This is a genomic window from Flavivirga amylovorans, assembly GCF_030540875.1.
Lineage (GTDB): Bacteria > Bacteroidota > Bacteroidia > Flavobacteriales > Flavobacteriaceae > Flavivirga > Flavivirga amylovorans.
This window is the reverse complement of sequence record NZ_JAUOEM010000004.1, coordinates 115343-230685: the sequence shown is the minus strand read 5'-3', so window position 1 is coordinate 230685 and position 115343 is coordinate 115343. Positions and strand designations below refer to the sequence as shown.

88 protein-coding genes and 1 CRISPR repeat array (2 of these 89 running past the window's edge) are annotated in these 115343 nt (G+C 32.4%); of the genes, 39 read left to right on the top strand and 49 right to left on the bottom strand.

Features of this window, described 5'->3' with window-relative positions:
- The 5 genes from Q4Q39_RS12650 to Q4Q39_RS12630 all read right to left on the bottom strand — a co-directional run.
- Positions 1–781: the 5' portion of a hypothetical protein gene (locus Q4Q39_RS12650; RefSeq protein WP_303282862.1), read on the bottom strand. The gene continues 416 nt to the left of window position 1, outside the view; the window shows 781 of its 1197 coding nt (coding positions 1–781); its start codon is at positions 779–781; its stop codon lies off the left edge, out of view.
- Positions 782–1033: 252 nt separating this feature from the next.
- Positions 1034–1765 (bottom strand): iron-sulfur cluster repair di-iron protein, encoded by a 732-nt coding sequence (gene ric / locus Q4Q39_RS12645; RefSeq protein WP_303282861.1) that lies wholly within the window; start codon positions 1763–1765, stop codon positions 1034–1036.
- Between the two features lie 49 nt (positions 1766–1814).
- Complete coding sequence (locus Q4Q39_RS12640) at positions 1815–2249, bottom strand: RrF2 family transcriptional regulator (protein ID WP_303282860.1); 435 nt, start codon at positions 2247–2249, stop codon at positions 1815–1817.
- Between the two features lie 189 nt (positions 2250–2438).
- Entirely contained in the window at positions 2439–2789 is a 351-nt protein-coding gene (locus Q4Q39_RS12635) for a hypothetical protein (protein ID WP_303282859.1), read from the bottom strand.
- Positions 2789–3763, bottom strand: a complete 975-nt coding sequence (locus tag Q4Q39_RS12630; RefSeq protein ID WP_303282858.1) for a polyprenyl synthetase family protein — start codon at positions 3761–3763, stop codon at positions 2789–2791. Before Q4Q39_RS12630 ends, Q4Q39_RS12635 begins: the two co-directional genes overlap by 1 nt.
- 125 nt (positions 3764–3888) lie before the next feature.
- Between Q4Q39_RS12630 and Q4Q39_RS12625 the strand changes: the two genes are divergently transcribed.
- From Q4Q39_RS12625 to Q4Q39_RS12610, 4 genes are read left to right on the top strand one after another with little or no spacing between them, the layout of a single operon-like run.
- Positions 3889–4494, top strand: coding sequence for a TetR/AcrR family transcriptional regulator (locus Q4Q39_RS12625; protein ID WP_303282857.1), 606 nt, complete (start codon positions 3889–3891; stop codon positions 4492–4494).
- Position 4495: 1 nt separating this feature from the next.
- Positions 4496–5818, top strand: a complete 1323-nt coding sequence (locus Q4Q39_RS12620) for a TolC family protein (RefSeq protein WP_303282856.1) — start codon at positions 4496–4498, stop codon at positions 5816–5818.
- A 15-nt stretch (positions 5819–5833) separates the two neighbouring features.
- On the top strand, positions 5834–7003 hold the full coding sequence (locus tag Q4Q39_RS12615) for an efflux RND transporter periplasmic adaptor subunit (RefSeq protein ID WP_303282855.1): 1170 nt from the start codon (positions 5834–5836) through the stop codon (positions 7001–7003).
- A 21-nt stretch (positions 7004–7024) separates the two neighbouring features.
- On the top strand, positions 7025–10558 hold the full coding sequence (locus Q4Q39_RS12610; protein ID WP_303282854.1) for an efflux RND transporter permease subunit: 3534 nt from the start codon (positions 7025–7027) through the stop codon (positions 10556–10558).
- A gap of 140 nt (positions 10559–10698) precedes the next feature.
- On the opposite strand, the gene Q4Q39_RS12605 is transcribed toward Q4Q39_RS12610, so the two are convergent.
- From Q4Q39_RS12605 to Q4Q39_RS12595, 3 genes are all read right to left on the bottom strand, one after another.
- On the bottom strand, positions 10699–12000 hold the full coding sequence (locus Q4Q39_RS12605) for a RagB/SusD family nutrient uptake outer membrane protein (protein ID WP_303282853.1): 1302 nt from the start codon (positions 11998–12000) through the stop codon (positions 10699–10701).
- Positions 12001–12018: 18 nt separating this feature from the next.
- Positions 12019–14979, bottom strand: a complete 2961-nt coding sequence (locus tag Q4Q39_RS12600; protein ID WP_303282852.1) for a SusC/RagA family TonB-linked outer membrane protein — start codon at positions 14977–14979, stop codon at positions 12019–12021.
- A gap of 349 nt (positions 14980–15328) precedes the next feature.
- Positions 15329–18217, bottom strand: coding sequence for a TonB-dependent receptor (locus tag Q4Q39_RS12595; RefSeq protein ID WP_303282851.1), 2889 nt, complete (start codon positions 18215–18217; stop codon positions 15329–15331).
- A gap of 258 nt (positions 18218–18475) precedes the next feature.
- On the opposite strand from Q4Q39_RS12595, the gene aspS reads away from it, so the two are divergent.
- The 3 genes from aspS to Q4Q39_RS12580 are packed head-to-tail and all read left to right on the top strand — an operon-like array spanning position 18476 to position 22346.
- Positions 18476–20230 (top strand): aspartate--tRNA ligase, encoded by a 1755-nt coding sequence (gene aspS, locus Q4Q39_RS12590; RefSeq protein WP_303282850.1) that lies wholly within the window; start codon positions 18476–18478, stop codon positions 20228–20230.
- 47 nt (positions 20231–20277) lie between these two features.
- Positions 20278–22065: a chloride channel protein gene (locus Q4Q39_RS12585; protein WP_303282849.1), complete on the top strand. Its 1788-nt coding sequence runs from the start codon at positions 20278–20280 to the stop codon at positions 22063–22065.
- A 44-nt stretch (positions 22066–22109) separates the two neighbouring features.
- A complete protein-coding gene (locus Q4Q39_RS12580; protein ID WP_303282848.1) occupies positions 22110–22346 on the top strand; it encodes a hypothetical protein in 237 nt (78 codons plus the stop codon).
- A 296-nt stretch (positions 22347–22642) separates the two neighbouring features.
- Here the strand turns inward: Q4Q39_RS12580 and Q4Q39_RS12575 are convergent, their stop codons facing one another.
- A complete protein-coding gene (locus tag Q4Q39_RS12575) occupies positions 22643–23092 on the bottom strand; it encodes a nucleoside deaminase (RefSeq protein ID WP_303282847.1) in 450 nt (149 codons plus the stop codon).
- A 41-nt stretch (positions 23093–23133) separates the two neighbouring features.
- Here Q4Q39_RS12575 and dxs point away from each other — a divergent pair, with 41 nt between their 5' ends.
- Positions 23134–24903 (top strand): 1-deoxy-D-xylulose-5-phosphate synthase, encoded by a 1770-nt coding sequence (gene dxs, locus Q4Q39_RS12570; RefSeq protein ID WP_303282846.1) that lies wholly within the window; start codon positions 23134–23136, stop codon positions 24901–24903.
- Between the two features lie 421 nt (positions 24904–25324).
- Here dxs and Q4Q39_RS12565 read toward each other — a convergent pair whose 3' ends face one another.
- The 3 genes from Q4Q39_RS12565 to Q4Q39_RS12555 all read right to left on the bottom strand — a co-directional run bounded on the left by Q4Q39_RS12565 (position 25325) and on the right by Q4Q39_RS12555 (position 31420).
- Positions 25325–26008, bottom strand: coding sequence for a hypothetical protein (locus Q4Q39_RS12565; protein WP_303282845.1), 684 nt, complete (start codon positions 26006–26008; stop codon positions 25325–25327).
- A 10-nt stretch (positions 26009–26018) separates the two neighbouring features.
- On the bottom strand, positions 26019–30002 hold the full coding sequence (locus Q4Q39_RS12560; protein WP_303282844.1) for a PA domain-containing protein: 3984 nt from the start codon (positions 30000–30002) through the stop codon (positions 26019–26021).
- 74 nt (positions 30003–30076) lie between these two features.
- Positions 30077–31420, bottom strand: a complete 1344-nt coding sequence (locus tag Q4Q39_RS12555; protein ID WP_303282843.1) for a deoxyguanosinetriphosphate triphosphohydrolase — start codon at positions 31418–31420, stop codon at positions 30077–30079.
- A gap of 162 nt (positions 31421–31582) precedes the next feature.
- On the opposite strand from Q4Q39_RS12555, the gene Q4Q39_RS12550 reads away from it, so the two are divergent.
- From Q4Q39_RS12550 to Q4Q39_RS12540, 3 genes are all read left to right on the top strand, one after another.
- Positions 31583–31972 (top strand): carboxypeptidase-like regulatory domain-containing protein, encoded by a 390-nt coding sequence (locus Q4Q39_RS12550; protein WP_303282842.1) that lies wholly within the window; start codon positions 31583–31585, stop codon positions 31970–31972.
- A gap of 506 nt (positions 31973–32478) precedes the next feature.
- Positions 32479–35253: a TonB-dependent receptor gene (locus Q4Q39_RS12545; protein ID WP_303282841.1), complete on the top strand. Its 2775-nt coding sequence runs from the start codon at positions 32479–32481 to the stop codon at positions 35251–35253.
- A gap of 212 nt (positions 35254–35465) precedes the next feature.
- Positions 35466–36668 (top strand): beta-helix domain-containing protein, encoded by a 1203-nt coding sequence (locus Q4Q39_RS12540; RefSeq protein WP_303282840.1) that lies wholly within the window; start codon positions 35466–35468, stop codon positions 36666–36668.
- A gap of 114 nt (positions 36669–36782) precedes the next feature.
- On the opposite strand, the gene Q4Q39_RS12535 is transcribed toward Q4Q39_RS12540, so the two are convergent.
- Positions 36783–37139 (bottom strand): toxin-antitoxin system YwqK family antitoxin, encoded by a 357-nt coding sequence (locus tag Q4Q39_RS12535; protein ID WP_303282839.1) that lies wholly within the window; start codon positions 37137–37139, stop codon positions 36783–36785.
- Between the two features lie 387 nt (positions 37140–37526).
- Between Q4Q39_RS12535 and Q4Q39_RS12530 the strand changes: the two genes are divergently transcribed.
- The 5 genes from Q4Q39_RS12530 to Q4Q39_RS12510 all read left to right on the top strand — a co-directional run bounded on the left by Q4Q39_RS12530 (position 37527) and on the right by Q4Q39_RS12510 (position 45801).
- Entirely contained in the window at positions 37527–38723 is a 1197-nt protein-coding gene (locus Q4Q39_RS12530) for a porin (RefSeq protein WP_303282838.1), read from the top strand.
- Between the two features lie 69 nt (positions 38724–38792).
- Entirely contained in the window at positions 38793–41081 is a 2289-nt protein-coding gene (locus Q4Q39_RS12525) for an inorganic phosphate transporter (protein WP_303282837.1), read from the top strand.
- Positions 41082–41421: 340 nt separating this feature from the next.
- On the top strand, positions 41422–42531 hold the full coding sequence (locus tag Q4Q39_RS12520; RefSeq protein WP_303282836.1) for a helix-turn-helix domain-containing protein: 1110 nt from the start codon (positions 41422–41424) through the stop codon (positions 42529–42531).
- A gap of 162 nt (positions 42532–42693) precedes the next feature.
- Complete coding sequence (locus tag Q4Q39_RS12515; RefSeq protein ID WP_303282835.1) at positions 42694–44013, top strand: carboxypeptidase-like regulatory domain-containing protein; 1320 nt, start codon at positions 42694–42696, stop codon at positions 44011–44013.
- 39 nt (positions 44014–44052) lie between these two features.
- Positions 44053–45801 (top strand): outer membrane protein assembly factor BamB family protein, encoded by a 1749-nt coding sequence (locus tag Q4Q39_RS12510; protein WP_303282834.1) that lies wholly within the window; start codon positions 44053–44055, stop codon positions 45799–45801.
- A gap of 234 nt (positions 45802–46035) precedes the next feature.
- On the opposite strand, the gene Q4Q39_RS12505 is transcribed toward Q4Q39_RS12510, so the two are convergent.
- Positions 46036–48543 carry a TonB-dependent receptor gene (locus Q4Q39_RS12505; RefSeq protein WP_303282833.1) on the bottom strand — a complete coding sequence of 836 codons (2508 nt, stop codon included), beginning with the start codon at positions 48541–48543 and terminating at the stop codon, positions 46036–46038.
- A 324-nt stretch (positions 48544–48867) separates the two neighbouring features.
- Between Q4Q39_RS12505 and ppnP the strand changes: the two genes are divergently transcribed.
- The gene (gene ppnP / locus Q4Q39_RS12500; RefSeq protein WP_303282832.1) at positions 48868–49149 is read left to right on the top strand and encodes a pyrimidine/purine nucleoside phosphorylase; all 282 of its coding nucleotides are present in this window, start codon (positions 48868–48870) and stop codon (positions 49147–49149) included.
- Positions 49150–49239: 90 nt separating this feature from the next.
- Here the strand turns inward: ppnP and Q4Q39_RS12495 are convergent, their stop codons facing one another.
- From Q4Q39_RS12495 to Q4Q39_RS12480, 4 genes are all read right to left on the bottom strand, one after another.
- Positions 49240–49683 carry a DinB family protein gene (locus Q4Q39_RS12495; protein WP_303282831.1) on the bottom strand — a complete coding sequence of 148 codons (444 nt, stop codon included), beginning with the start codon at positions 49681–49683 and terminating at the stop codon, positions 49240–49242.
- 135 nt (positions 49684–49818) lie between these two features.
- Positions 49819–52302 (bottom strand): ribonucleoside-diphosphate reductase subunit alpha, encoded by a 2484-nt coding sequence (locus Q4Q39_RS12490; RefSeq protein WP_303282830.1) that lies wholly within the window; start codon positions 52300–52302, stop codon positions 49819–49821.
- A gap of 205 nt (positions 52303–52507) precedes the next feature.
- A complete protein-coding gene (locus Q4Q39_RS12485; protein WP_303282829.1) occupies positions 52508–53488 on the bottom strand; it encodes a ribonucleotide-diphosphate reductase subunit beta in 981 nt (326 codons plus the stop codon).
- A 291-nt stretch (positions 53489–53779) separates the two neighbouring features.
- A complete protein-coding gene (locus Q4Q39_RS12480) occupies positions 53780–54352 on the bottom strand; it encodes a DUF3109 family protein (protein WP_303282828.1) in 573 nt (190 codons plus the stop codon).
- Between the two features lie 91 nt (positions 54353–54443).
- Here Q4Q39_RS12480 and Q4Q39_RS12475 point away from each other — a divergent pair, with 91 nt between their 5' ends.
- Genes Q4Q39_RS12475 through Q4Q39_RS12465 form a run of 3 tightly spaced genes read left to right on the top strand, consistent with a single transcriptional unit; the run spans position 54444 to position 55854 of the window.
- On the top strand, positions 54444–55031 hold the full coding sequence (locus Q4Q39_RS12475; protein ID WP_303282827.1) for a MarC family protein: 588 nt from the start codon (positions 54444–54446) through the stop codon (positions 55029–55031).
- 11 nt (positions 55032–55042) lie between these two features.
- On the top strand, positions 55043–55246 hold the full coding sequence (locus tag Q4Q39_RS12470; RefSeq protein WP_303282826.1) for a hypothetical protein: 204 nt from the start codon (positions 55043–55045) through the stop codon (positions 55244–55246).
- Entirely contained in the window at positions 55246–55854 is a 609-nt protein-coding gene (locus Q4Q39_RS12465; protein ID WP_303282825.1) for an FAD-dependent oxidoreductase, read from the top strand. Before Q4Q39_RS12470 ends, Q4Q39_RS12465 begins: the two co-directional genes overlap by 1 nt.
- On the opposite strand, the gene Q4Q39_RS12460 is transcribed toward Q4Q39_RS12465, so the two are convergent.
- The 3 genes from Q4Q39_RS12460 to Q4Q39_RS12450 form a co-directional block, all read right to left on the bottom strand.
- A complete protein-coding gene (locus Q4Q39_RS12460; protein ID WP_303282824.1) occupies positions 55855–57468 on the bottom strand; it encodes a S41 family peptidase in 1614 nt (537 codons plus the stop codon).
- Positions 57468–57899: a deoxycytidylate deaminase gene (locus Q4Q39_RS12455; protein ID WP_303282823.1), complete on the bottom strand. Its 432-nt coding sequence runs from the start codon at positions 57897–57899 to the stop codon at positions 57468–57470. Before Q4Q39_RS12455 ends, Q4Q39_RS12460 begins: the two co-directional genes overlap by 1 nt.
- Before the next feature lie 326 nt (positions 57900–58225).
- Positions 58226–58816, bottom strand: coding sequence for a HupE/UreJ family protein (locus Q4Q39_RS12450; RefSeq protein WP_303282821.1), 591 nt, complete (start codon positions 58814–58816; stop codon positions 58226–58228).
- A 124-nt stretch (positions 58817–58940) separates the two neighbouring features.
- Here Q4Q39_RS12450 and Q4Q39_RS12445 point away from each other — a divergent pair, with 124 nt between their 5' ends.
- The gene (locus Q4Q39_RS12445; RefSeq protein ID WP_303282820.1) at positions 58941–59462 is read left to right on the top strand and encodes a hypothetical protein; all 522 of its coding nucleotides are present in this window, start codon (positions 58941–58943) and stop codon (positions 59460–59462) included.
- Positions 59463–59648: 186 nt separating this feature from the next.
- Here the strand turns inward: Q4Q39_RS12445 and Q4Q39_RS12440 are convergent, their stop codons facing one another.
- Positions 59649–60362, bottom strand: a complete 714-nt coding sequence (locus tag Q4Q39_RS12440; protein ID WP_303282819.1) for a hypothetical protein — start codon at positions 60360–60362, stop codon at positions 59649–59651.
- Between the two features lie 234 nt (positions 60363–60596).
- On the opposite strand from Q4Q39_RS12440, the gene Q4Q39_RS12435 reads away from it, so the two are divergent.
- Positions 60597–61064, top strand: coding sequence for a CBS domain-containing protein (locus tag Q4Q39_RS12435; protein ID WP_303282818.1), 468 nt, complete (start codon positions 60597–60599; stop codon positions 61062–61064).
- 6 nt (positions 61065–61070) lie between these two features.
- Here the strand turns inward: Q4Q39_RS12435 and Q4Q39_RS12430 are convergent, their stop codons facing one another.
- From Q4Q39_RS12430 to Q4Q39_RS12400, 7 genes are read right to left on the bottom strand one after another with little or no spacing between them, the layout of a single operon-like run.
- A complete protein-coding gene (locus Q4Q39_RS12430) occupies positions 61071–61784 on the bottom strand; it encodes a GIDE domain-containing protein (RefSeq protein WP_303282817.1) in 714 nt (237 codons plus the stop codon).
- A 49-nt stretch (positions 61785–61833) separates the two neighbouring features.
- Positions 61834–62184, bottom strand: a complete 351-nt coding sequence (locus tag Q4Q39_RS12425) for a hypothetical protein (RefSeq protein ID WP_303282816.1) — start codon at positions 62182–62184, stop codon at positions 61834–61836.
- A gap of 2 nt (positions 62185–62186) precedes the next feature.
- Positions 62187–62717, bottom strand: coding sequence for a GNAT family N-acetyltransferase (locus tag Q4Q39_RS12420; RefSeq protein ID WP_303282815.1), 531 nt, complete (start codon positions 62715–62717; stop codon positions 62187–62189).
- A 14-nt stretch (positions 62718–62731) separates the two neighbouring features.
- A complete protein-coding gene (locus Q4Q39_RS12415; RefSeq protein ID WP_303282814.1) occupies positions 62732–63241 on the bottom strand; it encodes a DinB family protein in 510 nt (169 codons plus the stop codon).
- 25 nt (positions 63242–63266) lie between these two features.
- Positions 63267–64217, bottom strand: coding sequence for an aldo/keto reductase (locus Q4Q39_RS12410; RefSeq protein WP_303282813.1), 951 nt, complete (start codon positions 64215–64217; stop codon positions 63267–63269).
- Positions 64218–64239: 22 nt separating this feature from the next.
- Entirely contained in the window at positions 64240–64764 is a 525-nt protein-coding gene (locus Q4Q39_RS12405) for a DinB family protein (RefSeq protein ID WP_303282812.1), read from the bottom strand.
- On the bottom strand, positions 64765–65088 hold the full coding sequence (locus Q4Q39_RS12400; protein ID WP_303282811.1) for a hypothetical protein: 324 nt from the start codon (positions 65086–65088) through the stop codon (positions 64765–64767).
- A gap of 537 nt (positions 65089–65625) precedes the next feature.
- On the opposite strand from Q4Q39_RS12400, the gene Q4Q39_RS12395 reads away from it, so the two are divergent.
- On the top strand, positions 65626–65895 hold the full coding sequence (locus tag Q4Q39_RS12395; RefSeq protein WP_303282810.1) for a transposase: 270 nt from the start codon (positions 65626–65628) through the stop codon (positions 65893–65895).
- Positions 65896–66316: 421 nt separating this feature from the next.
- Here the strand turns inward: Q4Q39_RS12395 and Q4Q39_RS12390 are convergent, their stop codons facing one another.
- Positions 66317–66868 carry a hypothetical protein gene (locus Q4Q39_RS12390; RefSeq protein WP_303282809.1) on the bottom strand — a complete coding sequence of 184 codons (552 nt, stop codon included), beginning with the start codon at positions 66866–66868 and terminating at the stop codon, positions 66317–66319.
- A gap of 607 nt (positions 66869–67475) precedes the next feature.
- Between Q4Q39_RS12390 and Q4Q39_RS12385 the strand changes: the two genes are divergently transcribed.
- Both Q4Q39_RS12385 and Q4Q39_RS12380 read left to right on the top strand, forming a co-directional pair.
- The gene (locus Q4Q39_RS12385; RefSeq protein WP_303282808.1) at positions 67476–67808 is read left to right on the top strand and encodes a single-stranded DNA-binding protein; all 333 of its coding nucleotides are present in this window, start codon (positions 67476–67478) and stop codon (positions 67806–67808) included.
- 72 nt (positions 67809–67880) lie between these two features.
- Entirely contained in the window at positions 67881–68105 is a 225-nt protein-coding gene (locus Q4Q39_RS12380) for an addiction module protein (protein ID WP_303282807.1), read from the top strand.
- A 660-nt stretch (positions 68106–68765) separates the two neighbouring features.
- Here Q4Q39_RS12380 and Q4Q39_RS12375 read toward each other — a convergent pair.
- Complete coding sequence (locus Q4Q39_RS12375) at positions 68766–71021, bottom strand: transglycosylase domain-containing protein (RefSeq protein ID WP_303282806.1); 2256 nt, start codon at positions 71019–71021, stop codon at positions 68766–68768.
- A gap of 25 nt (positions 71022–71046) precedes the next feature.
- The gene (gene hflX, locus Q4Q39_RS12370; RefSeq protein ID WP_303282805.1) at positions 71047–72267 is read right to left on the bottom strand and encodes a GTPase HflX; all 1221 of its coding nucleotides are present in this window, start codon (positions 72265–72267) and stop codon (positions 71047–71049) included.
- Positions 72268–72329: 62 nt separating this feature from the next.
- Here hflX and Q4Q39_RS12365 point away from each other — a divergent pair, with 62 nt between their 5' ends.
- Positions 72330–73298, top strand: a complete 969-nt coding sequence (locus Q4Q39_RS12365) for an endonuclease/exonuclease/phosphatase family protein (RefSeq protein ID WP_303282804.1) — start codon at positions 72330–72332, stop codon at positions 73296–73298.
- 236 nt (positions 73299–73534) lie between these two features.
- On the opposite strand, the gene Q4Q39_RS12360 is transcribed toward Q4Q39_RS12365, so the two are convergent.
- Positions 73535–73912, bottom strand: a complete 378-nt coding sequence (locus tag Q4Q39_RS12360) for a hypothetical protein (RefSeq protein WP_303282803.1) — start codon at positions 73910–73912, stop codon at positions 73535–73537.
- A gap of 203 nt (positions 73913–74115) precedes the next feature.
- Between Q4Q39_RS12360 and cas1 the strand changes: the two genes are divergently transcribed.
- Together cas1 and cas2 are read left to right on the top strand one after the other, a co-directional pair.
- Positions 74116–75000: a type II CRISPR-associated endonuclease Cas1 gene (gene cas1 / locus Q4Q39_RS12355; protein ID WP_303282802.1), complete on the top strand. Its 885-nt coding sequence runs from the start codon at positions 74116–74118 to the stop codon at positions 74998–75000.
- Positions 74991–75320 carry a CRISPR-associated endonuclease Cas2 gene (cas2, locus tag Q4Q39_RS12350; RefSeq protein ID WP_303282801.1) on the top strand — a complete coding sequence of 110 codons (330 nt, stop codon included), beginning with the start codon at positions 74991–74993 and terminating at the stop codon, positions 75318–75320. Before cas1 ends, cas2 begins: the two co-directional genes overlap by 10 nt.
- Positions 75321–75424: 104 nt before the next feature.
- Positions 75425–76382: direct repeats of the CRISPR family, unit length 36 nt; unit sequence AATATCGTGTTTTCTAATCCTTAATCAAACTACAAC.
- A 113-nt stretch (positions 76383–76495) separates the two neighbouring features.
- Here the strand turns inward: cas2 and cas9 are convergent.
- A complete protein-coding gene (gene cas9, locus Q4Q39_RS12345) occupies positions 76496–80377 on the bottom strand; it encodes a type II CRISPR RNA-guided endonuclease Cas9 (RefSeq protein WP_303282800.1) in 3882 nt (1293 codons plus the stop codon).
- Between the two features lie 255 nt (positions 80378–80632).
- Positions 80633–80872: a helix-turn-helix domain-containing protein gene (locus tag Q4Q39_RS20625; RefSeq protein WP_367892717.1), complete on the bottom strand. Its 240-nt coding sequence runs from the start codon at positions 80870–80872 to the stop codon at positions 80633–80635.
- A 441-nt stretch (positions 80873–81313) separates the two neighbouring features.
- Here Q4Q39_RS20625 and Q4Q39_RS12340 point away from each other — a divergent pair, with 441 nt between their 5' ends.
- The gene (locus Q4Q39_RS12340; protein ID WP_303282799.1) at positions 81314–81655 is read left to right on the top strand and encodes a hypothetical protein; all 342 of its coding nucleotides are present in this window, start codon (positions 81314–81316) and stop codon (positions 81653–81655) included.
- 684 nt (positions 81656–82339) lie between these two features.
- On the opposite strand, the gene Q4Q39_RS12335 is transcribed toward Q4Q39_RS12340, so the two are convergent.
- The 4 genes from Q4Q39_RS12335 to Q4Q39_RS12320 form a co-directional block, all read right to left on the bottom strand.
- Positions 82340–82633 (bottom strand): type II toxin-antitoxin system RelE/ParE family toxin, encoded by a 294-nt coding sequence (locus Q4Q39_RS12335; protein WP_303282798.1) that lies wholly within the window; start codon positions 82631–82633, stop codon positions 82340–82342.
- Positions 82634–82873, bottom strand: coding sequence for a hypothetical protein (locus tag Q4Q39_RS12330; protein ID WP_303282797.1), 240 nt, complete (start codon positions 82871–82873; stop codon positions 82634–82636).
- Positions 82874–83005: 132 nt separating this feature from the next.
- Positions 83006–84433 carry a DUF5689 domain-containing protein gene (locus Q4Q39_RS12325; protein WP_303282796.1) on the bottom strand — a complete coding sequence of 476 codons (1428 nt, stop codon included), beginning with the start codon at positions 84431–84433 and terminating at the stop codon, positions 83006–83008.
- A gap of 195 nt (positions 84434–84628) precedes the next feature.
- A complete protein-coding gene (locus Q4Q39_RS12320) occupies positions 84629–87430 on the bottom strand; it encodes a carboxypeptidase-like regulatory domain-containing protein (protein ID WP_303283170.1) in 2802 nt (933 codons plus the stop codon).
- A 154-nt stretch (positions 87431–87584) separates the two neighbouring features.
- Between Q4Q39_RS12320 and Q4Q39_RS12315 the strand changes: the two genes are divergently transcribed.
- Positions 87585–88640: an endonuclease/exonuclease/phosphatase family protein gene (locus Q4Q39_RS12315; RefSeq protein WP_303282795.1), complete on the top strand. Its 1056-nt coding sequence runs from the start codon at positions 87585–87587 to the stop codon at positions 88638–88640.
- Positions 88641–88902: 262 nt separating this feature from the next.
- On the opposite strand, the gene Q4Q39_RS12310 is transcribed toward Q4Q39_RS12315, so the two are convergent.
- From Q4Q39_RS12310 to uvrC, 10 genes are all read right to left on the bottom strand, one after another.
- Positions 88903–89340: a hypothetical protein gene (locus Q4Q39_RS12310; protein ID WP_303282793.1), complete on the bottom strand. Its 438-nt coding sequence runs from the start codon at positions 89338–89340 to the stop codon at positions 88903–88905.
- A gap of 99 nt (positions 89341–89439) precedes the next feature.
- Complete coding sequence (locus Q4Q39_RS12305) at positions 89440–91992, bottom strand: TonB-dependent receptor (RefSeq protein ID WP_303282792.1); 2553 nt, start codon at positions 91990–91992, stop codon at positions 89440–89442.
- 170 nt (positions 91993–92162) lie between these two features.
- Positions 92163–93782, bottom strand: a complete 1620-nt coding sequence (gene pgi, locus Q4Q39_RS12300; protein ID WP_303282791.1) for a glucose-6-phosphate isomerase — start codon at positions 93780–93782, stop codon at positions 92163–92165.
- On the bottom strand, positions 93782–95104 hold the full coding sequence (locus Q4Q39_RS12295; protein WP_303282790.1) for a peptidoglycan DD-metalloendopeptidase family protein: 1323 nt from the start codon (positions 95102–95104) through the stop codon (positions 93782–93784). The genes pgi and Q4Q39_RS12295 overlap by 1 nt, the downstream gene beginning before the upstream one ends.
- Positions 95062–95979, bottom strand: coding sequence for a tryptophan 2,3-dioxygenase family protein (locus Q4Q39_RS12290; RefSeq protein ID WP_303282789.1), 918 nt, complete (start codon positions 95977–95979; stop codon positions 95062–95064). Before Q4Q39_RS12290 ends, Q4Q39_RS12295 begins: the two co-directional genes overlap by 43 nt.
- 6 nt (positions 95980–95985) lie before the next feature.
- Entirely contained in the window at positions 95986–96768 is a 783-nt protein-coding gene (locus Q4Q39_RS12285) for a DUF3108 domain-containing protein (protein WP_303282788.1), read from the bottom strand.
- 204 nt (positions 96769–96972) lie between these two features.
- Positions 96973–98133: a 4-hydroxyphenylpyruvate dioxygenase gene (gene hppD / locus Q4Q39_RS12280; RefSeq protein WP_303282787.1), complete on the bottom strand. Its 1161-nt coding sequence runs from the start codon at positions 98131–98133 to the stop codon at positions 96973–96975.
- A 122-nt stretch (positions 98134–98255) separates the two neighbouring features.
- Positions 98256–99410 carry a homogentisate 1,2-dioxygenase gene (locus Q4Q39_RS12275; RefSeq protein ID WP_303282786.1) on the bottom strand — a complete coding sequence of 385 codons (1155 nt, stop codon included), beginning with the start codon at positions 99408–99410 and terminating at the stop codon, positions 98256–98258.
- A 254-nt stretch (positions 99411–99664) separates the two neighbouring features.
- On the bottom strand, positions 99665–101899 hold the full coding sequence (locus Q4Q39_RS12270) for a patatin-like phospholipase family protein (RefSeq protein ID WP_303282785.1): 2235 nt from the start codon (positions 101897–101899) through the stop codon (positions 99665–99667).
- A complete protein-coding gene (uvrC, locus tag Q4Q39_RS12265) occupies positions 101896–103689 on the bottom strand; it encodes an excinuclease ABC subunit UvrC (protein WP_303282784.1) in 1794 nt (597 codons plus the stop codon). Before uvrC ends, Q4Q39_RS12270 begins: the two co-directional genes overlap by 4 nt.
- Before the next feature lie 234 nt (positions 103690–103923).
- On the opposite strand from uvrC, the gene rimK reads away from it, so the two are divergent.
- From rimK to Q4Q39_RS12220, 9 genes are all read left to right on the top strand, one after another.
- Complete coding sequence (gene rimK / locus Q4Q39_RS12260; protein ID WP_303282783.1) at positions 103924–104802, top strand: 30S ribosomal protein S6--L-glutamate ligase; 879 nt, start codon at positions 103924–103926, stop codon at positions 104800–104802.
- Positions 104803–104811: 9 nt separating this feature from the next.
- Positions 104812–105786: a succinylglutamate desuccinylase/aspartoacylase family protein gene (locus tag Q4Q39_RS12255; protein WP_303282782.1), complete on the top strand. Its 975-nt coding sequence runs from the start codon at positions 104812–104814 to the stop codon at positions 105784–105786.
- A gap of 159 nt (positions 105787–105945) precedes the next feature.
- Positions 105946–107394, top strand: coding sequence for a PAS domain-containing sensor histidine kinase (locus Q4Q39_RS12250; protein ID WP_303282781.1), 1449 nt, complete (start codon positions 105946–105948; stop codon positions 107392–107394).
- A 1-nt stretch (position 107395) separates the two neighbouring features.
- Positions 107396–107809, top strand: a complete 414-nt coding sequence (locus Q4Q39_RS12245) for a response regulator (RefSeq protein ID WP_303282780.1) — start codon at positions 107396–107398, stop codon at positions 107807–107809.
- Between the two features lie 102 nt (positions 107810–107911).
- Positions 107912–108475 carry a 5-formyltetrahydrofolate cyclo-ligase gene (locus tag Q4Q39_RS12240; protein WP_303282779.1) on the top strand — a complete coding sequence of 188 codons (564 nt, stop codon included), beginning with the start codon at positions 107912–107914 and terminating at the stop codon, positions 108473–108475.
- A gap of 385 nt (positions 108476–108860) precedes the next feature.
- Positions 108861–109412, top strand: a complete 552-nt coding sequence (locus Q4Q39_RS12235) for a sigma-70 family RNA polymerase sigma factor (RefSeq protein WP_303282778.1) — start codon at positions 108861–108863, stop codon at positions 109410–109412.
- A 123-nt stretch (positions 109413–109535) separates the two neighbouring features.
- Positions 109536–110735 (top strand): FecR family protein, encoded by a 1200-nt coding sequence (locus tag Q4Q39_RS12230; protein ID WP_303282777.1) that lies wholly within the window; start codon positions 109536–109538, stop codon positions 110733–110735.
- 201 nt (positions 110736–110936) lie between these two features.
- Positions 110937–114236, top strand: coding sequence for a TonB-dependent receptor (locus tag Q4Q39_RS12225; RefSeq protein WP_303282776.1), 3300 nt, complete (start codon positions 110937–110939; stop codon positions 114234–114236).
- A 10-nt stretch (positions 114237–114246) separates the two neighbouring features.
- Positions 114247–115343: the 5' portion of a RagB/SusD family nutrient uptake outer membrane protein gene (locus tag Q4Q39_RS12220; RefSeq protein WP_303282775.1), read on the top strand. The gene runs 379 nt beyond the window's last position; the window shows 1097 of its 1476 coding nt (coding positions 1–1097); it begins with the start codon at positions 114247–114249; its stop codon lies beyond the right edge, outside the window.

Here is a 115343-nt window from a genome sequence, read left to right as displayed (position 1 = left end):
TAGATTGTTTCTTATACAAGATTCGTAGTTTTGGGTATGTCAGTTTTAAAAAGTAAAATATCATCATCATTTGAAGAGACACTCCAACAGCATTAATATATAATAATACCTTATAGTCTACAAACCATTTTACAGGTAAAGCTAAGTTTAACACAGTTGAAACTATTAATAACCTGAAGAAATATCTAGACCCCTCATAATTCTGAATCTTTAATACACGAAAAAGTATAGCAAAAACAGCTATTAAGAACCAACCATTAAACTGAAAGTGCAAAAAGAATTGTATGGCAATTTGATAAAACGCTGAAGCTTGACCAAGCATAGATACAGCAGGTCCTAAACACCAAATACCAACCGTAGATAAAAGCATAAACAAAAGAGACGCTTTTAACAAATAACGAGTTACTAAAGACCCTGTTTTTTGATGTTTCCAAATAAGGTAAACAAAATAATAACTACAGAATATGTGCAAAGTAGAAAACGAAATGGAAACGGCGGCGTATCCCTGCAAAGGAAAACCAATCATCATACCAACAACTGCAAATTCTGTCACCCAAAACAAACGGCTATACACAGGCTTTTTTTCGGGAACAAAATAATGCACAATACCCGTAAACAACATTAGATACACCCAACCCAACATCGCCACATGCGAGTGAGCATGTGTTAAAAATCTATAGTTTAAACTCATGGAATTAACATGCGTATATCGCAATATTAACCCCATTAAAGCTGCTATTAGAAAATTAATTAAACATGTAATGACAAGTTTTTTTGGCATAAAGTTTATTTTGTCATTCCTACGAAGGCAGGAATCTACTTAGAAAGTAGTGAGTTCAATGTATAAGATTCCTGCCTTCGTAGGAATGACAAGTTTTTATAATATAATTTATTAACCTAAGATTCTTCAGTCGTTCCTCCTTCTGAAGGACTGGAAAACACCTGTAAATTACAATATACCTTAAATTTAAAATTCCAGAAAGTAATAAGAATCACCTTTCTGGAATTTATGAGTATTAATTAGAACTTGCTATTAACCAAATTGTTTCTCTAATTTAATAGCTTCAGGAAATAAAATATTATTCTCTAAATGAATATGTAAATGTAAATCCTTTTCAAATTCCTCTAGCATGGCATAAGTCACCCTAAAAGTGTTGCAAGCATCCGCAGGCGGGTTATAGTTGTTTGTTAATTTAGCAATTTCTCTAAAGCGGACACCTTCATTATCATGCTCATCCTTCATCATGGCTATTGGATTTTCAACGGTTCCAAAATGAGGCGCTTGTATTTCAGATTTGCTAATAGTGGCATTCATCATTTTCTTAATAAAAGGAAACAGGATCAATTCTTCTTTCTTCATATGAGCAGCTAATTCTGCAGCTGATGCTGTAAAATGTTCATTGATTTTTAATAACTCAGGATGTCTTTCGCCGTGAACTCTACAAAGCTTGTTTAAAAATTGAAGTAATACAGGCACCTTCTCTTCTACATAACGGTGATGTTTTTTTTCAATATAATCAACCAGTAAATCTAACGGCCACGATTTATAATCTATATTCTGACCAGTAGTACTGCTTAAAACATTCTGAAGTTTATCTAATAATTCAGATATTTCTATACCATTTTTATCACATACTTCCTCCACGGTTCTATGTCCGCGACAACAAAAGTCTATCCCATAGTTACTAAAAACTGCGGCTGTTCTAAAATCTTCGGCAACAAATTGTCCGATTTGTTTTTGTGAGTCTTTAAGTATTGTTTCCATAATAATTATTTTAATTCGGATAATTTTATCCTATTTTAATTCAAATTTTTTACATTTTTAAGAATGATGCCCCCGATTTAATATTGAGAGCTAATTCTTCAAGATTTGTATTCTCTAACATAGATTTTAATTCTTCTCTAATAGACTTAAACTTATGATGTACAGGACACGGATGACTTTCATCGCAAGTATGAAGTCCTAGACCACAACCACTATAAATGGAATCCCCATCAATAGCATTTACTATATGCGATAATTTTACTGAGGATATTAATTCTTTTTCAATTTCGAAACCTCCATAGGCTCCTTTCGTTGAGCTAATAACATGATGTCTTACTAAATCCTGAAGAATTTTAGCTGTAAATGCTTCTGGTGAATTAATTTCTTTAGCAATAGCTTTGAGGCTAACGCGAACATTTCTATAAGAATTAAGCGCAATAAATATTGACGCTTTAATACCATATTCACAAGCTTTAGAAAACATATAAATTATAATTTGGTACAAAAGTAGGTCAATTTTTTAATTAGGACAAATTTATCCGAAATAAAAGAATTCAAAAAAATTTTATTTCGCACTGATTTCGCAGTCGAAGTGTAGATATTTTAATCTTAACTTAATGGCATTAATCTCTATGAAGAGCTTGGAGGAATCCTTTCAAATTTAAAAAAGTATTTAAGAATAATTATTTCTAAACCATACTTTTTGCCATTCCCTTTTAAGAATTAAAAAGGAAACCTCTTCTGAAAGTTTTAAAAGATCATCCCCATTTAGTGCTTTAACCTGTTTTTCAGGAACATCAATAATATAAAGCAGGTTTAAATATTCTGTAAATTTTTCCTGAATTAACTTATAAACCATTTCGTGAAGCAAAAATTTTAAACTTGTGGGTAAAATTTCTTCATGAAAATCTAAATCGATGTTTGCCAAGAGAAAATCTTTGTTAAGTTGAAGAATTAACTTATTGTACAAATCTGATTGGTTGACCTCTTCTATTAGCTTTTCAAAAGTAGATGGTAATTGCATTATACGTTTCTATTCATTAAAGCATTACCAAAATCATGTAAAAGCGTTTTCTTCTCGTCAGAAATATCTAAAGATTCTAAAACTAAAAAAGCTTTATTTGTGTAATTTTTAATTTCTTCCTGAGTAGCATCTGATGCTCCCGAACTATTAAAAATTTGTTTTACTGTACTAATCTTAGCATCATTATCTTCAAGTACTGAATTAAATAAGCCCTTTAATTTAAGTTGATTTTCTTCATTTGAAAACTTTAAAGCTTTTAAATATAAATAGGTTTTCTTATTTTCAATAATATCACCTCCAACTTGCTTTCCAAATGTTTTTGGATCTCCAAAAGCATCTAAATAATCATCTTGTAATTGGAAAGCTACACCTAAATTCCGTCCAAATTCATAAATACTATTTTGGTCATTATTAGATGCATTAGCAACAATAGCTCCCATTTTCATTGCAGCTCCAACCAAAACAGCTGTTTTATATTCAATCATTTTTAAGTATTCGGTAACAGTCACATCATTCCTCGTTTCAAAATCAACATCATATTGTTGACCTTCACAAACCTCAATGGCCGTTTTACTAAATAGCTTTGCTAAAGATTGAAATGTTTTGGCCTCATAGTTTTCGAATAACTGATATGCCATAATTAACATAGCATCGCCAGAAAGAATTCCCGTATTAATATCCCATTTTTCATGCACAGTTTCTTGTCCACGACGTAAAGGTGCATCGTCCATAATATCATCATGAACCAGAGAAAAGTTATGAAAAACCTCAATGCTGAGTGCTGCATCTAAAGCATTCTTATAATCGCCATTAAAAATTTCTGCAGTCATTAAAGTTAAAACTGGTCTTAACCGTTTTCCTCCTAAGCCCAAGATATATTGAATGGGTTCGTAAAGGTTTTTAGGTTCTTTTAATGTTGAATATTTTTTCAAATAGGCAACAAATTCTTCTTGATATTTTTCTGTTGAAAGCATGGCGCAAAAATAAAGTAAATAGTATTATTAAAAGGTTTTCCTCTCACTTTCATATGTTAAAAAACTGTAAAACTTTGGAAACTTTTTTTGTTTTTAAAGTTTCCACTCTATATTTGCACCCAATTATGAGAGAAAAGATTATACATAAAGCAGCAGAATTATTCATTAATTTAGGTTTTAAAAGTGTAACTATGGATGATATAGCTCAAGAAATGGGCATATCTAAAAAAACCATTTATGTGCATTTTGCTAACAAAACTAAATTAGTTGAAGCTGTAACATTTGAATTATTTGAAACTATTTGCGATGGGATTGATACCATTTGTGATGCTTCAAACAATCCTATTGAAGAGTTATACGATATTAAAATGTTTGTGATGCAGCACTTAAAAAATGAGAAATCATCACCTCAATTTCAGTTAAAAAAGTATTACCCTCAAATATATGATGCTTTAAAACTTCAACAATTTGAAAAAATGCATGATTCGGTTAAAGATAGCCTTCAAAAGGGTGTTGATACCGAATTATTCAGATCAAATATTAATGTAGATTTTATATCTAGAATGTATTTTAATGGCATGACTGGTATAAAAGACCGTTCTATTTTCCCTGCAGAAATTTATACTATGGAATATTTAACGGAAAGTTATTTAGAATATCATTTAAGAGCCATAGTTACAGATAAAGGCTTTCAAATATTAAATAAATTTATAACATCAAATCAATCATAAAATGAAGAACAAACTAATTTTAATATTTAGTTTATTATGCTCTATTGTCATGTTTTCTCAGGAAGGCACCAAAAGTTTCTCTTTACAGGAAGCTATAGATTTTGCATTAGAAAATAATAGAACTGCAAAAAATGCTACACTTGATATTAAAGCAGCAGAAAAACAAAAATGGGAAACCACTACAATTGGATTACCTCAAATAAATGGAAAAATTGATTACCAAAACAATGTAAAACAACAATTTGATGCTATCGATTTTGATCAAGATGGTGTTATCGATTTTGGAGCTAAACAATCTATTATCCCCTCAATACGAATGGATCAATTGCTTTTTGACGGATCTTATTTAGTGGGATTGCAGTCTGCAAAAGTATTTCTAGAAATTTCTAAAAACGCCAAAGAAAAAACCGATTTAGAGATTAGAAAGGCCGTTATCAATGCATATGGTAATGTTTTGCTCGCCGAGGAAAGTGTTAAGATTTTAGAACGCAACATAGCCGTTTTAAAGAAAAACCTTAACGAAACTACAAAGATTTATGAAAACGGATTAGAAGAAGAAGAAAGTGTTGAACAATTACAAATTACCCTATCTAGTGTAGAAAGTAATTTAAGTAATACATCACGCTTAAAAACTTTAGCTTACCAAATGTTAAATATTACTTTAGGTACAGAAATAAATTCTAAAACTATATTAACTGATAATTTAGAAAGCTTAACAGCTCAAAATATCACTATAGATCTTCTCAATGCTGAAGAGAAGATTGAAAATACTATAGATTTTAAAATTGCAGAAAACGATAAAGTTTCCAAAGAGCTTCTTTTAAAATTAGAAAAAAGTAAAGCACTGCCAACATTAAGTGCTTTTGCAAACGCTACATATGTTGGAAATAATCAAAAATTTAGATTTTTAGATAGTGATCAAATTTGGGCAGGCACTGCTGCTTTTGGAGTTAGTCTTAATGTTCCTCTTTTTAGTTCTGGAGGCAGGAGCGCATCAACACAACGTGCTAGAATTAATCTTGAAAAGGCAAAAGAAGACTTAACAGAAACCCAGCAAAAATTGAAACTCCAAATTGCATCTGCTAAAAGCGATTATCAATTTGCTATTGAAGATTACGACAACAAAAAACAAAATTTGAATCTGGCAGAACGCATTGAACAGAAAAATCAAACTAAGTTTTTTGAAGGAATTGCTTCAAGTTTCGAGCTAAGACAAGCACAAACACAATTATACAGTTCTCAACAAGAATTTTTACAAGCCATGCTTGATGTTATAAATAAAAAAGCTGAATTAGAAACCGTATTAAACACTATAAATAACTAATCAATCATCATAAAAATGAAAAACATATATTCACTAGTAATCGTAACACTCCTTTTAACATCTTGTGGAGGTGATAAAAAAATGTCTGTTGAAGATATTATAGCTTCTGGAAATTTAGAACAGATAAGGCAAAAGAAAACTGATTTGGATGCTTCTGCTCAAGAAATTTCTTCACAATTAAAACAATTAGAGGCAGAAATTAAAAAACTCGATCCACAAGAAAGAATTCCTTTAATTACAACTTTTGCTGCTAAAGAAGCTGTTTTTAATCACTTTGTAGAATTACAAGGAAGTGTTAGTACAAAACAAAATCTTGTAATACACCCTGAGTACTCAGGAACCTTAACAAGAGTTTATGTTAAAGAAGGACAAAAAGTAGTTAAAGGGCAAATATTAGCAAAAATTGATGATGGTGGTTTAAGTCAGCAAGTGGCACAACTACAAATTCAGGCAGAGTTGGCAAAAACAACTTTTGAGCGTCAAGAACGTTTGTGGAATCAAAAAATTGGTAGTGAAATTCAGTATTTACAAGCTAAATCTACTTATGAAGCACAAGAAAGAGCCGTTAACCAACTACAACAGCAAGTTGGAAAAACAGTAGTACGCGCACCATTTTCTGGTACTATAGACGATGTTATTTCAGAACAAGGAAGTGTTGTCGCTCCCGGACAATCTGAACTTTTTAGAATTGTTAACCTTCAAGATATGTACATTGAAACAAATGTACCAGAGCGTTATATTTCTAATATAACACCTGGCAGGAATGTACAAGTAGAATTTCCAATACTTGGGAAAAAGATGGATGCAAAAATTCGTCAGGCAGGAAACTTTATAAATCCTGCAAACAGAACGTTTAAAATTGAAGTTGCTGTTTCAAATAAGGACAAATCCATAAAACCCAATTTAACAGCGAAACTTAAAATTAACGATTACAAAAACGAAAAAGCCATATTAATACCTCAAAGCATTATTTCTGAAAATGCCGAAGGCCAACAATATGTATATACTGTAACCGATAAAGTTAAAAGCAAAGGAAAAGCAAAGCGTGTTATTATCACAACAGGAAAAACACAAGGCGATTACATTGAAGTGCTTTCTGGTTTAGCAAATGGGAATGAGATTGTTGATGAAGGTGCTAGAAGTGTTAAAGATGGGCAAGAGATAAAAATACTTGTTGTAGAATAATCAAACTAATTCTGAAAACTAATGAGTAAAAAGAAAAAACAAAAAAACGTAGATAAGGAGTTTGGTTTATCATCATGGGCAATTAACAATAAAACAACGATGTATGTTTTAATTGCTTTAATCTTGTTTCTTGGTGCTGGAGCTTATTTCAGTATGCCTAGAGAGAGTTTCCCTGAAATTAAAGAGACCAAAATTTATATTAGCTCTGTCTATCCTGGAAATACCGCCGAGGATATTGAAAAACTAATAACCGATCCCATTGAAGACAAACTAAAAACAGTTAGTAATGTTGTAGAAATCACCTCAACATCTCAAGAAGATTATTCTATTATTATTGTGGAGTTTGATGAAAATATTTCTGTTGATGCAGCCAAACAAAAAGTAAAAGACGAAGTAGATACAGAGACTTCGGGTGAAGATTGGCCAACATTTAATGGTGCCAAAGTAGAGCCAAATATTTTCGATTTAAGTATGTCTGAGGAAATTCCAATCCTTAATATTAATATCTCCGGAGATTATCCGATTGATAAATTAAAGGAATATGGAGAATATTTAGAAGACGAAATTGAAAGTTTACAGGAAATCAAACAAGTTGATATTCGTGGTGCTCAGGAAAAAGAAGTAGAAGTTGCTGTAGACATTTATAAAATGATGGCAGCTCAGGTTAGTTTTCAAGACATTATCAATACCATAAGCAATGAAAACATGACCATGTCTGCCGGTAATTTAATTACTAGCGGACAAAGGCGTACGATTAGAATTATTGGAGAAATTGACACACCAGATGAACTCGAAAATTTTGTAGTTAAGTCTGAAAAAAATAGTCCTATTTATTTAAAAGATATTGCTCAAGTCACCTTTAAAGATGAGGATAAAACAACTTATGCAAGAGAATTTGGAGATCCTGTTGTGATGCTGGATGTTAAAAAACGTGCAGGAAAAAATATGGTAGCTGCCGCAGAGCAAATAGATGTTATTATTAAAGAAGCTGTTGACAATGTATTTCCTCCAGATTTAACAGTCACAGTAGCAAACGATCAATCTTCAAAAACTATTGGTCAGGTCGACGATTTAGTAAATAACATCATATTCGGTATCATACTAGTAGTTACTGTTTTAATGTTCTTCTTAGGATTTAAAAACGCCTTGTTTGTTGGGTTTGCCATCCCAATGTCTATGTTTATGTCGCTAATGGTTTTAAACATGTTGGGGTATACGATGAATACCATGATTCTTTTCGGACTTATTATGGGTCTTGGAATGCTGGTTGATAATGGTATTGTAGTGGTCGAAAACGTCTACCGTTTAATGAGTGAAGAAGGCATGAGCCGTATAGAAGCGGCTAAGAAAGGGATTGGAGAAATCGCTTTCCCAATCATTATATCTACAGCAACAACAGTAGCCGCCTTTATTCCTTTAGGGCTATGGCCTGGTGTTATGGGACAATTTATGATCTATTTCCCAATTACCTTGTCTGTTGTTCTAGGTTCTTCGTTGTTTGTGGCTATCTTCTTTAACTCTGTTATGGTGTCTCAATTTATGACGACTGAAGATAAAGACATGCCTTTAAAAAACATTATCAAGATATCAGCAATTGTTGGAGGTATTGGTTTACTTATTATGCTTATTGGCGGAAGCTATAGAGGTTTAGGAACCTTAATGATCGTCACTGTTATTTTACTTTGGGTCTATCGCTTATTTCTAAGAGGCTGGGCTAATGGGTTTCAAAACAATGTATTACCTAAATGGGAACGTTTTTATGAAAGAACACTTCGCGCTGCATTAAGTGGAAGAAAACCAGCAATTATTGCTATCGGAACATTTATTTTGCTTATTGTAGCCTTTATGGGTTTTGGAGCATCTGTTGGGAGCCAACGTACAAAAGTTGAATTTTTCCCAGACAATACGCCAAATCAAATTATTGTTTATATAGAATACCCTGAAGGTACAGACATTGAAAAAACCAATGCTATTACAAAAGACATTGAAGAACGTGTTTATAAAATTGTAAACGAAGATGCTTACATGCATGGTGATTTTAATTTCTTGACCGAAAGTGCCGTATCACAAGTTGGGGCCGGTGCTGGAAATCCTCAAACCGATGGTGGTTCGCAAGCAGAAATGCCACACCGAGGTAAAATAACCGCTACCATGCGTGAATATAAATTTAGGGATGGTGCTGATAGTAATGATCTTCTTAAAAAAGTACAAGAAGACTTAAAAGATATTTATCCTGGTGTTGCTATTTCAGTTGAAAAAGATGCTGTAGGTCCACCGGCAGGTTATCCTATAAATCTTGAATTAGAAGGAAATGACTATTCTGAACTTATTGCTACCGCTGAAAAAATGCGTGATTTTATCAATTCGAAAAATATTCAAGGTATTGACGAATTGAAAATTGATGTAAATAAATCGAAGCCATCTATGCAGGTTCAGGTGGATAGAAAAAAAGCTGGAGAATTAGGTGTCACTTCTGGTCAGGTGGGTCAGCAATTACGTAATGCGATCTTTGGAGCTAAGGCAGGTATTTATAAAGAAGACGGAGAAGATTATGATATTTATGTGCGTTTTAATGAAGAAAACAGGTATAACACAAGTGCTATTTTCAATCAGAAAATAACATTTAGAGATATGGCATCAGGTCAAATCAAAGAAATTCCAGTATCTACTGTTGCTAAACAAAATAACACCTCTGGATTCAGTGCTATAAAGCATAGAGATGTTAGACGTGTGGTAACCTTGTATTCTGCTTTAGCACCTGGATTTACCGATGCCGGAGCAATCGTATCGCAAATTCAAAATGAAATGCAAGGTTTTACAGAACAACCTGCCTCTGTCAAAGTAGATTATACCGGACAAATAGAAGAACAAAATAAACAAATGGCATTCTTAATGGGTGCATTCTTTACTGGATTAGGTTTAATTTTCTTCATTCTAATTTTCCAATTCAACTCAGTATCAAAACCAGGGATTATTATGCTGGCTATTTTCTTGAGTTTAATAGGTGTATTTGGTGGTATTGTTGCTACTGGTAGTGCCTTTGTAATTATGATGACCATGATGGGTATTATTTCGTTAGCAGGTATTGTTGTAAATAACGGTGTGGTACTCTTAGATTACACGCAACTTTTAATTGACAGAAAGAAAGTAGAGTACGATTTAGAAGATGATCAATATCTTGAAACGTCGGATTTATTAGAAGCTATTGTTAAAGGTGGAAAAGCGCGTTTGCGACCTGTATTATTAACAGCGATTACAACTATTTTAGGGTTAATTCCTTTAGCAACTGGGTTTAACATCAATTTCTTTACATTATTTAGCGAGTTCAACCCACATATTTATATGGGAGGTGATAACGTAATCTTCTGGGGACCTCTGGCTTGGACCGTAATTTATGGATTATTTGTTGCTACATTCCTAACATTAATAGTCGTACCAATTTTGTTCTATTTAGTAACCAAGTTTAAAATGTGGTTATACAGCAGCAGAGCAGCTAAATATAACAAAGTGGTAACACAGGAAGTTTTTGATGAATTGGATAAGATAAACGATTAGAATAATTTCTAATTTAACTAAAACAGCTTGAAATGAAGCTGTAACAAAAATCCTTTACCTTTACTAAGGATTGATTAATAGCAGAAAGGCCTCAACATGATATTGAGGCTTTTCATTTTTATTTAATAATAAGTAAATAATTATTGTCCCTCACTTTGAGGAATTGGAAATTGACTAGGCACAGGTGATAAATCACCAGCTCTATCATAATCTTGGTTTATATCAGCAAGTCTTCCAAAACGTCTCATATCAATCCAACGATGCCCTTCTCCAAAAAGAGAATAGCGCCTTTCATATATAATTCTATCTTCATCAACATTTCCTGCACCTACAGCACCCAAACCGCCAGCAGCCCTAATAACATCAATAGCTGCCTCTGCTTCTCCAGGATTAGAAACCATATTAGCCTCTGCATATAATAAAAGAAGTTCCTCATTTCTTATTAACCCAATAGGATCTATATTAGATTGGTAAATCCAAACATCATGTGTCCCGCACATACCAGCAAGGCAAACTTCTCCTCCGGTTCTTGCTACCGCTTTATTGACTCTGGTATCTCCGGCTTCAAAAGATGCAGGATCTACAAAATCGGGGTAAGCGACCTTAGCTCCGGCAGTCGGAGAGTTCAAAGCAACAAATAATTGATTTAATTGATCTGCACCTGCTGCCGAGTATATTAAATACGCACCAGCATTCAAATCACCTGTCATATCCATAAAAGAATCTGCCAAAGCATTTAAAACCTTGGCATTATCCCCTTGATACATGGCTACTCTAGCAGTAATAGCTCTATTGAATTCAGAATAAGTAACCCCTAATGTATTTGGAGATACTTCTCCTCCAGTAGTAATATCTGCAAAACCAGAATCTAAAAGACCCATAATGGTTGTTAATGCTGCATCATAACTTTCAAAAGGCCCTAAATTATCAGGATCTGCCACATCTGTTCTTATACCATTTTGATATACCATATTTAAAACCGATAGTAATTGATGGGCTTTAATGGTATTAGCAAACCCTCTAATAGCAGCTATTTCATTTGTTGTAAATATAGTTTGCGTACTTTCGGCTTCTAAACTTTGCAATAGAAGATTACACTCTTTAACAGTCGCATACCTTTCTGCATACGGGTTATTTATAAAAAACGATCCATCACTTAACAATCCTGCTGCCAATTCGGTACCCCATCCCGGATCTGAACTTTGTAGTACCCAATATTCTCTACCTAATACAGACAACACATCACGTTGCGTATGTATTCGATCTCTCATATTTGATAAAATCCCTGCAACTACCTGTGGAAGTTCTGGTCTGGAAATCCCTTCGGAAATCGAAGTCGTTTGCGGACCATTTAAGCTTTCCCCATCTTCAAGACTACAAGAAGAAGTCATACCCAATACAATGATTATAGCTAAAAATTTTATTTTATTTGAAATTTTCATATTATTCTTTTTTAAGTATTAAAGTCCAACGGACAAGTGGAACATAAACCTTTTTGATGATGGAAATGGAGCCACCTCTATACCTACTCCAGCAGCTGCCGAACCAAAATTCGACACCTCTGGGTCGTAACTATCATAATCAAAAATATTAACTAAGTTTCTCCCTGAGAAACCTACTTTAACATCCGAAACATTGCCTCCAAACCATTTTTTTAGGCCATCTCTAGGAATGTTATAATACAATCCGACTTCTCTTAATTTTAAATAACCAGCATCTTCGATATAGGCATTTGTACCAGCTCCTAACGATAAAAGTCTATATAAACCATTAGGCGTTACACCATCAGGGTCTAGGTCCAAATCATCCCAATCGTAACTGGTTCCCGAATCATCAGTAAGAAGACGTGTTAGGTTTACATTTTCACCTCCCTTTTTCCAATGCCATAAAAACGAGAGGGTGAAGTTCTTATACTTAAGGCTATTATTAAAAGACATTTGGAAGTCTGGTTCTGAATCACCAAAAGTAGCGACATTACCATCTGGGTCTGTTCCTGCAATTTGTGTAGCACTCTTACCCTCTTCAATTCTAAAAGTACCTAAACTAGTACGGAAGCCTTGTGTATTAAACGGGTTTACATCCAACCTAGTAATCTCAGATGTGTTTTTAAAGTAAATAATATTAGAATCCCATGTAAAGTCTTCAGTATCGAACACCCTTCCGGTCAATCCTATTTCAACACCTTTATTTTCTAATTCACCAGCGTTAGCCCAGCGAAATGAAAACCCTGAAGACCCTTGATTATCGGCAGATAAAATTAAATCTTCAACGTTCTTCTTATAATAAGTAAATTCTAAAGACACACGCTTATCGAATAACCCTAAATCGAACCCCAACTCTAATTCCTTTTGCCTTTCTGGTTGTATTGTTGGATCACCAAGCGTATTTGAGGTTACAATACCCACGTTACCTCCAATTAATGTATTTAAATAACGTGTAAATAAAGCACCGTTTGGTGCAAAGTTTCCTGCTTCACCATAAGCAGTTCGAAGCTTTAACTGCATGCCTTCAGGCAAATCAAATAGCTTGTGTAAATTAGTTGCTAATGATACCTTAGGATAATAAAAAATCTCATTTGCATCTCCATTATTTGATGATTTATCACCTCTAATTCCCAACGTTGCAATTATTTTATCTTGATAATTTAATTCCTCTTGTACAAAAAATCCAAAATCTTCCTGTACCAATCGTGTTTGCGTAACACCCACATTTGTGGATTGATCTACATTAGATTCTGAAGCAATAAGACCGTTTGATGTAACTCTAACCGTATTTTGCGAAAACTGGTTATTGGTAAGACCTGCCTGAGTTTTAAAGCTAACACGACTATCGGTCATATAATTATGAACTAAAAAAGCAGAATAATTAGCATCGGTATTTTTAGTAGTTCCATCAGATGTTAATCCATCAAGACCTAAAGACCCCGTAACTGGGTTCATAAATTGTAAATCTCTAGGAAAAAACACCGTTGTTTTAAGCGTGTAAGTATCTATACCTGCCTTTAAAAACAGTTTTAAACTTTGTTTATCTGTACTAAACAGATTAACATCTAAACCAGCTCCGGCAATAATTCTACTAACATTTTCATTATTAGTAACCACATCACGGGTATGTATTGGATTTGAGTTTCCTGCTAGATTATCCGGATAAATACCATCTACAGGAAAAAAGTCATCCCATGGTCTTGAAAATAGCGTTGTTACACCAATAGTTGTACCGTTATTTTCATTATTAAAAAACCCTCTATCTGCTCTGGAACTAATATAATTACCTGTTAAGTCTAGCTTAATATGATCTGTTATTTTATGATCTACATTTAACCGAAATGATTTTTTATCAGCTCCGGTATTTTTAACAATCCCATCCTCTTCATTACTTGTGAAACTTGAGAAAAAAGATGTTTTTTCATTACCTCCGGAAACACTAAGATTAGTATTAGTTATAAAACCTTTCTCTCCATAAATCTCGTCCTCCCAATCAACTAGTCTACCTGCATTTTGTGCTGCTGTAAATAAGGCCCCTTCTCCATGAACACTTTCCGCCAACTCCTCAGTCCAATTTCTGGTACCTAATAAGTTAATAGCCTCATTCCAACCTACTGCTTGAGAAAACTTAATTTTTGTTTTTCCTTGTTTACCTCTTTTAGTGGTAATAATTACAACACCTGCCGCAGCACGTGCTCCATAAATAGCTGAAGCTGAAGCTCCTTTTAATATTTCAATGTTGGCAATATCATCCGGGTTAATATCCGAAATCCTATTAGATGCGTTGTCTTGAGAATCATTAGTAGTAGCACCTCCACTTGCAGCTCCAGACACTTCGTTTAATCCACCTGCAAAAACACTATTATTGTTTACATAAACACCATCAATAATATAAAGAGGTTGTCCATTTGCATTGATAGATGTGACCCCTCTTAACTTTACGGACATTCCACCACCTGGTGCTCCAGATGCTGCCGTTATTTGAGCCCCTACAAACTTACCCGCCAAAGCGCCATCTAAAGTTTGTGGAGGTGTTCGTCCTACTAAATCCTCAGCAGAAACAGTTGCTACTGCATTCGCAGCATTACTTCGTTTAATAGAGGATGCTAACCCTGTAACGACAACTTCCTCTAAAGATTCGGCCGATTCTTGTAAGGTGACATTAACTGTTTTTGCCTCAGTTACTAAAACTTCAAGAGTTTCAAACCCTAAAGAAGAAATTTCTAATGTTACCGGAAAACTGCTAATATTCAAACTAAAACGCCCATCAAAATCTGATGTCGTTCCAGTGCTTGTTCCTTTAATAATAACATTTGCTCCTGCTAAAGGCAAATTTGTTGCTCCATCTGTTATCGTTCCTGAAATTTGCTGAGAAAAAGCGACTACAGGAATAAACAATAACGTTAGAAGCCATTTTAATCGTAAAATTTTGCTCATAATGTAATTTATTTGAATTAGTCACGGCAAAATTGAAGGATAAAACTTACCCATAAGGGATTATGACTTGCCCGAGAAGGATTTAATTAAAAAATATAAAATATTTATGTTAAAATATTATGATTTTAATACCAATAAGCATAAAATACTAATAAATACAAAATAATATCGCATTATAACTTCTAATGTAATAGATTGAAAATAATCTAGAAAAGTCTTTTTTAGTTACTATTGGATACTCAATATGCTATTAATTTTTTAATGTGAGAGGCTTATTTATGTTGATATACTACAAAAAAAGCTCCGTGAAACAAGTTCACGGAGCTTTAAATAAGCAATTACTATACTACTATTTCAACTTAAAGCTTAGCCTGGCAAAAAGAAAGCGTCCTCCAATACCAAACTGCTGTGCACGTCTAGACCAATCAAAACGACCGCTACTTCTGTTTGTTTGATTTCCAGTTGTATTAGGATCAAAATCTTCAATTGCTCTATCTGGATAGATATCTAATAAGTTATTCGCTCCTATTGTTAATGTTAAACTTTCTGAAGCTTTATAACCAAAAGACAAATCGGTAACTACTTTTGTTCCAAAAACTTGTTGTCTATCAACATTGGTTGTAGCTTCTGTTACCTCTCCGAAGTACACATTTCTTAAAAAGACATTAAACTTTCCTGTTGTTAAGTTATTAGTTAAATTTAGTTTAGTTCTAGGTACTGCTTCTTCTAGATACACTCTACTATCTTCTGGGAAATACGTACTAACTAAACCAGCATCTTCTAAAATTTGAGACGCTTTTATAGCACCTACTTGTTTTGTTTTTGAAAACGTTCCAGATAAGTCAGACTTTAATTTTGCATTCGTACCTATGTTCGCTTTATGCGTAATAACAATATCTAAACCTTTAGACTCGGTATCAATCGCATTGGCAAAGAAAGATGCCGCAGAGGCATTCGCCTGTGCTAATTCTGCAGCAATGGCTGCACCACTAAATTGCCCTGTATAAACCACACGATCATCAATACCTACAAAATAGCCATCAATCGTTACGGTTAAATTCGCATCTGGCATTTTAGCAGTAAACCCTAAACTGATACTTTGAGATGTTTCTTCTTTTAATTCTGGGATTCCTAATATTTTTGCAACTCTACTATCATTAGCAAACGTTCCAACTTCTACTGGATTTCCATTTTGATCAAATATGGTGGAAGTCGAATTAAAGTTTAACTGATGTAAAGAAGGCGCTCTAAAACCTGTGTTTAATGCCGCCCTAATATTAACATTGTCACTAGCTTTTAATCTAGTCGCTAACTTAAAATTAATAGTAGAACCAAAATCTGAATAATTCTCAAAACGCGTAGCGAAACTGGCTAAAAATGTTTCAGAAAAATCTGCTTCTAAATCAAAATATCCAGCAATACTACTACGTCCTCTAGATAATTCATTATTAGGGCTAAACCCTGGAAATACTTGAGAACCACCGGGTCTGGAATTACCAAAAAAGTCTTGAGCTGCCTGCTGAGATGCCAATGTGATAACCTGACCTTCAGCTGTATATCTTGAATACGAAGCTTCTTCTCCTGCCTCTATTTCATAATTTTCTAATCTGTATTCGGCACCAAAAGCGACATTAAGGCCGCTAAAAATATCATCATAAAACTGATTTATATCTAAGTTAACCGTATTCTGCATAAAGTTAAACCCTCCAGCATCAAAAGTTACTGGCGAAGCATTCTGAAAAGAGGCATTAAAGGTGTTTCCTATAGTATATAAAAAGGCATTCTTTCCCCAAGTATTACTTAAATCTACATTCCAATCGTTTATTTTACCTTTAATTCCAACCGCAAAAGATTTGTCTGTAATGGTTGAGTTTATTTCTGGTAAAAAGCCGTTGATGTATGCTGGAGTATATGTTCTACTTTGATTTGGCAATCTATAAAAACCTGCAGAGTTTCCTTTTCTAGAACTTGTTCCTGCAAATGAATATAGTTCGGTACCGTTATCATCTAATGGCAATGATAAGTTTGCAAAAAAGCGCCCACCTCTTACTTCAGATTGACCAACACGCATATTAAAATCACTTCTAACCAACCCTCTGGCTGCTAATTCTGCTGTTGTATTATCTGCACTTAAAATAGGCTGTAAATCTACCTTGGTAGCTGCTCCGCCTAAATTAATTCCAGCTGCATTGGCATATTGTATAACATCGGTCACATCATCATCTAATAAATCTGATAAATTATAGCCATCGTTATTAGCAAATCTTTCAACCGTATTATAAAGATTAAAAACATTGCCTTCCCATTCTTTCATTCTTCCATAATCTTCTCTAAAATCAAAATCTCCAGTAAAGTTGATAAACCCACCGTTTTCACCTAAAGGCAAACCGTAGTTAGCACTAATATTTACGGTTTCTCCATCTACACCTCCTGTTTGATCATTGGCATTCTTTGTGAAATTAGCTCCTGTAGTCATATTTAAAGTAAGCTCATTTACATTATTATTCAATACAATATTGATAACACCTGCAATGGCATCTGATCCATATTGAGCGGCAGCTCCATCTCTCAGAACCTCCAATCGTTGAATGGCTCCAGATGGGATAGCATTTAAATCGGTTCCTACACTACCACGTCCAAAAGTTCCATTTACATTAACTAAAGAGGAATTGTGTCTTCGTTTTCCATTAATTAAAACAAGCACTTGATCGGGTCCCAACCCTCTTAAGGATGCTGGATCAATGTGATCGGTTCCATCAGAAATTGTTTGCGTGTTTGACGTGAACGACGGTGCCACAAAATTTAATATCTGATTTAAATTAACTTGTGGTCCTTGTGACGCTAATTCGGAAATGTCAATAACATCAACTGGTACCGGTGTGTCTACAGCAGTCCTGCTTGGATTTCTTGATCCGATCAAAACAACTTCGTCTAAAGCAACACCTTCTTGTAAAGCGACAATGATTTTTTGAGTAGAAGACACATTAACTTCCTGGGTATCATATCCTACCGATGACACAATTAAAGTTACAGGAAAGGCCTCTGCATTTAAAGTAAAGTTTCCATCAAAATCAGAAATGGCTCCAGTACTAGTCCCTTTAATAATAATATTTGCCCCTGCCAAAGGCAAATTTGTTTCTGCGTCTGTTACCGTACCTGAAACCTGCTGCGAAAAAACCATTGCAGGCATAAAAAGTAATAACGTTAGAAACATTTTAAATTGTAAAACTTTGCTCATAATGTTTTTTATTTAAGTTAGTTAGCCTAAATATCTAAAAAAAATATGAATATTCATACAAAAAAAGACACATAAATTATTAATTTAATAAAAATGACTAATCAATTTTGAGAATATATCAAAATAGCTTTTATTTAAATCTTTGCAAAAAACGTTATACTACAAAGTAATATCTTCATAAATTTGCAATCTGTTTAATGCATTTCCTATTACTTAATTAACTTGAAATAAATTAGGAATGCACTTCAATTTTCAACTATGTATAGAAGTCATAATTGTGGTGAATTAAAAACCGCAAATATAAATGAAGAAGTAACCCTAGCTGGTTGGGTTCAAAAGTCTCGTGATAAAGGATTTATTGTTTGGGTAGATTTACGAGACCGCTATGGAATCACACAATTGGTTTTTGATGAAGAACGCACTTCAACAGCCATGATGCAACAAGCTCAAAACCTGGGGCGTGAATTCGTAATTCAAGTTAAAGGGACTGTTATTGAACGTGCTTCAAAAAACCCTAATATGCCAACTGGGGATATTGAAATATTAGTTTCTGAATTAAATATATTGAACGAAGCATTACTTCCTCCTTTTACAATAGAAGATAAAACAGATGGTGGTGAAGATTTGCGCATGAAATATCGCTACTTAGACATTCGTAGAAACCCAGTAAAAGAGAGTTTAATTTTTAGACACAAAGTCACTCAGGAAGTTAGAAATTATTTATCTAAAGATGGTTTTATTGAAGTTGAAACGCCTTATTTAATTAAATCGACACCAGAAGGTGCACGCGATTTTGTAGTCCCATCGCGTATGAATGAGGGACAGTTTTATGCATTACCACAATCGCCACAAACTTTTAAGCAATTGCTTATGGTTGGTGGTATGGATAAGTATTTCCAGATTGTAAAATGCTTTAGAGATGAAGATTTACGTGCAGATAGACAACCGGAATTTACACAAATAGATTGTGAAATGGCGTTTATTGAGCAGGAAGATATATTAAACACTTTTGAAGGATTAACACGTCATTTATTAAAAGAAGTAAATGGTGTTGATATAGAAAAATTCCCGAGAATGCTCTATGATGACGCGATGCGCTTGTATGGTAATGATAAACCAGATATTCGTTTCGGCATGGAGTTTGGTGAACTTAATGACGTTGCCCAACATAAAGATTTTGGTGTTTTTAATAATGCCGAATTAGTTGTTGGTATTGCTGTTCCAGGAGGGAATAGCTATACCAGAAAAGAAATAGATAAATTAATTGACTGGGTAAAGCGTCCTCAAGTTGGTGCTTTAGGTATGGTGTATTGTCGTTGTAACGATGATGGCTCTTTTAAATCGTCCGTTGATAAATTTTACGATCAAGACGATTTAGCCAAATGGGCAGAAGTTACTGGCGCAAAAGCTGGTGATTTAATTTGTGTGCTGTCTGGTGACAAAAATAAAGTACGTGCACAATTAAGTGCTTTGCGTATGGAATTAGCAGAACGTCTAGGTTTACGTAAACCAGATGAGTTTGCTCCTCTATGGGTTATGGACTTTCCTTTATTAGAATGGGATGAAGATACAGAACGTTACCATGCCATGCACCATCCGTTCACATCACCAAAACCTGGACAATTAGAGTTATTAAAAACAAACCCTGGTGATGTAAAAGCCAATGCATACGATTTAGTTTTAAACGGAAATGAAATTGGTGGAGGTTCCATAAGAATTCATGATAAGGAAACGCAATCTTTAATGTTTGATTATTTAGGGTTTACTCCAGAAGAAGCTAAAGCTCAATTCGGCTTTTTAATGGATGCTTTTCAATATGGTGCTCCGCCTCATGGTGGTTTAGCTTTTGGATTGGATAGATTGGTCGCTATTTTAGGGGGACAAGAAACTATTAGAGATTTTATTGCCTTCCCTAAAAACAATTCTGGACGGGACGTTATGATAGATGCTCCTGCTCCAATTGACAATGAACAGTTAACAGAATTAAGTTTAAAGCTTAATTTGAAATCATAAAATTTAAATCCTGCTCTATGCAGGATTTTTTTTAGTAATTTTATAAAATGCCTCTAAGTACTAAAAGTCTTTTACGCAAGTTTTTAATCTGGAAATACAAGCATATTTCTGAACTTCAATTTATTTATGTACTTAGTATTCTCGCTGGTTTTTTAGCAGGAATGGGTACGGTGCTTCTAAAAAACTTAACACATTATATTCGATTACTTTTTGAATTAGAGTTCTTTAATAATTACCAAAACTCGCTTTACTTTATATTTCCGATTATTGGTCTTTTACTTGTTTACACCATAAAGCAAATCTGGTTAAAAAAGCATATTGGACATGGTATTTCTTCTACCTTATATGCTATTTCGAAACTAAATGGTATCATTCCAAGATATAATATTTATGCCGCATTAATAACCGCTCCTTTAACTGTTGGTTTTGGTGGGTCGGTAGGTTTACAAGGACCCGCAGTAAGCGTAGGATCTGCTCTGGGTTCTAATGCAGCTCGCTTATTTCATATGAATACTAAAACTAGGATGCTTTTAATTGGTTGCGCCGCAGCCGGAGCTATGGCATCGATGTTTAAAGCGCCTATTGCTGCTATTATTTTTGCTGTCGAAATATTTAGTTTGGATATTGCTTTCACTTCATTAATCCCACTTTTATTGGCGTCGGTTTCTGCAGTAGTAACATCTTATATGTTTTTAGGAACTGATGTTTTATTACGATTTGAGTTAACCGATAAATTTGAGATTAATGATATCTTATTCTATATTGTTTTAGGTCTTGTAACGGGTATCGCATCCGTATATTTTTCAAAAGTATTCTTTGGTATTACAAATTTCTTTAAAAAATTTGAAAGCCGAGCCAAACGTCTATTAATTGGTGGTATTGCTATCGGCTCTATACTATATTTTATTCCGCCGCTTTACGGTGAGGGTTATGGTATTATGAATAACCTTTTAAAAGGCGATCATATATCCGCTATAGGCACCACGCCTTTTAATTTAGATTTGTCTAATATCTGGGTCGTTATTGCTCTATTGCTTGGCATAGGAGTGTTTAAGGCCATTGCTATGACAACGACTTTTGGTGCCGGTGGTGTGGGAGGTGTTTTTATACCCACACTTGTTATGGGGAGTGCGCTTGGTAATGCGTTTGCGAAAATCATCAATAATATTGGTTTAGACTTTCAAGTATCGGAATCTAATTTTACTTTAATTGGTATGACAGGATTAATGGCTGGTGTACTACACGCGCCACTCACAGCTATTTTCCTTATTGCTGAAATTACTGGTGGTTATGAGTTATTTGTTCCTTTAATGATCGTTTCTACCATTTCGTTTGCCATTACTAAATATTATGTTTCTCATTCTATTTACACACTTAGACTAGCGCAACGTGGTGAATTGATGACTCATGATAAAGATCAAAATGTATTAATGGTTTTAGATATTGATAAGGTTATCGAAACTAATTTCATTATATTAAAACCAGAAATGAAACTTGGAGATATATTAAAAAAAGCGGTAGCAAAATCTTCACGAAATCACTTCCCCGTAGTAAATGATAATCACGAATTTTTAGGTGTCATTCGTTTGGATGATGTTAGGCATATTATGTTCAACTCTAACCTTTATGACAAGGTTGATGCTTCAAGCTTGATGCATGCCGATGCCGATATTATTGTTTACGAAGAACATTCTATGAACGATATTATGGATAAGTTTAAAACTAGTGGCGCATGGAATTTACCTGTTGTTAAACAGGGTAAATATTACGGGTATATCTCGAAATCCAAATTACTAACGGCTTATAGGCAGCAATTAATTAATTTTACAAAATAAACCCTAAGGGTTATTTAATTATCGCACTCAAACTCAATATTCTCATGAAATACCTTATTCTTCTTTTATTTTTGACGGCATTAGGAAGTATTGTAACGGGTTACTTTATAGAAAATGAATGGTCACAGAAATTAATTGGTTTTGGTGTTGCTGGGTTATTCTTTATTGTGTTTCCTTTATTTTCTTATTACCGCTGGAAAGATAAAGATGTTAAAGATTATATGCTTACTAAAGAGAATTTGGATAAGATGCGTGAAAATGAGCGTGATAAAAAATATTAATATTATTGTATGCGCTATCAAAATATACATGGACTAATTCTATACAGAAGGTGTTTTGTCATGTTTTGACAGTAAAAGATATCACTTAGTATTGTGAAAAAGACCACCTTTATGTGATCTCTCACATTCGTTCGAAATGACTAAGAGCATTAAATAGGGTTGATAGTCATGTCGAAATGAGGTACGATTGAGACATCACATTATGCGATTTTCCGTTGCAATGATTATGCGATTTCTCCTATCGTCGAAATGACTTAGACGTAAAATTCACCTTTTAAGTAACATAAGAAATAGCATTAATTTAAATTCCTTTTCTCAATAAAAAAACGCTTCATGAGTTCAGAAGCTTCTTCTGCCATCACACCTCCTTTTATAGTAGTCTTAGGGTGTAATTTTGTATTTAAATTTATACAGCCACGTTCTTCATCTCTAGCCCCATAAACAATATTGGAAATCTGACTCCAATATAAAGCACCGGCACACATCTGGCAAGGCTCCAAAGTAACGTATAGCGCACATTTTTTTAGATACTTTCCTCCTAAAAAATTGGCTGCAGCCGTAACCGCTTGCATTTCTGCATGTGCCGTAACATCGGTTAAGGTTTCTGTTAGGTTATGTCCTCTGGCAATTATTTTATTGTCAATAACAATAACCGCCCCAACTGGTACTTCTCCTTTTTCAAAAGCAGCTTCAGCTTCCTGAAGTGCTTTTTTCATAAAATAGGTATCATCAAAAGGTTCTATCATAAAAGCAAAAATACAATTTCAAATAGTACATTTGCAATCACATGCAAGAATTATTAAATACTATCAACTCACCAAAAGCGCTTCGTCTTTTAAACCAAAAGGACCTACCTCAACTTGCGAACGAACTACGTGAGTTTATCATTAATGTCGTCGCTACTAAAGAAGGCCATTTAGGAGCTAGTTTAGGTGTTGTGGAATTAACTATTGCACTCCACTATATTTTTAACACGCCCAATGACCAACTCATATGGGATGTGGGTCACCAGGCTTACGGACATAAAATACTAACTGGCAGAAAGGACATTTTTCATACAAATAGGCAAATTGGAGGCTTAAGTGGTTTTCCAAAACGAGGTGAAAGCGACTATGATGCTTTCGGAGTTGGACATTCTTCCACATCTATTTCAGCAGCTTTGGGAATGGCCATTGCTTCCCAATTGAAAGGGGATACAAAGAAACAGCATATCGCCATTATTGGAGATGCTTCAATTGCCAGTGGTATGGCATTTGAAGGTCTCAATCATGCTGGTGTAACGGATACCAATTTACTGGTTATTTTAAATGATAATGCCATTGGTATCGATCCAAGCGTTGGCGCATTAAAACAATATTTAACAAACGTTAAAAAAGGCACCCAAAAGCAAGATAATATTTTTGAGGCTTTAAATTTTGATTACTCTGGTCCAATCGATGGACATGATATAGATCTAATAATTTCGGAGTTAAAGCGTTTAAAGACTATAAAAGGCCCTAAGTTTTTACATCTTATTACTACTAAAGGCAAAGGTTTAAAACAGGCCGAAGAAGATCAGGTTAAATACCATGCACCAGGAAAATTTAATGCGCAGACCGGTGATTTAATTGTAAAGTCTGAAATCGTTCAACCTCCCAAATACCAGGATGTGTTTGGACATACTATAGTAGAATTAGCAAAACAAAATAAAAGCATTGTGGGCATCACACCAGCCATGCCAACCGGTAGTTCATTAAAATATATGATGGATGAAATTCCTGAACGTGCTTTTGATGTTGGTATTGCTGAACAACATGCCGTGACATTAGCTGCTGGAATGGCAACTCAGGGTTTAGTACCTTTTTGTAATATTTACTCAACTTTTTTACAACGTGCTTACGATCAAGTAATACATGATGTGGCGCTACAAAAACTACCTGTTATTTTTTGTTTGGATCGTGCTGGATTGGTTGGAGAAGATGGTGCTACGCATCATGGTGTTTATGACCTATCGTATTTAAGATGCATCCCTAATCTTATTATTTTTTCTCCTAGAAATGAAATAGAATTGCGTAACATCATGTACACGGTTCAATTAAACTTAGAACAGCCTATAGCGATTCGTTATCCTCGTGGACGTGGGATTACTATAGATTGGGAACAACCATTTTCTAAAATAGAAATAGGCAAAGGCATACGGCTAAAAAAAGGAACTAACATAGCTATCTTAAGTATTGGGGCTATTGCTAAAAATGTAAGTGAGGCTATTCAAAAATGCAATACACCACAAGATATTGCACATTACGATATGCGTTTTGTAAAACCTTTGGATGAAAATCTTCTCCATGATATTTTTACAACCTATAAAACTATAGTTACCATTGAAGACAATGCTATAAAAGGTGGCTTTGGAAGTGCTATTTTAGAATTTGCAGCGGCGAATAATTATAAAAGCACTATAAATGTATTAGGTCTTCCTGACAACTTTATTGAACATGGAAGTGTCAATAAACTGCAAGAGTCTATTGGTTTAGATGCTGAAAGTTTGACTCATTATATTAATCAGGCTTTATTATAATTAAAACCTTGTCATTCTGAACGCTACCGAAAACAAAATATATTTTGTTTGAAGATATCAAGCGGAGCTTTCGAATAACCTGCCGGCCAATATCATTAAGTTAAGGAAATTTGTTCCCTTTTTGTCACATTGAGCGCAGTCGAAATGCCAATAAAAACTAGAACTCCAATAGGTCTTCGACTGCGCTCAGACTGACATCACAGCCTTAACTTAATGACATTGGCCTGCCGGCAGGGAATCCCATCATGATGAGATGTCTCGTCACTCATGCTTTGCTCCGTCAACATGACAAACAGCTACATTTCAAATAATTAACTTGGTTCTTTTGAGTATTATTTATGTCGAAACTAATGTTAATTTAATATTTCTAATATTCAAGTGGATTCCTGTCGCAGTTTATCTTGAGCGAAGACGAAACAAATTAATTTACATTAAACTTCCAAATTTGTCCAATTGTTTTTGCGCCAGAACCATCTAATGTATTTACTTTCCAATAGTATGTTTTTCCTGAAACAATGTTAACAGTTGAAGTTTCTGTAGATAAATTGTCTGCCACTAAGGGTGGATTCGATTCTTCTCCAAAATACAACTCATACGTTAATGTATCTTCAGTATTTGTATCTGCTCCTGTCCAATTTAAACTCACTGTACCTGGATTTATATTACTGTCAAAACCAGGACTAACCAATGCTGCTGTAAATGGTGCATAATTGGATACGCCATCTCCTGCTGTATAAAATGCCTGAGTAGCTGTCGGTTCGCCTTCATTAGTTTCATTATCAACTGCAATGACTCTCCAATAGTATGCAACTGCTTTTTCTAGCGTTATGGTCACATTTGTTGTTGTTACTGTACGTTGCTCTACAACGTCTGATAAAGCTCTATCTCTTGCAATCGTTAATTTATAACTAATCGCATTACCTTCAGGGTCTGTGGCTGCATTCCAATTAAAAGCAATGGCATTATCAATACATAATAAATCTACCGATGGAAAAATTAACTGAGCTGTTGACGGGGCTAAATTTACCGAATCATCACTTCCACCGCACGCAAAAACAAAACACATTATTGTAAAAATAGTACTTGCTTTAATTATCTTTTTCATAGTTATTCTTCTATTTAACAATTTTAAAAACTACTGGTTTTTCAATATTGATTCTAACAAAATAAACACCTTTGTTAAACTTCTGAAATGATATTTCGATAAAGTCCAAGTCATTTTTATTTATAGTATTATCAAAGAGTAATTGCCCATCCATGTTATAAATCTGTACAGGAATTTGACGCTCTTCAACAACTGGCAATGTTATCTTTAAATTTTCAATTACTGGGTTTGGACTTGCCACAAGTTTGTTTGAGTCATTTACACTTTTAATGGTCTCGCTTATAACACCTTCACATGCTTTAGAAGAAAATATTTCTAAAATCCCAGAGTTCAATGTTTCTATTTCAAAAGTCTTTTCACTAGTTGTTCGAATGGTATTCCCATTAAAAACAATCGTGAATGGTGGCGTTCCATTATTTATTGTTATTGATGTTACATCGGAACCATTTTTTCCTCCATTTTTCAAAACAGCACCTAAAACTTCTGCAGGTGCAATATCAATTTCAAAACACTGTTCGTATGATCTATCAGTAACATTTACGCATAAAGTATACGATCCAACGGCTATTTCTTCAAAAGTATGAGTTGTTTCAAACCCTTGATTCAAGTTTAGGCCATTACCCGTTAATGATACTGTATAATCAACATAGGTTTGCATTACAGTAACAATAACCTTTCCATTATTTAAGCCTTCACATGTTTCGGATATTATTTCAAGACTTATATTATTGGGGTTTTCATAACTGGTATCGCAAACATCACCAATACCATTCCCGTTGGTGTCTTTTTGATCTTCATTTGCTGTGTTGATACAATTATCATCGCCATCAAGAATATTATCACCATCACTATCTTCACAGGCATCTCCTATATCATTTCCGTCACTATCTGCTTGATCTATGTTTGAATGTTCCGGACAGTTATCATCGATATCCAATATGGTATCGTTATCCGAATCTTGGCATACATCACCAATGCCATTTCCATCTGAATCTGCTTGGTCTGCATTGGCTACCTGAGGACATATATCCACACCATTAGTTACACCATCTCCATCTAGATCTCCTGCAGGGTCTAATTCAAACTGTCCTGAAAATACCCCACGACCATATGTTGACGCAAAAACCATATTATCGTCTCTTAAATCTAAATCTGTTACGATTACATTGCTCATTCCATTATATGCTTGATTCCATGTGGGCGTTGAGGCTGAAAAATTAGTTGTAAACCAGACCCCCAAGTCTGTTCCTATAATAACTTCCTCGTAATTTAAAGGGTTTTGTAAAATGGTTTTCACAGGCATATCTGGTAAGTCTCCATCTTTGTTTTCCCAATTTAGTCCACCATCATTAGTATACCATATATTTGTTACACCATAATTATGCATGGTAACAAATATTTGATTTTCGTTAGCACCTAATTCAATATCTGAAATACTGCCAACAAAACTTGGCCCTGTTATATCTGACCAAACAGGAGCGTCACTATCGGCCTTATCAATTTTCAACACGTTTCCTAAAATAGTTCCAACAAATAATTTAGATGTATTTACTATATAAGGAGATATTGTGAATGCTGTTGGTCTGGATGTTAACAAGGCATTTGTTAAATTATCTTTAGTAACTGTTGCTTCAGATTTTATTTGAGAATACCTTCTAATAATACTATTTCCTCCTGATGAGTAATTGGAGTATAAAATATTTAAATTAGAATCTAATCCCTGCGGATTAATAAAAGCGCCAATATCTGTATCTTCAGAGTTAATTATTACATATTCACCAATATCAAAATCGAACAAGGCTATTAAATTATTATAAAAAATATTTGCAATAAAATAGGCGTCTTTGCCATCTTGATCGAAAAAACTATATGCGCCATCTCCACCTAATACTTCTAAAGATTCATCTGGTTGATCCTTATTAGCCTCTTGAAATAACTGGGTCCCATTATCTTGAGATCCTGCAAGAAAAAAATCTTTCTCATAAAGACTTATTGGACCAACTCCCACAGTATAAAATTGAGTGACATTATATCCTTTATTTCTAGAACTTATTGTAGTTCCTGCATCATCGGAGTAATAGACACCTCCATCGTTAACAAATAAAACTTTATTATTATTGCCATATACCATGTTATGTTGATCTGCATGAACTATAGGAACATTTAAATCTCTTAGCGGATTTCCAGTGCCTCCTTCAGTCCATTTTGAAATTTGATTCCATCCTGTTCCTCCATTTATAGATTTAAATAAATCTATGCCTCCTACATAAACAATCTCATCATCCGTTGGATCTACCGATATCATTAAATCGTAAAACGCTTGTCCTCTTGTGAAGTCATTTGCAGGTATACCTGAATCTGCATCATTTGGAGGATCTAACCTTATATTTGTTGTAAAACCGTTCTCTGTTCGTTCTATAACTACTGGTGTACTACCTCCTACTTCTGCTAAGACATAAATCTTTTGCGCATCGGTTGCCGATAATGCTATTTGAGTTCTTTGTCCACCTGTTATTTCATGTACTTTAGTAAATGTTATACCATCCGTAGAGGATAAAATAGTGCCTCCTCCATCTCCAAAAATCACGCTATTTGTCGTTGCCACCCATATTTTATTATCTATTCCTATTTCAATATCATTAGGTGCATATTTATTTCCATTTGTTGTTAATGACAATGAAATTTCAAACCAATTTAAACCGCCATCAGTCGATTTATATAATCCAAATTCTGGTCCTCCAAGAAAGGTATTTGTATTTGCTCTACTATAAAAAGAATCGCCTGCAGCCACATAAATTTCTGAGACACCTCCATTATTTCTCACTACCACATCATTGATATGTTGTATTCCAGGAACAAGCACTCCTGTGAAATTTCCACTTCTTGGGTTGATAGATATATTAACTACTTGTGTAGCCAAAGTGTTTTCTAATAAATCTCCATCTGCTTTCGAAATCATGATTGCAGGAATCATAATTGTTGCGTCGTCTCCACCCATATTAATAGGATCTCCATTAATGTTATTCATAACTATAACAGCAATCGCACCAGCATTTTCAGCATTTTTTACTTTCGTAACAAAATTGCAATCGCCTCTTCTTAGCAATGCTATTTTACCATTCAACTCTGCTCCGTTTACCAAAGCGCTACAAGCATCCGTTGTTTCTCCAATCCCATCATCTACCAAAACAACATCTGCTGTAATTACAGACGTAATGGAAGTTCCGAAATTTGTCGTTGGTCGATATTGTAAATCACCTATTATAGATCCAGGTGAATTAACGGTTAAATTAGTTGCCGATTGGAAGAAACTATCTCCACTAACACCTCCAAAAACTTTCGTCCAAGTGTTTCCTCTATTTTCAGATTTCCACAATCCATCACCATTTACATCACCACCTACGTATGATTCTCCTGTGCCAATATAAAAAATATCGGTATTATTTGGGTCGTAGGCAATACTAGAAATCGCTAAATTTTCAGGAATATCTACTCTTGTCCATTGTGAATTTTCATTCGAAATATTTGTGTTTTTCCATAAACCTCCACTCACACCTCCAGCAAAAACTGTTTCGTTAGTAGAATCATTAGGATCAAACATAACTGCTCTTGTCCTGCCACCAACATTATTTGGTCCCCTCTCTACCCAAGCATTTTCAACCTTTTCTCCTGGAACTTTTTGCACTAAACTACTTGTTACTCTAGATTTAGCCAACTTTTGTTGTAGTTCTTTTATTTTTTCGCGAGTAGGTCTTCCTAATTCGGGGTTCATTTCTAATAAATATTGCTCTTCAAAATATTTATTAGGGGGAATTCTTAATTGTTTTCTTTCTTTTTTACTAAGTTTTAATGTTTCATTATAAGGATGTGATTCTAAAAAAGACACATGCTGTTCTCTAAGTTTTTTTATGACAGAATCTCTAGGGCTTAAAAAAAAGACAAGGAATGAAACAATAAAAACTGGGACAATAAATAAAAGGATTCTCTTTTTCATATAATTAGTAGTCAAGATAAATGGAGATAGTTTACAAAAGATATTGATTATTCATTTTTAATCGCTAAAAATCATTAGTTTATATTAATCCCTCTTATTTTATTAAATAATAGAATAGCATAACTATCTGACATATTCGAGACAAAACTACAAGCTTTAAATATTCTATTATATAAGGAGTCTTGCGATTCTGTGTGATTTTTAGGTAAAAGGCTCAATACAAGTTTATCGTAATTTGACACTTTATTCTCATGGAAATTATTGATGGCTGCTATGAAAACATCTAATAAATCAGATAAAACTCTATAACCCGCTATTTCTTTTTCAATAACATCTTTACTTTGATATACTTGCTCTACACTAATTTTTATAATATCGTTTATTTGTGCTTCATATTTACTTTTATCCAGCAAAGCACAATCAAAACCACCATTTAAAATAGCATCTTCATGTTCCATAAAAATAGTAACAGCTTCATTAATCAAGGTATTTATTGCTAAAGCTCTCAAATAACTAACTCTATCTTGTGTGTGTTTTAACTGATGATATTTTTTAGTATTTATGGTATCTCGTACTAAATTGATTAAATACTCTAAAGCAAATTCTTCTTGTATTAAACCAAGATTGATACCATCTTCAAAATCGATTATAGTATAGCAAATATCATCTGCTGCTTCTACCAAAAAAGCAAGAGGATGTCTTGAAAAACTTATATCTGTTTCACTTCTTTTTAATAAACCTAACTCACTAGCAACATCAATAAATGCATCTTTTTCACTTTGAAAAAATCCATATTTTTTATCGGCAATATGCTTGGTTGGTTTTTTAGGAAGCGATTCTTTAGGGTATTTCATAAAAGCACCCAACGTAGCGTAACTTAATCGTAAACCTCCTTCTCTCCCTGCTCTACTTTCGGTTAGAATTTTAAAACCATTGGCGTTTCCTTCAAAATCGCATAAATCTTGATATTCTTTTTCGGTCAATTGCCCCTTAAACTGTTTACCATGTCCTGTTTTAAAAAACTCTCCAATGGCTTTTTCTCCCGAATGTCCAAAAGGTGGATTACCTATATCGTGTGCTAAAGCGGCAGCGGCAACAATAGCTCCAAAATCATTAGCTTGATAACCAAGTGCACTGTGCAAATGAGGGTGTTTTTCTAATAGCTTCTTACCAACTAACCTTCCTAAAGAACGTCCAACAACACTTACTTCTAAACTATGCGTTAATCTGGTATGAACAAAATCGGTTTGAGATAAAGGAATTACCTGTGTCTTATCTTGAAGACTTCTAAATTCTGCAGAAAAAATAACCCTATCATAATCTACCTCAAATCCTAAACGGGTTTCATCTTGTTCTTTTCGTATGCGTTTATTAGTATCGCCAAAGCGTTTTAAGGATAATAATTGTTCCCAGTTCATGTGTTGTTTTTAAGAACAAGCAAGATAACTAAATTCAATAATAATTAACCTTCAAAAATTTGATAACATTAAGATAACATTTTAATCATCGTTCTTTAATAATTAGATAACATACGAATGATTATAAAATTAGTTCTTTGCTACATATATTTACATATACTGATGAAGCACCTAATAACCTTTTTTATTCTAATTTTCACTTCTTTTTGTTTTTCACAAAATACGGGGTTAATAGCTGGTAAATTAATGGATAAAGAGTTTGATAACAACCCTTTAGTATTTGCTAATGTATCTATTAAAGGGACTTCTATTAAATCGACTACAGACGAGACTGGATTATTTGTTATTGAAAACATAGAAGATGGCGATTACACTTTGGTTTGTAGCTTTGTTGGTTATGAAACTAAAGAATTAAAAGTAAAAGTTGTTTCTGGAGCATCTGAATACATTAAAACTTCTTTAGGAGCAAGTACTGTTTCTTTACTTGAGCTTGCATCCATTGCTAATGTTAGTGAGAAAACTAACAAAACAACAGCTTCTCGATTAAATTAAATAGTCTTCAAAAACTATTCAATTCGATAATTCGACGATTTACTTCCTCCTCTTATTATTTAGCAAATATTTTACTTATAAACTAGGTATAGGAATAACTAAATACTGAACTCATTTAGACTTTTTGGATTTAAGCGAAACTTAGAAGTTTTTGGCTATGTTAAAGACTTTTTTGAGTTGCATAGCAGAGCTACGGAAGGAAAAAAAGACAAAAACAGAGCTGAAAACAGCCATTTTTTAGCAAATTGAAAAAGTCTAAATGAATTCACTATATATATAGCTTTTATCAAATTATTTTTTGCTCTAGCATTTAAATAAAAAAACAGGCTTATAAAAATCATTCTTTTTAAAGCGTTTTCAATGTTAAATTATTGTTTACAAATTAAAAATCAAACCTTCTTCACGTAACATTTAGATAACTCTTTAATTACCGTTGTTTAATCTAAAGGTAACATACCCTTTACATAGCCTCCCGTTCTTTGCAGCTTAGAAATCATATAGAAATAATGAAAAAAATTTTAATATTATTAGTAGTATTTACTGCTACATTTTCTCATGCTCAAAGTACAGGTTCTGTTGTTGGAAAACTAACAGACAAAGAGTATAACAATGAGCCTTTAGCCTTTGCCAACGTGATAATAAAAGGCACTACTAAAGGAACTACTTCAGATTTTGATGGCTATTATAAATTGGAAAGCTTAAGTCCTGGAGCATACACATTAATGTTCAGTTTTGTAGGGTATGAAACCCAAGAAATAAATATACAAATAGTTGCAGGCAAAGTCACTGAGTTAAATGTACCAATGGGTGCTAGTGCAGCTTCTTTAGATGAAATCGTCATTAAGACGACTACCAAACGAGAGAGCGAAACAGCATTACTATTGGAGCAGAAAAAAGCTGTTGAAATAAAAACGGCCATAGGGGCTGAAGAGCTTAGTAAGAAAGCCGTTTCTGATGCAGCGGCAGCTACTTTAAAAGTTACTGGAGTAAATAAAAAAGAAGGTTCTAGTAAGATTTACGTAAGAGGTTTAGGTGATAGATATAATACTACCACTCTTAATGGTTTACCACTTCCATCTAATGACCCAAGAAATAAAAATATTGATTTATCATTATTTGGTTCAGATATCATAGAAAGCGTAGGTATAGGAAAAGCTTTTTCTTCTTATACCTCATTAGATCTTGCTGGAGCAAATATTGATATTGTAAGTAAAGAAACATCAAAAAAATCGTTATTAAAAATAGGTGTTTCTACAGGGGCAAATACTCAAACTACCTTTAAAGATTTTAAAGAAATTGATGGCGCTAACTGGTTTGGTGTTAACTCTAATACTAAACACGATGTAAGAAGTTTATCAACTTATAGTTTTGAGAATAGCTATACTCCTAATTCTACAAAAGCCAATCCTAACTTAGGACTTTCAATTAACTATGGTAAAAAAATCACGTTATCTGACGAGAGTAATTTAAGCATCTTCTTAGTTGGATCTTTTAGTAACAAATATACTTTTCAAGAAGGTACTGCTGATGCCATTGTAGACATAAGTGATAGTGGAGTCCTTAATGTTGGTTCTATTTTTGACACTGAAACATACAACTATAATGCTTCAAAAATGCTAATGGGTAATATTGTTTACAAAATTAACGACAATCACAAACTAAGTTACAATCATTTATTTATTCACTCTAACACACAAAAAATACAGGACTTCGTTGGAACAACTAATGATGTAGGTAGAGATTCAGATGATAATAGATTGGTAAATGTATTATTACAAACAGAGATTCAAAACAGACTTTTTGTAAATCAATTATTATCTACTAACAAATTAGGGGAATCAATAGATGTAAATGCAGCTGTTAGTTACAATGCTATATTTAATGATGAACCTGATAGAAGAAAAAATACTTTTATTATAAATAATGATACCAATACAACTAGAATCTCTCAAAATGCCGTTAGGGATAACAGTAGATTTTATGGTAATTTATTTGAAAATAACATTGCAGGAAATCTTAGTATTGTAAAATATCTAGGTGAACGTTTTGAAAACAATGGAAAAATAACTTTAGGTTATAACGGAAGTATTACGGATAGAAAATTTGATGGTATTTACTTTGATCATAATTTTACTAACCCAAGAAACTCTTTTGTTGATGTAAATGATTTAGATGCGACATTCAATCAAAACAATTTAAATAATGGTCTTTTTGGAATTGAAACTTCCAGAGGAAGAAATAGTAACGATCCAGAAACATATTTGCCTCAATTATATGATGCAGAAAAAACAATACATGCAGCATATCTTAACGCCATATATAAGTTTAATGATAAACTTACGGCAAATGTTGGGGTACGTGCAGAAGATATAAAAATGGATGTAGAATGGGATACAAACATTAGTTTCCCTGGTTTTTCCAATAATAGTAAAATAACACTTGACAAACAATACATCTTACCTACTCTTAACTTAAAATACCAGCTTAATGAAAAAACAAACCTAAGAGCATCTGGTAGTATTACCTATACATATCCACAGTTTAAGGAAATTGCTCCTTTTACTTATGAAGGTATCAACTATCAAGAAAGTGGAAACCCTGCTTTACTTCCATCTGATAATTATAATGGAGAGCTTAAGTTTGAATTATTCCCAAATAAGAGTGAGTTAATCTCAATAGGTGTTTTTGGTAAATTAATTCAAAATTCTATTAATCGCCTAGAAAGAAACTCTGCTGTAGAAAGAGACTTTACATTTGACAACTCTGGTGATGCCACTGTTTACGGTGTTGAATTAGAAGGTAGATTAAACATCCTGTCTAAAGAATCTGATGATCAAGAAAAATCTCAAAATCTTACATTAGGAGGAAATGTTACACTAATGAAAACGGAACTTGAGTACAATACTTCTAACACATTATTTAACTATACAGGTGATAGTTCTCAATTAGAAGGAGCTTCTCCTTTTACAATAAACGCAGATGTTTCTTATAGATTTAAATTAAATGATAAAGAAACCATCTCAACATTGGTATTCAATTATCAAAGCGATAAAGTGTATAGTATTGGTACAAACTTCCAAGAAAATATTGTTGAAAAAGGTGTGCCTTTGTTAGATTTTGTTTTCAGTCATAAATTTAATAAAAACCTAAGCATAAAATTTAATGCTAAAAACTTATTAAATCCTAGTTTTGAAAGATACAGAGATATTCCTGAAAAACTTACAATGAACTCTTATAAAAGAGGAGCTTCAATTTCTGCTGGAATAAGTTACAGTTTATAAATACAAGAAGTCAATTAATTGCTAAAAACTCTCAAAAGTATTTTACTTTTTTGAGAGTTTTTATTTTATACCAAAAAGAGCATATTTAAAAGTGATACATTAATTTAACATTAGCTAGATTTCTTAACCTAATACTAATATTTGCGTAAAATTCTATTTATACAATTGGAGTTAATTTGCACTGTAATTATAAAAATAAATAAAAACTAAAAATGAAAACATTAAAAAACTTGCTAATCGTTGTAACCATAGTTTCAATTTTTTCTTGTTCATCCGATGATGACAACAGGACAATCGATCCAGGCAATGGAGGAGAAAACCCTATTACGGGTAGTGAATTAAAAGGGGATCTTTCCGCAGATGCTACATTATTAGCTTCTGTAGAGTATACCTTAACAGGATCATTTACAGTTAAAAGTGGAGCTACTTTAACCATAGAGCCTGGAACTGTAATCAAAGCTAAAAGTGGTAGAACAGATATTTTCTTAGCTGTAGAAAGAGGAGCAAAATTGATCGCTAAAGGTACAGCCGCTAATCCTATTAAATTTACTTCAGATGCAAGTTCCCCTAAAGCTGGTGACTGGGGAGGAATTGTAATTGCTGGTAAAGCAAAAAGTAACAAAGGTACAGATGTACAATCTGAAGTTGCTGGTTTACTTTATGGCGGTTCTGATGATACTGATGACTCTGGAGAATTAAGCTATATAATTGCTGAATACACCGGAGCTAAAATTAACGGAGAGCAGGAATTTAACGGAATATCTTTCTTCGGTGTTGGTAACGGTACTGTAGTTAACAATATTGTTGTAAGCAATGGTAACGATGATGGTATTGAGTTCTTTGGAGGTAGCGTTAATGTAACTAATGTATATTGTGCTAACATTGCAGATGATATGTTTGACTGGACTGGTGGTTATACTGGTACTATCACCAATGCATTTGGAGTTCGTAACGATGGTTTTGATGCTGCTACAGATGATCCAAGAGGTATTGAAGGAGATAGTAATAGCTCTGATGCAACTGCTGTACCTATATCTACACCTACACTGAAAAATGTTACTATTTTAAATCTTAACCCAGATGTGGCCCTTAAAGCTGGAGCTGAAATAAGAAGAGGTACCCAAGCTATTATTAGCAACATTTTATTTGCTTCTTACGGAAATGCTTCTTTTGGAAATAGAATTGATACTAAAGATGGAAACGGAAACGGTATCTTAACTATTTCTAACGCTTATGCTCAAGGAAACGTAGGAGATGATAACGTTGGTGGGGATATTACAGGTACTGTAACTGTTATTACTGATGGAATTTCTATTCCTTCTGACAACACTGTTACTACAAAAGCTGGAGTTGGTGCTGATTTATCAGCATTCGCTTGGGCAAACCAAAGCTTCGTAGTTACTAAGTTAAACTAAAATGTTATTCACAACAATGTCTTCTTAAAATAGATTGGCAATACATACGCATTTTACAAAAACAAAAAGCATCCTAATTTCTTAGGATGCTTTTTTATTAGTTATTCTTTAAGTTTAAATACCTCCTTGATTCCCTTTGGTATCAGATTCCTTTAAACCGGCTATAACATTAGCACTATAATCTACTTCTTTTACAGTTTCATTATTCCAATAAAACCATTTGCCGACTTTTTTACCATTATCATAATTTGCAGAAACAACTTTTTTACCTTCTGTGTTAAAACTCAACCACTCACCATGTAGTTTACCATCTGCTGTGTAAGTCCCTGTTTGGCTTACAGCACCATTGTCATGATAATAAACAACTTCAATTAAGTTGGTGTCTTTGTTATGTTTTAAATCTCTCTTTTGTTGACCAAAAGATACCACAGTAATTAAAAAGGCAAAATAAAATAAAACTAATTTCTTCATAATTATGGGGTTTTAATATTATATATATCAAATATACAAATAAGATAACACTAAATCAACCTTTACATAACATTAAATTAACATTAAATCTGTAATATTTTGTTTATCAATCACTTAATTATAAATATTTAACATTGGAATCCTTAATAATTACTTAATATTCTCATTACATTCAAGTCACTTTAAACTAAGAGATTTGTATTTGTCTTGAGACTAACAATTAGTATTTCATTATAATCTATTAGTTTTTGTCGACTACATTATTATGATTTCTAATGAGGCTGCCTTAGGCCAAGGCAGCCTTTTATTAGTCTTTATTTAACCCTTGGTTAACATTAAGTTAACATTCGTATTGGTTCTTTGCAGCGACAAAAACTAATACTGACAATGAAACTTAAAACTACACTCGTAGCACTTTTTTTATTTACTCTAACTGTTGTAAACGCACAAGAATCAAACGCATCAAAATTTGGAAAAGGATTATTTAATCTGATAGGAAAGGACAGCACTTGGACGATGAAAATTGGATTTAGAGCTCAATTTTTAACTACTTCTATTTGGGAAGATGGTGAAAGCAATGAATCTAATATGTCAATTAGACGCTCGCGTTTAAAATTTGACGGTTATGCTTTTAGCCCAAAATTGAAGTATAAATTCGAATTAGGTCTATCAAATAGAGACCAATCTGGTGCTTCGCAATTTACTAGTAATGCACCAAGATATATCTTAGATGCCGTTGTTATGTGGAACTTTTACGAAAATTTCGAATTATGGTTCGGACAAACAAAGCTTCCAGGAAACAGAGAGCGTGTTATTTCCTCAGCAAATCTTCAACAGGTAGATCGTTCTTTATTAAATAGTAGATTTACAATAGATAGAGATATGGGTATGCAACTAAGACACCATTTTAAACTGTCTGATAAGTTTCTTGTTAAAGAAATATTTTCTATTTCTCAAGGTGAAGGCAGAAATATTACCACTGGTAATATAGGTGGGCATCAATTTACAGGACGTGTAGAATTATTCCCTTTTGGAAGTTTTATAAGTAAAGGAGACTATAAAGGAGGGGATTTAACTCGCGAACAAACACCAAAGTTATCATTAGCTGTAGCTTATGACCATAATAATAATGCCGTTAAAAATAGGAGCAATCAAGGGTCTTATATGATCATAGATAATGGTGATGGTTTTTATGAAACAAATATCAATACCCTATTTATTGATGCTATGTTTAAGTATAAGGGCTTTTCATTTATGGCAGAATATGCCGACAGAGATGCCAAAGATCCTTTTGTAAAAAATTCTGATGGCACCTTAACTGGTGATGAGGTTCAAGTAGGGAAAGGTCTAAACTTACAAACTGGATATTTGTTTAAAAATAATTGGGAAGTTTCTGGGCGTTATACTAATATAGAGTTAGATAAAGCTATTACGGGTAAAAACCCTGAAAGTCAATATACCTTAGGAGTGTCTAAATATATTGTAGGACACAGTTTAAAAGTACAAACCGATATTAGCCACTTAGAAGTTGATAGTGGAAATAATGAGTTAATGTGGAGATTACAATTTGATATTCATTTTTAAAACATAACATTTACGTAACATATTACTTAGTAACACTTAAGATATTTGCAAACTTAATTTAATTAAATCATGGATCATAATATATATTTATTAATGCTTATTGCCATTACAGTCTTAGCTGTTGCTGATATTGTAGTTGGTGTAAGTAATGATGCTATAAATTTCCTGAACTCTGCTATTGGTTCTAAAGCAATTTCTATGCGAACTATTATGATAGTTGCAAGTTTAGGTATTTTTATCGGAGCTGTTTTTTCAAGTGGAATGATGGAAGTTGCACGTAAAGGAATTTTCGTGCCTGCCATGTTTAATTTTGAAGAAATCATGTATATTTTTATGGCAGTAATGATTACTGACATATTATTGTTAGATTTCTTTAATACATTAGGGTTGCCAACATCTACAACAGTTTCTATTGTATTTAACTTATTGGGTGCTGCTGTGGTTATGTCATTAATAAAAATTAGTGCTTCAGATTCTCAAACCTTTGCTAATCTGGGAGATTATATAAATACAAAGAAAGCTTTAGAGATTATTCGAGGTATCATCATGTCCGTATTCATTGCTTTTACTGTTGGTGCTATTGTACAATGGATCTCTCGTTTAGTTTTTACATTTCATTACGAAAAGAAAATAAAAAATTTCGGTGCTATATTTGGTGGGATTTCTTTAGCTGCCATAACCTATTTTATCTTTTTAAAAGGATTAAAAGGAACACCTTATTACAACGATCTTAAAGGTCTTCTAGAAGGCAATGAATTTCTTATTATATTAGGAAGCTTAGTTTTTTGGACTTTATTTTCATTCGGATTCCAAAAGGTATTCAAAAAAACGATCTTACTTGTTGTAATTGCTGTTGGAACTTTTGGTTTGGCACTTGCTTTTTCTGGTAATGATTTAGTAAACTTTATTGGTGTACCAATGGCCGCCTATCATTCTTATGAAGCATGGATTAGTTCTGGTGTTGATGCATCCATGTTTTCAATGGAAGTACTTGACAAGAAAGTACCTGCTGAGCCATTATTACTATTCATAGCTGGTGGTATTATGGTATTAACCTTATGGTTTTCCAAGAAAGCTAAAACAGTAGCAGAAACTGAAATAAGTTTATCTCGTCAAGGAGATACACATGAAAAATTCGAGCCAAATATATTATCCAGAAGCGTTGTAAAAGGATCTACTTGGTTATCGGATCTATTTAGTAAAATTGTACCTGTATCTACTCAAGAAAAAATAGGAAAAAGTTTTGAAAAACCAGATGTTGTATTGACAAAAGACCAAAGTATCAATGCGCCTGCTTTTGATATGATTAGAGCTTCTGTAAACCTAATGGTAGCAGGTGTGTTAATTGCTATTGCAACATCAATGAAATTACCTCTATCTACGACTTATGTAACCTTTATGGTTGCCATGGGGACATCGTTTGCAGATCGTGCTTGGGGAAGAGAAAGTGCCGTTTATAGAGTTGCAGGTGTACTAAATGTTATTGGGGGATGGTTTGGCACCGCTATTGGTGCTTTTATTGCTGCTGGATCTGTTGTCTTTTTAATTAAGTGGAATCCTAGTGTGATGACACCAATATTGTTGTTATTAACGATCATCTTATTAGTAAGAAACTACTTATCTCACAAAAAAGATTCGAAAAAGGATATTGATGAAGATAGCCTTACGCAAGCTGAAAGCAGCTCTATTCAAGGTGTTATTCATGAAAGCGCAAACAATATAGCTAATGTTGTAAAACGTGGTAACAAGATTTATTCTAGCGCTATAGTTGGTTTAGCAAAACAAGATTTAGTTTTACTAAAAAAGAATAAGAAAAACATCGTGAAGCTATCTGATGAAATCGATGAATTACGTGACAATATATTTTATTTTATTAAAAATTTAGACGAATCTAGCTTAGGTGCAAGTAATTTCTATATTAACATATTAGGGTATTTACAAGACATGACACAGTCATTAGAATATATTTCTAAAGTAAGTCATAAACATGTAAACAATAACCATAAGAAATTAAAGTTCAATCAAATTAAAGAACTTAAACAAATTGACCAGAATCTTGAGTCATTATATAACACAACTAAAAAAGCTTTTGATTCACGATCATTCGAACAAATTGGCGCTATTTTAAATAACAAAAAAGAAATTTTTGATTTAGTTACTGAAAAAATACAAATACAAGTAGAACGCACCAGAACTGAAGAATCCAGTCCAAAAAACACAACTTTATATTTCAGTCTTCTTTTAGAAACAAAAGATCTATTAACGGCAACTATGAATCTTCTAGAAGAATACCATAATGCTCATGATAGCTCTGTTGAACCTGCAACCCTAGCAGCAAGTAATTCTGAAGAAGAATAAAGACAGGCATATTGAATACCTAGAAGCTTAATAGCACCTCCATCTCGAGGTGCTTTCTTATTATAAGCAAATGACTTTCTATCTATATTTAAGTCTAAATAAAAAGCATTTCGTTTTATGATGAAGTGTATATTTTTATACTTTTACAAAAAAGATAATCTAATACCAATTTGAACATAAAATATCACTTATCGACTTGTTACCCTATCAAGTTTTTTACTTGTTCATAAACTCATTAACGATGCTATATCATTTAATCGCAGCGTTTTTAGTTTTAAAAATAACATAGGCTTTTATATGTCATTTTATCTTCAAATTGGTATAATAAAACTCATTACTATTGAATTTTAGTTCATACGATATTATTCATATACTTAGCATTTTTATTCAACTACCTCTAATTGCGGTTTTATTATTTAAAGGAAAGCACTTAATATCCAATAGATTAATAGCTTTCTTTTTTTTTGCTCAAATACTGAGTTCGCTAGATTCTCTTTTCTGGTCTCATTCCGGTGTTACTTATAATACTTTTTCTTATTTCGGATATATTTCCATTCCGTTTTATACTATTTGGGGACCATCCATGTATTTATATATAAAAGCCGAGACGAACAATAACTTTCATTTTAAACTAAAGCATATACTTCATTACTTACCCTTTATACTATTATCTATCTATTTTCTTTCTACTTTTCATTTTCATACTATTGAAGAAAAAAGTCAACTTCTAATTTCTAAAGAAATATTTAAACCTTTCTTTAGAAAGATCAATCTTATTTTCATAGGCGTTCAGGTTTTTATATATAATATTCTGGCTATTATTTCAATTGAAAAATTCTCTAAAAATAATGATTCAAAAAACAGTTTTATATTATCAAAAATTAGATGGAATAAATTTATTATTTATGGGTATTTTATAGCGTGTACCTCAAATGCTATAGCAAAGCTTTTATTAGTTTATACAAGTATTTCAAATATTACAGCTTATTTATATGTTTCTGCAATTCTATTTCTTCTATATTTCTTAGTTATACTAGGTAAAGCCCTATTTAGCTCTCATTTTGGAGGATCTATAAAAAAAGATAAATCATTAGCTATAAGTAAAAATGAATCGGAAATTCTAAACTCTAAATTAAAAGCTCTTATGAAAGAAGAAAAAACCTTTCTGCAGTTTGGTCTTACAATATCTGAGTTAGCATCGCAAATGAATGTAAAAGAAAGACTCCTATCACAATTTATAAATAGTCACTATAACATGACTTTTCAAGATTTTATAAATTTATATAGAATTAATGAAGCAAAAAAACTGATTGAACAATATATAGATTCGAGAAAAACAATCTTAGAAATTATATATGAATCTGGATTTAACTCTAAAAGTGCATTTAATGCCGCTTTTAAAAAGCACACCCAAACCACACCTACCGAATACAAGAAAAGCTTTAAATAGTACAGCTTCTTTGCTACACTTAAACTAAATCAGCATTTTTCTTCTATCAATAATTTATATAAAAATCGTCCTGATTCACGAATCGGGACATTTTAATGAACGCCTCTACTTTACTTTGAAAATATCATTGTAGATGAATCTTCAAATTTTAAAAATATTATCATGAAAAAAATTTATCAATTTCAAATTAAAAAGACCATAATTTCATTAATAGCAATTACTTTCTTCATAAGTAGTTCCCAAGATGTCCAAGCTTTACAAAATAATGTATCGGTTACACCATCATTTAATCAATTTAAAGGGAAAGTTATAGACAACGATACTCGTAAACCTCTTGTATCTGCTAATCTTTCTATAGAAGGCACAAATATAAATACCATAACAAATAAAGAAGGAGAGTTTTTACTAAAAGTACCTAGGAATATAGGCAAAAAGAATGTAGTAATTTCTTTATTTGGGTATGTTTCTCAAACTATTTTGTTAGAACATCTTAAAGAAGATAAAAATATTATTTCTCTAAATATATTTATGACTGAATTAGCCGAGATTAATATAGATGTTATAAAAGACGCTGAAAAATTAGTTAGAGAAATACTGAATAAAAAAGGAGAAAACTATTCTAACGATCCAACATTAATGACTGCCTTCTATAGAGAAACTATAAAAAAACGAAAAAGGAATATCTCACTTTCAGAAGCTATAATAAACATATACAAAATGCCTTATAACTCAAGTCGTAGAGATGCTTTACAATTTTATAAGATACGAAAAAGCACTGATTATTCTAGACTAGACACGCTTGCTTTTAAACTACAGGGAGGCCCTTTCAATACGCTTTTTATTGACATAATGAAATATCCTGAATATATTTTTTCCGAGGAATCTATTCCTAATTACACATTTAGTTTTGACCATTCTACAAAGGTAAATAACAAGCTTATCCATGTTATCAATTTCAAACAAAAGAATGGATTTAAAGAACCTCTTTATAAAGGCAAACTATTTATAGATTCTGAAAATAAAATTCTTACCAGCGCCATATACTCTCTTAATATAACCGATAAAAAAATGGCCTCTACAATGTTTCTTAAAAAGAAACCTTCTCAATCCATTGTTTTACCAACAAGTGCAACATATCGTGTAGATTATCGTGAGAAAGATGAAAAATGGTATTACGGATATAGCAATCTAACATTAGATTTCAAGGTAAATTGGAAGAATAAGTTATTTAACTCCAATTTTAGCATGTCTTGCGAAATGGCAGTAACCGACTGGAAAAAAAACGTAACCGAAGAAATGCCTAAACATAACAAGAGAATTAAACCTTCTATAATAATGGCTAACTATTCTTTAGGATTTTCAGACCCTGATTTCTGGGGAGAATATAATATTATTGAACCAGACAAATCAATAGAACTAGCAATTAAAAAAATCCAAAAACAATTAAAAAAATCAAATAAATCGGCAGCAACGACGCTTTGAGATCATCTTTAGTTATTATTACTTATGAAACGACATTCAATGATTTGCCTTTTGCTAATTTTTCTTAGTATTTCGCAATCATCTTTAGCTATACAAGACATAGAAAACCCAAAAATTAAATGGCAATTTAAAACCCATGGCGCAATTCGTGGTACTGCTGTAGTTTCTGGGAACAACATCTATTTTGGAAGCTCTGATGGTTATATATATGCATTAAACAAGTTAAACGGCAACCAAATATGGAAATATAAAACGAATGGTGCTATAGTTTCTTCTCCAGAAATATCAAACGCTTCTTTATATATTTCGAGCAGAGATAATCGTTTGTATTCAATTAACATCGAAGATGGAAGCTTAAACTGGACATTTGAAATGCAAGAAATTTTGTCTGACAACCATTCAGGTTGGAAGTATTTTATGGCTTCTCCTGTGGTAGTTAACGATAATGTTCTAATTGGTTCTGGTGATGGGAATCTTTATGCCATTAATGTAAAAGATGGACATATAAACTGGAAATTCAAGACTAATGGAAGAATTAGAGCGACTCCTTTAGTTTTTAACAATACCATTTATCAGCCAAGTAACGATGGCTATGTTTACGTGTTAAATTTATATGGAGAATTATTATGGAAGTTTGAAACATTAGGAGCAACTTACAACCCCAAAGATTATCCTTTTGATAGAAGTTCTATAATTGCTAAGCCGCTAATTAAAGATAATTCATTAATCATTGCATCAAGAGATGGAAATACCTATTCAATTGATTTAAAAACGCGCGAAATAAAATGGAAATTTGCGTATGGCAATACCTGGGCCATGTCTACAAATATATCAGACGAAACAGTTTTTGTAGGATGGTCTACAAATAATATGGTTTGTGCCCTAGATCTAAATACAGGTGAAAAAAAATGGGAATTTAAAACTGGAGCACATAATTTCCCGAAAGCTCTATTGTCTAATACCAGTGTTTATATTACCTCTTCTGATGGAAAAATTTACAGGATGAAAAAATTTACTGGTGAAAAAAAATGGGAATACAATATAGGTACAGAAATTTATTCTTCTCCTGTTTATGATAATAATACGATCTTTTTTGGCTGCGACAATGGCTATTCTTATGCTATAGAAGAAAAGATAAAAGCACATAAAGCAGTATATCATCCTATTAACAGTAAAATGAATTTAATGCAACCTAACGCAAGTAAAAAAATAGCACCTTACTTAGAAAAAAAGGGTTTTAAGCACATAAAATCTGAAGAAGATTTAAATAAATTTATTGTTAATAGATTGAATGATAAAGCTCCAAGTGTTATTGTTTTCCCCTATTTAATTATTCCTAAAAATGTAATTGGAGACTCTCCAGAGAAAGGATTAATACGCCAATACCTGGATGATGGAGGAAAAGTAATATGGATGGGAGATATTCCTAATTATTTTGAAAAAAATGAATCAGGGAAACAAATAAGAAGTTCTATAACGGCCTCTAAACTACTTGATGTTGAATATGAAAATCCTGGGGAAAGAGGTAACTATTTTAGTAAAACAACTCAAGAAGGACAAAACTTAGGGCTGCCTTTATGGATAAAAACAACAAGCGTTAGTGTTAATAAAGACCAGGTTATTCCTCTGGCATTTGACGAATTTAATCGTGTTAGTATTTGGATGAAAAAATATAACTCCAGGGTTGGATCCGGGTTTATTTCCAGCAGAACCTGGTCTTGGAATTTAGAAATTCAAGACTATGACCTTAACTTAATCCATCAGTTGGCTACCTATGGTTTAGAATAAAAATTTCTTAAAACCGACTATCCCTGCCTCCTGGTAGATAGGCCAAAGGCAAGCCGTAAAGTATTTTATCAGTTTCATACCCAATCAAGTTGAACACAGATTTTAACCCAGAGGGTCAAAAAATCGAAATTTTGTATTTTACCTCACCCAGAACTGCCAAAAAAGATAGTTCTGACTTCTCTTTTGGATAGGTGAATTAGGAAATCCCGACCCAAGGATCAGAGAGTTTTTAAATTAAAACTCTTTTTTACCAAATTCACTATCTATAAACTTCGATTTGTTTTTAACCTTATTAAAAGTATATGATAGATTTAAAGTAATCATATCTACTTCATACACATAATTGGTATAGGTATAAAATTCATTTGCTCTGGAAGTAGCAATACTTTGTTCGTTAGTTTTTAATAATCCCATATCGATGTTTTGCCATTGTAATGTGGCTATCAATCGACTGTCTAAAAACGATTTTTTCAAGGTTAAATTTGGGGAATAGAACTGAGAGTCTTGACCTTGTGCGGTATTTGTTTCAGATAGGTAGTTAAAAGTAAATTGCAGAGTCGCATTTTTCCAGAACGAATAGGTAGAATTTACATTAAACGAATAGATCGTGTTGCTACTATTTACATTGTAATTTCTGGTAATACCATCCCGATGTCTAAATACAAAGTCCCCATCTATATCGTAGTTATATATATTGGCTCCTATAAAGTTGCTCCAGTTTTTGGTAGCTTTAAATTGCGTACCAAGTTCTATGCCTATAGCGTTGCTTTTTCCAACATTAGAATACACACGGTTTAAAATAGTATCAATTACAGCACCATTACTCTCATAGGCCAAGGTATTAACACGATTTATAGCATTGTTTACATGTCTATAATAAGCCGTTGCATATCCAGAAGTGTTGTTATTGAATTTTTTGTTAACACCAAGCTCTACCAAATCTATAAATTCAGGCAGTAAACGATTATCTCCTTGTTCAAATACCTCTGAATGCTCACGTTCTGCAAAACTATTCATTTTTAAGGTAGTGGTACGTTCTACTCTTTTACTATAAGCTGCTTTAATTTTGGTATCGTCATTTATCGAATATTGTAATGATGCCGAAGGAAACAATTTTACAAAATCGTACTTATATTCATTTGGAACTGCTTCACTAACCAAAGCTTCAGTGTACTTTCTATTCATTGATTCTAAACGTACGCCAGCAGCATAATCCCATTTGTCTTTAGCGCCTGTTAATTGTCCATAAGCCGAATGAAGCGTTCTTTTTAATTCAATATTACTTGAAAACTCTGGCACGATAACGCCGTCACGTTCATAAATAAATTCGCCTTCGTGATCTAAATTTCTAAATTGATATCCTGTTTCAATAATTCCAAATGAAAACGGTTTCCATTTATAATCTAAATTATAACGCACCCCATGCAAAGGGTTATCGTTGGTATTAAATTCTTGTTGATAAATAACATTATAGGCAGGAGTATCTACATTGTCATTATAGGTTGGCCCCCCTAAAAAGGTATATTCATATAAAAACGATGTTGATATTTTTGATTTATCACCAAAAGTATGTCCATAATCAAAACTACCCAATACAAAATCTCCTTTACGGGTTCTTAAGTTATGGTTGTAATATGAAAAAGTGTATAATCTGTTATTACTTCCAATGGGAGAAATAGCGTGATTATCAAAATAGGTAATATCTGCTAACCTATCAACAGTGTGTTTGCCTGCAAAAAAACCTAATGAGAATTCATCGTTTTTATTTGGTGTAAAATCTACAGTAAAACGACCATTATAACTAATATTGTCAAAACTACGTTCTCCATCTGATGGCAAAAAGGTTTGTTTATCTTCTACTTGGTTTACAATAAATAACTCGCCTTCTCTTCTACCTGTTTTATCATTACGCTGGTAGCTGGTTCCAAATGATAAATTCCATTTATCGGTTCTTCTATTAATGGTAGCATCTATACCATAACGTTGCGCTGGTACTTGAGTATCATAAGGCTCAATAGACGGAAACCCGCCACGCAGATTTATTTGTGCAAATGTTCCGTTAATAGCGCCTTCTTTTGTAATAATATTCAAAATACCTCCTTTTCCTTCGGGGTCGTATTTTGCAGATGGTGCGGTAATAATTTCTATTTTTTCTAAAGCATTGGCAGGTAATTGTGCTAAAATAGCACTAGCATCTCCCTGAGTAGGTTTTCCATTAATCAAAACAGCAAACCCTTTACTTCCTCTAACGCTTATATCTCCTAAACCATCAACAGATACTGAAGGCAGGTTTTTAATAACATCGGTTGCGCTTCCACCCTGGCTATTTTGAAAATTTTTAGAATCGAATACTTGACGGTCAATTTTGTTAATTACTGTTGCACGTTCTCCCCTAATTTCCACTTCGTTAAGTTGATTGCCTAAAACCAGTTTTACAACGCCTAAATCTATACGTTTATTCCCTTTTGAAATGTCTATATTTTGAATAGTTTTCGTGGTATAACCCACAAAAGAAGCTTCTAAATAATAGCGTCCATTTTTAACATTTTCAATAACAAAAACACCATCAATATTTGTAATAACACCCGTTACAAGTGATTTGTCTTCTTGGTTATAAAGTGCTGCTGTGGCATATTCTAAAGGATAATTATCGGTAGTATCTTGTATTTTTCCGGTAATCTGTGCTATTGCAAAATTTGATGTTAATAAAAAGGCAACAACTAGTAATTTAATAGACCTCATATGAAGAGCAAGGGAGTTATTATTAATAAATTTTGGGCAAATATAAGTTTTAAAAAAGATTTTATTAAGGTCTTTTTGAAAAGTATAAGACATAGGCAATGATTGCTTTTAAATAATTAGGTGTTTTTATAAATTTATGAACTAAACCCTCTTTGACTTTAAAAACTATTAAAGGTTTAATACATGTAGCAATAAATTTATTTTCTTTAATGAATAAGGGTGTTTTGAATATTTTACATAGCTATTCAACTAATAATATTGTTTATTAGCATGCTGCTATACCAATTGAGTTTGCTATTTTCGTCAAAATTTTAAAATAATTATATGATTTCAACAAACGACTATTTTGATGGCAATGTTAAATCTTTAGGATATACTACTAAAACTGGAAAATCTACTTTAGGAGTTATGAATGCTGGCGATTATGAATTTGGTACTTCTACTCATGAAACAATGCTTGTTATTGAAGGAGAAATGACCGTTAAATTACCTGGCGAATCCGAATGGAAAACGTACAAAGCTGGCGAATCGTACCAGATTGAAGCCAATAAAACGTTTCAAGTAAAAGTATCTGAACAGACCTCATATTTATGTCAATATAAATAAGGTTCTTAATTAACATGTTATTTGTATCATGTTAAACCTTTCGACTGCGTTCAAGACAAGTTAAAGTTGAAACCTATTACCAAATTGGTATTATTCCAGAATTTGATTTAGATGGTGTTCTAAATGATTGACGTAGTCCTGAATTAAAAATCTCAAATCCGAGATATTGTTATCGTCTATTTTAATTTTGTAATTAAGTGTTTCTTCTGTTTGTTGACTTATTAAACACATTATTCTAGTATTAATTGCAAACCAAAAGTTAGCAATTTCTTTAAATTCAGCATTTTGATAGTCATTAGCTTTCACTAATTTATCTTGTTCGTACCTTCTTATTTTATAAGGTTTATTCTCGTACTGAATTTCGGTAAATCGTTGAAGGTTATTGATTCCAGAATCAATAAGATGTCCCAAAATTTCTTTTTTTGACCACTTTTCAGGTAGTGATTTTTGAGTCAATTCAAGTTCTGAAGATTGTAATATATATTTTAATCCTTTTTGTATTAGAGCTTCAAGCTTATTTACTGTTTTATTCATTTTTTCAATTAATTTGGTATTAATGATAAAAAAAAGCATCTCAATAGAGATGCTTTGTACAACACTTAATTTGAAATCCCTCTCAAATTCTTTTAAATAAGAATTGGGAGACATATTCAATAAGCGAAAATTGATTTAAGACCCACACATTAAGCAATCATCGCCTTCTCCAGCTTTCGCCTGAGCAATGAGCGCTTTCATTTCTTCTGCAGTCATGGGCTCAACTTCTGGTGTGTTTTGTTTCGCAAATTTCGCTGCATTTTTTGCTGCTACTTGTTTCTTTTTTGCTTGTTCTTGATCTACATTAACATCCTTAACTTCTACAACCTCTGCAGTTGGTTCTTCTTTCTTAGTTGTTTGTAAAGTAAACTTGATAGCATCTACAGCACTCTTAGTACGTAAATAATACATACCCGTTTTTAAGCCACTTTTCCATGCATAAAAATGCATTGATGTTAGTTTAGCCATAGTAGCACCTTCTAAAAATAAGTTAAGTGATTGTGACTGATCTATAAAGTACCCTCTTTGACGAGACATATCTATAATATCTTTCATACTTAACTCCCAAACTGTTTTATATAAATCTTTTATATCTTGAGGAATGGTATCAATATTTTGAATAGAACCATTAGCCCTCATGATATCTTGTTTTAAACTTTCATTCCAAAGTCCTAGCTCAACTAAATCTTCCAATAAATGCTTATTCACAACAATAAACTCACCGGATAATACACGACGGGTATAAATGTTAGAAGTATATGGTTCAAAGCATTCATTATTACCAAGAATTTGAGATGTAGATGCTGTTGGCATAGGAGCCACTAATAATGAGTTACGCACACCATTTTTAAGCACTTGCTTACGTAACTTCTCCCAATCCCAGTTACCGCTTAATTCGTCATCTTTTAAGTTCCATAAGTTATGTTGGAATTCTCCTTTACTTATTGGAGACCCTTCATAAGTCTCGTAAGGCCCATCAACTTTTGCTTCTTCCATACTTGCAGTAACCGCAGCATAGTAAAGTGTTTCAAAAATATCTTGATTTAACTTTTTAGCGGCATCACTTGTGAAAGGCATACGTAATTGGATAAAAGTATCTGCTAACCCCTGTACCCCTAAACCTATTGGTCTGTGGCGCATATTAGAATTTTCAGCTTCTTTTACTGGATAGTAATTTCTATCAATAACGCGATTTAAGTTTTTAGTAACACGCTTTGTAATACGGAACAATTCTTTATGATCGAATTGACCATTTTTAACAAACATTGGTAATGCAATAGATGCTAAATTACATACAGCAACCTCATCTGGAGATGTGTACTCCATAATCTCTGTACATAAATTTGAAGAACGGATGGTTCCCAAATTTTTCTGATTAGACTTACGGTTTGCTGCATCTTTATACAGCATATATGGTGTTCCTGTTTCAATTTGAGATTCTAATATTTTCTCCCAAAGCTCACGTGCTTTTATTGTTTTACGTCCTTTTCCTTCTGCTTCATACTTTAAATATAAGGCTTCAAATTCCTCACTATGCGTTTCTGGTAATCCAGGACATTCGTTAGGACACATTAAAGTCCAATCGCCATCTTCTTGAACACGTTTCATGAATAAATCTGAAATCCACATTGCGTAAAATAAATCACGCGCACGCATTTCTTCTTTACCGTGGTTTTTCTTTAAGTCTAAGAAATCAAAAATATCGGCATGCCACGTTTCTAAATAAATAGCGAAACTTCCTTTACGTTTTCCGCCTCCTTGATCTACATAACGTGCTGTATCATTAAACACACGAAGCATTGGCACAATACCATTACTGGTACCATTGGTTCCTGCAATATAGCTCCCTGTAGCTCGTACATTATGCATCGCTAAACCTATCCCTCCTGCTGATTGTGAAATCTTAGCTGTTTGTTTTAAAGTGTCGTAAATACCATCAATACTATCTTCTTTCATTGTTAAAAGAAAACAAGATGACATTTGAGGTTTTGGTGTACCGGAATTAAATAATGTTGGTGTAGCGTGTGTAAAATATTTTTTAGACATTAACTCATAGGTCTCAATAGCTGCATCTAAATCATTTAAATGAATTCCTATTGAAACACGCATAAGCATATGTTGAGGGCGTTCTGCAATGACTCCATTTAATTTTAAAAGATAGGAACGCTCTAAAGTTTTAAAACCAAAATAATCATACCCAAAATCACGGTTATATATAATAGTAGAATCCAGGCGTTCTTTATTAGCCATAATCACTTCATATACATCGTCTGCTAAAAGTGGCGCATCTTTACCTGTTCTTGGATTTACATATTTGTGTAAATCTTCCATAACATCACTAAATGTCTTTTTAGTGTTTTTATGTAAGTTAGAAACCGAAATACGAGCAGCTAAACGAGCGTAATCTGGATGCGCTGTCGTCATAGTTGCTGCAATCTCTGCTGCAAGATTATCAAGTTCGCTTGTAGTAACGCCATCATATAATCCTTCAATGACACGCATTGTTACTTTTAATGGATCGACCAATTCATTTAATCCATAACATAATTTTCTCACTCTTGCAGTGATTTTATCGAACATGATTTGCTCTTTTCTGCCGTCTCTTTTTACTACATACATATTTATTACACTTTTTAGGTTTTCTGATACACCTTCAGAAAATCGGTTAGATTACTATTCTAATGTTTCGTTCTAATGGTTAATTAGATAAAAATCAGTTGCTAATATTACTTCAATAAAAGGTTATTAATTTTCCATATACTATGGAAATGTCATTCTAATTGAATCTTCAAAAAGAGAGGTTTTTTGAAAATTAGGGGCTCAATTAAAAATCGGCGTCAAAACTGAATTTATCCTTTTCTTCCTCTTTATTAAGGACACCCGCCTTTTGATATTCAGATACACGTTTCTCAAAGAAATTTGTTTTTCCTTGTAAAGAAATCATATCCATAAAATCAAATGGGTTTGCTGTATTGTATTCTTTATCGCAACCTAATTCAAACAATAATCTATCGGTTACAAATTCTAAGTATTGTGACATTAAAACAGCATTCATTCCAATTAAACTAGCTGGCAATGATTCTGTTATAAATTCACGTTCTATATCTAAAGCGTCCACTAAAATCTCTCTAATACGAGATTTAGGAACCTTATTTACTAAATGTTCATTATGTAAATGCACTGCAAAATCGCAGTGAACACCTTCGTCACGAGATATTAGCTCATTAGAAAATGTTAAACCAGGCATTAATCCTCTTTTCTTTAACCAGAAAATAGAACAAAATGCTCCAGAAAAGAAAATCCCTTCAACAGCAGCAAACGCTATTAAACGCTCTGCAAAACTTGGAGACTCAATCCATTTTAATGCCCAATCTGCTTTCTTTTTGATAGCAGGAAAGTTATCAAGAGCATTAAACAATAGATCTTTTTCTTTTTCGTCTTTTACATAAGTATCTATTAAAAGTGAATAGGTCTCACTATGAATATTTTCCATCATGATTTGAAATCCATAAAAGAATTTCGCTTCGCTATATTGTACTTCGTTTACAAAATTCTCAGCTAAATTTTCGTTTACAATACCATCACTGGCAGCAAAAAACGCCAGAATATGTTTTATAAAATAACGCTCATCATCATTAAGCTTTGTAGACCAATCTGTAAGATCTTGATGTAAATCAATCTCTTCTGCTGTCCAAAAACTTGCCTCCGATTTCTTATACCATTCCCAAATATCATGATGTTGAATTGGAAAAATAACAAAACGGTCTTTGTTTTCTTGCAAAATCGGTTCTATAGCCTGAGACATTGTTCTTTAATTTTTTTATAAAATATTGGACGAAAATTTCTTTCGATTTGGGAGTAACAAAGATTGAAAAATGTAGTGATAAAAGAAAGGTATAGTTATAAACATTGTCAACAAGTTTTTAACAAAACTTAACAAGCCAGCCTTTTAAAAGGCTTTCTTACAACATTACAACTTATTGATTGTTAATCACTTAACTTTTAATATCTTCGCTTAAGCCCCATAAAACAAGGAGCTTTGTTTACAAAAAAAGTAAAGAAATGAGACGCTAGTTTTAAAACTTAAAAATAAATTTTAATCTCTTTTTTTTGAATTTGCAACCTTCTCTAATTCCATATACCAATCTTCACCAAACTTCCTAATTAAAGCTTCTTTTACAAATTTATAGATAGGTATTTGTAATTCTTTACCTAATGAGCAGGCATCATCGCAAATTTGCCATTTATGATAATTGACCGCTGAAAACTCACTATAATCTTGAACTCTTACAGGATACAAATGACAAGATACTGGTTTTTTCCAAGATATTTCACCTTGATTATAGGCTTCTTCTATACCGCAAAGCGCTACTTTTTTTTCATCGAAAATAACATAGGCACAATCAGCGCCATTAATTAATGGTGTTTCTAATGCACCATCTTCAGTAGTTACAAAGACGTCTTGAGATTCAATGGCCTCAATACCTTCTTTACGCAAAAAAGGTTTCACTTTAGGATATATGTCTTCTAGTATTTTAGTCTCATCTGCGTCTAATGGCGCACCTGCATCACCATCAATACAACATGCTCCTTTACAAGCCGAAAGATTACACATAAAATCTTTCTCAATAATATCTTCGGACACAATCGTTTTTCCTAATTGAAACATCAGACAAAAATAGACAATCTTTAGAATTATTTAATGCAATAATTTGGTATTTAATACCGAACTTTGCCCACAAAACTTAATAACCAAAAAAATGCAATTAAACTTTAAAGAAATCTTTACGGCTTTTATGGTGTTATTTGCCGTTATAGACATTATAGGAAATATTCCAATAATTATAGATTTACGAAAAAAAGCAGGTCATATTCAAAGCGAAAAAGCTTCTATAATTGCGGGTATTATATTAGTCGTATTCTTGTTTTTAGGAAAAAGTATTTTAAACCTTATTGGTATTGATGTAAATTCGTTTGCTGTTGCTGGTGCTTTTATTTTGTTTTTTATTGCTTTAGAAATGATTTTAGGAATCACATTATATAAGCAGGAAGAAAGTACTGCCATGACAACTGCAGTATTTCCTTTAGCGTTTCCTTTAATCGCTGGTCCTGGAAGCTTAACAACCTTGCTATCGTTAAGAGCAGAGTTTAGAATCGAAAACATTGTTGTCGCTGTTATATTAAATGTTATTTTTATTTTTATAGTACTAAAAACATCGGCTAAAATAGAACGTTTCATTGGGCAAAACGGGATAAATATTATACGTAAAGTATTTGGTGTTATATTATTAGCTATCGCTGTTAAATTGTTTGCTCATAATATTAAAGCGCTATTTGAAATTGCATAAACATATTTAGGATGAAATATTTAACTATTATTATAAGTATCATAGCCTTTGGGCTAATGATCTTCAACTTTACAAAAGTAAATTTTGACGCGCCTTTTAAAGATGACAGCTTAATTGCTTTAATTACCATTGTAGCGTCTCTTTGTGCTATTCTTATGATGTTTATTTTAAGAACATCTAAGCGTATAGAACAAAAGGTAAAAGAACGAAGCTAATGTATGATGCTTTAATTATTGGTGGGGGTGCTGCGGGTTTGTCTTGTGCTTTAGTTTTAGGGTCTGCTAAAAACAAAGTTTTTGCTAAAGATAAACGCATTGGTATCGTAGTTCATCAAAAAACATCACACCTTCAAACAGCTTTATTTAATAATGTATTAGGACTAACTCCTGAAACTACTGGTGCTTCTATTTTAGAAAGTGGAAAAAAACAATTAACAGACTTATACCCGCATGTTAATCAGATTGAAGGTGAAAAAGTCCTAGAGTTGTTAAAATCTGAAGATTCTTTTAAAATAAGAGCCAATAAAAACACCTACACAGCAAAAGTTGTTGTAATTGCAGTTGGTTATACTAATTTAATGACTGTTAAAGGTCTTGAAGATTATATTGAACGGCATCCAAGATCTCCCATTGAAAAAAATCGGATTTGGTTAAAAAACACAGATCATTTACTTGAAGATAATTTATATGTAGCCGGTACACTTGCTGGGTGGCGTAGCCAGTTTGCCATAGCTTCTGGTAGCGGTGCGCATGTGGCTACCGATATTCTAACACTTTGGAATGATGGTAAAGACACTAAGGTACACGATAAAATAGAAGCCTAATTAATCTTCTTCTTCAGTCAATTTAAGGTCTTCATCACTCAACCTAATAACCTCATCGATCATAATATCGCGTTGATTGAAGACTTCCTCAAAAGCTCCACCGCCATAAAGTTGCCCAGCTAGTGTTGCTTTTATATACTGTTTTACTTCATCATGATATGCAACAAAAGTAATTTTAGAGTCAGTACGCACGTTTAAATAATCTTGAAAAGCAAACACTAAGTCGTCACTCACTTCAAACGAATCAATAAACTCTTGTCTAGGAATGCCATCGTAAAGGTGCCTATCTTTTTCTAATTCTTCAAATACAAAATACCCAATAAACCCTCGTCTTTGCAAAAAGGTAAGTGTTTCATTTTGCATACTATTATCTATTGGCACGAATACATCTGGAATAATACCGCCGCCGCCATACACGATTTTCCCTGCTGGTGTTGTAAACTTTAATGAATCTGCCACTTTAATCTTTTCAGAATCTAAAAGTTCTCCGCTTTCTAATCTATCGAAATACTCATCATAATAGTCTTTATTCCCATTTTTATACGACCGCTGTATAGAACGCCCTGTTGGGGTATAATATCTTGATACGGTTAAACGTACGGCACTACCATCACCTAAATCCATTTCGCGTTGTACCAACCCTTTACCATAAGAACGACGTCCCACTATAGTGCCTTTATCATTATCTTGTAATGCACCTGCAACAATTTCACTTGCCGATGCAGAATTCTCGTCTATAAGGACATACACAGCACCATCTTCAAAATCACCTTTACTTGTTGCAAAACTTTTTTCAATATTTCCACGTTTATTTTTAGTGAATAAAATAAGTTTATCGTCTTCTAAAAACTCATCTACTATTTGCTCAGATATACCTAAAATACCTCCAGGGTTATTTCTTAAATCCAGGGCAATCTCAGTAGCACCTAATTCTAAAAGTTTATCTAAACCTTTTTTAAACTCTTTATAAGTAGATTCTGCGAAACGATTTATCTTTATATAACCTAGCTTTTCGGTTAGCATATAAGCTGCATCGACACTTTTTATAGGTATATTGCCTCGTTTTACTGTAAAGTTTAAAAGTTCTGGCTCACCTTTTCTGTATACTTTTAAATGAACTTTAGTATTTATTGGCCCTTTTAGTTTTTTAACCATTTCGCCATCGTTCAACTTATCTCCAAATAGCGTATCATTATCTGCCATAATAATCCTATCACCCCCTTTAATGCCTACTTTAGCACTAGGCCCTCCTTCTATAGCTCTAATAACTGCAATAGTATCCTTATAAGGATAAAAACTAACACCGATGCCTACAAAATCTCCTTTCATCTCTTCAGCAACACGCTCCATGGCTTCTTTAGGAATGTATACAGAATGCGGATCTAAATTATCTAAAATACCATTAACCGTGACATCAACAATGCTATCGGTATTTATCTCATCAACATAATCATAATCAATGTAATCAATGAGCCTGTTGAGCTTATCTTTTTTACTATTTGTAGAAAATAATTTATCCGGAGAGTCTCTAAAATTTAGCTTTCCACCAACAAAAATGCCTGTTGCTATTGCAACACCCAAAATCAATGGCAAATATTTTTTTTGAAATGACATTATGCTTTTAAATCTTCTATTAGTTTAAGTTCTATTCCTGCTTTCTTTAAGAATTTTAATCCGGAATCATCTTTATATGCTTCATGATACACCACCTTAACAACACCTGCTTGGTGAATTAATTTACTACATTCTTTACATGGCGACATTGTAATATATAATGTGGCACCTTTACATGATTGGGTAGAAGCTGCTACTTTTAAAATGGCATTCGCCTCGGCATGTAATACATACCATTTTGTGTAGCCCTCATCATCTTCACAAAAATTTTCAAACCCTGACGGTGTTCCATTATAACCATCTGAGATTATCATTCTATCTTTTACAATAATCGCGCCAACTTGTCTACGCTCACAATAAGATAATTTCCCCCACTCTTTCGCTATTCTCAAATAAGCTTTGTCGTACTTAAGTTGTTTATTTTCTGGCATTAATTTATTTCTAATTATAGTGTTCTGTTAAACGATAAATGACGTTTGAAAATCACTTCTTCGCAAAAATCGCGTTTTTCTTCAACAAATGCTCTAATTCTTAACACAAAACGATATAACGAAGATAATCGGTTCGTATTTTAATTACAACGCTAGTTCGTTAAAGTTTTATGAAAGTTCTATAAGAGTTTTAGATTTCTTTGCTTAGTAATTCCTGCTTCACTTATCAATATTCATTTTAAATGATATTTGTGTTTCTTTTACTTCACGAAAATGACACTAATTATTTAATTCCTTCGGCATACATGTAGAGAAACCACTTTTAATTAAGATAAGAAATCACTATTCAATATCATAGGAATAACCAAACCAACAACAATAGCAGACACAACCATAATCCAATCGCGTTTTGAAAATCTAAAAATAGTTTGAACAATATAACCTAAAAATAATACAAGGAACACAATAATAACCTGAGCAAGCTCGATTCCTAAAGCAAATTCTAATAGCAAGACTAATTTACTATCTGAATCGCCTAAAAACATCTGAAATTCGCGAGCGAATCCTAAACCATGCACCAAACCAAAGAACAGTGTTGATAAAAATAAGACACCTACTCTTTCTTTTTGTGCTCCTTTCCCAGAAGTTAAGACATTAAAAAGCGCTACGATTAAAATAGTAATAGGGATTAAAAACTCTACAATTTGTGAATTTATACGAACCACACCATAAGCTGCTAAAATAAGTGATAGCGTATGTCCCAAGGTAAACATAGAAACCAGTAACAATACACGTTTCCAATCTTTAAACACATACGGAACGGTTAAAACAATAAGAAACAAAACATGATCGTATGCATTAATATCTAATACATGATTAATACCATACTCTACATTAAACCAAAAATTTCCAAGCATACTAATTATAAGATTAGGGGAATTTTTCAAATATACAATTAATTAGATTCTTTTAAAATGGTATTATATTTTTTATCTAATTGAAAGAGTATATCTTTGTATAGCACCTTTTAAACAAAGTACAATGCGTATTAAAACCTTAAGTATTTTAAGTCTATTAGTCCTATTTTTTTCTTGTAAAAATGATCAAGAAAACAACACTAGTGACAATACTAAAGATAGTGAGAGTAAAGAAATAACAGAAAAGGATATTTCAAGAATTGACTATATTGATTTTGCGTTAGATTTAAAAACGGAAGATGTTATTAAGGATTGGCAGGAGTATTATCAATTACAAGAAGCAGTAACCAATATTAAAAAGGGTGATTTAAGTTTTTTTAATGATAATAAGGAAGCCATTAACACTTTATTAAAGGAATTAAAATTAAAAACTCCTAAGGAAATAAAATCATCCTCTGTTCTTGCCAGAATTACAGCCTTGGAAACAAAATTATATAAACTAGAGAGTTTATCAAATTTATCTACCACAAGTAAAAAGGAGCTTACTGGAACTATTAAGGACTTTTTAGTAGCCTTTTCTAGTTTAAATTTACAAATAAATAAGAAAATAGAGTTTGATTCTAGAAAGATTGAAAAGCCTGAATAGCTTTATTTATATAGAACTTATTTAGACTTTTTCAATTTACTAAAAAATGGCTGTTTTCAGCTCTGTTTTTGTCTTTTTTTCCTTCCGTAGCCCTGCTATGCAACTCAAAAAAGTCTAAATGAGCTCATAAACAAAAAAGGATTAGTACTAAAGTGCTAATCCTTTTTTTGACTTGTTTTGTTATTTCTATTTTTTTGGTTGAGCCGCTTGCGCTTGCATAACTTGTTTTTGCCTTAATAATTCATTTTTTGTTATTTGAATTAAATTAAAGTTAGGTGCTATTTTTAAAGTTTCATCTAAAACGTCAACAGCTGCATCAATATTCGTCTTTGTGTCTTTATTATATATAACTAGTGCATTTAAGTACATGAATGCTGCCTTTAAAGACACTTCATATGGCGTTTGTTGTTCGTAAAAAGCTTTTTTCATATCGTCTTTCGAATTTGCTAAACCATAAGTAATATGTTTTTCGGCTTCTGCTATTTTTTGAGTTTGCAAATTAAGCTCTGCTAATTCGTAAGCAATTAAAGCGTTTGGCTGCCTCTTAAACATTTCTTCAAAAAACTCAATGGCTAATTCTGGTTGCTTAACCGATTTTAAAGACAATGCCTTCACCTCAATGGCAATATCAGAATCGGTAGCATTCTTTTTTATTCCAATGGTATTAAGCGCTTGCATATATTTACCCTCAGACATATATAAATAAGCTAAAGTATCTATTCTTGCTTGAGATGGTGCTAATAAATTTAAATGAGTCATCCCGTTTATAATACCTTGAACATCACCTTGGGCTTTCATTTGCTTGTAATAAGCTTCATAATGCTTTATTAACTCTGAATTGCTTTGCGCATTTAACATAAAGCTACTCACTAATAAAATCAATCCTAATAATCTTTTCATTCCTCTTATATTTATTTTAACGTGCTAAAACTATAAAAAATTAACATTTAAACTCTTAAAAGAATGCTAATTATTTTTGACTTAGCTAAATAGTCGTCTTTTTTTTAAATTATATGCATCATTATTTTAGTATAGCGCATTGTTACTAATTAAAACCTTCATGCAAAGGAAAAATATATTTTTAGGGAAATTTAAAAAAAATAACTATATTTAAGATTACTAAAATTAATTATCATGGGAATAAAGAGTTTTCTGGCTTCACGAAAAAAAACACAAAAAAGCACACCCAATACTCTGATTAAGGTTAGTGATTATATGACTACAAATTTGATTACGTTTAAATCTAACCAAAGAATTGAACAAGTTATTGATGCTATAATAAAGCACAGAATTTCTGGAGCTCCTGTAATAAACGAAAAAAATGAACTCATAGGAGTTATATCTGAAGGAGATTGTATTAAGCAAATAAGCGAGAGTAGGTACTATAATATGCCTATGGATAACGCCACTGTTGAAAAACATATGGTAAAAGATGTTGAAACTATTGATGGTAATATGAATATTTTTGATGCTGCTAATAAGTTTCTCGCTTCTAAACGAAGACGTTTCCCTATTGTTGAAAATGGTAAATTGGTCGGGCAAATAAGTCAAAAAGATATACTAAAAGCTGCTTTGGCCTTAAAAGGGCAAAACTGGAAATAGAGACAGCTAAAGCTTAATTCTGGATTCTTTTAAAGTATTTGGGTGGTCAGTAATAATAAGCTTTTCCTTTTCATCACTTATTAATTCCACAATTTTTGAATAAGCGTATTCAGGAATAGGTTCGTTTAACGTTTTCCATTTTGCAATTCCAGCAACTGTTAATTTTTCGCCAATCTCAATAACCCCTTCTTCATATCTCAGCTTTTTATTGAATCCGAAAAACCCCTCACTATCAATATTGTATGCTTTGAGCAATGCTTTAAATTCTGGTGTTGGATCATTAAAAACCCCTGAAGATGCTTTTTTATCTTTAACTAAAAAACTCTTATAATTTTTATTGGGAAACGATTTTGGTCTTACTATAACATAACTTCCGTTTTGCTCAAGAAAAAAATCTTGCGTTTTTTCTTCATCTACAACAGTTTTCCAATATGAACTCTTACCCGAGCTTACCTTTCTTTCTAATTTCATCGTATAGAAAACACATTTTCTTTTACTTAAAGGTGCTATTAAAGGCTCCTTAACATGCAGTGCTTTTCCATGTACCTTAACAAATTCGTTTGTTTTTAAACTTGATATCGCTCTATGCCTTGTTTTGGAGAGCTTTCTTAAAATGACTTGTTTTTTATTAAAATAATATAGTGCAAATACGAATAAAATAAAGATTGGAATAACAATAACGGCAATAGGAATTTCACTAAAAATGTAAGCTAATGTCATAAAGTGGTTTTATACTATAAGTCCTTATTCTTGATATTTGTTACAAGATTTAGCCTTCGCGCTTTACCAATGCATAATAATCACCTTCTAAAGGTAAATACCCTTGATCGTACACGAAATAATAGACTGTACCTGCTTTGGTTGTATAAATACTTGTAAAATAATTGAAATCGAAACCAGCTTCTATTAGTTTTGCACGAGATGTTTTTGTTTTTTGCTCTGGGTTGAGTGTCTCTAAAATTCTATAATTTTTACGTAATCTGTTATTCGTATTACGAATTAGGTTTTTACTGTCTTTATTTACACGATTGTTATACGCATTTCGACAACCATCACTACAGAATTTCTTATCTATTCTACCAACGATAGTATCTCCGCATTCTAAACATTGTTTTTGCATAACTATTTATTTTCAATTTTATACCAACGAAGATTTAGCTTTTCTTCTTCACAATAAAAATCCTCAACATACTTTAATCCTATTTTTAAAAGTGCATTGTGCGAAGCTTGATTTCCCATTTCCGTTGTACCATATAATTCTGGAAGTTTTAAAACCTTAAAAGCATAATCAACAGCTTTTTTACCAGATTCTGTCGCATAACCTTTACCCCAAAAACGTTTTATTATTCTATAACCTACATCATAATATTCAGTAAAACCATTCATATTATATTCTGTATTAAGTCTTAATCCAGACCAGCCCATAAACTCCTGAGTTTCCTTGTTAATTAAAGCCCAGCGACCAATACCGCGTTCTGCATACTGATTAATAACTCCTTCTATAATCTTTTGAGATTCTTCTTTAGTTTTCACAGGTTTATTCCCTAAATATTTATGTACTTCCGGATCGGAATCTAACTCGAACATACCATCTAAATCGGACATTCGTAGTTCTCTTAAAATTAACCGTTCTGTTTCTATATTAAATGTCATAATAATTCAATGTCTTACCAATTACCTGCGTACCCCAAATCAAGGTTTATCTTCTCTTTCAAATAGTTGTAATCGTACCTTAAAATTTGTCTTATATGCAAATAATCATGAGCTAACCAATTCGTTAAAAACAATTTTGCTGACATATCACCCAATTCAGGATGTGATAATTTGCTTTGCCAATTAGCGTCCAGCTTACTTCTTAACCATATTACAGATTGTTTCCGTTCTTCCAAAAAAGCAAAAAGTATATCATTGTAATTTTTAGCACTGTATTCTCTTTCTTTAACCCACCCGACAGGATCAATTGGCACCAACGGTTTTTCGGGAGTATCAAGTGCATGTGCTACACGAGTTTTAAAGTCATCTCGTTCTTCGTCTAATAGATGACATACAATTTCTAACAAGTTCCATTTTTCTGGCTGGGGTCTCCATAAATATTGCTTGTCCTTTTTATACATTAAAAGGCTTTTAAATACTTGTTGGTTGTTTTCTAGTTGTTGTATGATTTCTTCAATAAACATCTGTATATATAATTTTATGTCTTAGCTAAGACCAGATACTTTCTAGTGTGTAAGCACCTCCTTCAAACACCCAATGTTCTCCCGTTAAGTACCTGTAGTTTTTGTCTAAATCGGTAATTCTTTGCATATCCTCGTCTGACAAGCTAATTTGTTCTGCTTGGATATTTTGAGCAATTCTACCTGGATTAACAGATTTTGGAATAACTGAAGTCCCTCTGTGCAATGCCCAACTAATTAATATCTGACCTGGTGTTGCGTCTTTAGATTTAGCAATATCTGCAATAATTTTATCTTCTAATAATTTGGGTTCATTTTCAGCTTTAAATTTATCTGCTCTATCTGAAGAACCTAATGGTGCATATGCAGTTAAATGGATGCCTTTATCTTTACAAAAAGAAAGTAAATCTTCTTGTTGAAAGTAGGGATGAGATTCCACCTGATTCATTTCAGGCTTTATTTTTGAATTTGAAATTAAATCTTCCAAAGCCTTTTTACCAAAGTTAGAAACACCAATATGTTTTACTAAACCTAATGCTACAGCTTCTTCCATAGCTTCCCATGTTACAGTATTAGGAAGGTCCTTTAAAGAAATTAAATCTTCTTTTTCGGAAACAAACATCACCTCTTTTTTTAATGCTACTGGCCAATGGATAAGATATAAGTCCAAATAATCGAGTTGGAGATCACTTAGCGTTTGTTTTAAAGCAGGAATCACATCTTTCTTTGCGTGTGCATTACACCAGAGTTTTGATGTTATCCACAAATCTTTTCTAGTAACGATGCCTTCTGCGAAACATTCAGATAATGCTTCACCAATTTCCTTTTCATTACCATAAATTGCGGCACAATCAATATGTCTATATCCCTTTTTTATTGCTGTTTTTACAGCATTATAAACCTCTCCTTGTTCAGATTTCCATGTACCCAGCCCAAAAGCAGGCATCTCATCATTATTCTTAAATTTTAGTGTACGCATTTATTTTTTATGTTTTTTTATTCTATTTATTTAAAATAGGCATGTAGGCTATCCAAGGGCCAACTTCTTCTTTGTACTGTTTTGCCATAACACGAGCAATTTGAGCTATATGCCCTAAATCATGTGTTACCCAGCTTGCAAGCAATTCTTTTAAAGTAATTTCTCCTAGCTCTGGATGTGTTGCTTTCATCTTTAATTGTGATTCTGTAATTTGTAGTTCTTTAAGCGCTTTTAAGTTTTTAGCGCGTAATTCTAAAAATTCTTTTAATAATTGCTGCAATGTTTTTCCTTTTGAATTTTCAAATTGCGCAAATCTATCAAAAGATTCAAATGTCTTGTTATCAGAATTACTTAAAACAATATGTGTTCTGATTATCCAGTCTGTTTTTTCACCATGAATTAAATGTCCGATAATGTCAAAAACACTCCAGGTATTATCTCCTTCATTATTATAAATCCATTCATCTGATAAATTTGAAAGCAATACATTAAGTGTATCTGGTGTACGTTCTAAAACTTCTAATGCTTGTTCTAAATTATAAGTCATTTATTCTGTTATAGATATTAATACCAAATCATCTATTAAATCATTCATATTTAATGTCGTAGAGGCATAATCGCAATTAAAAAGCGTATGATTGATATTTAAACTCTCTCTTTTTTCAACATCTGAGTATCCTACCGAATAGCTTTCTGTAGTGCCTTCTTCATATATTATAGAATAATTTAGTCCTGGCAATTCCTTTTCTTTAAGTACATTTTCAATAGCATGAACAACTTCTTTGTTTTTATTAAAACCTTTATTGACTTGAGCTTTAGAGGAAACAAAAAACAGTAGAAATACAACTAAATAAAAAACACTCTTTTTCACGAAATGAATTGTTTATTACACTGAGACAATATATGAAAAATTAGTGTAGTATAAAGACCAAAACACGCTGACAACTGTACGAATTTTAGTCATCAAAAAAGGTTCCCGTTTATTGAGGATCGATTAGATTATAAGAGAGGCAAAACTCTAATACAGAAATTTAATAAAAAAACGAGTTGTTAGACTATCATAATAAATTGAAATTAAAAAAATAGTGGAGTGATTAAAAAATTTACTGGAATAAATAAAGACAGAATATGTAAACACAATAAAAAATCCCGGCTATAAAAACCACGGATGCTCCTGTGGTAAATATTTCAAAATACTTATTTGCATAATCATTGTGCTCACTGTCTTTTTCTTTGAAAAATTTCATGTGCTAAATAATCTTTGGTTAGATGGTATAATTTAAGGAAAAACACTGATTGCAGCAAAAGGAATCGATTATCGTAAAATATATTATGATGAAAGGTTATCTATATACAATAAGGGATAAGAAAATCAATTATAAATTTAGTTATTAATTGATTTGCCTTGTTGAAAAGGCTAAGAGAACGAAACGGTAAAGTCGTTCTAAAACATGTTCCTAGTGCTGATCTAAATAATGTAGGTAAGCTTATTAGTAAACACGTTCCTAAAGGTTCTATTATCTATTCAGATGAAGCACCAGTATATAATCACTTGAAAAAGTTTTATACACATGACAACGTTAAGCACTCACTTAATATTCATGTTGAAGGTTCAGTACACACTAACACCATTGAGAACTTTTGGAGTGTTTTAAAGCGTGAAGCGACAAACATTTAGAGCGTTACTTAAATGAATTTAGCGCACGTTTTAATACACTTACTTTAACAAGTCAACAGCGTTTTGAAAAGTTTTTAGTGGATAGTGGAGTGTTTTGAGTTATAAGAGATTGACAAATTAAATAAAAAAGACCCACTTAAAGTGGGTCTAATTTAATAAGACTGTTCAGACTTTGTAATCCTGCTTTCGCTGTCCAGATTCACCTGTCCTGTCTTTAATACTTTATACAAAAGTATCATTTTTCTATCATTTGTACGTTAAATCTAACATGAATTCGATGAAATGACATGTAATTTAGATCTAATTGAAATAACCAAATCTATAAATATTTTCTATAATACAGCAATATAACCTTTAATCATTAGACGCAATAATAATAAATAAGTTACAAAATATATGCCAAACTACATAGTGTTTGATGTTAAATATCTACTCGATATATCTCGTTCATTACTTTTCTAATATTTCTTCTTAGAACGACAGATTTATCGGCAATTGTTAAAGAGTATTGTCCATCGGCAACTTTAAAGTCACTAATTGCCATTGCTGTAATAACTGTTATCTCAAACTTACTTGTCTCTAGGTAATGAATCTCAGCTACAACATTTAAAACGTTATCACCTATTGGTTTTTTTATTACAATTCTGTTAAAAACATTGTTTGGTTTTTTAGGATCAAAAAAATTAATAAACTTAAACTGCACACCTCTTAAATATATGTCTAATAAATACTTAAACGCATCAATTATAAGTTCTTGAACACCGTCAACTTCTATTCCTTCTCTTTTTCCTTTACTGTCTCCAAAAGTCCTTCTTTGGTGATAATGCTTGTCGCACCATAATTCAACTTTAAGTTCATCATATTTATGTATGCATTGAGCATTTTTAGAAGCGCAATTAGGCTTAAACTCTAACGGGTCTTCTATAACTTCAATATTTCTTACTTCTTTTGAAATTCTCTTTCTTTTCAACATCTACGAAATTTAATACAAAACTATTAATAAAGAGACAATTAACCCTTAAAATTAAATTTGTTTAATTAGAAATAATTTCTCATGTTTAAGTAAAATATTTGTTTTATGGATAAAGAAAAAACAACCCTAAAGAGAGCTCAAAAGAACACGATGATAAGTTAAAAATCAACACCTCTTTAGACGACGTATTAAAGGCTTCCGTTCCTAAGCCTAAAGACACCGGTTTTGACCGTAAGTTAGAGTTAAGTCCTAGACTGACATTAACTAGTGCGACACGTTATTTGAGATAATACAACCTTTGATTTGATTATTCGGCAAGATGCTCACGCTCTGGAAATCTGAATAAGTAGATTCTGTACTTGGATTAAAGGACTTCGCTCAAAAAAATAGCCATTCTGGGCTAGATTCAAAAACTGTTCTTGTTTGTGGTAAGTTGTATATAGCTCCCAATATTAATACAAATTATCCAATTACAAACGACTACAAACATTTACAAACGATTTTAAGTAAGTAAGTACCGAATAAAATTTGGTAGCTGTTTCATATTTGCAGTGTCGAAACATAAGAACTCGATAGTATTAACTGTTTAACATTAAAATTAAAAATTATGAACACGCTTAGAAACAAAGTACAGTTGATTGGTAACTTAGGAAATGATCCAGAAATCATCAATTTAGAATCAGGAAAAACATTAGCTAAATTTGCTATAGCTACTAACGAAAGTTACACGAACAGTCATGGTGAAAAAATCACAGATACACAATGGCACAACATTGTTGCCTGGGGGAAAACGGCAGAAATCATCGAAAAATATGTAACAAAAGGAAAAGAGATTGCTATTGAAGGCAAATTAACGTCTCGAAGTTATGATGATAAAGACGGTAATAAACGTTATGTAACTGAGGTGATAGTAAATGAAGTGCTTATGTTAAGCAAATAATAAAGATTATAGACTCCTCTTAGGTTTCTTAAAAGTTTTAATTTGATTACTTAGCTGTATAATTATAGAACTATGGATTTACAAGCAGAAAAAATAGAACTAGTAAAATTATTACTTGAAACCCAAAAGGAGTCTTTAATTAAAACTCTTTTTAAAGATGAAAGTGAAAATAAAACTTTTGAATTGCCCGAATCTCAAAAAGAAGAGTTAGATAGACGATTATCTACAATGGAAAAAGGAGAAACTAAATTCTATACTTGGGAACAAGTTGAACAAAAGCTAAAACAGGCTTTATGATTTATGAAGTTTTAGTTTCTGACGAAGCTATCTTTGATATCACTGAAGCATCCTTTTGGTATGATACACATAGCGGATAAATTTCAACAAGATATTAAAATGGGAATTGATTATCTGTCAAAAGAACCTCTAACCATCCAAAAAAAAATATAAGAACGTACATATTTATTTCACCAATGTTTTTCCTTTTGGTATACATTACATTATAGAAGGTAAAACCGTTAAGATAATAGGCGTTTTTCACACTAGCAAAAATCCAAAAAACTGATCTAAACATTTATAAATTTATCTGTAACCAAAGTGTTGGTGATCTGAAATAAAATACCTTAAATAAACTCCATAATTTTTTAGAGTTACTGAAGCAAAAAAACCATCATTTAATACTTTCGATTTTTAACGATAATAAAAATGCGATTGAGTGAAATTGTTTATCATTGCTTATTTTAGAATATCCGCTTAATCGGATGACAGAGCAACTTCTTTTTTTGTTTAGAGTAGTGTCATCCTGAGGAGGAACGAGGAGGCATCTCACCATATCTATAGAATTACCAAAGAATTACCAAGTAAATAAAAAAATAGATTCTTCAGTCGTAAGCTTCGCTTATCTCTTCAAACAAAATATATTTGTTTTCGATAGCCTTCTGAATGACAACATTATCTTTACCGCTTTTTCTTAAAGGCTTTCTTTTTCTTCTTTTTTCCAAAAATTCTTTTAAGAAACCCGTCTCGCTTTTCCGGATTACAATCCAAATCGTCTAACACTTCTTGAGGAGTTATTTCAAATTGATTTTTTGTAATACTATTAAAACGAACATCTGCATTCATCTTTTGATAAAATTTTGCAAAAATAGGTAATGCCGAATTAGCACCTTGACCTATCCCGGTAGATTTAAATCCTAAACTATGATTATCATTACCAACCCATGTTACAGTAACAAGTTTGGGCGTAATCCCCACAAACCAGCCATCTTTATTATTTTGAGTCGTTCCTGTTTTCCCAGCCATATCATTATTAAGTCGATAGGTTGTTCTTAGTCTGGATGCCGTTCCAGTATTTACTGTAGATTGCATCATTTTTAATAGCACCTGCCTCGTGTAATCACTATACCCCTTTTCCTTGCTAACATCGGGTTTAAAAGACGCTATTACATGCCCATCTTTGTCTTCAATTTTGGTAATTGCATAAGGCTTTGCGCTTTTGCTGGCGTTCACATAACCAGTATATGCCCCAGTAAGTTCTTTCAAATTAATCTCTGCAACACCCAAAGCCAACGATGGTTTTTCAGGAAGTTCTTTAGAAATCCCCATTTTTTTTACTTGTTCTACGACACGCTCTATCCCAACTTTGTTTAAAACTTTTACTGCGATGGTGTTTACAGAATTACTTAATGCCGTTTCTAAATTATAATTAAGATGTATGGTTTCTTCGTCCTTTCCAGAATTAGTAGGTGTCCAATCATCAAAATCCGTATAGGTTACTTCAGATAATGAAAAATAGGTACAAGGTTTCATCCCATTTTCAATAGCTGTAGTATATACAAAAGGCTTGAATGTCGATCCTACCTGGCGTTCACTCTGCGACACATGATCATATTTAAAAAAACGATAATCAATACCACCTAAATAGGCTCTTATGGCTCCCGTTTGAGGTTCTACGGATAACATCCCCGTATTTAAAAACTTTAAATAATGCTTTAAACTATCTATAGTTGATACATTTTTAACCGTGTTCCCTTTCCATGTAAATAATTCTGTTTTACGTTTTACAGATAACGAATCTAATATTTGTGCTTCTGTTAACCCCAATTTTTTATATGATTTGTAAACTGGAAGGTTTCTTATCGCTGTCTCAATAATCTTTTTATTACTAAGCCACGGTGCCGATTTTCCATAAGATTTTTCATGAGCGCTTTGCAACCCTGAAAGGTGCTCTTTCATAGCTGTTTCAGCAAACGCTTGCATGTCTGAATCTAAAGTCGTGTGGACAATCAAACCGTCTCTATACAAATCGTACGAATCACCATTCGCCTTTTTTAATGTATCTAATATCGTTGCCAATTCTTTTTTTACTTCTGCTCTAAAATAAGGCGCTAATCCCACATCGTGATTAAAAGACTTATAGTTTAAAACGATATCTTGTTTCGTAAACAAATCCATTGAATCTTGCGATATATAGTCATACTTTAGCATTTGTTGAAAAACCACATTCCTTCTCGATTCACTTCGTTCTAGGTAAAGCCTTGGGTTGTAATAACTCGTAGCTTTTAAAGTTCCTACAAGTGTAGATGCTTCCGAGTGTGTTAATGCAGATGCTGGTTTATCGAAAAATTTACGCGAAGCACTTTCTACACCATAGGTATTATCTGGAAAAGGCACTGTATTTAGGTACAGCGTTAAAATATCTTCTTTGGAATAAATAGCCTCAATACGTTTTGCCATAATAGATTCCTTAAACTTATTAATTAGCATACTAAACGCAGCATGTTTTTTTCTTCCAAATAAGTTTTTAGCCAATTGTAGGGTAATAGTACTACCGCCTCCTGCAGATTTATCTCGTAAAATAATACTTTTAAAAAGCACACGAAGCAAACTCACATTATCAATACCATCGTGTTCATAAAAACGAACATCTTCCGTAGCCACTAAAGCATCAATAAGGTGTTTTGGGAAATCTTTAAATGTTAAAGGCTGCCTATCATAAATATAATACTTGCCAATTAACTTACCGTTTTTATCTAAAACTTGAGTGGCTTCCGCTTGTTTAATAGAACTTAAATCTGCTTCGGTAGGTAATTTTCCAAAAAAACCTAAAAGGACACTTATGTAAATGATGGCAAAAAATACAATAACAGAAGCACAAACTAACATGGACCATTTAACCCATTTCTTCTTAAATAACGATACAATCCAATTCATTTAGGGGCTATGTGTTTTGTCTACATTATTTCCCCATATCCTCATAATTGTAATCTGGATATAGGAAATGATTATAAGGGAAACGTGTTACATGAATGTCTCGAACCTCATCGTAAACACGTTTTTTAAAGTCTTCTAAATTACTTTTATTTATTGCCGAAATAAACAAGGCATTATTACCAACCTTACTCATCCAGGTACTTTTCCACTCTTCTAAAGAATAGTGTTTTGCTGTTCGCTCTGTTTCTAAATCATCTTTCTCTAAAGGCTCCGCTACGTAAGCATCTATTTTATTAAATACCATAATGGTTGGCTTGTCACCACTTTTTATTTCGCCTAAAATTTTATTTACAGACTCTATATGTTCCTCAAAATTAGGATGCGAAATATCTACCACGTGTAATAATAAATCAGCTTCTCTAACCTCATCTAGTGTACTTTTAAAACTATCTACCAATTGCGTCGGTAACTTTCTTATAAAACCAACAGTATCACTTAACAAAAATGGTAAATTTTGAATCACAACCTTTCTAACCGTGGTATCTAAGGTTGCAAATAATTTATTTTCGGCAAAAACCTCACTCTTACTAACTACATTCATTAACGTAGATTTACCCACGTTCGTATAACCAACCAATGCCACGCGCACCATTTTACCACGATTACCTCGTTGTACGGCCATTTGCTTGTCAATCGTTTTTATACGAGCTTTCAACAAGGCTATTTTATCACGTACAATACGTCTATCTGTTTCAATTTCGGTTTCCCCAGGACCACGCATTCCTATACCCCCTTTTTGTCTCTCAAGGTGTGTCCACATCCCTCTTAATCGGGGTAACAAATATTCACACTGTGCCAACTCTACTTGGGTTCTGGCGTAACTTGTTTGTGCCCGTTGTGCAAAAATATCGAGGATTAAATTCGTTCTATCTAATACCTTAACATTAAGTATTTTACTAATATTTCGTTCTTGTGCTGCAGATAGTTCATCATCAAAAATAGCGGTACCAACATCGTTTTCCTCTATAAACTGGCGCACATCTTCCATCTTACCAGTTCCTATAAATGTTTTGGGATTAGGCATATCCATTTTCTGAGTAAAACGTTTTATAGCATAACCTCCTGCCGTAAAAGTTAAAAACTCCAGTTCATCTAAATATTCTTTAGATTTTACCTCATCCTGATCTTTAGTAATAACACCTATTAAAACAGCTTTTTCTAAAGCGATATCTTTCTTTTCTATCATGTTGCAAAGTTAAACATTTACAGGTATTATTATTTTTATATTTTTAAGCCTATTTTTGATTTATGACAGACGCTTTAGAAGACTTTCCCGTTCGAGATGATTTACAAACTGTAGCATTTTATAATCTTGAAAATTTATTTGATACTAGTGACGATAAACATACTCACGACAATGATTTTTTACCAACTTCGGTTAAAAAATGGACGCCTAAACGGTATGACAATAAGATTAAAAAATTAGGCTTTGCTATTTCTAACATTGGACGAAAAGAAACTGGAAAACACCCTGCTCTTGTTGGATTAGCAGAAGTAGAAAACGCCTCTGTTATTGAAGATTTAATAAACTCAGAACATTTAGAGGATTGTAATTACAGTTATGTACATTACGATTCTTTAGACGAACGTGGTATTGATGTCGCTTTATTATACGATACAGATGCTTTTGAAGTGACTGCCTCTGACACTTTTACCGTTCAACTATTTGACGATGATGGGTCCCCAGATTACACACGAGATATCTTATTAGTTTCTGGTTTACTAGATGGTGAAACCATTCATGTAATTGTGAATCATTGGTCGTCTAGACGCGAAGGCGAAAAAGAAACGGAACCCAAACGTATGGCATCATCCAATAAAGCTGGTGAGGTTATTTCGATGCTGCGCGACGATAATCCAGATGCTAAAATTATTGTTATTGGTGACTTTAATGACGACCCTTCCAGTAAAAGTATTAAACAGCTTGTTGACCATTTCAACTTATACAACCCGATGGAAACGCTGCGGTCTTATGATAGGGGAACAACCAGGCATAACAGACAGTGGAATTTATTCGACCAAATTCTATTTTCAACTAACTTTTTTGAAAGTACCAGAGATGAGTTTGAGTTTAGCACTGCTAATATTTTTGATGAAGATTTCCTAAAACTGTTTAAAGGCAAGTATAAGGGTACGCCTTTTAGAACTTATGTTGGCAAAAAATACAAAGGTGGTTATAGTGACCACTTTCCGGTGTATGCTATTTTTAAGAAGTGATAAAGAATAAAGACCGCTTCACTGTTAGATCCAAGAACAAAGACTTGTTTATAGTTAAATATGTTAGGTTTCGTGAAATCGATGTCATATTAATTTAAAACAGACCTAAAAGACTAATAATAAGATTTTTGTCATTTCTACAGAGTGAAGCATGAGCGACGAGAAATCTCAATAAAATGTGATTCTGAAATACTGAAACAAGTTCAGCACAAGCAAGTTCAGAATGACGATCATTTTTAAACCGCCTGATACACAACATAAGTCAACCCCAAAGCAGCAATAGGCAAAAACCAAAGCAACCAAATACTGTAATTCTGGCTTCTCTTCTTATTCATTTTGGCATTTATCATCATACGCTTTTTACCTGTGTATTGCATCCAGTTTTTAAAATAAAGAAAGACCGCCATTAAAGCAAATAATGTCCAAGCTTTGGTAGACGACATGGTTACCATGTTCATTTGTTTAAAAAAGCCTGCAAAGAAAACTCCTAAAAGCAATAGTAACGATACCTGTAAAAGCGTTACATAAGTAATGGCTATGTTATTAGCCTTTTGCTTGTACTTTGTTTTGTATTGTGAGAAGATATTATAGAATAAGATATCGAATAGGTTCATTATTTGGTCTTCTGTTTAAAAACCAAAACTACGGTATAAAATCGATATTGATAGTATCTCTCCTTTGTAAACACTATAAAAGCAATATTAAAACTAATTACGGGTATTCGTAAAATATTGAATGTTATTTTTAGTACCTTTATTAACTCTCTTAAAATCAGACTAATTAGATAATTATTATTTTTTAATAATTCCAATTAACTATGATTAAAAAGACGTTATTATTCTCCAATAAATGTTCCATTACGACTAAGCACGAACAATTAGTTGTTAAATCTGAAACAAAAGACAAAACCATTCCCATAGAAGACATTGGTTTTATAGTTATTGATAATCCAGAGATATACATAAGCATTACAACTTTAAATCTACTTATAGCAAATAATGCTTCTGTAATTATTTGTAATAAAACCCATTTACCCAATGGCATGTTTTTAAATCTAAACAGTCACCATATTCAACAAGAAATATTTAAGCATCAGATAGAAGCAAGCCTTCCGTTAAAAAAGCAATTATGGCAACAAACTATTATTGAAAAAATTAATAACCAAGGTATTTTATTAGAAAAAATAACGCATAAAAAAAACAAATTCGAATTTTTGGCCAGTAAAGTTTTAAGTGGTGACACAACAAATATGGAAGCAGTAGCTGCCAATTTTTATTGGAAATCCTTTTTTGAGGTTAATTTTAAAAGAGAACGTTTTGGGAATTACCCAAATAACTTTTTAAACTATGGTTACGCCATTTTAAGAGCTGCCACAGCCAGAGCCTTATCTGGTAGCGGTTTGTTAAACACCCTCGGCATTCATCATAAAAGTAAATACAATGCATTTGCACTGGCAGATGATATTATGGAACCCTACAGACCCATTATAGACGAAGCCGTTTACACCATAATACAGCATTATGATGAGGAAGATTTAAATACAGAAATAAAATCAATACTTCTTCAAACCTTAACAAGAACTGTTTATTTTAAAGATGAAAAAAGTCCGTTAATGGTGGCGCTACAAAAAACAGCCAGTTCTTTACAACAGTGCTATTCCGGAAAAAGAAAGAAAATTAAGTATCCCAAATTATGGAACTAAATGGGTATAGAATTATGTGGTTATTTGTATTTTTTGATTTACCAACCGAAACTGCTAAAGACAGAAAAAATGCAGCTGGTTTTAGAAAAAACATCTTGAAAGATGGCTTTACCATGATGCAATATTCTGTATATATAAGACATTGTGCAAGTAGTGAAAGTGCCGATGTGCACGAAAAACGTATTAAAAGACTACTCCCTCCTTTAGGTAAAGTAAGTGTACTTAGAATCACAGACAAGCAATTTGGCAATATCATGAATTTTTGGGGTAAATTAGAAGTACCTAAAGAGCCCCCTCCAACTCAATTAGAACTTTTTTAAAATAAAAAATGCCTCAATCTTGCTTTATCACTGCAAAAAAGAAGCATTTTTTTAAACGATATTTTTACCTAACAAACTTAATATCAAAGCCTAACAAGCTAACTAATATCGTGTTTTCTAATCCTTAATCAAACTACAACCAGCACAGTGGGCATTAAACATTGCCATGAAATATCGTGTTTTCTAATCCTTAATCAAACTACAACCTGTAAAGGCTCTTTCTGATTTTATATCAAATATCGTGTTTTCTAATCCTTAATCAAACTACAACCATTCAAAAGCATTGGACAAAATTTGATAAAATATCGTGTTTTCTAATCCTTAATCAAACTACAACCACAGCAAGCGTTTGCACATCAACGTCGAAAATATCGTGTTTTCTAATCCTTAATCAAACTACAACACGGCTGCAAGTATAAATGATCTAAGACAGAATATCGTGTTTTCTAATCCTTAATCAAACTACAACATTATAGGCATTATGTCTATTATTCCAAAGAATATCGTGTTTTCTAATCCTTAATCAAACTACAACAAGGAGTTAGCAATCTAAATAAAAGGGATTAATATCGTGTTTTCTAATCCTTAATCAAACTACAACCTTTCAAGCTATCAGGATATCAAAGCCAAAAATATCGTGTTTTCTAATCCTTAATCAAACTACAACATAGGATTTGATTGCTCTGGGAAGATTGAAATATCGTGTTTTCTAATCCTTAATCAAACTACAACTTGTTACGGGTTCATCTGGCAATATTGCAGAATATCGTGTTTTCTAATCCTTAATCAAACTACAACCTTCAGGGTATTAAATTGTTAATGCACGAAAATATCGTGTTTTCTAATCCTTAATCAAACTACAACCTTCACAATTAGAACTCGCGCTTGGCAGCAAATATCGTGTTTTCTAATCCTTAATCAAACTACAACTGAGACTTTCTTCTCTTCTGATAATCGAAAAATATCGTGTTTTCTAATCCTTAATCAAACTACAACTTCGCCATTGGTAATGTTTTTTATGATCGTAATATCGTGTTTTCTAATCCTTAATCAAACTACAACCACTCGGGATGCACCAAAAACTCAAAAACGAATATCGTGTTTTCTAATCCTTGAATTCAAATTAGATTAAAAAGCTATATATGTCAAAGAACTATTTATTATTTTATGTTAATTTAAATTAAAAAATCAATGCTACCAGTTTTACTTAAAACAAAATCACTTCCTTCAAATATTGCCTTTACATTACTTAAACTTATTCTTAATTTTTGAGCTGATTTGTCAAAATTTAACAAAGATTCTTTCTTTAAATCTTTATCTGCCCCACCTTGGGCGTGATGACGAAATTGAATTCTTCCATCACCTTCAAACTGAGTTATTTTAAATAATCTTTTACTTAAATCGTCTCTGGATATATTTTTTAGTTCGTTAGGGCTATTTTCGTAAAAAATAGCCATTTGATTTACTCTTAAAACTTTTGATAACGGAAGTAAAACTTCATTTTTCTTTCCTTGATTTTTTATAATGTTGTCTTCAACAGGCATTTCTAATTTTGGATTCCCTTGATTATGTTTTGCCAAATCGAATGCAGAAATAGTCTTAAAAGCTAACACTCTCTTACCTTTATCATTTACGGTTTCATAAATTGCCATTGCAAAAATATTTTCTAAAGTGGCATAATAACTTTCTTTATATGCCTTTCTGTTTTTTCTGGAGACATGACTTTGGGCCTTAATTTTTGGTAGGTTCTTATTATTGGTTTTTACTCTAATACGCTTAATAAGCATTTCTTTTATCTGGTTACCATTTTCATCTTTTTCATGTGGTAACAAAATCCAACCTTCTTCTGTTCTAATATTTTTAAGCCCATGTTTTAATATTCTACTTTTGATACCTTCATCAACAATAGATTTTACATCCTTATCTAGAAAAGAGCTATTAACAGGTTTTCGTAATACAAACCAAATTTCCTTTTCGCTCTTCTCATTTTCTCTTTCAATAGCCCCATAAAAAGTATCTTTATGTAATGATCCTCTTATTCCTTGCCCTTTTTCATACATTACATTCCCAGATGTATTATATTGAATTTTATTTCGTTTACGTAATTTTCTTTTGGTTTGCCTTTCAATATTATCTTTGTGATTATGAACTACAATAATGCTATCCTTTAATCGATTTGTGTCTTCTGTAAAAGTTTTCCAAGGTTTTTCTATTTTAAACTTTTCCTTATCCCCTAGTTTCTCTACTTCATTAAACGCTACTGTTAATCCTTCTCGAATGCTTTTATCCATACAAGTTAAAACAACAGCATCGATAGCATGATGATAATGGTAATTTCTATCTTTAGTATCTAAACCCCATGATTTTCTAACATCTGCGACCATTGTTCCTTTAGCTGGGAATACTCTTTGAAATAACGACTTTAAAAACAGGGTTGAATATTTTGTTATAATACCTGTATCGACTAACTGACTGTTTTTAAAATTCGGTTTAATTTCGGTTGCTGTAAACCTATAGAGTTTTTGTTTCCAATAATCTAATTTTAATTTTAAATAGTGACGTTGTTGGATGGCTCTATTTTTTTGCTCAACAGTGCTTGCTACTTTAGAAAAGTATTTTTGCTGCTCAATTTTTTCATCTAACTCTTCTATTTTGGTTTTCCAATGCCTGGTATTAGATATACAATTTTGCTTGTATTCATATTCTAAATCTTGTGGTATTCTATTACCTTTTATTTGATTAATCCCTTTATCTGCAAGCGTTTTGTTTGCAAGTGAATTATCAAAAGATTTACTTCTAGGAAAAGTATGCTCTATTTCAAATTGTGGGTTCGAACCCAATAGTTTTTCACAATTAATGGTATTATTAGTATATAAACATACTCCATTTTGCTCTTGGTATAACCTATACTTAACAATATCTGTTTCTGTAACGACCGAATTTGTGTCTTTGGCAAGTTCTTCTAGTTTTTCTTTAAATTTTTTATTTTCGCTTTCTCTTTCTCGTTGCCATCTCTCAATTGCCAATCGCTTGTTTTTATCATTCAATTCTCTGGCTAATTCGATAATAATTTCTGTATCCGACGTTATTTTGTTTTCCTTCAACAACGTATTTATCAGTTTCCTTAAATAAAACAATGTTCGCATTGCCATTGGGTTTTTTACCGCATTGGTAAATGGTAAACCTAAAAGCCCATCCTGACTTTGTGGGTAAGCATCCATTGCCGAAGGATGATACAATTTATTGGCTTCTTCTTTAAAGATTTTAAATTCTTGTATTAAAAAGTCTTTTATAATCTCATCTACTCTGGGTTTCGATAAATAATAACCACCATGCCTTCTTTTTTGAAGTTGTTTTTGAAAACTAACCTCTATATCATTTTTAATAGTATCTCTTTCTGAGTTGGACATTTGTTCCCAGAGATACTTTCCATAAAAGGCTATAATTTTTTCCGTTACATTCTTTTTATCTGTATCGTCAAGAACATAATCGTAATGAGAATTGTCATATTCTTTAATAAAATCGCCTACTAAACCATTAACAATATCAATTTTTAATGTTTTTTCTTTATACCCAGAAATAATATCTATAATAGTATCTTGAATAAACTGTTTGTTCTCATTCCATTTGTCTTTTCCTATTATTTCGTCAATATTGGCAAAAAATACGGCATAGGGATAAATAATTTTATCTTCTTTTAGGAATGGTAAAATCTTGCTTATTACTTTTTTACTTAATGAAGAATAGCCTTGCTTTAAGTTTATACTCTCGTAATAACTCACTTTTTCTTCTGAAATTTCAAATCTATCTTTAATAAACTTTTTTACTTTTTCTGAAGTAACATCATTTACAAAATCTCCAGCAAAGAATAATGTATGCCAAAGTTCGTCAACCAACTCATCTACAGTTTTATTATCTTGTTTTTTATATTTTGACTTAATTATCGATTTACATTCTTTCCAGTTATCGGCATCAAAAACTTTAATAAACTTGCTTATTGTTGGACTTCCTACAATTGGGTATTTATCTTTATAATTAAATTCGAAATACAAATTGTTTTTCTTTGCCAAAGTATTGATGCCTTTAGAAATATCTAAAAACTTAAAACTTTTAGCACTAACCCTGTAAAACTTATTTAAAGCAATTTGGTAATACTCAGGATAATCTGAAAGAAAAACAAATGAATCACTTTTTCGTTCTTTTACTTTTATAGAGTTTAAAAACTGGTACATTCTAAACTCCTCGAACAAAGGATGACTTACTGGGCAACGTGGTTTTATTTTCTCTAAAGTACATTTACCAACGGTTCCTTTTTGAGATTTTAATGGTCTTTGAAAAAATATGGCATCAAAGAACTTGTTTGCCAAATCTTTATCAATGTTTTGCGATTTCATTAAAAAATTAAATTCTTCAACATAACTTATTCTTGAAGAATTCACCTCTTGATCATCTGCACTGAATTTAGTTTTTCTTACTTTCTTATCATTTTTAAGTAAATCGTAATAGTATTCACCTAAAGTTTTAAAACCATTTTGCTCTAACAGTTCTTTTTCTTTTATAAACTGTTCTAAATCTTTTCCAGCATCTGCGTCTTTTCGTCCACTTTTAAAACCTCTTCGTTGGCAAATATGGTACAACGCTCGTCCTAATTCTTGCTTTGAAACTATAGAATTAGCTCCCTTTGCTCTTACTTTGTAAGGATTAATTTTTAACCACTCTGAAAACTCATAGTTTTCAGTAGGATATTTTATTTCTCTTCCTTTTTTATATACAGACCAAATATCCAACTCATCTAAACTTAAAGGACAAAAGCCATTTTCAATTAAAAGTCTTAATAAATCGGTTTTTCTTTTTTTTCGTCTTCTATATAGTTTTCTTGATGCTCTATGCTTGGTTCTTTCTGAAGCTAAAGAAAACTCAACACCTTTTTCCTCGCCAACTCCTTGTGGAAAAACTAATACATTGGTATCTACAACTTGATTCCCTTCTAGATTGGCATCTCTAATTGCCCAGCCAATACTATTAGTCCCTAAATCTAAACCTAAAATTTTTGACATAACCTCCTAGTTTTTTGAATTTTAAATGTACAAAAAACAAAAGATATTTTTCTTACAGAAACCCGTATGTTGTATGAAAAATATTTTAGTATATTAGCAACAGATTAAACTTTCTAATCCTTTAATCTTATTACAATAAGGCTATATGCCGTAGACGAAAGTCTTTGATCCCGCTTAGGTGGGATCTTTTTATTTATATAAGTTTTTAATAAAAATATAGAGCTCGCTACAAAAGAATAAAGCTGAGAAAACTCTTTACCTCTTAACAGATTTACTCCACGCTTCAACTTCTATAAAAAAGTCTGATATTTTAATGTCACGTGATTCGCAAATTTTATAAATAGTAGGCAAAGAAATTTGGTAATTTCCTCCCTTAATTATATCTCTAAGAGTACTTTCTTCTATGTTGTGGTTAATTGCAAATTTTCTTTTTGAAAGACGAGATTTTTCCCATAGATAATTTATATAGCCGTATATATACTCATTGTATTTCATTAGTAACAAAAGAATGTATTGAAAAAATAAAAAATGCGGTCTGTAACTCGCGTTTTGAAAATTTTATTATATTTGTAGCTTAATACATATATTTGCAATTCTTCAAATAGAAAATATTGAAGCTATTGCTTTGAACCTTCCGTTAGAAAACTGGTAATTTTTGCAAACGAGGTGATAAGTAGATTGGCTCACGACCTAGGCGTGAGCTCTCTTATCGTTTGCAGGGTATACCAGTACCTCTAACGTGGTAAGTTGAGTTCCACGCCTTTTTGTTTCCATACATAAAAAGGTTCATGAGATATTTATCTCTTTTTTAGGCAACTTGAACTTAAAATGAATGAGATCCCGTTAAAAAACGGGATTAGTTCAACTTACAATTTTGTGTCCTTCGCCTAAGGTGAAACCTCAAAATTGAGTTTCACTAACTTTAAAACTTTAACCATGCCAGAAACCGAAACGCAGAAATCACCGCAGGACTTTTTATTGTCGCACTACATTACACTAGCTTTATTAATATTGATATTCGATAAATCGGGCTTCTCAAATACCATTAAACAACATTGTAAAACAGGATTAAAGGTTCTTGGTATTATTTATGCCAACCAAGCCTACAACATAGGAACCAAGGCTTTATCAAACAAAGAATTTGATGCCTTTTTTAAATTATTCCCAAATACCTATTATAATAACCGTGAATTAATTCCAGTGGATTTAATTATAAAAAACATAAAATTGTGCATTACTACAGACGATATCGTGTATATGTCTGGTGAGTATCAATAATTTGATTATTAAATAACAACGCTCTCTATATTTGAATAAAAAAAAGTAAATTAGAGGCAAAAAATATAAGATGTAAGTATACTCCCCCTTTTGTTTTTATATAGAACGTTATAAGCTCTCATATACTGTTTTATATCTTGAAAAATTTAATCTCTCTGATATTTTGTTAAGCAAATACAATTTGTTTCGGAGGAACAATAATATCTACTAACTAAACAATTTTTCTGCCAAAAGGGGAAGCTTGCATCGGTATTCTTCAATGATGTGACTCTATAAAAGAAACTGCTCTGTTATTCAGAAGGCTATCGAAAACAAAATATATTTTGTTTGAAGATATAAGCGAAGCTTACGACTTAAGAATCTAAAACACCAGTAAGCACATAAATATAATCGTTATGTAATCCTTTAATTTTCATTTAAGGTATAGCAGGGGTGAGATTCTTCGCTTTGCTCTGACATTGTATTTTAAAAAACAAGACTATCTAGGGTATATAATCAATACTAACGTCATCCAACTCATAAACACCATCAAAGATTTCGTGTCCACTACCTGTATACTTAAAAGCGATGTGTATGTTACCAGTAATATAAGACAAATACATTATCAGGATTAAGCCAGGGTGCAAAAGAGTCGGTGTCTTTTTACACGATATGCTACAACAATAAGTTATATTTTTTAATAATTTAAAAGATATGTTCTGAGTCAACTCTAGTACAAATAACGTTTAGGATGTAGGCAATACTCTTTTGTTCCTTATATAAAACTTTATAATCTCTTACAATAATCCTTCTGTATTTAGGAAAAATTTCATCCTTCTGATATTGTTCAGCAAATACAATTTGTTTAGAAGTAGCAATAATATCTTTTCTAACAATTTTTCTGGCAGAAGGAATTTCTTTATATCGGTAATCTAAAATAGCATTGAGGCACTCTCTAGCTTGTCGTGTCCAAACAACTTGGGCAATCTTATTAGGCATTTAGTCTTCTTCTTGTTCAAACTCATCAGCTGATATATAATCACCTTCTGTTATTTGCGATTCAGCTGTATCTAATGCCATTTTGTATTCTTGACGAGACATCGGAGTTCCATCAGGATGATATGCAACCGTTTCATTTTTAAAGTATCCTTCATATAAAGCATCTACCATCTGTAAAAAACGGTCATCAACTGTTTTTATAGATTTTTTCCACTTTTCTCTTAATTCCAATGCTCCCATAATAGTAAATATTATAACTCAAATATACGCTATTTTACACAATAAATATACCAAATATAATCTGGAGTTATTTAGATTTGGTAATAGTAAAACGTTCTTTTAAAGAATTCAAGAACCTTATTCTAACATATCTTAAGGCAAATAATCAATACTAACGTCATCCAACTCATAAACACCATCAAAGATTTCGTGTCCACTACCTGCATACTTAAAAGCGATGTGTATAGTCCCCTCAATACAAGACAAATCCACATTACCAGAATTAAACCAGGGTGCAAAAGAATCGGTGTCTTTAACAATATATGCAGCAGATAATATGTCCCAGGTTGCCGAAGTGATGCTAGCTTCGGCACCATCCCAATTTGAAGAATATAGCACTTCTAAATAACTACTGTCGGCTAAACTATTGGAGGTTTTAAAGCTTAAGGTCTCACCCTCCTGCATATCCAGATTGATGGCTGGTGTTATTAACCACCCAATATTACTATCGTCACCAGAACTTGCAGATTTAAATCTGGCCGACCTTCCTAAAGAAGCATTGCTAGATGTTGAAGAATACGCTTCCCAACCTTCGTTGCCTGTCTCCATATAATTGGTCCAATCATTACCAGTTATGAGTTTATTATTTTTTTGGGATTCAAAATCTTCATAAAACAAATTCATCGTTCCTAATTCAGGTGCTAATCCGCAATCTAACTCTATAGGATCACAGCGCTCATCAGAATCAAAAGCGATATCGGACGAACTATTGACAATCAATACATAAAAATCATCTCTGTAATCTCTACTAAATATACCTTGAATACGTCCTTTATTTTGCGATACTGGCAATGACTTAAAATCTGAAAACGTACTTGTTTGCAATAACATAGAAGCTCCCGATTCACAGCTTTCTAATATTCTTAAACCATCAAAAGCATCGGTAGATTCACCTGCATAGGTTAACCCCAGATCGAATCTATTAATTTGCATGTTATCTAATTGAATCAAAGTATTTTCGTCGGCTTCTGTTAAATGAATTAATGAACTGATTTTAGGTGTAATTGTAGCCACTTCTGAGGTTCTTATAACTATATTTTGGTACTCAAAATCCTGTATTTGTTCTATTTTAGAATCTTCACCGCGTCCAATTGCTAAAACCCCATTAGATTCTCCAATCGTTAAACCTTTAAGCTTTACATATACTTTTCTTCCAAACTCGTAAGTATCGGATAAGCTTCCTACATTCATTTCTAACTTAAGACCAAGTCTTGGGTCATTATCTGGGTTACTAGCATCTATCTTATTTTGGATAATGAGTTCTTTAAAGAAATTTCCAGCCCGATCACTTGAAATAACATAACCTTCAATATATAAATCTTCGTCTATAAACGCTATAAGGTTTCCTTTGTTTTCTGCTTGTTCAAACCTTTCGTAAATGGCTTTAAAGGTTGTTAGTTGGTTTGTTGGAATGGCTATGTTTTCTGTCTCATTAGGACTTGGAATATCATAATCTTCATCTACACAAGAGACAAATACCATTGAAATACTTAGAATTAAAAATCTATTTATATAATTCATTATACCTTTTTTAAAAATTGACAGTTTATTAATTATAACAGTGTCTCCCCGAGCATTATCGAAATATAAAATGTATTTTATATTAAAGATACTTAGCGGAGCTAAACGAAAGTTTTTTTTATTTCATAGTCGTCGAAAAAAGGTCTCGACTGCGCTCGACCAGACATTAGACCTTGTATTAATTTTTATCATGTACTAAAAATTGACATATAGGTTTAGAAAATACGTAGCACCTCTACCGTACCAATATTTAGATCCAAAAACAGGTTTATTTAGAGCCTGGTCATCTCTTAGTTGCCTGTAATTAGCATTTCTTCCTTGTTCAAATCCACCTGTTTTAAAAACTTCATCTAAAACATTATTGATACTTACAAAAAATCCAATGTAATATTGATTGACCCTCCACGATTTACCTCCTACAAGGTTTACAACCATATAATCATCGAAAGTTTCTTGTTTAAGTAGTGTTTTAGCAACCTCCTCGTCATAATCAATAAATGGTAAACCATCAACATCTGTAAAAAAGTTATCGGTTCTGGTTAACGGGCTAATGTCGACATAGGTTTTATCAAAAAAATTGGCAGTAGCACCAAACCACCAATACTTTGGATCTCGATATTCAAAACCAATAGAGTAGGCCTGGTGTGGACCAACTGCTAATTTGTAGCCTTTAAGTTTAGAAGTTCCTAAATATACATTTTCAAATCTATCTGAAGACAGGTATACATCTGGATTATTATCATAAGTATATTGCCCTAAAGCGGCAACTCCTTTTAATTTAACAGTTGGTGTTATCTGAGCTTCTATGCCTAATTCTGCACCTAAATGGTTTTTATTGATACCCTGTAGAATCTCTTGAATAAATTCGTTGTCGTCATTACCAGATTGCTGCGTTCCAGATTCTGCAATAACGTTGCCTATACCATCTGCAAAGAAAAAAGAGATCTCATTAGCATCTTTTAATTTTGTATAGAACCCTGTAATTTTAGCTTTCACAATAGGTGATCTAAAAATGTAGCTCACATCAAAAGACATTATTTTCTCTTCTGAAATATTTGGAACGATGTTGTGATTTGCTCTGGAATTAGAATAACTATTTCGAATAGAAGGTGCTTTTATAATATAGCCTGCATTTATATCTACGATATGTTTGCCCGTAATTTTATACGTGCCACCTGCTTTAACACCTAATCCTGTAAAAGATAATACCTCGCCTTTACCAAAGGAATTATTCTGAAACGTTTCATGTTGAAATACCCCTTCTCTTTGGTATTGTGTATTGGTGATATGTCCTGATACAAAAAAATCTACTGTATTATATGTAAACTGTGCTTGTGCAAAACCAGAAAGGACATTGGCTTGTATATTGTAATTATAACTGTAAACATCTCCTACCTCTAAAATTGTATTCGGGTGGTTTAAATCGAATTGAACGCCATCAAAACTATCGATATTTAAAAAGCCGGAACCGCCAAGAAGATCTAGAACTCGAGCGTAATTTTTAGATTCCAGCTTTTTATAGTTAATGGATGTATTAAATAAAATATGTTCGCTTAACTCGCTACTTAAAATAGTATTTACGGTTAATTGATTATCATCTACTCTATCTTCGTACAACATATACGTTGAATTTCTGCCTTGGGATGTTTGAATTAAATTAGCATCGTACATCTGCTGCCAATTAAGTTGTCCATTATTTAAAAACTCTTGCTGTGCACCGTAAGCAAACTCTAAATCATTTGAAAAGTTTCTCTCAAAATAACTTGGAAGCTTTTGATAATAAGTTGGGCTTGGATTTCTACCTCCACTCTCAAAAACGATAGTACCATTAGTATTCACGATTCTATTAGCACCTCCATACGCCAAACGACTGTTTCCCAGTTTTCCAAATTGATAACCAATATTGGTGTTCAATTTTGTTTTACCGTTTATACTCCAATAATGGTTTAGCATAACAATAGGTTCATTAACTTCTTTAATACGAGAATTACGTTTTTTACCTAATTGCCACCCCCAATACTCATTATATTTTATACCCTTTAAATTATAAACTTCCTGAGTATTTGGTGATGACTTTCCTCTTTTATTGGGAGCATAAATACCCGTAAAACTTAAACTATGTTTATCGTTAATTACTTTTTCTATGGAAGTAAAAATTGAATTAGAACGATACAATGTGGCATCTTGATACCCTTCGTTCCCCCAACGTCTTCCTATAGATAATGTATAAGCCCATCCGTTTTTCAATAACCCTGATGTATAGGTAGCCATTAACCTATTGGTGTAACTCCTATTGGATGATGAATATGTTATACGTTTTCCTGGACGCATTTGAGACGCTTTAGTATTAATATTTATAGTTCCTAACAGTCCTCCAAAAGTATATTTGGAAGGTGTTAAACCTGAGCTTAATTCCTGATTACGTATCACATCGTTTAACCCTCCCCAATGACTCCATTGTGGGCGCCCATTATAAATTTTATTCATTTCTATACCATTAATCATAACTGATCCCTGATCTGAATCTAAGCCTCTCAACTTAAAAAAAGAGGAGCTAAACTCAAAGGCTACTGTGCGTTGAAAAATATCTGGAGATGATTGTAATAAGCCTGAAATGTTGCCTAACTCATTAGTATCTGTATCAAGTTCATCATCTGAAAGGCTTATTGTAAACAGGTCTTGAGACGACGAAATATCTAATTCTAAAGTCATGTCAGTAATATTTACGGTTTCATTTTCATTAACTATAATAGGATATCTTTTGCTTATATATCCTACTTTTGAAATCCTTAAAACTTGTTCCCCTAAAGGCACATTTACAGAGAATTCGAATTCACCTAAAACATCTGTCTCTGTTTGCTGTTTCGTTTCTTCAATAGTAATAATAGCGTTTTTAATAGGCCAGAATGACATTGACTCTTTTACACTCCCTTTTATAAGAGTTTGTTGGGAGAATGTGAAAAGTGTTGAAAATAATAAGAGAGGAGTAAAGACCATTTTTTTTAATACAACTTCTATATTTTCCATTAAAAACATAATCACTCCTATAACCTTGTTTAATTTTGTTTGCGAATATATATAATTTGTAAGAATAAGCTTCTTTTTATTTAAAGAAATTATCTACTTTTGATTTAGACGAATAATTGTTTATATGAAATATCTAAACCCATTATTGGTAATCACATTATTTATTCTGTGCATTGTAAACATACAAGCACAAGAAAAAAAACGCTATAAAATCCACACAATTGCTTTTTATAATTTGGAGAATTTATTTGACACTATTAACGACCCCAATAAGCTGGATGAATATAGCCCCATGATGCAATTAAAAACAGATCGAGCCAAAATATATAAAAAGAAAGTGCAAAATATGGCCAAAGTAATTGCAGGTATTGGGTATACAGTAACTCAAAATAAACCCGCTATTATTGGGGTATCTGAAATTGAAAACCGAGATGTACTGGAAGACCTTGTTAACGATTCTTTACTAAGAGATAAAGAGTATGGTATTGTACATTTTGATTCTCCTGATGCTCGTGGTATTGATGTTGGTTTATTATATCAAAAAACCTTATTTGTACCACTGTATACCAGTAACCATACACTTAAAATTTATGATAACACAAACAGAAAACGTGTTTACACCAGAGACCAATTATTAGTTAGTGGAGAATTAGAAGGCGAAATGATTCATGTTATTATTAATCATTGGCCATCTCGCCGTGGTGGTGAAGCCAGAAGCAGACCTAAACGTATTGCAGCCGCTAAACTAAATAAATACCTAATTGATTCACTTCAGGTAATAGATCCTTATGCAAAAGTTTTTATTATGGGTGATTTAAATGACGACCCTACAAACAAAAGCATTAAAACCATACTAAAGGCTAAAAAAGACAAGAAAAAAGTAGGCTTTAAGGAACTTTATAACCCCTTTGAAAAGTTTTACAGAAACGGATTAGGTACTACAGCATATCGAGATACGTGGAGTTTATTTGATCAGATTATCATTACCAAGCCATTACTTGAAAAAGAGTATGCTTCTTTTAGATTTTATAAAGCAGGTATTTTTAACGAAAGTTACTTATTTTATAAAGATGGTCGCTACAGAGGCTATCCTCTAAGAAGTTTTTCTAACGGATGTTTTACAAATGGCTATAGTGACCACTTTCCTGTTTATATGTATGTTATTAAAGAAATGAAGTAGACTTAAGGTGATTTTAAAAGTTCTTGTCTTTATTAAATATCAATAACATGATAATACATGTCGTTTCTGCCTTACTGAAACAAGTTCTGCACATGGCGCAGGAACGACAAAATAACTTAGAAACCAAAAGGGTCTAAAAAGTGTCTTTCAAAATGAAATGAAGAATCCTATAACGGTTTTAATATTTTGATTCATTAACCAATAAGATTCTTCGCAGTGTTCTGATGACAAAATATATCATTTTTTAGACAGCTTTTTGTTTTTAACCTAACCAAGAACTCCAGGGAATTCGTGATAAGAACAAGGCTAAAGCTATGCTATAAAAAACGGCTATGGTTTTTAATTTAGCTTTAGATGTTAGTTTCTTTTTATGCTTAGAATAGCCTATAGTTATTAAAGTTACTGCTACTATATTTACAAAAGGATGCTCTACAAGATATAATCTTGCTAAAGAATTACCCATAACACCACCTCCTAATTCGCTCCACAACTCAAATCTGGGAGAGACAAAGTACAGTATCAACCCTATTAATAACTGTATATGTGATACGATTAAAGTAAATAGTGATTTTCTAAAGTCTGTAGCTTCATATTCCTTATCTCCAAATGTTTTTATTAAAGCATTTACAGTTGCTATGATTAAAACTAAAAGTACTAAATACGCCCAATAAGAATGCAGCATTTTCACAATATCATACATATATCAAATATTTAAATTTATTAAAACAAATGTAATAATTAAAAAGCATAAAAAAACCGCTTCAACTTGAAGCGGTTTAAAATTATATGATTTTCTGGATTAGAAGTTATAACGCATACTAAAATTCCATGTTCTACCATAACCAAAGCGTCCTTGGTTTGCGATATTAACCCCTTTATAGTTTTGTGTTGGATCTGTTGATAATGGATTATTTTCATTAAGAGATTCTATATAAACCTCATCAAAAACATTATTGATGTTAACTCTAAATTGTAATGAGTTTTTATCATTTTTACCTAATAACCATTTATAAGACAAACCAACGTCTACAGTATCGTAAGCAGGTAATTCTATAGAAGGTTCTTCTACAGTAGCCGCCCCTTGAGAATATAAATTACTATACGTATTCCAGGTTCCATCTACACTAAATCTTGGCAAAAACTCATAATCAGCAAAAAGTCCTGCAGTAAGTTGAGCTCCACCTCCAATTTTAACACCATCTAAATTAACAGTAGCAGCAGATTCTATTTCATTTCCTGCTTCATCAAAAGTTCTTCTTAAACCATCACCATCATACGTCCAATCCCCTACGGATAAAAACCCATTAACTTTTAAGTTGTCCATAGGACGCGTAAACACTTCTAGCTCCACTCCCAAGTGGGCTTGCTTAACACCTTGTGTTTGAAACAATCTAAAATCATTATCCCCTTGGTTACCCTCTGTTTGTAAATCTGTTCTATTATCCCAAATTGTATAATATGCATTTACGTTAGCAGATACTTTATCACTTTTAAACTGATACCCAGCTTCCAAACCTGTAATTTTTTCATTTTCAATCTCTGGCTCAACCAATTCATTGCTATTTCTATCACTTACAAACAAAACACTATGAAAAGGCTGACGTGAATAATAACCAACATTAACAAAAACCTTGTGGTCTTGATTTATAGTATAAGCACCACCAGCTTTTGTATTAAACCCAGGGTTATTTACTTTTTCAGACTCTTCTGATTGACCAGCTACCTGTACTTCTTTAAACTCGGTTCTTACATGAGACTGAGTTGAAACTGAACCCTGAAAAAATGCTGAAAAGTTATCGTTACTATATTCTAGCTGTCCAAATACGCCTCCGTAGTTAATTTGCTCTTCATAATCATATCCAAAGCGTTGTGTATGGTCATCATTAGTATTAAATGTTAAATCCCAAGGGTTAATACCTCCAAAAGTCTCAGTTAATACATTTATATTATCATTTGTATCATTATCCCCTTCTACAGAGGTAACCGATAGAAATTCGTTTACACTTCTAAAGTGGATACCATTATATAAACGCACATCTGCTCCAAAATTCAAGCTTAAATTTTCATTTAATTGAGTTTCAAAGTTTGATACTAATCCATACCAGTTATGGTTATTGTTAGACCCTCTTGCATATAAAGGTATATCATTATCATCATCTATAGTAAATGCAAATGTACCTCTACCTAACGACCCATATAAAACAGTCGATAGTGAAGAGTTTTCATTAATATTCCAGTCCCAAGACAAGTTAGCTACTGGTTTATGATACACGTTTCTACCTCCTGGATATTTTCCTCCATTTAACAGGTTAGGGCTATCAACACCATCAAAATTCCATGAATTATATCGTCTTCCATTATCAAGAAAATCTTCAATATCGCCTCTGCCAGCTGCAGCATGCCATTGAGGCGCTCCTGTAATTAAGAAATTGAATAAGTTATTTTCATTAGGCTTGTACCCAAATGATAAAAAATATGTTTGTCCTTGTCCATCAGTATAATCCACGTATCCATCACCTTGCCAATGACCAAACATTCCTGAAAATGCCCATCCATTCTCCATTAAACCTGTAGAATAATAAATATTTGTCTTAGTATAATTATCATTACCTATCATTTGCTGAAGGAACCCACCTTCTTTTCTATCAACAGTTTTAGTAACAATATTCACCGTTCCTCCTACAGACGAAATGGCTAGTTTTGAAGCACCTAAACCACGTTGTATTTGCACTGCATTGGCAACATCTAGTACTCCGGCCCAGTTAGACCAGAACATCCTACCATCTTCTGGACTATTAATTGGCTGTCCATTTAGCATAAATGCTGTATTGGTTTGATCAAATCCACGTAAAAACATGCTACCATCACCAAATCCACCTCCTTTTATATTTTGTACGGAAGGTGTCGATTTTAAAACTTCAGGCAAATCCCAGTTACCAGCTTTTTCCTGAATTTCTGCTGCTTTAATAGTTGATACAGCAATAGGTGTATTTCTGTCTTCTGCCAAATCAATTACACCAGTACCAGTAATAACGATTTCATCAAGTGAATTATCTGGTGCCAATTTAATAGTACCCAAATTAGTATTTCCATTAAATGATATGGTAATAGAACTATACCCTACGTACGTAATCACAACTTCCCCTGAAGATGCTCCGGTTGTTAAAGTAAAATTACCATCAAAATCTGAAGAAATCCCATTAGAGGTTCCTTTTTCAACAATATTCGCCCCTGGAAGCGGGGAATTAAGTTCAGCATCTATTACTGTACCAGTAACAGTGCTTTGAGCCATGATAACTGTAGAAAATAAGAACGCCACAGTCGTCAAGAAAAAATGAGTAGTTTTTTTCATGATTTAAAAAAGAATTAATTATTTGAATTTAGTCAATGCAAAAGTACGGATAATTAGTACACTACCGTTAAGCATATGTTAAACTTTTTAACATTTACAGTAAAAGAAAAGGCATTGATATTAAAATATCAATGCCTTTTCTTTAATTTCATTAAGAATTCTACACTCTTTTACGCTAAACTCTTATAATAATTCAACAAGTTGCTGGTAGAAGAATCATGGTCACTATTATCGCTATTGTTAAATTCTTGTAAAATTTTGCTAGCCAATTGCTTCCCTAATTCCACTCCAAATTGATCATAACTATAAATATTCCAAATAATACCTTGTACAAATATTTTATGCTCGTACATGGCTATGAGTTTTCCTAAACTTTCAGGAGTTAGTTTATTTATAAAAATAGTATTGGTTGGTTTATTTCCTTTAAAAACTTTAAAAGGAATAATATCAGAACGTGTGCCTTCTGCAATGACTTCCTTCTCTGTTTTTCCATTTAAAAGTGCTTCTGTTTGGGCTAAAAAGTTAGAGATAAGTTTATCTTGATGATCTTGGTTACCGTGTAAAGACTTCGTGAAACCAATAAAATCTGCTGGAATCAGTTTAGTTCCCTGATGTATTAATTGAAAGAACGCATGTTGCGAATTCGTTCCTGGCTCTCCCCAAATTAAAGTACCTGTTTCATAATCTATAGGGTTTCCATTTCTATCAACACTTTTACCATTACTCTCCATAATGCCTTGCTGTAAATAGGTAGCAAATTGGTTTAAGTATTGAGAATAGGGTATAACGGCTTCACTTTCTGCCTTGAAAAAATTATTATACCATATACTTATTAAAGCTAATACAACTGGTATGTTAGTTTTAAAATCTTCAGTTTTAAAATGCTCGTCCATTTTGTTAGCTCCGTTAAGCAAGCTTTCAAAATTATTATATCCAACAGCCAAACTTATAGTTAAACCAACAGCACTCCATAACGAGAAACGACCACCAACCCAATCCCACATTGGGAAAATATTATTTTCATCTATTCCAAATGATTTCACACTTTGAATATTGGTTGATACTGCCACAAAATGTTTCCCAATAGCATCTTCGCTTGCAGATTTTAAAAACCACGCTTTAAGGGTATTCGCATTAGATAGTGTTTCCTGAGTCGTAAATGTTTTTGAAACTACAACAAAGAGTGTGGTCTCTGGATCTAGTTTTTTAATAACTTCATTTACATGATCTCCATCTACATTGCTTACAAAATGGGTCGTTAAATGGTTTTTATAATATTGCAAAGAATCCACGACCATGGCTGGACCTAAATCGGATCCTCCAATACCAATATTTACTATATCTGTAAATATTTTTCCTGTGAAACCTTTTCTGTCTCCATTTACAACTTCATTAGTAAACCGTTCTATCTTTTGTTTTACCTGATATACTTCTGGGATTACATTAACACCGTCTACATGACATTCTGAAATTTTAGGAGCTCGTAATGCTGAGTGTAGAACAGCTCTCCCTTCTGTTTGATTTATTATGTCTCCAGAAAACTGACTTTTAATAGCCTCTTTTAATTTAACCTCATCGGCTAATTCTAGTAAATATTTAAATGTCTCTTCTGTTATTCTATTCTTTGAAAAATCTACATAAAAGTCGTCCCATTTAATGGTTAACTTATTTGCTCGCTCATTGTCTTGAGCAAAAAAATCTTTCATATGAACATCTTTTACAGTTTTATAATGCTCTTGTAATCGTTTCCACGACTCTGTTGTCGTAGGGTTTATATTTGGTAATGCCATTAATCTTTAAATGAAATTAGATTGTTTTTATTTTCTAACGTTTCCTCTAAAACTTCATCTTTAAAAGGAACAGCATCTAACTGTACTTTTATAGGTGCAATGAAGTCTAAATATTTAACTTTTAAGGAATCTGATATTGGTTTTGCTTCTGGTAATTTTTGTTTAAAAGGATCTACTTGCCTTCCGTTTTTCCAAAAACGGTAACAAACATGGGGGCCTCCTGTATTTCCTGTCATACCAACCCAACCAATAACATCGCCTTGTTTAACAAACTGACCAACTTTTGCATTTCGTTTTTTCATATGGAGATACTGTGTCTCATAGGTCGCATTATGTCGGATTTTGACATAATTTCCATTGCCACCTCGTCTTCTAGATTCGGTAACTGTCCCATTAGCAGTAGCCATAATGGGTGTGCCAATGGCAGCGGCAAAGTCGGTACCTTTATGCGGGCGCACTTTATATCCATAAACTGCAATTCTTCTTTTTAAATTATATCTTGAAGAGATACGCTTAAATTTTACAGGGGCTTTTAAAAAGGCACGTCGTAAATTTTTTGCTTCTTCATTAAAATAATCAATAATGCCTTTTACAGAGTCTGTTTCAAATTCAAAGGCATAGAAAGGTTCTTTATTGTGCTCAAAAAATGCAGCTTTTATATTATGTACTCCAGTATAAATAGTGTCGTCAATATACTTGTCGGTATAAATCACTTTGAATCGATCTCCTTTTTGAAGGCGTCTAAAATCTATAGTCCAGGCATAAATTTCATCAGCCATTTTATATGCTAACCGTGGGCTTAACCCTTGCTCTTCTAATGTTTCCGAAATATTATTTGTAATGACTCCTGTAGCTACTTTTTCAACATATTTAATAGGTTTTCTACTTGTATATGCATGAATTGAATCATGAAAATTGACAACTACGTATTCTTCTGGGTTCGGCTGATAAATAAAACATTTCGGTAGTTCTAATGTATCTTTAGAGCATAGCAATGTATATGGCTTCCCTACTTGAAGGCGCCTTATATCGAAAGAGTCTTTGGCTTTTTCTGCTATGTGAAATATCTTGGGATAACCTAGTTTGTTACGCTCTAAAATGACTCCAAAAGTATCTCCCCTTTTAATAGTGTCCCGCTTAACAACATAATCGTTTAAGTTAAAACCGAATTCATAAACTTCTTTCGGAACCTCTTCTACTACTGCTAATTCTTCTTCTAAAATAACAGGTTTAGGTTCATCTTTACAGGCAATAAAAGATATTGCTAGTATTAGTAGTATTAAATATCTGTTCCCCACTCTTGTATTTCTTTTTCTGACCATAATTCTGGAAAAAATATCCTTTTTTGGTATTTTGGGTGCATGTATTTTACCCATTCACTGCCTCCGGTGGCTTCTGCTGTTTTACCACCTATATTCAAATAATGATTTGCTGTATTATAATGTGCCATAACCCATTTTATATTTACTGTATAGTCATAATGACGCATGGCTTTTATTAACTCTTTATTCTCTCTAGCTTCTTTTGGTAACGCCTTAAATTTTGACCACAAGTTGTTACCATAGTAAAACTTAGTAAATCTGATAAACTCCTCTTTATATTTCTCCTCAAAAGCAGTTAACAGGTAGCTTTTTTTACCTGTTTTATAATCTTTACCTGCTGCTTGCCAATACAAATGTTCGAAAGCATTTTCATAAGACGAATTCCTGTCTATAGTATCCCTAAATCTTTTGTCTATAAGGTTTATAAGTTCAGTCGAAGCAAACTCAATTTTTCTATATTGAGCGCTTTGAAATCCACTCGCAGGTGTTAATGTATGTCTGAATTTATTATATTGATCAACATCCATACCATCTTTCATAATACTAAAAGAAGAGGTAAGCATATCAAAATAACGACTAATGCGCATTAATTTTGAAGTAAACATAATCGTATCTACATCATCATTATTTGCTACTTGATCTATCTCACCAAGTATCATTTTAAACAAGAGTTCATTAATTTGATGGTACATTATAAACACCATCTCATCTGGAAAAACGGTACGTTGTATTTGAAGATTTAGTAACGCATCTGTTTGAATATAATCCCAATAATTAATGGGTTTACTATGAAGTAACCCTTCTAAATAAGTCTCATAATCCTGGTCTATTGCCTCGTATTTCTCCTTTAGCTGGTCGGTTATTTTTGAATTCAAAATCTATTAATTATCTACAACTATTTTAAAAGGATGCTTTAACCCTTTAAAAGCTTCAAGGTCTGCTCTTAGAGAGCCAACTGCTAAATCTGCTTTGATTCGTAAAGGTACTTTATTTTTGTCTTTTGACACCCATAGAGTTAAACTTTCTTCTTCTTTAAAAACACGTCCAGCCATAACATACGGTCTGAACTTTAAAGATTCAACTTCTCCAAAATCAGTCTCTATAGTTTCCTCTCCGATATATTGTAGTTTGAACCCATAATTTTCTTCATCAAAAAACATATCTACCCTCACTTCACTACCTGGCTTTAATTTTCTGGTATCTAAATTATTACGCAAATAATAAAACGTAGAGACCATATCCTGAATATTGGGTTTCGTATCAATAACTGTCTTTTTTTTATACTTTTTATTGTTTACGTATGCCTTATGTTTTACCTGATCGAAATCTATTTCAAGATCTTTAGTATGACCTCCTTCATCTATTTTTCTAATAAATTTATAAGGCATAATGGTTTTTTTATCAAAGTAACTTTCGTATCTGTCTTTTACTTTGAAAAACCATTTTATCATACCAGTTGTCCAACCATTTCCGACTACATGATATACATCTTTGTTATTTAGTTTAGAATCTTTTACTGCAAGTGTGGCATTCCCCGCTTTTAAAAAGCCGCTATAACTCATTCTAAATTTGAACCATTCACCATTTTCAAATGCCGATTCTTGTTGAGAAAAGGACATTTGCATAGCCAATATTGCTGTTAATATAAGTAGTATTCTTTTCATTTGTATGGGTCTTGATAATGTAACTTCTTAATGTACATTTTATTGCTATATGTTTAGAAATTACAATTACTGTTCCAAAAATAAAAATTTCTTTCGACTCTCCACTATTAATTAGAAGTGCTTAACATTAATTTGTTACAATAAACAAAAAAACTCCAACAAATAAATGATGGAGTTTTTACCTAGATTTTACATATATATATATTACAATGTACCTCTATTGGCTTGCTCTCTTTCAATAGATTCGAAGAGTGCTTTAAAATTTCCTGCTCCAAAACCACGAGCTCCCATACGCTGAATAATCTCGAAAAATAATGTTGGTCTGTCTTCAACTGGTTTAGTGAAAATTTGCAATAAATAGCCTTCCTCATCAGCATCAATCATGATCCCTAAGCTTTTTAACGTCTCGATATCTTCTCTCAATTCATGACTATGTTCTTCTAACCTTCCTGGCACTGCTTTATAATATTCTTCTGGTGGCGTGGATAAAAACTCAATCCCTCTAGTTCTTAAGCTAGAAACCGTAGTAATGATATCATCGGTTGCTACGGCTATATGCTGAACTCCTGGGCCTTCATAAAAATCAAGGTATTCTTCTATTTGTGATTTTTTCTTTCCTTCAGCAGGTTCGTTTATTGGAAACTTTATTCGTCCATTTCCATTACTCATTACTTTACTCATTAAGGCTGAATATTCTGTATGGATTTGCTTATCATCAAAGGACAAGAAATTCTCAAAGCCCATAACGTCTTCATACCATTTTACCCATGTATTCATTTCTCCCCAACCTACATTACCTACCATATGATCTATATACTTAAGCCCTAATGGTTCTGGATTGTAATCTGATTTCCATTCCCTGAAACCTGGTAAAAATGTCCCGTTATAATTTTTACGTTCTACAAACATATGTACGGTTTCACCATATGTATATATTCCAGCTCTAACAACTTCACCGTGTTCATCCTTTTCTACAACAGGTTCCATATATGATTTTGCACCTCTACTTGTGGTTTCTTCGTATGCTTTTCTTGCATCTTCAACCCACAGCGCTATGACTTTTACCCCGTCACCATGTTTTACAATATGGTCATTTATTGGTGAGGTACTATGTAACGGTGTTGTTAAAATCAAACGAATTTTATCTTGCTTAAGCACATAACTTACAGAATCTCTAGATCCTGTTTCTAAGCCTTTATAGGCATAAGATTGGAATCCAAATGCTGTTTTATAAAAATGTGCTGATTGTTTTGCATTGCCTACATAGAATTCTACATAGTCTGTTCCTAAAAGCGGCAAGAAATCTTGTGCACCTTCAAATATTTTTTCTAAACCGTAGTTTACTGATTTTATGTCTTTACTCATAATTAAGCCCCTCTTAATCTCCCCAAATGGGAGAAACTCAAAACTGGACGGGTTTTAAGTATTTAATTATACTTCATTTATATTATTTACACTAATAAAAGTCCCCTTTGGGGATTTAGGGGCTATAACCAAGATTTATGATAATCTTCATCGGCAATTTTCATAGCCTCTTCTGTAACCATAAGTGGTTTAAATGTATCTACCATAACAGCAAGTTCATCGGTTTTTTGTTTACCAATACTTCTTTCTGCTGCTCCTGGGTGTGGCCCGTGAGGGATTCCTGCTGGGTGCAATGATATGTGACCTGCATCGATATCATTTCTACTCATAAAATCACCATCTACATAATATAATACCTCATCACTATCTATGTTACTGTGATTATATGGTGCTGGAATTGACTGCGGATGATAATCGTATAAACGCGGAACAAAACTGCATACCACAAAGGCATCGGTTTCGAAAGTTTGATGTACTGGTGGTGGTTGATGAATACGCCCTGTTATAGGTTCAAAGTCGTGAATTGAAAAGGCATACGGATAATTATATCCATCATAACCGACCACATCAAACGGGTGTGATGCGTAAACCATTTCTATAATATCTCCTTGTTTTTTTACTTTTATTAAAAAATCTCCAGATTCATTATAGGTTTCCAACTCTTCAGGCCTGCGAATATCTCGCTCACAAAATGGTGAGTGTTCTAATAATTGTCCGAACCAATTTCTATAGCGCTTTGGCGTATATATTGGTCTGTGGGACTCGACTATAAACAGTCTATTATCCTTGGTTTCGAAATCTATTTTATAAATAACACCTCTTGGCACTAATAGATAATCTCCATATTTAAAATCGAGATTACCCAGCATGGTTCTTAATTTCCCTGTTCCTTTATGGATAAAAATAAGTTCGTCTGCATCTGTATTTTTATAAAAATAATCGTTTGTAGAGTGTTTTGGTGCTGCCAATATAATAGCGCAATCACTATTTACCAATATCGTTTTTCTACTTTGTAAAAAGTCTTGTTCTGGCTTTACCTGAAAGCCTTTTAAACGATATGATTTGATATTATTTTTTAAAGCAATTTTTGGTGCTACGCTATACTGATTCTTAATTTCTTTTACTTGTGTGGGACGTTGTTCGTGATAACTATTGGTGGACATACCATCAAAACCAATAGTACCAAATAACTGCTCGTAATACAAACTGCCATCTGGCTTTCTAAATTGTATGTGACGTTTACGCGGAATATTTCCTAATTTATGATAAAAAGGCATTGTTTCTAAAATTAAAGATTAAAAAATTATAAAGTTTATAGGTTCAATGTCCTAAACTTTAAAATGATATATTTAAAGATACAATAAAACCTGCCTATTCAGGATTTCTCTTGATAAGATAGTGTAAGAATGCTAAAAGTCCTTGCCAAAAAGTTTGCATAACCTTACAAATATCGTGATTTTTTTGGAGTTTTAATTATATCTCTTGTTGTTTTAAAAGATTCCCTCCTTCGTGGGAATGTCAAAACGGTTTATTAAAACCAGAAACCTATATTGAAAAACCAGATACTTTTTTTCTGTTCGGGAGAATAACTAAACTTCCCTTGAATGGGGCCGACAAAGGTATCTATAGAATATCCTAATGCATAGCCATTATAATCTGAAAATGAAAACCATTCCCCAGTTTCAAATATATCATCATCTACGTTGGCCCAGTTTCCTTCTAAGGTAATGTGATGATTTTTAAAAATCTCATAATCCGCAATAGCTGATGCTTTCACATAACTATTTCCTGTAATCGAAAGAAAATCATACCCTAAAAACGGCACAAAATTATTTATTAAATTATTACCATAACCGCCCAATGCAAAATCTAACGCTTGAGTAGATTTATCGCCTAATTTAAACCCTCCATTAGACTGGAAATTGAATGCCAATTTATCCGAAACGCTAAAAGCATAACCGATGTCTGCTCTAGCTATAGAGAATCTTTCAAAGTTCTCGTTAAATCTTGATGCATGAAGGTATAGATGTACATCACCATTAAAATAATATCCTTTTTTTGGAAAATATTTATTGTCATAAGTGTCTAACTTTAAATTCCCAAAGACACTCAAATAATCGGTGTTTTCAAATAGGAATTCATCATCTCTATCATTTGACATGATTGTTTGAGATTTCACTTCTAAACGCTTGTGTTCTGCCCCTAGACTTAGCGCAAAATCTTTTCTAAACAATGTTTGCACATAAATCTGATTGGTTTGATCTTGTAATTCGGCATCTATTTTATTCAATCCCGTACCAACAATTTGATCATCTTCAAGTAGCAACTGGGCACTTATATTTTTATGAAACTGCTGATATCTGGATTTTAATCCGATACTCCAATAAAAACCTTTATCAATTAAATATTCAAAATTATATCTAACATTGTCTCCTAAAATCAGATCTAATGAGGCTACATCACTATCAAACAGTAAATTATTTTTAGTTAGATTTATTAACAGCGCACTTTTATACAAATCATCATAATGAACACCTGCTTTAATAAAAGCTGTGTTTTTAGTTTCTATTATCGTTGCAAATAAATCGTAGCCTTCTTTTTCTTTCGATTTTCTAAACTCATACTGAAATGTTTCAAAGTTATTTGTTGCTACTAAACTATTTACACCCTTATTAAAGTCTTCATAACTTACTTTTTTATTAGGTTTCAACTTTAATTTACCCATAATGTAAGCTCTCGTATAGCGATCCTTCCCTGCAAAAGAAGCCTTGTTAATTATAATACTATCCTGTGCTTCTATTTTTATTTTCGAGGTGATGCTTTTCTTTTGGTTCTCTTTTATTAAAGTCTGTAAAGCTTCGGCTTTATTTATGGCGGCTAGTCTACCTTTTTCTATAATTTCAAAACCTTCATTAAAAGATACCACGTTAAAGTTTTCAATATCCGGCTTAATGTAAATATCCGTTTTAGGGATCTTTACTTTCATATCTTTAATAGTCCTAAAATTGTTAATCTGAAGTAAGACGTCTGGTGCAGAAATTAATTCTTCACGACCAGCTAATCCATCTTGAACGTCTACTCCAATAATAACATCCATTCCTTTAGCTCTCAATTCATCAATTGGATAGTTATTTACTACACCGCCATCCGTAAGGATTTGATCATTAATAACGACTGGTTGAAATATTGAAGGCAATGCGCCGCTAGCCATAGCAGATTGGGCTAAATTCCCTTTATCTAGTATAACGGCTTGTCCTGTTTCAATATTAGTAGCAACACAAAAAAATGGAATGGGCAACTCGTTAAAGTTTTTTATTTCACTAACATGTAATGTTAATCTTGAAAGTAAGCTGTATGTGTTATGCCCTCTAGAAAGTGCTGATGGTAATGAAATCTTAAAACCATTGAAAGGAAGTTTTATTGCATATTTTTCATCATTATCACGTTCATAAAATGCTTTGGATCCTCTTGGTAAATTATCATTTATAATATTGTCAAAATTGATTTCTTTAAAAATAGAATCCAGTTGGTTTCCTGAGTAGCCTGATGCATACAATGCTCCAATAATAGCCCCCATGCTTGTACCAGCAACATAATCAATTTTCACTCCTAAACTATCAATAACTTTAAGAGCCCCTATATGAGCTAGTCCTTTTGCGCCACCACCACTTAGTACCAATCCTACTTTAACATCATCATTTTTTACATCTTGAGAAAACCCTTCAAAACAAATGAAAACCGATATGAATGCTAAAACGTACTTCATTTATTATGATAATAATTATAAACCTTTTCAGCTCTTGAAACACCTACTACAGCTTCCAACTCATCTAATTTTGCATTCGCTACCCGCTTAGCAGATTTAAAATGTTTTAATAGTTCTACGACTGTTTTATCTCCTATCCCCGAAATAGTTTCCAGCTCTGTATTTAACGCGCTTTTACTACGTTTATTTCTATGATGTTCGATTCCAAAACGGTGTGCTTCATTTCGTAATTGTTGTATAATCTTTAACGTTTCACTTTTCTTATCTAGGTACAAAGGAATAGGGTCATTTGGATAAAATAATTCTTCTAAACGTTTTGCAATTCCTATGATAGCTATTTTACCTCTTAAATTTAATGCGTCCAGGCTTTTTAATGCTGAAGATAATTGCCCCTTACCTCCGTCAATAATTATAAGCTGTGGCAAGGGTTGCTTTTCTTCAACCAGACGTTTATACCGCCTGTAAACAACTTCTTCCATAGAAGCAAAATCGTCAGGGCCCACAACAGTTTTAATATTAAAATGGCGATACTCTTTTTTACTAGGTTTTCCGTTTTTAAAAACCACACATGCAGCCACTGGATTTGTTCCTTGAATATTAGAATTATCAAAACATTCAATATGTCTTGGTTCTCCAGAGAGTCTCAAATCGGCTTTCATCTGCGCCATAATTCTATTGGCATGTCTATCGGGGTCTACAATTTTATCTTGCTTAAAACGCTCCATCCTATAGTATTTGGCGTTTCGGAGCGATAAATCCAAAATATGCTTTTTATCTCCTAACTTTGGGACACTTACTTTAATATCTTTACCTAAATCCACTTTAAAAGGCACATAAACTTCTTTTGAATTAGAGTTGAAACGCTGTCTGATTTCAATGATAGCTAATTCTAAAAGTTGTAAATCTGTTTCGTCTAATTTCTTTTTTACCTCTAAGGTATGTGATCGAATGATAGATCCGTATGAGAGTTGTAAAAAATTAACATAACCATAACTTTCGTCACTCATAATAGAGAATACGTCTACATTGCTAATTTTTGGATTTACTATGGTGGATCTTGCTTGGTAATTTTCTAATATTTCTACTTTTTCCTTTATTTTTTGGGCTTCTTCAAACTGCATGGCTTCCGCAAAATATTTCATTTGCACTTTAAACTGAGTCAATGAGTCTTTAAAATTCCCTTTTAAAATCTCTTTGATAGCTTTTACATTATCATGATATTCTTGTTCTGTTTCTAATCCCTCGCAAGCGCCTTTACAATTTCCTAAATGATATTCTAAACATACTTTATATTTATCTGCTTCTATTTTATCTTGAGACAAATGGTAATTACATGTTCTTAAAGGATATAAACCTTTTATTAAATCTAATAATGTTGAAACCGTTTTCATACTAGTATAAGGACCAAAATACTCGCTCCCGTCCTTAAAGACACGACGTGTTGAAAACACTCTAGGAAAACGTTCTTTTTTTATACAAATCCAAGGATAAGATTTGTCGTCTTTTAACATCACATTATAACGGGGCATGTGTTTCTTAATTAGATTGTTTTCTAACAACAAAGCATCCGTTTCTGTTTCTACTACAATATGTTTTATACTCGCAATCTTTTTTACAAGCACTCTGGTTTTACCATTATCATGGGTTTTTGTAAAATACGAGCTAACTCTTTTCTTTAAGTTTTTAGCTTTACCAACATATAAAATGGTTCCTTCTTTATCATAATACTGATAAACTCCAGGTTGGTTTGGCAAGGTCTTTAATTGTATATCTAAATCCAGGGTATTCATCTAATTCAAAGGTAATTATTTTAATTTTTTATTATAAAGAAAGGGAGATGATATTTTATTCAAAATCAAATAAAAAACAATCAAATTAGGGCGTAAAATGCAAATTTCACATCTATAGAAAAAATTTAAAACGCGTTCAATGAGTAATTCTTTGCAATTTACGTGAAATTTCCTGTATTTTTAGACAGGTTATTTTTTGTAAACGCAAACATGTTACTTTTTATTTAAAACATAATGAATGTAGTTATTCTATCTAGAAATCCTCTTTTATATTCCACTGAGCGTTTAGTTCAAGAAGGAGAAAAACGCGGACATATTATGGAGGTTATAGATCCCTTAAAATGTGATCTTATTATTGAAAAAGAAAAACCTACCATTTATTATAAAGATCGTTATTTAGATTATGTAGATGCTATTATTCCTCGAATTGGAGCTTCTACAACATTTTTTGGCTGTGCAGTTGTAAGACAATTTGAAATGATGAATGTATTTACTTCTGTCACATCAGATGCTATTATAAGGTCTAGAGATAAACTAAGAAGCTTCCAAAGGCTTTCTAAAGCTGGAATTGGTATGCCAAAAACAGTATTTACTAATTATTCTAGAGATGTTGAAAAAGTAATTTCACACGTTGGAGGGACTCCGGTTATCATTAAACTTCTTGAAGGAACTCAGGGGCTAGGTGTTGTATTGGCCGAGACTAAAAATGCTGCTGAGTCTGTTTTAGAAGCTTTTAATGGATTGCAAGCAAGAGCTCTGGTACAAGAATATATATCTGAAGCTAAAGGTGCCGATTTAAGAGCTTTAGTTGTAGATGGGCAAGTAATAGGCGCTATAAAAAGGCAAGGCAAAGAAGGTGAATTTCGTTCGAACTTACACAGAGGTGGTAGCGCCGAAGTTATAAAACTGAATGAAGCCGAATTAAAAGTTGCCATGAAAGCATCCAGAGTATTAAAACTTCCTGTCTGTGGTGTAGATATGCTACAATCTACAAGAGGGCCGCTGCTTTTAGAAGTAAACTCAACTCCAGGCTTGGAAGGTATCGAAACCGGTACTGGCAAAAACATTGCTAAAAGCATCATTACTTATATAGAAAGAAACAGACACAGTTAAACCAAATTAATGACTGATAATCAAAAAGACATATTAACTATTCTTGGTACATCTATAAACCCTGGAGAACGTATAGAAGCAAATTTTGATGTTGCTAATTTACACACATCCACACCTGTAAATGTTCCCGTAATTATTGAACGCTCTAAAAAACCAGGCCCCGTAGTATTGTTTACTGCTGGTATACATGGCGACGAAGTTAATGGTGTCGAAATTGTTAGACAACTTATTGCTAAAGGCATCAACAAACCAAAATGTGGTACTATTATTTGCATGCCTGTTATAAATATTTTTGGTTTTATAAATTTAAAACGAGAGTTTCCTGATGGACGTGATTTAAATCGTGTTTTTCCTGGAAGTTCAAATGGATCTTTAGCAAGCAGAGTTGCTCACAAACTTATACACGACATTGTACCTCACGTAGATTATATTATGGATTTTCATACAGGAGGTTCTGGTAGATTTAATGCTCCACAAATTCGTATTGCAGAAAATGACAAACATCTTAATAAGCTAGCTGAAATATTTGGGGCTCCATTTGTATTATATTCTAAAAATTTAAACAAATCTTTTAGACATACGTGTGTTAAGTTAAAAAAGCCCATGCTTCTTTTTGAAGGCGGAAAGTCTTTTCACATAGATGATTTAATAACTAATTCTGGCGTTAATGGTGCTAAACGTGTTTTAAACCATTTAAACATGCTCAGATCTAAATTTAAGGTTTCAACCCCTAAAAAAGATTGCATCTTTATAAATGAAAGCAAATGGAAACGTGCCAAATATTCAGGTATGTTTAAGGCATCCGCAGAGATAAGTTCTAAAGTACTGAAAGGCGATATTTTAGGTAATATTACAGATCCATATGGCAAGTTTAATTACTTTGTAAAGGCAGATAACACTGGTTATATAATAAATGTAAATGAAGCCCCTATTGTGTATCAAGGTGATGCGCTTTTCCATATAAGCGTCAAACTTAAAGATTAACACATTAGTCTTAACCAGCCCATAAAACAGCAACTACATTTGTCGGATAATTCGTTTAAATGATCACTTTTATCGATTAAATGCATTTTTTATCGTTTATTTGTTAAATTAATGTTATGTTTACTTCATTAAAAAATTAAAACCTGTCTCTCTAACACCATGGTACAAATTAAAATGCCCCCAAAACCAATTGATAATAATATTGGTTATTTGGAGTTGAAGAATAATAACATTTATTGTTCTAAAGTTTTTTTATCCGATCTTGGGTACTCTACAAAAAATAAAAAAATTAGTTTAGAATTCTTTTTAAGTAATCTTATTCATAAAGACGACAGCAATCAATTTAGAAATAATTATTTTAGTTTTATTAAAAGTAATTTGGACTTTAGACAGAGCATGCTAATTGAGTCTAAAAATGGAAAATATAAAGAGTTTGTTTGCACAACAAATCACGATGACATTAATTTTAACAACAATAAAGCAAATTCAAAGTTTCTCTTTTTTAATAAACGGAAATATAAAACCAATAAAAAGGTAAAAAAGAGTCAGTTTTATTATAAAGAAACTGCTGAGATGACATCAACAGGTAGTTGGTATGTGGATTTAATAAAACGAAAAAGTTATTGGGATCAGCAAACAAGAAGAATCTTAGAATATCCTGAAGATTATATACCTTCTATAAATAAATCCGTTTCATATTACCCAAAAGAATCTTTTGAGCTAGTTAAAAAACTTTTTGTAATGTGTTATATTAATGGAGAATCATTTAATACAGAAATAAAAATGCTTACCAAAAACAATCGCGAATTCTGGGCAAAAGTTAAGGGAAAACCTGTATTTAATGACAAGAAAAAAATCATTGGTGTGCGTGGTATTTTTCAAGATATTGATGAAACAAAAGCAAAAGAATTGAGTTTACAAAGAACTTCGAATATCATTGCTTCTCAAAACAAAAGACTCTTCAATTTTGCTCATATAGTATCTCATAATTTAAGATCTCATACTAGCAATTTATCACTCGTTGTAGAATTAATAAAGGCTACTGAATCTAAAGAAGAAAAAATAGAATTAATTAATACTGTAGAAGACATAGCATCCAGTTTAAATGATACTATAGAGCATTTAAATGAAGTTGTCACGATTCAAACTAGTACAAATAAGAGTATATCTCCCATTAAGTTTAGCGAATCTTTAAAACACATAAAAACATCTATTGGGCAAATAATCACAAAAAATAAAGCAATGATAGATTCCGATTTTTCAAAAATTGATACTATCAATTATATTCCTGCCTATCTTGAAAGTATTCTGTTGAATTTAATAACAAACTCAATTAAATACAAGCATCCAGAACGAGATCCTGTTATAAAAATAAGATCTTATATAGAAAATTCTAAAACAGTTTTAGAAATAACCGATAATGGTATCGGAATTGATCTAGAAAAATTCGGAGGTAAACTTTTTGGAATGTACAAGACATTTCATTACAATAAAGATGCCGTCGGAATTGGGTTATTTATAACAAAAAACCAAATTGAGGCATTAAATGGTGAAATTAATGTTTTTAGTGAAGTTGAAAAATTCACAACCTTTAAAATTACTTTTTAATATGAATAACAAACTAATCGAACTTGCTTGTATTATAGATGATGATGACATCTACACAAATCTGGTAAAGCGTGTTATTGAAACAAAAAAGCTTTGTAAAAATCTTATAATTTTTAAAAACGGAAAACAAAGCATAGACTACTTTGAAGCATTGCTTCAAAATTTAGAAGACAGCAAAATTCCAGATATTATTTTTATAGATTTAAATATGCCTATTATGGATGGCTGGGAATTTATTGAACAGTTTACAAAAATAAAAAACAGGTTTAATAAATTGATTACGCTTTATATTGTAAGCTCGTCTATAAATCCAGTAGATATTGACCGTGCAAAATCTTTAAATAGTATTAAAGGTTATCTTGTGAAACCTATTGTTATTAATGAATTAGAAGTTATTTTTAATAAAAGTGCTTGATTTTCGATTACATGTATTTAAAAATATACTATTAAATCATTTACTTTTTTATCTTTTATAAGGAACTTTATAAATGTTTACTAAAAACTCAAAAGGTCTGCTATGATTAAATCTAAGCTACGAAAAAAGTACAAAATACTTCGAAATGATTTATCGTTTTCTCAAATTGAAGATTTAAGTATTTCTATAGCAAATCAGCTTTTAAAATTATCCATTTGGGAGTATACTTTTTATCATGTGTTCTTATCTATCGAAGAACAAAAAGAAGTTAATACCGATTATATCCTTAATATCTTATCTGGAAAAGATAAAAACATTGTTATTTCCAAAAGTAATTTCAAAACGGGTCTTATGACTCATTTCCTTTTAACCGATAACACAAAAATTAAGAAAAATAGCTATAACATTCCTGAACCTCTTGATGGTATCAACATTTCAGATGATAAAATTGATGTTGTTTTCATGCCTCTTTTAGGATTTGACAAAGCTGGGAACAGAGTTGGCTATGGCAAAGGGTTTTATGATCGCTTTTTGACCGATTGTAAACCCGAAACGATTAAAATTGGCTTATCTTTTTTTGGAGCCGAAGACAAAATTACAGATATTTTTGAAGGTGATGTGAAGCTAGATTATTGCATAACTCCCGAGCATATTTTTAAATTTTAATCATTACAAACCCTCTCGAGTAGGAGTCATAAAAGATATTTTACACCTATGTTTCCTTATACACGCTTTGTAATCTATAACATAATCGATGTGCAGTTTGTAATAGGGTCAACTCTTTTTTATTTTAATTTGATTGTTCTTTTTATCTCATTAATAAAAAAAATATCTTTGCGAACATTGAGTTTCACTCTCATCATAAATTTCAGTTTAAAGCTGATTTTTTTATACTAAAATAGATCATATGAAGTTGGCTAGATTTTATTTAGTTTATCAAGTAAAAATTAGCTTTTTATGTACTTTTGATATTTAGTTTTTTATACTTTGCTAATATGATTTAAAAACCCTCAACAAAAAAGTTTATCAATTTTTTATAACGGATATAAATTTGAACATAATAAAAAAGGAAAAAGAAATATCAAAAATTTATAATGAAGTATATAATTCATTATACGCTTCTCTTTGTTTTTTTTCGAATAAGTATACAAACAACTTAGAAAAATCAAAAGGCATAGTACAAGAGGTGTATATTCGTTTGTGGAATCATGATATCCTTTCGCAAGGAAATGATGCTATAAAAGCATTTTTATACATTTCAGTAAGAAATAAAAGTTTAGATTATTTAAAAAGTAAAGAATGTCAAATGAAAAATAATTCTACTTCATTAGACATTCAAATGATAGCTTCCGACACTTATTTTGAAAAAGAAGTATTGATAGAAGAAATCTCTAGGTTGGTTAATGAAGCCATAAAAACGTTACCCCTAAAATGTAGAGAAGTAGTAGAATTAAGTATGAGGGGACATCAAAATAGCCATATTTCTGAAGAATTAGGAATTTCAATTAATACGGTTAAAATGCAAAAAAGAATAGCATATAAAAAATTAAGGCCTCTCTTAAAAGATTGTTACGTTTTTGTATTGGCTCTTTTAACTGTTTAGGTTCAAAAAAACCTAAAAAACGTACTTTATTAAATTTTTGTTAAAAAAAGTGCTTTTTTTTACACTCTTCACTTTTATTATGTCGTTTTATTAAAAAACCTCTAAGTTTTTTGATATCCGACAATGAAAAATTTACAAAATATTTTTAGCCTAGCAAAAAAATCGGTTTCTTCTTTATTAAATCATAACAAGATTGAAAAAAATGAGATTGAGCAGGTATTTAGTTCTGAACATTCAGAAGAAATAGTTAAAAGGCTTCAAGACTTTAAAAGTCAGAAAGCGAGGAAAGAAACTATAACGTTAATAAATAAGGGAAAAAAAAGTGATTGGAAAAAAATTCAAAAGCAAATAAAGCCATCCACTAAGATCCACTATTTAAAAGCCGCTTTAAGAGTCGCTGCTATTTTGGTTATTACTTTGGGCTCTACATATTACTTTACAAGTACTGGTTACTTTTCAAAAGAAAAGTTGACTGAAAACCCACTTCATGAGCAAACGTCTCAAAGTACTGAAGATATCATTTTAAAATTATCTAACGGAAAAACACAAATAATCAATTCAAACGAATCATTAGACATTACTGATGATAATGGATCAATTGTTGGCACTCAAAAAGGTAAAAAACTAAATTATCACAATAAGAATACCACAGTTTCTAAAACACTTGTTTATAATGAATTGATTGTTCCTTACGGGAAAACTTTTGAGCTGACCTTATCGGACGGCACATTAATTCATTTAAATTCTGGTACAGTTTTAAAATATCCAGTACAGTTTTTAAGCGGTAAAAACAGAGAAGTATTTTTAACGGGTGAAGCTTACTTCAAAGTAAATAAAGACCAAAAGCATCCATTTATAGTGAATGCAAACAACTTAAATATTAGAGTTTTAGGAACAGAATTTAACGTGTCTTCCTATCCTGAGGATAAAAACATTAATACTGTTTTGGTAGAAGGTTCTGTTGGGCTTTATGCAGAAAATGAATCATATAGCAAAGTAAATGCAAGGTTACTTGAGCCCGGAAAAAAGGCGAAATGGAATAAGTCTAATCAAAAAATAACAATTGAAAAAGTAGATACTTCTATTTATACCAGTTGGATTGATGGCACACTAGTTATAGAACATTTGAAATTTCATCAAATCATAAAAAGATTAGAAAAACACTACAATGTAGAAATTATTAATAACAATGAACAACTAGCAGAACAAATATTTACGGCTACTTTTAGAGTAGAAAATATTAAGGAAGTTTTAGATTCTTTTAAAACAAATTTCTCTTTTGAATACATAATTAGAGAAAACACCATAATAATTAACCACTAAACTAAATAAAAAATGAATTGAACCATCTTAACTAAACAAATGAGGTCATACAAAAAACCGGAAAATGCTGGCACATTTTCCGATCTATTAAAGAATTGCATGATCTAAAAAATTATTAAATCAAACATCCATTACAAAAGTATGAAAAACTTAAATCAAATTGGGAAATCAAGTCTTATTCCCCATAAAATCAGTCTGAAGATGAAACTGACAGTTTATCTCTTTTTTATTTCTCTCTTTCAAATTCAAGCGAGCGGTCATTCACAAAATGTAAAAGTGACATTAAATTTAAATAATGTTAGTTATCATGAAGTGTTTAGAGCCATTGAATCTCAAACAGAGTTTAATGTATTATACAATCACGCTGAATTAAATCATGAAAAACAAATATCTATAAATGTAAAGAAAACCTTATTGATTGATGTTTTAAAGCAGTTGTTTGAAAATACCAATATTGACTACAAAACTGTTGGTAAACAAATTATCTTGGTAAATAGAATTAGCACCGAAACAAAAGCCACACAAATACAAATTAAAGGTGAGGTAAAGGACGAATTTGGAAATCCGCTAATAGGTGTTAATGTTGTTGAACAAGGAACAACGAATGGTTCGGTCACAGATTTTGATGGAAACTATACTATTTCAGTGTCCAACAAAAATGCTGTTTTAAAATTTTCTTATATAGGTTTCGTGAATAAAGTAGTAACAGTAGGGGAACAAAGAACTATAAATGTTGTTTTAAAGGAAAATGTAAGCGAGCTGGAATCTGTAGTTGTTGTTGGATATGGAACTGTAAAAAAATCTGATCTTACAGGGTCTGTTTCTTCTGTAGATATTGATGAGATTGATAAAACCCAAGTACCTTCACTTGCTCAGGCCATACAAGGTAGAGCCGCAGGTATAGCTGTATCTAAAACTTCTGGACAGCCAGGTTCTACGCCTACTGTAAGAATTAGAGGAATTGGTACTGTTAATAATGCAGATCCGTTATATATCGTGGATGGTGTTCCTATCAATAACATCGCCAATATTAATTTTTCAGACGCAGAATCTGTTGAAGTACTTAAAGATGCATCTGCAACTGCAATTTATGGTTCTAGGGCTGCAAACGGGGTAATTTTAGTTACCACTAAAAAGGGAAAGAAAAATAAAGCACCACTAATTTCTTATAGCCATTACTACGGTTTTGAGCGAAAAATAGATAACCTGGATGTTTTAAATGCTGAACAATGGGCCACTTTAAATAATGAAGGAAGGACAAACGATGGCAATGCTATTAATCCAGATTTAGCAGATCCTGCTTCGTTAGAATCTTTTAATTGGAAAGATGCCGTTTACAGAACAGGTGAAGTCACTAACCACCAGTTATCTGTTACAGGAGGTACAGATAAAACGAGTTACTACTTCTCCTTCGGTCAATTCGATCAAAAAGGTATAGTAAAAAATGCTTCATTTAAACGTACTAATTTGAGAATAAATAATACCTACCAAATTAAACCAAAAATTAAATTGGGGCACAACATTCAATATACAAAAGCAAAAACAGTTGGTGTTTTAGATGGCGGTATTAACTCAAATCTTAAAACAGCATTTACTGGTTATGCCATAGATCCTGCCTCTCCTATTTTTAATGAAGACGGCACACCTGCAAGACCATTATTTTCTAATGAAATTCCTAATCCTGTAGGATCTACGATATACAATCTTTCTCCATCATCTAGAGAAGGTTTTTTAGGTAATGTTTTTATAAATATAGATCTTTTAAAAGGATTAACGTTTAGTTCTAACTATGGTTTAGAGATTAACAACGGAAAAGTAGATAATTTTCAAGAGGAATTTTTTATATCAGCAGAACAGAATCGTCCCGCCAATATATACAGGCTTAATAGATCTGAAAACAGAACATTAATATGGTTTAATACGCTAAACTATCAAACTACATTTAACGAGAAGCATGATCTTACTGCGCTATTAGGGCACGAAACACAAAAATCGAGATTTAATTCTGTTAATGCCACAAGAAGCAATATTCCCGAAGGAGTAGAAAACCCAACGCTTGATTCTGGCGCTATAGATACTGCATCAAATTCTGGTAGAATAACGCAATCTAATTTATTATCCTTCTTTGGTAGATTAAATTACAATTATGATCAACGTTATTTGCTTACAGCAACTTACAGGGCAGACGGATCTAGTCGTTTTGGATCAAATAATAATTTTGCTTATTTCCCATCATTAGCTTTTGCGTGGAATTTAAATAATGAAAAATTTTTCGATTTAGAAACTGTTAATCAAGTAAAATTTCGTGTTGGTTGGGGAGAAACAGGTAATCAGAACATTCCTAATTCAGCAATATTTAGTACTATTAGTACAAATAACAACTATGTTTTTGGAGATACCGAGTCCGCAGCTATAGGCTTAGGTCCTACCAGACCCGGAAACCCAGATTTGAAATGGGAAACAACTACAACTACTAATCTTGGTGTTGATTTAGCATTTCTTAAAAACTCTATTACATTTTCAGCAGATTACTTTATAAAAAATACTTCTGATTTATTATTGGAAACACCAATACAACGTCTTAGTGGTTTTTCTGGTAATCCTACCGTTAACGCTGGTGAAATAGAAAATAGAGGTTTCGAATTTGTAGCCAACTTTAAGAGGCAAATAGGAGACTTTAATTTTAGTATAGGTGGTAATATTTCTTTTATAGAAAACGAAGTTAAAAGTTTAGCAGACGAAGGTAGTGTAATTACATCAGGAAGAGCTGGTAACGGGTTTGTAGATTTAAGCAGAACAGAAGTAGGGCTTTCATTAGCATCTTTTTACGGGTTAGAAATGATTGGCATCTTTCAAAATCAAGATGAAATTGACAATAATGCAAGCTTACCAGGTAACCAACCGGGAGACGTAAGATATAGAGATATTGATGGTAATGGTGAAATTAATGATGATGACAGAAAAATTATCGGTTCCCCTTTGCCTGATTTTACATACGGAATAAATTTAGATCTTGCTTACAAGCAGTTTGACTTGTCTGCATTTTTTCAAGGCTCAAAAGGAAACGATATTTTTAATGCCACAGGATGGATGTTAGAAGGGTTTCTAGACTCTAATTTAAGCACTGAATTTTTGAATAGATGGACGGGAGAAGGTACTTCTAATACAGTACCTAGAGCAACTTTTGACGGATTTCCTAACAATAATTTAGCATCTAGTAGGTTTGTAGAAGACGGTTCTTACCTAAGATTAAAAAACATACAATTGGGTTATACCATTCCTAAAAGTGTTTTAAATAAAACGTTTATTTCTTTTGCACGTCTTTACGTTGCGGGTCAAAACCTGATCACCTTTACAAAATATAAAGGTTTAGATCCAGAATTAGGAATAGACAATACGCAAACACAAGACGGTAACAGAACTACTTTAGATATAGGTATTGACAGAGGAAGGTACCCGTCTTCACGAACTATTTCTTTTGGAATCGATGTTAATTTTTAAAAAAATGAAAATGAAAAAATATATTAAAAACATAGAAAAAGTAAAATATTTCTTTTGTGCTATATTGCTTACACTCACATTTTCATGTGATGATGACCTAGATCCAAAGAATTTTGGGCAACCTGTTGTGGAAGATTTTTACAAAACGCCTGAGCAGGCAGAACAGGCTTTGGTTTCTGCATATTCTTCTATGAGGGAACTGTATGGCAGCAACTTTTGGGGTACTATGGGAACCGATATTATTTTCGGGGAAATTGGTACAGACGATTTTATAAAAGGTGGAAGAACCGCTACTAATAATGCACCTTTACTAGAAAAAGAGCGGTATGCCTTCACAACTTCTAACCCCATTTTTGAGGAATTATGGAGTGTAAATTATGAAGGTATTCTTTTTGCTAATTTAGTATTGGCAAATGTGCCTAATATTGAGTTTGATGATGATGATGATAGACAACAAGAAATTTTAGCAGAAGCAAGTTTTTTACGTGCGTTATATTATTTTGATTTAGTAAATTCTTTTGGAGGCGTACCTTTAGTTGAAAGACCATTAGAAATATCAGAATTTAACCAACCAAGAGCTTCAAAAGAGGACGTTTATCAATTAATAGAAAGAGATTTACAGTTTGCTATAGATAACTTACCGTCAAGATTTAATAAAGATTCTGATTATTTAGGGCGTGCAGATAAAGGTGCTGCCCTTGGGCTTATGATGCGTGTATTATTGTATCAAAATAAAAATGATCAAATTAGGTCTTTTGGCGATCAACTATTCGCACTAAACTACTCGCTTACATCAGATTACAGTACTATTTTTCAGCCTGAAGGCGAGTGGAACTCTGGTTCTATTTTTGAGATTAACTTTGTAACAGATGCAAACGTTTTAGGAACAGGAATTCCACGAAGAGTAAACCCTAACAACAATACAGGTGGAGGATTTGTACAAGCTAAAGAGGATTTAAGAAATGAATACGAAGCAAATGACCCAAGACTTGATGCTACACTTTTCTTTAGCGATAGACCTTATGGTACAGATTGGTACGTAAGGAAATACGCCTGGGAACCATTTACCAATTACCCTAAACCAGATATTGGAGGTAATAGCAACAG

What these genes read in the sequence shown, in the direction of transcription:
- ric (WP_303282861.1), bottom strand. Translation starts at nt 1,765, where the DNA reads ATGGAAACAATACTTAAAGACTCACAAAAACAAATCGGACAATTTGTT.
- Q4Q39_RS12640 (WP_303282860.1), bottom strand. Translation starts at nt 2,249, where the DNA reads ATGTTTTCTAAAGCTTGTGAATATGGTATTAAAGCGTCAATATTTATT.
- Q4Q39_RS12635 (WP_303282859.1), bottom strand. Translation starts at nt 2,789, where the DNA reads ATGCAATTACCATCTACTTTTGAAAAGCTAATAGAAGAGGTCAACCAA.
- Q4Q39_RS12630 (WP_303282858.1), bottom strand. Translation starts at nt 3,763, where the DNA reads ATGCTTTCAACAGAAAAATATCAAGAAGAATTTGTTGCCTATTTGAAA.
- Q4Q39_RS12625 (WP_303282857.1), top strand. Translation starts at nt 3,889, where the DNA reads ATGAGAGAAAAGATTATACATAAAGCAGCAGAATTATTCATTAATTTA.
- Q4Q39_RS12620 (WP_303282856.1), top strand. Translation starts at nt 4,496, where the DNA reads ATGAAGAACAAACTAATTTTAATATTTAGTTTATTATGCTCTATTGTC.
- Q4Q39_RS12615 (WP_303282855.1), top strand. Translation starts at nt 5,834, where the DNA reads ATGAAAAACATATATTCACTAGTAATCGTAACACTCCTTTTAACATCT.
- Q4Q39_RS12610 (WP_303282854.1), top strand. Translation starts at nt 7,025, where the DNA reads ATGAGTAAAAAGAAAAAACAAAAAAACGTAGATAAGGAGTTTGGTTTA.
- Q4Q39_RS12605 (WP_303282853.1), bottom strand. Translation starts at nt 12,000, where the DNA reads ATGAAAATTTCAAATAAAATAAAATTTTTAGCTATAATCATTGTATTG.
- Q4Q39_RS12600 (WP_303282852.1), bottom strand. Translation starts at nt 14,979, where the DNA reads ATGAGCAAAATTTTACGATTAAAATGGCTTCTAACGTTATTGTTTATT.
- Q4Q39_RS12595 (WP_303282851.1), bottom strand. Translation starts at nt 18,217, where the DNA reads ATGAGCAAAGTTTTACAATTTAAAATGTTTCTAACGTTATTACTTTTT.
- aspS (WP_303282850.1), top strand. Translation starts at nt 18,476, where the DNA reads ATGTATAGAAGTCATAATTGTGGTGAATTAAAAACCGCAAATATAAAT.
- Q4Q39_RS12585 (WP_303282849.1), top strand. Translation starts at nt 20,278, where the DNA reads ATGCCTCTAAGTACTAAAAGTCTTTTACGCAAGTTTTTAATCTGGAAA.
- Q4Q39_RS12580 (WP_303282848.1), top strand. Translation starts at nt 22,110, where the DNA reads ATGAAATACCTTATTCTTCTTTTATTTTTGACGGCATTAGGAAGTATT.
- Q4Q39_RS12575 (WP_303282847.1), bottom strand. Translation starts at nt 23,092, where the DNA reads ATGATAGAACCTTTTGATGATACCTATTTTATGAAAAAAGCACTTCAG.
- dxs (WP_303282846.1), top strand. Translation starts at nt 23,134, where the DNA reads ATGCAAGAATTATTAAATACTATCAACTCACCAAAAGCGCTTCGTCTT.
- Q4Q39_RS12565 (WP_303282845.1), bottom strand. Translation starts at nt 26,008, where the DNA reads ATGAAAAAGATAATTAAAGCAAGTACTATTTTTACAATAATGTGTTTT.
- Q4Q39_RS12560 (WP_303282844.1), bottom strand. Translation starts at nt 30,002, where the DNA reads ATGAAAAAGAGAATCCTTTTATTTATTGTCCCAGTTTTTATTGTTTCA.
- Q4Q39_RS12555 (WP_303282843.1), bottom strand. Translation starts at nt 31,420, where the DNA reads ATGAACTGGGAACAATTATTATCCTTAAAACGCTTTGGCGATACTAAT.
- Q4Q39_RS12550 (WP_303282842.1), top strand. Translation starts at nt 31,583, where the DNA reads ATGAAGCACCTAATAACCTTTTTTATTCTAATTTTCACTTCTTTTTGT.
- Q4Q39_RS12545 (WP_303282841.1), top strand. Translation starts at nt 32,479, where the DNA reads ATGAAAAAAATTTTAATATTATTAGTAGTATTTACTGCTACATTTTCT.
- Q4Q39_RS12540 (WP_303282840.1), top strand. Translation starts at nt 35,466, where the DNA reads ATGAAAACATTAAAAAACTTGCTAATCGTTGTAACCATAGTTTCAATT.
- Q4Q39_RS12535 (WP_303282839.1), bottom strand. Translation starts at nt 37,139, where the DNA reads ATGAAGAAATTAGTTTTATTTTATTTTGCCTTTTTAATTACTGTGGTA.
- Q4Q39_RS12530 (WP_303282838.1), top strand. Translation starts at nt 37,527, where the DNA reads ATGAAACTTAAAACTACACTCGTAGCACTTTTTTTATTTACTCTAACT.
- Q4Q39_RS12525 (WP_303282837.1), top strand. Translation starts at nt 38,793, where the DNA reads ATGGATCATAATATATATTTATTAATGCTTATTGCCATTACAGTCTTA.
- Q4Q39_RS12515 (WP_303282835.1), top strand. Translation starts at nt 42,694, where the DNA reads ATGAAAAAAATTTATCAATTTCAAATTAAAAAGACCATAATTTCATTA.
- Q4Q39_RS12510 (WP_303282834.1), top strand. Translation starts at nt 44,053, where the DNA reads ATGATTTGCCTTTTGCTAATTTTTCTTAGTATTTCGCAATCATCTTTA.
- Q4Q39_RS12505 (WP_303282833.1), bottom strand. Translation starts at nt 48,543, where the DNA reads ATGAGGTCTATTAAATTACTAGTTGTTGCCTTTTTATTAACATCAAAT.
- ppnP (WP_303282832.1), top strand. Translation starts at nt 48,868, where the DNA reads ATGATTTCAACAAACGACTATTTTGATGGCAATGTTAAATCTTTAGGA.
- Q4Q39_RS12495 (WP_303282831.1), bottom strand. Translation starts at nt 49,683, where the DNA reads ATGAATAAAACAGTAAATAAGCTTGAAGCTCTAATACAAAAAGGATTA.
- Q4Q39_RS12490 (WP_303282830.1), bottom strand. Translation starts at nt 52,302, where the DNA reads ATGTATGTAGTAAAAAGAGACGGCAGAAAAGAGCAAATCATGTTCGAT.
- Q4Q39_RS12485 (WP_303282829.1), bottom strand. Translation starts at nt 53,488, where the DNA reads ATGTCTCAGGCTATAGAACCGATTTTGCAAGAAAACAAAGACCGTTTT.
- Q4Q39_RS12480 (WP_303282828.1), bottom strand. Translation starts at nt 54,352, where the DNA reads ATGTTTCAATTAGGAAAAACGATTGTGTCCGAAGATATTATTGAGAAA.
- Q4Q39_RS12475 (WP_303282827.1), top strand. Translation starts at nt 54,444, where the DNA reads ATGCAATTAAACTTTAAAGAAATCTTTACGGCTTTTATGGTGTTATTT.
- Q4Q39_RS12470 (WP_303282826.1), top strand. Translation starts at nt 55,043, where the DNA reads ATGAAATATTTAACTATTATTATAAGTATCATAGCCTTTGGGCTAATG.
- Q4Q39_RS12465 (WP_303282825.1), top strand. Translation starts at nt 55,246, where the DNA reads ATGTATGATGCTTTAATTATTGGTGGGGGTGCTGCGGGTTTGTCTTGT.
- Q4Q39_RS12460 (WP_303282824.1), bottom strand. Translation starts at nt 57,468, where the DNA reads ATGTCATTTCAAAAAAAATATTTGCCATTGATTTTGGGTGTTGCAATA.
- Q4Q39_RS12455 (WP_303282823.1), bottom strand. Translation starts at nt 57,899, where the DNA reads ATGCCAGAAAATAAACAACTTAAGTACGACAAAGCTTATTTGAGAATA.
- Q4Q39_RS12450 (WP_303282821.1), bottom strand. Translation starts at nt 58,816, where the DNA reads ATGCTTGGAAATTTTTGGTTTAATGTAGAGTATGGTATTAATCATGTA.
- Q4Q39_RS12445 (WP_303282820.1), top strand. Translation starts at nt 58,941, where the DNA reads ATGCGTATTAAAACCTTAAGTATTTTAAGTCTATTAGTCCTATTTTTT.
- Q4Q39_RS12440 (WP_303282819.1), bottom strand. Translation starts at nt 60,362, where the DNA reads ATGAAAAGATTATTAGGATTGATTTTATTAGTGAGTAGCTTTATGTTA.
- Q4Q39_RS12435 (WP_303282818.1), top strand. Translation starts at nt 60,597, where the DNA reads ATGGGAATAAAGAGTTTTCTGGCTTCACGAAAAAAAACACAAAAAAGC.
- Q4Q39_RS12430 (WP_303282817.1), bottom strand. Translation starts at nt 61,784, where the DNA reads ATGACATTAGCTTACATTTTTAGTGAAATTCCTATTGCCGTTATTGTT.
- Q4Q39_RS12425 (WP_303282816.1), bottom strand. Translation starts at nt 62,184, where the DNA reads ATGCAAAAACAATGTTTAGAATGCGGAGATACTATCGTTGGTAGAATA.
- Q4Q39_RS12420 (WP_303282815.1), bottom strand. Translation starts at nt 62,717, where the DNA reads ATGACATTTAATATAGAAACAGAACGGTTAATTTTAAGAGAACTACGA.
- Q4Q39_RS12415 (WP_303282814.1), bottom strand. Translation starts at nt 63,241, where the DNA reads ATGTTTATTGAAGAAATCATACAACAACTAGAAAACAACCAACAAGTA.
- Q4Q39_RS12410 (WP_303282813.1), bottom strand. Translation starts at nt 64,217, where the DNA reads ATGCGTACACTAAAATTTAAGAATAATGATGAGATGCCTGCTTTTGGG.
- Q4Q39_RS12405 (WP_303282812.1), bottom strand. Translation starts at nt 64,764, where the DNA reads ATGACTTATAATTTAGAACAAGCATTAGAAGTTTTAGAACGTACACCA.
- Q4Q39_RS12390 (WP_303282809.1), bottom strand. Translation starts at nt 66,868, where the DNA reads ATGTTGAAAAGAAAGAGAATTTCAAAAGAAGTAAGAAATATTGAAGTT.
- Q4Q39_RS12385 (WP_303282808.1), top strand. Translation starts at nt 67,476, where the DNA reads ATGAACACGCTTAGAAACAAAGTACAGTTGATTGGTAACTTAGGAAAT.
- Q4Q39_RS12380 (WP_303282807.1), top strand. Translation starts at nt 67,881, where the DNA reads ATGGATTTACAAGCAGAAAAAATAGAACTAGTAAAATTATTACTTGAA.
- Q4Q39_RS12375 (WP_303282806.1), bottom strand. Translation starts at nt 71,021, where the DNA reads ATGAATTGGATTGTATCGTTATTTAAGAAGAAATGGGTTAAATGGTCC.
- hflX (WP_303282805.1), bottom strand. Translation starts at nt 72,267, where the DNA reads ATGATAGAAAAGAAAGATATCGCTTTAGAAAAAGCTGTTTTAATAGGT.
- Q4Q39_RS12365 (WP_303282804.1), top strand. Translation starts at nt 72,330, where the DNA reads ATGACAGACGCTTTAGAAGACTTTCCCGTTCGAGATGATTTACAAACT.
- Q4Q39_RS12360 (WP_303282803.1), bottom strand. Translation starts at nt 73,912, where the DNA reads ATGAACCTATTCGATATCTTATTCTATAATATCTTCTCACAATACAAA.
- cas1 (WP_303282802.1), top strand. Translation starts at nt 74,116, where the DNA reads ATGATTAAAAAGACGTTATTATTCTCCAATAAATGTTCCATTACGACT.
- cas2 (WP_303282801.1), top strand. Translation starts at nt 74,991, where the DNA reads ATGGAACTAAATGGGTATAGAATTATGTGGTTATTTGTATTTTTTGAT.
- cas9 (WP_303282800.1), bottom strand. Translation starts at nt 80,377, where the DNA reads ATGTCAAAAATTTTAGGTTTAGATTTAGGGACTAATAGTATTGGCTGG.
- Q4Q39_RS20625 (WP_367892717.1), bottom strand. Translation starts at nt 80,872, where the DNA reads ATGAAATACAATGAGTATATATACGGCTATATAAATTATCTATGGGAA.
- Q4Q39_RS12340 (WP_303282799.1), top strand. Translation starts at nt 81,314, where the DNA reads ATGCCAGAAACCGAAACGCAGAAATCACCGCAGGACTTTTTATTGTCG.
- Q4Q39_RS12335 (WP_303282798.1), bottom strand. Translation starts at nt 82,633, where the DNA reads ATGCCTAATAAGATTGCCCAAGTTGTTTGGACACGACAAGCTAGAGAG.
- Q4Q39_RS12330 (WP_303282797.1), bottom strand. Translation starts at nt 82,873, where the DNA reads ATGGGAGCATTGGAATTAAGAGAAAAGTGGAAAAAATCTATAAAAACA.
- Q4Q39_RS12325 (WP_303282796.1), bottom strand. Translation starts at nt 84,433, where the DNA reads ATGAATTATATAAATAGATTTTTAATTCTAAGTATTTCAATGGTATTT.
- Q4Q39_RS12320 (WP_303283170.1), bottom strand. Translation starts at nt 87,430, where the DNA reads ATGGTCTTTACTCCTCTCTTATTATTTTCAACACTTTTCACATTCTCC.
- Q4Q39_RS12315 (WP_303282795.1), top strand. Translation starts at nt 87,585, where the DNA reads ATGAAATATCTAAACCCATTATTGGTAATCACATTATTTATTCTGTGC.
- Q4Q39_RS12310 (WP_303282793.1), bottom strand. Translation starts at nt 89,340, where the DNA reads ATGTATGATATTGTGAAAATGCTGCATTCTTATTGGGCGTATTTAGTA.
- Q4Q39_RS12305 (WP_303282792.1), bottom strand. Translation starts at nt 91,992, where the DNA reads ATGAAAAAAACTACTCATTTTTTCTTGACGACTGTGGCGTTCTTATTT.
- pgi (WP_303282791.1), bottom strand. Translation starts at nt 93,782, where the DNA reads ATGGCATTACCAAATATAAACCCTACGACAACAGAGTCGTGGAAACGA.
- Q4Q39_RS12295 (WP_303282790.1), bottom strand. Translation starts at nt 95,104, where the DNA reads ATGGTCAGAAAAAGAAATACAAGAGTGGGGAACAGATATTTAATACTA.
- Q4Q39_RS12285 (WP_303282788.1), bottom strand. Translation starts at nt 96,768, where the DNA reads ATGAAAAGAATACTACTTATATTAACAGCAATATTGGCTATGCAAATG.
- hppD (WP_303282787.1), bottom strand. Translation starts at nt 98,133, where the DNA reads ATGAGTAAAGACATAAAATCAGTAAACTACGGTTTAGAAAAAATATTT.
- Q4Q39_RS12275 (WP_303282786.1), bottom strand. Translation starts at nt 99,410, where the DNA reads ATGCCTTTTTATCATAAATTAGGAAATATTCCGCGTAAACGTCACATA.
- Q4Q39_RS12270 (WP_303282785.1), bottom strand. Translation starts at nt 101,899, where the DNA reads ATGAAGTACGTTTTAGCATTCATATCGGTTTTCATTTGTTTTGAAGGG.
- uvrC (WP_303282784.1), bottom strand. Translation starts at nt 103,689, where the DNA reads ATGAATACCCTGGATTTAGATATACAATTAAAGACCTTGCCAAACCAA.
- rimK (WP_303282783.1), top strand. Translation starts at nt 103,924, where the DNA reads ATGAATGTAGTTATTCTATCTAGAAATCCTCTTTTATATTCCACTGAG.
- Q4Q39_RS12255 (WP_303282782.1), top strand. Translation starts at nt 104,812, where the DNA reads ATGACTGATAATCAAAAAGACATATTAACTATTCTTGGTACATCTATA.
- Q4Q39_RS12250 (WP_303282781.1), top strand. Translation starts at nt 105,946, where the DNA reads ATGGTACAAATTAAAATGCCCCCAAAACCAATTGATAATAATATTGGT.
- Q4Q39_RS12245 (WP_303282780.1), top strand. Translation starts at nt 107,396, where the DNA reads ATGAATAACAAACTAATCGAACTTGCTTGTATTATAGATGATGATGAC.
- Q4Q39_RS12240 (WP_303282779.1), top strand. Translation starts at nt 107,912, where the DNA reads ATGATTAAATCTAAGCTACGAAAAAAGTACAAAATACTTCGAAATGAT.
- Q4Q39_RS12230 (WP_303282777.1), top strand. Translation starts at nt 109,536, where the DNA reads ATGAAAAATTTACAAAATATTTTTAGCCTAGCAAAAAAATCGGTTTCT.
- Q4Q39_RS12225 (WP_303282776.1), top strand. Translation starts at nt 110,937, where the DNA reads ATGAAACTGACAGTTTATCTCTTTTTTATTTCTCTCTTTCAAATTCAA.